Raw genomic sequence first — 115,343 nt, 5'->3', positions numbered from 1 at the left:
GAGCAGTTCTTTCTTTTTTCATTTCTTCAGTTTTTCCAGAGCCTCATGGAGCCAGTGGCTGTCTTTATAGATGGCGCGACCGATGCCGATGAGATCCGTCTGATTTTTCTCAAGGATGGCATCCGCAGCGTCAAGGTCTGTGATGCCCCCGGTAAGAAGAACCGGAATATCCACAGCTTTTTTCAGTTCTTCCGTGATTTCTCTGAAGTAGCCCTGGCTTTTCTCGGTGGGATGCACATATCCGCAGTAGCCTCCTGAGATATCCAGAAGGTCCACACCTTCCTTTTCGAATATTCTGGATGCGTAGACGGAATCTTCTATGGTGGTTCCGCCTTCTTTGTAGTCGCAGGCGCCGAGTCTCAGAAATACAGGATAGTCACTTCCCACAGCCTTTCTTACGGCTTGTATGATTTCCATATGAAGACGGATGCGGTTCGTCAGGCTTCCGCCATAGGCATCAGTTCTCTTATTGATCAGAGGAGAATAGAACTGATTGAGAAGATATCCATGGGCGGAATGGATTTCCACTCCGTCAAATCCGGCGTCCCTGCATCTTCGTGCAGCCTGGGCAAAATCCGCGATAATCTGAACAATCCCTTCTTCTCCAAGAACGTGGATGTTCTGTCCTGGAAGAGCGGAAGGTCCGGCGGGTAGAATGAAAGGGTCATTGGGTTTGGCGTATAGGCCAGCGTGATTGATCTGCATCACCCCAAGGGTTCCGTTCTTATGGAGGAGTGCGCTGAGTTTTTTCAGTCCTTCCACCATGTCATCCGATGCCACGGAAATCTGCTTCTTGTTGGCCCTGCCTTCTTCACTGATGAAGCTGTGCTCCACGATGACAAGGGCAAGGTCTCCATCCCTGGTTTTTTCATCATAGTAGCTCAGGATCTCTTCACTCATGGAACCATCCTCCAGCGCTTTAGCTGTGGCCATGGGGGGAAGAACAATCCTGTTTTTAAGGTTCAGGTTCTTTACGTTCAGGGGGCTTGTTATTTTTCTCATATACTCATCCTTTCTGGGTAGAAGTTGTGGCTGCTCCATGGATCAGAGAAATGCTTCATCCTCTTTGCTCTTTTTCTCACTGCTCTTCATCAGTGCATCAGGATAGTATGGGTTGTGCATCCCATACCAAGGCAGGGGAAAATTCAGGTCAATGATGACATTACTATATGGAATAGTATATCCTATAATAGAGTGGGGGTGGAATGATGTATGATAATTTTATATTCAGTTTAGGCAGCGCACTGCCTATTTTTCTTGTGATGTTCATGGGGTATGTTTTGAAAAGAAGAAACATCGTGGATGAGAGTTTTGTTCGTCAGGCGAATACCATGGTATTCAACCTGGCTTTACCCATAAAACTGTTTTCGGATGTATCCAAGACATCCTTTGCGGAGAGTTTTGACTGGGGATTCATCCTCTTTGTCGTCATCGGTACAGTGGTCAGTGTGTTCATCGCGGCGCTATTCGCCAGGTTTACAGTGAAGAATCCCGAACAGAAAGCGGCCTTCATTCAAGGCTCTTTCAGAGGAAACTTCCTTTATGTAGGGTATTCCCTCATGGAAAACGTCATGGGCAGTGTGGGTACAAAAGCCCCCATTGCCATCGCATTCATCGTTCCTCTCTATAATATTCTTGCAGTGATGCTCTTCTCCTATTATGGAACGGAAGAGAAAAGCGAGGCCAGCCTGAAGGCTGTGGGAAAGAAGATCTTGAAGAACCCGCTGATCATTGCCATCATCATCGGATTTATCTTTTCCAGTCTCAATCTGAGTATGCCTATGGTTATTGACCGGACATTCTCCTACTTCAGCGTACTGGTTACACCACTGGCACTGCTGACCATCGGAGCCTCCTTCAAGTTCCAGAAGATCAGAGAAAGCTTTACCATTTCTCTCATTGCCTCCATGCTGAAGCTGGTGCTTCTGCCGCTCATAGCCGTGTACTTTGCAGTGCAGTTTGGTTTCCAGGCGGAAGAGCTGCTGGTCATCTACATCATATTCGGAGTACCCACTGCCGCAGCATCCTACATCATGGCCATTGCTTTAAAGGGAGACCATGACCTGGCCAGTGGCATCATCATGCTCACCACGCTTCTCTCCAATGTGACCATGACGCTGTTCATTTTCGGGTTCAAGACTTTAGGGATGATATAAGCAGGGATACAATTAAATCACGGATAATAATATCGGAGAGAATTTTGATACTATTATCCGTGATTTTTAATTATAGATTTTTGAACTTAGTTTTTTAATCAGCTTTACAATGTCTTCAGTGACCTTCGGTAATTTTCTTCCTACTCGAGTACCTATGACAAGATAATATTTCTGTGGAGGATTAAAAGAGTGTAACTTATTACCATTTATTGAGTCAGAAAAATGAAGTGGGAGAATTGTATTAGCGTCAGTAGCTCCAAGTAATTTTCTTAGAATTGGCAAGGTTGCTTCACAAACCACTTCATAGTTATCGGGGAAATAATCGGCAATTAATTTTTCCTGATCTTGACGCAGACTTGTGTTTTTAGGCGCCAACATAAACTTATTATTGTTGCTTGAATCATTCTCAGATGGTGTAGAATCGAGTTTACTACTGCAATAAACAAGTTCTGACTCCATTATCACCAGATTGTTAAGTAAGTCATGTGTAGGGTTACATGTAAAATACAGTCCGATATCAATTGATGCATTAAGGAGAGATTCAATTATAGTCTCTCTTGAAGAATCCTGAACTATTAATTCAATTTCAGGGTAAATCTTCTTGAAATTATCAGTCAGATTGACACGAAGATACTCGGAAAGTAAGGAGTCAGAGTAAACATAGTATTTGCCGCTATGTCCTGTTTTATATAAAGATATATACGATAACATCTCGTTTTCGATATGAATTATGTTTCTTGCATGATTTGCGAAAATCTTTCCAGCATTTGTAGTTTGAAGTTGATTGAACTCTCTAGTAAAAAGGCGTAGTCCAATAGATTGCTCCATATTCTTCAAATGTCTAGACAACGCAGGTTGAGCCAGATATAATTTATCGGCAGCGGCAGATAGACTTTTCTCATCAATTATTGCTACTAAATATTCCAGTATCTTAATGTCACATTGTACTTCATCATATCTGGCGTTTTGGATAAAGCTGCCTTCTGCAGTGTAATCAGGATTTTCTCCTTCTGTGGCGTCTTCAACAGTCAGTAATAGTTCATCAACTTCATTATTGTGAATTGCTTCGTATCGTGAATCTCCTAATCTTTCGCGAACCAATAAACTAGCCAGAAATTTCTCAGAAGGACTTAAACTATGGTTTAGCACGTATCTGATATGCAGCTGCTGGTATACAGGGGGATTTAGGGGGATATAGGCTACGTTATCACAAGGCGAAATGTGTGATTGAGAAACCAGACCTACACCCACAGCTTGACGTAACATGGAATCTATTAAAAGCACATCATCAGATTCAAATATTATCAATGGATCAAAGCCGGCTTTTTCAAAGAGTCTGTCAGCTAAGATTCTTATACTATGTTTTCTGCTCTGAAGAACGAATGGAGTATCTCTAAGTTCTGAAAGCTGGATATGATGGTTTTGAGCCAATGGATGTGATATTGGAATGGATACGACCAGTTCCTCATGAGCGATAGGAATATCTTTGACGCTCGTAGAAGTTTCACCAGAACCAAGAGCAAGATCAACATATCCGCTGGCAATTGCACCAGGTTGTTCTCTCGCAAAAAGTTCAACTAGTTCCAAAGCGGTATCAGGAAAGCGTCTGGAAAATTCGTTATATATCTTACTGTATATTATAGCTCCTCTATTGGGTGCGGTAGCCAAACGGATTTTATTTCTGTTATTTCCGCTTACTTCGTTCATCGTCAACAACATTCTGTTTTTTTCATCTAGAATTTTGTGCGCACAAAGGATAACATAACGACCGATTGCTGTTGGGCTGAGCTCTTTGTTATGTCTTATGAAAAGGGGGAAGCCGAATGTATCCTCACATTTTGATAGAAATTTACTCAACGCAGGTTGAGAGATATTCAATGCTTTTGAGGCAGAGGATAATGTTTTTAAATTATTTATTGTAATCAGATAATGGAACTGTCGTGTGTTCATAAAGATATCCTTCCTGCTTGATATCCTTAATTTATCATTTCCTTCAAAGAATATCAATTGTAGTATAACCAATTTGTTATAAAGACCATGAAACTTTGAACATTGTAAAGGTTTAACTGTATTTCTATAATAAACACATAGTCAAATAAAAGGACACAATAATTTCAAACAAAAAGAAAAGGGGTAGAAAAATGAAGAAAATTACAAAACTGATTTCGAGTGCAATGATTCTTGCCGTAATGGCAACGACTGTGGCTTGTGGTTCTGTTTCAGAAAAAGAGGAGCCTCAGGCATCAGAGAATGATGGGGGCGGAACAACTGTAGAGGAGAATATCGGATTTGTCGAAGACGAAACGCTGACACTTGTGGTACCGGGGAAACCAGGAGGAGGATCAGATTTAGCGATAAGACACTACAGTGAGGCTCTAACAAGACTATTCGGGTTAACTACAACTGTCACAAACTATGACAGTAATACTATCGGTCATCAGACTTTAGCTACTGCAAAACCTGATGGGACAACACTGACATTGGCTACATCTGCATTGAATGTTCAGTACATCACTGGCAACAGTGAAATAAATCCAATGGAAGACTTCACACTTATTGCGGCAATGCAGGACAATGGATTTGCAGCAATCGCTGTTCCAGCAGATGCTCCGTATGATGACTTTAATGGGTTTGTTGAATATGCAAAAGCAAATCCAGGAACAATAAATGCTGGGCAGCCTTCAAGCGGTAACAACACATTCATGTTTGCGATGATGGAGGATACGCTGGGAATTGATCTGAATGCTGTAGAAGCTGCTTCTGAATCGGATCGTCTTGTTAACTTATCAGGCGGATTCATTGATGTTGGATTTGTAGGTATAGGTAATGCAAGAGAATATGAAAAGGCAGGAAAACTTAAAGTCATTGGTACAATAGCTGCAGATGGAAAGGTAATAGATAACTTCGATGGCACTTTGCCTGACAACTATAAAACCACACAGGAACAAGGATTTGAAGATATTTATTGGGGTGTATATCATTACCTACTCGGACCAGCAGGAATGGACCAGGAAATGGCAGAAGCTATGAATGCGTCCATGAAAAAGGTCTATGATGATCCACAGACATTTGAAGCGATCAAGAATATTGGACACATTCCTGAATGGCATAACCTAGAGGAATCGAGAGAAATTCGCCAGAAAGAATATGATAAGATTGTAAAAATTGCAGATGCAATGGGTGCAAATGTAAGATAATCATTAAAAAATAATTATAGTATCCCAGGGTTAAGCCCTGGGATATTACTTGAAAGGAGTAGCCAATGAGAAGAGATATGATTACGGGTATAACAGGTGTAATCGGATCGATTATATTCTTATATCTAACAATCACTCAGATTCGTGATATCCCTAATCTTCTTGAACCAGGCCCCAAATTAATGCCATTAGTAGCAATAATTTTAATTTTTGGAAGTTCGATCGGATTACTGATCAAAGGTTTTTTAGATCGAAAAATACCAGAGAAGCCATACTTTCCACAAGGTGGAATCAGAAAAATTTCTGTAAGCTATTTTCTCCTGGTTTTATTTGGAGTATCCATGGGGGGTTTCGGGTTTCTGATAACTGCTCCAATTGCAACCTATACATTCATTTATAATCTCAAAGGAGAGAATAAGGTCAGCAGAATATCTGCAGTCATTATTTCAGTTCTTGTTACAGCAGGATTATATGCAATGTTCATTTATGGTTTCAAGATAAAATTGCCTACTGGAATATTATTTAATTGAGGAGGGATATAAATGGAATTTTTCATATCAGCATTACTTTTGTGTCTCCAGCCAATTAATTTAATCCTAATTATTGGCGTTGTGACATTGGGAATCATATTTGGCGCAATACCTGGGCTTTCTGCCACATTAGGAATTGCCCTGCTGCTACCGATAACCTTTGGGTTATCTACAGAAACTTCATTCATCATTTTGCTGGCCATGTGGATTGGCGGTGTATCGGGAACATTTATATCAGCAGTGCTGATTGGCATACCAGGCTCTTCCTCAGCAATTGCAACCTGTTTTGATGGGTTCCCTATGACTCAACAAGGGAAGGCTGGTAAAGCTTTAGCCATTGGTATCGTTGCATCATTTATTGGAACCATTGGTTCTGTTTTAGTTGCAACATTCTTGTCACCTATTATTGCTGAATTTGCGCTGCATCTGGGACCATGGGAATATTTCTCGTTATGTCTCTGTGCCATAACACTGATCGCCTCCTTGTCAAAAGGAATTATTTTCAAAGGAATAATGGCGGCAGGTATAGGTTTACTTATCGGTAGTATAGGAATGGACCCGATTAATGGAGTAACAAGATTCACTTTTGGCAATCCCTACTTTGGTGCGGGTATAAGCACAGTCGCACAGATGCTAGGAATGTTTGCTATGTGTCAGATAATCAGAGATTCGGCTAAAGGACAAGCCAAAATGCCTGAAATTGATACTGGAGAAATCAGAGGATGGGGAATCTCATTTAGAGATATCTTTTCCAATATAAAGACAATCATAGTCTCGTTCCTATCAGGTTTATGGATTGGATTCTTACCTGGTATGGGTTCAGGAATCTCCAACATGGTAGCTTATGGGTACGCAAAGAGCGCAAGTAAGGACCCTGACAGCTTTGGGAAAGGTAATCCTGCAGGTATATGGGCATCAGAAACCGCTAATAATGCATCTCTAGGTGGTGCATTGATTCCAATGATGGCTTTAGGTATTCCTGGAGACGGTATAACTGCGATGCTCATATCAGGATTAACGATTCATGGGTTACAAGCAGGACCGTTATTCATGACAGAAAAACCTGAATTAACCATGTTGATTTTTGCAACTGTAATAGTAGCTGCGATCGTAACCTTCTTTGTACAGATGATTTCTAAAAGATGGTTTCCGTACATACTCAAAATACCATATCACTACTTATATTCCGTTATTCTAGTAATTTGCTATATCGGTGGGTTTGGTATTTCCAATACAATGTTCAATATTTATGTGATGTTAGGATTGTGTTTGGTAGCCATATTCATGAATGTTGCTGGTCTTCCGCTTTCACCATTTGTGCTGGCGTTCATTCTTTCAGGTAAATTAGAGCGTTACTTCAGACAAGGTATAAGCTACTCTCATGGCAGCTATAAGGAGTTCTTCACAAGACCAATTTCGTTAACTCTGATCCTGCTAGCTGTATTCGCTGTAGTCTGGCCATTTATTTCAAGTCATCTTAAATCTAGGAAAGCAGGAAAAGTTTCAATTACGGGTTCTGTAGATGAAGCAAACGATGATTAAGCAAGAGAATCAGAATAGCAGGTCAGATTATAATATGATACATGAATATGTTCAGATGATTATAAATGGCATGATGAGAATGTTCTGCAGAATATGAAAACTTATAGCGAGGGATCTATCAATGAATAAGAAGGAATTAAGAGAAAAAATAATTACGAATATTGAAATGCCAAAGACAAGAGATGTCAAGTATATGGCTGAATTCTTTGATATATATCCGAGCGACAATATCAATCAGACAGTAAAATTTCAGAATGCTATTGATGCAATTTCAAATGACGGCGGAGGTAGTTTGGTAATACCACCAGGCGTTTATTGCACAGGGGCTTTGAAACTGAGAAGCGGAATAAACATACACTTGTCTGATGAGGATTCTATTTTAAGATTCATCAATTATGATCTGGAATCAAATTATCCCGCTGTGTTCTCGCATTGGGAAGCATCACCATGTATCAATTACAGCCCTTTACTATATGGGATTGATCTTGAAGATGTATCCATAACCGGGAGAGGTGTTCTCGATGGTGGTGCCGATGATGAACACTGGTGGAACTGGCATCATCAGGTGGAAAAAGCCTGGTCAGAAGATAAATCAGATCTGCAGCTTGAAGATAGAAAGACGTTACGGAAAATGAATACTGATGGGGTACCAGTATCTGAGAGAATCTTCGGGAGTGGTCATTACCTTAGACCGAATTTCATTCAGATAATCAACGGCAACCGAATTTTGTTGCAGGATGTTCATGTTACGAATAGTCCTATGTGGCTGATCAATCCTATCTTATGTAAAAGTGTAATCGTTGATGGAGTGAAAATAAAATCTTATGGTCCTAACAATGATGGGTGCGATCCAGAGAGCTGTAATGGTGTTTGGATCAGAAACTGCACTTTTGATACCGGCGACGATTGCATCAGTATCAAGTCAGGCAGAGATCGGGATGGGAGAGAGCTGAATGTTCCCTGTGAGAATATCTTAATTGAAAACAATCTATTCTCAGATGGACATGGAGGAATTGCGCTTGGAAGTGAAATGAGTGGTGGGATCAGAAACCTTCTGGCAGATGGCAATAAATTTACCAGTCCGAATCTGACTTATGCATTAAGACTTAAGACGAATGCTAAAAGAGGTGGATTCGTAGAGCAGATAATGATGACAGATACTGTGATAGAGTATGTGTCTGGTGCAGCAATTCATGGGACAATGCTTTATGAAGATGGGTATAAGGGGAATGATTTTCCCGTATTCAAAGATATTAGAATTGAAAATGTCACTGCCAGGGGAGGAGATTATGGGGTTTTTCTAGAATCGTTTGATGAAGTCCCCATAGAAGGTCTCGTGCTCAAAAATATTGATATAAATGATTGCGAAAAAGAATTACACAGCAGAAATTGGCGTAATCCTGTTCTTGAGAATCTGAAAATCAATGGAAAATCCTATCCTCGACCTGAATCCATACAGATACTGGGTGTGCCTTATGTAGGTATAGCAGTGAAAGCGAAAGCAAGACATACACTGAGTAATGAGACGTTGAAGTATATCTGGGAAGTCTATGATGATAAATGGACTGAATTTTCGGTAAAAGAAGAGATTATAGTCCCCCCTGGCGCTACGTGGATAAGAGTATCGGTTATAGATTCACAAGGGAATAAAGAGACAAGTTTGCAATATCGCATTACTTCAGATCTTCACCCCAAAGAGTACGTCAACAGATTTAAATGCAGGGGATTCCTGGAGGGAATAGAGATAACAGTCTTAGATCGGAATATCACGAAGAAAGAAATAACAAGAATACTATATGCACTTATAGCAAAGGATCAGATAAAAATACAAAAACAGGATGAAGCGCTGGACTATCTTATCAGACAAAAGATTTTACCAGCTACAAAAGATATTTCAGAATCAGAACGATATATCACAAGGCAGGAGATGGCAACAGTGGCGATGCAGGCTTGCGGCGTCAGTTATAGAAATGGGTCCAGCACGATGCCTGAGTGCAGGGATGCAGAAGATATCAGCAAGAATTATGGAACAAATGTAGACAGAGCATTGTTTTACGGATTTATGAAGCTTGATGATGATAGGTTTCATCCAAAGAAAAATGTAACTGTAGATGAGGCAATTATAATTTTGAATACCGTTGCGGATTTTGCAGGAATTTAAGAGTTACTGAAGGAGAAAATTATGTGGTTAAAATATTTCGAACAATATGCAAGTGAACAGCTTCCGCTTTTTTTACAAGCGAAACCCTGGAATTATAAAAATGATATTTGCATGTTGGGTTTAAAGAAGCTGGCTGATGTTACAGGAAATCGGAAATGGAGTGATTACATCATCCAGTACAGTTCGTATCTTATAAATGAAGATGGAAAAGTAGACAACTGGTATGAGAATGAAAAGAATTCCGATAAAGTCAGCTTCGGCAAGTCACTAAAAGTGCTCTATGATCTTACGAAAGATCAGAAATACAATAAAGCTGTATTTGATGCTTATAAAATGCTAGAGGATTATCCAAGAACAGAGACTGGGAATTTCTGGCACAAAGATATTTATCCGGATCAGGTTTGGTTGGACGGATTCTATATGGTTATGCCATTTTATGCTCAATCTCTGATTGATTTCAATGAAGATCATTGGGATGATATCTTCAATCAATTTCAATCGGCTCATAGATTATTATGGAATGATGAGCTGAAATTATATATGCATGCCAACGATTGCTCGAAAAAATCAGAATGGTGCGATAAGACTACAGGAAAGAGCCAAGTGGTCTGGCTTAGAGCTGTGGGATGGTTCTTCATGTCTCTTGTCGATACGTATGAGATTTCTAATAATAAAACATCTCGCTCTCAAGAACTGGTTGGAATACTGAAGAATGCAGCAGATCATATCATGCAATATATTGATTCTCAATCAAACATGTTCCTTCAGATAGTAGATGGTAAAACTTTAGTTAATAATTATCTTGAAACTTCTGGCAGTGCAATGATTGCTTATGCACTAATGAAAGGAGCTAGATTAGGCATACTGGATGAAAAGTATGGACTCATCGGAAATGATATTGTTGATGGTATTAAGAAAACTTATCTAGTTAATAATGAGGAATGTTTTGAGCTAAATGGGATCTGTGCAAGTGCAGGGTTAGGACCAGGTCCGGACAATCGTACTGACAGAGATGGCACTCCTGAATATTATCTGAGAGAGAAACAGATGACAGATAATCAGCATGGAGCGGCAGCGTGCATGATGGCCGTAAGTGAACAACTACTGAGAAGTAATTAAGGAGGCGCTATCAAATGCAACTTGGATTAAGACTTCACGATACTAAAAAGCTGCCCATTGAAGAACTGTTGCCCAGTGTTCGGGATAGTGGGTTTAGTTGCGTACATCTTGCGCTACGCAAAGTTTTAAAAGATGTACCATACAATCCTTCAGCTTTGACTCCGGGTTATGCAAGATATCTTCAGAAATTATTTGCTATGAATGACATTGATATTGCAGTACTTGGCAATTATCTGAATCTAGCTCATCCCGATGAACATGTAATCAGAAATGCTACTGAAAGTTACTTCGCACATATTCGATTTGCTTCTCAACTCGGATGTGGGATGGTTGGAACAGAAACTGGAGCACCAAATATAGAGTACAAATATTCTCCGGATTGCAGGACGGACAGGGCGTTATCTGTATTTATAAAACACTTGAAACCTATTGTCAGATGTGCAGAACAGTATGGTGTAACCCTTGCGATAGAACCGGTTGTAAGACATATAGTCTGGAATCCTAAAAGATGCAGACAGGTTCTTGATGAGATAGGATCACATAATCTTCAGGTCTTATTTGATCCGGTGAACATGCTCGAACTAGATAACGTAGATCACCGGGAAGATGTCTTTGAAGAAGCAATAGAATTGCTCGGAAAGGATATAGCGATGATTCATTTAAAAGACTTTATCAGAACCGAAGAAGGACATGGATTGAAATCTGTTGGCGCAGGGACTGGTGAGATGGATTATTCAAAAATCATGAAATTCATTAAAAAAGATAAGCCATATATCTATGCAACACTAGAAAATACGACTCCTGAAAATGAAGTGTATTGCTTAAATGAAATGATGAAAGCGTACAATAATGCATAATTCATGTGGTGTCAAAGTTGTTAATTAGAAGATAATTTAGGAGGTAAAAAATGAAAATTGGATTTATAGGACTAGGAATAATGGGAAAGCCTATGAGCAAGAATCTTGTGAAGGCTGGACACGAATTGGTGGTAAATGACTTCAATCAGTCCTCTATGGACGAGCTGGTTGAACTTGGCGCAAAGGCAGTGGGAAGCGCCAGAGAAGTGGCAGGTGAGTGTGAGGTGATCATCACCATGCTTCCAAACTCTCCACACGTACGTGTGGTGGCCCTGGGAGAAAACGGTATTCATGAAACAGCAAAGCCTGGAACCATCCTGATCGATATGAGCTCCATTGACCCTACGGAAAGTAAAGCCATTGGTGCTGCTCTTGCAGAAAAAGGAATCAGAATGATCGACGCTCCAGTAAGCGGTGGAGAACCAAAGGCTATCGATGGCACACTGTCTGTCATGGCTGGTGGAAACAGAGAAGACTTCGACAAGTACTACGATATGCTGATGACCATGGCCGGTTCCGTAACCTACGTTGGAGAACTTGGTGCAGGAAACATCGCAAAACTCGCAAATCAGATCGTTGTAGCCTTGAATATTTCAGCAGTGGCAGAAGCCCTGACCTTCGCGCAGAAAGCGGGTGCAAGTCCAGAGCTTGTGTATCAGGCAATTAGAGGAGGTCTGGCAGGCTCTACAGTAATGGATGCCAAGGCGCCTCTGATGCTGGATAGAAAATTCGATCCAGGATTTAGGATCGAGCTGCATATCAAGGATCTCAACAATGCCATCAATGCAGGGCATTCTGCTGAAGCACCACTGCCCTTGACTGTACAGGCGATGGAGATTCTCCAGGTACTGAAAGCAGATGGTTATGGAAAGAATGATCATGGGGCGATTCTGAAGTACTATGAAAAGTTAGGAAATATCACTTTAAAGAAATAGTCAGAGAGATATCCTATGATGCGTTTCTCATAGGATATCTTATTTATAAAGGGAAGATGGTGACAAAGGATGAATAAGGAAATGAAAAAACGTCTTGTGAAAGTGCATCCCAGTGACAACGTCGAAATCGTTGTTTCTGAAGAAGGACTGAAGAAAGGTGAAATCATAGAAGGGATCGAGGTCCTGGAGGATATTCCACAGAGTCATAAGGTGAACCTTGTGGACTATAAGACCGGGGATCCGATTATCAGATATAATGAAATCATCGGATATGCCAAGGAAGAGATCAGAAAAGGAAGCTGGATCACGGAGCACAGACTGACACTGCCCAAGGCGCCCAGGCTTGAAGAGCTTGAACTGGCAACGAAGGTTCCAGATAAACTGCCCCCACTGGAAGGGTATACTTTTCTGGGCTACAGAAATCCAAACGGATCCGTAGGCACAAAGAATCTACTGGGCATTACCACCAGCGTCCAGTGCGTGGAAGGGGTGCTGAACATCGCGGTGAAAGAGCTTGAAAAGAAGCTTTCGCTCTATCCCAATGTGGACGGCATCATGCCCATCAACCATAATTATGGATGTGGCGTGGCCATTTCAGCCAAAAATGCGGAAATTCCCATAAGAACCATCAAAAACCTTTCAGAGCATCCCAACTTCGGTGGAGAAATGCTTTATGTGGGGCTTGGGTGTGAAAAGATGATTCCGGAGAAGGTGTTCATCGGTCTCAAAGACAATAACTACGTGACGCTTCAGGAAAATCAGGGATTCCATGCCATGGTCAAGGACATCGTGGAAAAGGGAGAGATGATTCTGAAACGTCTGAACATGAGAAAACGTGAAGTGTGTGATGTGAAGGACCTGGTGGTAGGTCTTCAGTGCGGAGGCAGCGACGCATTTTCAGGGGTTACTGCAAACCCGGCAGTGGGCTATGCATCGGATCTTCTGGTGCGCTGCGGGGCGACGGTTCTTTTCTCGGAAGTGACGGAAGTGAGAGATGGCGTACATCTGCTTACGCCGAGAGCGGAAACGGTTGAAATCGCAGACCGGATCCGACAGGAAATGGCCTGGTATGACGAGTACCTGGAGACGGGACTTGTGGATCGCGATGCGAATCCGACACCAGGCAATAAAAAAGGCGGACTTGCAAATATTGTGGAAAAGTCACTAGGTTCCATTGCGAAATCCGGAAACAGCGCCATTTCAGATGTGCTCTCACCAGGGGAAAAGGTCAGAAAGAACGGACTTGTTTTTGCTGCAACCCCTGCCAGCGATTTTGTCTGCGGAACCCTTCAGATGGCATCAGGGATTCATCTTCAGGTGTTCACCACAGGAAGAGGAACCCCCTATGGACTGAAGATGGTACCCGTGATCAAAGTCTCCACGAGAAATGAGCTGAAGGAGAAATGGTTTGACCTCATTGATGTCAATGCGGGCACCATAGCCACAGGAGAGTCCACCATAGAAGAAAAAGGATGGGAGATCTTCAGACTGATCCTGGATATCGCTTCAGGCAGTGAGAAATGCTTTGCGGATCAGTGGGGCATAGAAAATGCCATCTGTCTTTTCAACCCAGCACCTATTACATAATAAGAAGGGAAACATAGGAGGAGAATCATGGATATCAGAGATTTGAAAGGTGTCATTCCACCCATTGTGACACCAGTGGATGAAAATGAAAATGTAGACGAAAAAGGACTCATAAGAGTCATTGATCATGTTCTGGACGGAGGTGTTCATGGTATTTTCGTCATGGGCAGTAACGGTGAATTCTATGCCATGGATGAGGAGAATCAGAGAAGAGCCATTGAAATCACGGTTAATCATGTGGCAGGAAGAGTTCCTGTCTATGCAGGAGTGGGAGAAATCACAACGAAAGCATGCATAAGACTTGTGAAACAGGCGGAGGAAGCAGGTGCAGATGCTGTGACCCTTCTGACACCCATGTTCATCAAGCTGACGGATGATGAGCTTTATGATCATTTCAAGAAAATTGCGGACAGCACAAGTATTCCAGTGCTTCTCTACAACAATCCCGGAAAAACCGCCAACAATATTTCAGTTTCACTTCTGAAGCGGCTTGCAGAAGTGGAGAATATCATCGGCATCAAGAACACCTCGCTGGACTTTGCCCAGACCATTCACTTTATCGAGGCTACAAGAGAAATCGAGAACTTCAAGGTGCTTGCGGGTTCTGATTACTATATCTATGGAACACTTGCCTACGGTGGTGCAGGATGCGTTGCAGGTACAGCCAATGTAGCTCCAAGGCTTGTGGCGGATATCTATGATAAGTACATGAAGGGAGATCTGGAAGGTGCCATGAAAGCCCAGTATGATCTCATTCCTTTAAGAGATACTTACAATTATGGAAGTTTTCCGGTAGTGATGAAGGACTGTCTGAATCTGATGGGGCTGGACCTGGGACATCCTGTAATGCCTATTCAGCACTGCAGTGAGGAGAAGATGAATGAGCTTGAAGCAGTGCTGCGGAATCTTGATCTCATTTCATAAGGAGAAGGATATGAAAATTCATGAAGATGCATATAAGATCATAGAAGAGTCCATAAACAGAGTGAAACCGGATGAAGCGGTGAAAGCCGCGCTTCTAGGCAGAGACTTCAAAGGGAAAGTGGTTCTCATCGCCATCGGCAAGGCTTCCTGGAATATGGCGGAAGCTGCCTATGAAATGCTGAAGGAGAAGGTCACGAGCGGTGTGGTGATCACAAAATACGACCACAGCAGAGGGCCCATCGGGAATCTTGAAATCTTTGAGGCAGGACATCCCATCGTGGATGAGAACTCCATCAAGGGAACGAAGAGAGTACTGGATATGACAAGTGCGCTGGGGAAAGAGGATCAGGTGGTCTTTCTTGTTTCCGGTGGAGGCTCCGCACTCTTTGAGATGCCCATGGATGGCGTGCTGCTGGAAGACATCATGGATATCACAGACCAGCTTCTGAAAAGCGGAGCGGACATTGTGGAAATCAACACGGTGAGAAAGCACCTTTCCAAGGTCAAAGGCGGGAAATTCGCAGAGCACTGCAAAGATACCAATATCCTTTCGGTAGTCCTGTCTGACGTCATCGGAGACCCTCTGGATGCCATCGCATCAGGACCTGCCTATAGAGACTCCTCCACCAGTGAGGAAGCCATGGAGATTCTGGAAAGATATCAGCTGAAAGTGGAACCGCACATCCTGGAAGTGCTGAAGATTGAAACACCGAAAGATCTGAGAAACTGTGAAACGGTCATTACAGGAAGCGTGACGGCGCTCTGCAGCGCTGCCATGGAAGCTGCGGAAAACAGAGGCTATACACCTTATCTTCTATCTTCTACTGTGGATGGAGAAGCCAAGGAAGTAGGTCGGTTCTTCAGTGCCATGGCAAGAGAAGTAAGAAACGGGAATTCATCCTTCCAGACGCCTTGTGCCATCATCGCAGGCGGAGAAACCGTGGTGAAGATCAAGGGAAACGGAAAAGGTGGAAGGAATCAGGAGCTGGCTTTATCCTGCGCGCAGGGCATTGAAGGACTAGAAGATACGGTATTCTTTTCAGTGGGATCAGATGGAACAGATGGTCCTACTGATGCAGCTGGCGGAATCGTCGATGGAAATACAGCTTCAGAGCTGAGAGAGAAAGAGATTCCGCTGGAAGTATATCTGGACAACAATGACAGCTATCATGGTCTGGACTCTGTAGGAGCACTTGTGAAGACAGGACCTACAGGAACCAATGTCAATGACTTCATGGTGCTCTTGGTCAATTCAAAATAAGAGGACAATTTCAAGTATTGTGTGCCCCCCTACAATAGTGAAATACAGGAAAAGGAATTCTATTCAGGATTCCTTTTTTTGCTGATGACCAATATTCCGAAGATACACTGGATGCTACATGGTTTTGTGTTCTGTAAAAGAAACCGAATCTGTAATGAATACTGGATTTCTGATAGTATCCTGTCATCCTTCTGAGGTGATTTAATGCTTGAATAAATGAAACTGAACAGAAATTATGATATCATAGGTGAGAAAAGCGAGGTGAGTCATGGAACATAATCATTTTCAAAATCAGAGTACGGAACAGAAGAATATTTTATCTCAGGATATGCAGTTGCATATGAAAATACTGCAGATGTCTACTATGGAACTTTCAGAATATATTCGTGAAGAATTCACGAGTAATCCTGCGCTTGAAATGGATGAGACATCAATGGGTGAGCTTTCCAGCATAGATTGGGATAAAATGAAAGCCCTTGCGAAAACTGAAGAAAATAAAGTGGAACGAAGCACTGGTGTGGCTTCATCTGATGATTATGTTTCGCCATTCGAATTCATTAGCAAAGAGAAGACGCTGACGGATTATCTTATCGAGCAGATCGGTATGATGAATCTGTCAGAGGAAGAAGTGAAGGTATGTGAGTTCATAATCTTTTCCTTGGACAAGAGAGGATATTTCTCAGATTCGGTAAAGGAATCCAGTGAAATACTAGGTGTGGATACAGCAATCCTTGAAAGAGGACTGGATATAGTGCGGAACCTGGAGCCTTCAGGGATCGGGTGGCCTGATATCTATGAGACACTTCTTTTTCAGCTGAAGAAGAAAGACCTGCTTACGACGAATCACATGGAGATAATCAGAAATCATCTGCCTGAAGTAGCCATTGGCAATTTCAGGAAAATTGAAACGAGTATGGGATTATCTCAAGAGGAAATCGCAAGGATTGTTGAAGACATCAGGGAAACTGAACCTGTTCCATCAAGAGGATTTGCTGATAATAATACAAGAAGTCATGTTATACCGGATTTAAGAATACAGATTGTTGGTGAGGAACTCCAGATCACCATGAGTGCGATGAAGCTGCCGAAGATTCGGGTCAGTGAGGTGACCAGAGAATTATCAAAAGAAGGAAATCCGGAACTCGAAGCATATTTAAGTATAAAACTCCAGGAAGCGATGAAGCTGCTTAAGAGCATCGATATGAGAAAAAGTACGCTTGAGAGAGTGACAGAAGCGGTTATGAAGCATCAGAAAAAGTATCTTTTGGGGAAAAGCGCTTTCCTGAATCCGTTGTCCATGAAGACCGTGGCAGAAGAACTTGAAGTACACGAATCAACAGTAAGTCGCACAGTAAGAGAAAAATATCTTTGTACACCAAGAGGAACAATTGCGCTTAAAAGTCTCTTTTCCGCTTCCCATTCATCAAATGGAGATGAACTTTCACCCGATTACATTAAGAATCTTATTGGGCAGATCATCGAGATGGAAGATAAGCTGCATCCCTTTTCCGATCAGAAGATCGCGGAAGAACTGATGAAAAAAGATGTGGAGATTTCCAGAAGAACTGTGGCGAAATATCGTGAATCGGAAGGTATCCCTTCTACAAAAATCAGAAAGAGAAGGTAACTGCATAGTTGAAAGAGACAATACAAGGAGGGAACTGCATGTAGATTATGGCTGTTCTCTTTTTTTGTGGTATTGACAACGTTCTCAGGTAGTTGATATAATTAGTCAAAATGTATTCAAAAATTGAATATATTTTGACTAGGTTATGTAAAGGGGAGAAACGATGAAATTAGCTATAATAGCAGATGACTTTACAGGGTCCAACGATACCGGGGTTCAGTTTGCGAAGAAAAAAATGAGTACAATTGTTACTACAAAAACCGAAGATATACCAGAAGACCTTATGCTCAAGGAAGTGCTGGTAGTGGATACGGAGAGTCGTTTTGATGACGAAAAAACAGCGTATGATAAAGTTTATCAGGTTACAGAGGAATTGAAGAAAATGGGAGAGTGTATTTTCTACAAGAAAATTGACTCCACGTTCAGAGGCAATATTGGAGCAGAGATAGCAGCATGCCTTGATGCATCCGGGAAGAATGTGGTCTACATGGTTCCGGCACTGCCTTCCAATGGAAGAACCTCCAGAGAAGGCATGGTCTATGTCAATGGCGTACCTCTTCATGAGACGGAAGTGGCTAAGGATCCCAAAACATCGGTGACGCAGTCGTCCATTGCAGAAATCATTGCCAATCAGACGGACAAGAAGACGGTGCTGATACCTAAAAGTGGTCCTTATGAAAAGGAAGCCCTGCTCGCATCCATCCGCAAGGCAAGAAAAGAAGAGGCGCAGATCATCCTCTTCGATGCGGAGAATACGGAAGATCTGAAGGTGTGCGCGGAAGTGATCAGCTCTCTGGAAGCAGATTATATTCTTTCTGGAACGGCGGGTCTTGCAGAGTTCATACCTGATGCTTTTGGGTTTCAGAGAAAGACAGGAGTACTGTCCATCATAGGCAGTGTGAGTGATGTCACAAGAAATCAGATCGAATATGCAAAAGAGAGATTACCTCTGCATGTGATTCACTACAAAGTGGATATGATGTTTGACGAAGCGAACAAGCGGAAGATTGCAGATGATGTCACTGGTCTATTAGAAAAAGGCAATGATGTGGCCTTATATACAGCGGAAAATCGTGATGTCATCGATCAGACAATCAATTACGCGGAAACAAGAGGGATGAGTCATTTCGAAATAAGCGATTTCATAGCAAAATCACTAGGTGAAATAACGGGTCATCTGATGCGCAGCAGTAAGGAGAATCTTTCAGGCGTATATATCACAGGTGGCGATACACTTATAAAGATTGCAAAAGAACTTGATATCAGTGGAATGATCATTAAAGATGAAGTGCTTCCTGCAATTCCTATTGGAAGATTCATCAGTGAGGAGTTTGAAGATATCGACATAGTGACGAAGGCTGGCGCTTTCGGTAAAGAGGATGCCTTGTATCATATTCTGCAGGCACTGAAAAAATAAAAAGGTGGTGCATCAGAATGAGAAAAATAAAGGAACTCGAACTCTATATTTTTGAAAATCAGAGTGTATCTCCAAAGGAACTCATGGAGAAATTCAATCTTTCAGAAAGTACGGTGCGCAGATATATCAGTGAACTTATGAATATGGGCAGCATCAGAAAAGGTTATGGAGTAATCTACGCAAATACAAAGGATCAGCTCCTGACTTTCAAGGCAAGAATGAACATACAGGCTGAAGGAAAAAGGAAGATTTCAAGAATGGCGTCAGAATTCATCAATGAGGGAGATGTTGTTTTTGTCGATTCAGGCTCCACACACATGTTTCTTCCAGAAGCTATAAAAAGCAAGAAGGACATCACAGTATTCACAAACAACATCATGTTCTCCATGAAGATGGCAAATACTGCAGAACATGTGAAGGTTGTTCTTATACCCGGTAGTGTGAACAAAAACACTTTGTCGCTCACTGGAGAAACCTCCCTTGCTTTCCTTGATGCTTATCATTTCGACAAAGGATTTTTTACAGCAAGTGGCGTTACCATGACAACCGGGTACTCCAACAGAACCTTGCCGGAGAAAGATATTAAATCATTTCTGATGAGAAGGATCGATGAGAAATTCATGCTGGTTGATGATTCCAAGTTCGGTCTGTCCTTTCCGTTCTCATTTGGCAAAATTCCGGACTTTCACAGGATTCTGACAAATGAAAAGCCGGACCAGAGTTTTCTTGATGGACTAAAGGAGCAGAATGTGGAGATTCTCTGGTAGAAAATGCAGGGAATGAACTGGATGATGTACAGCTGAAAACAGAAGAAAAAATAAGTTGCGGCTCGGTGGACTGCTGAACCGAAAGGAGTAGGAAATGAATCAATTACCAATACTTGGAATTACTATGGGGGATGTATCAGGAATAGGACCTGAGATTGTGGTGAAAGCCCTGAACCGCAAGGAGGTCTATGAAGCATGCAGGCCCCTGGTTGTAGGGAATAGCGACATTGTGGAACGCGCGGTTCTGCTTATCGGTAATCCTCTGAAGATCAACAGAATTGAAAATGTGGAAGAGGCGAAATTCGTACATGGAACCATAGATGTATTCCATAGAACAGAGCTTGCCCTTGAAGATGTACCTTACGGAAAGGTGAGTACAACAGGTGGGAAAGCGGCATTTGAGGCCATTGAAAAAGTCATTGAACTGGCCATGGATAATCAGATCGATGCCACCATCACAGGTCCGCTGAACAAGGAAGCGCTCAACAAGGCAGGCTACCATTATAACGGGCATACTGAGATCTATGCGGAACTCACAGGGACAAGAAGCTACAGCATGATGCTAGCCCATGAAAAATTCCGGGTTGTGCATGTATCAACTCATGTATCTCTCAGAAAAGCGTGTGATCTTGTTAAAAAGGAACGTGTTCTTGAAGTTATTGAAATCGCACAGAAGGCATGTCTCAGTCTTGGCATAGAGAATCCGAGAATCGCGGTGGCGGGTCTTAACCCTCACTCAGGAGAAGGGGGGCTCTTTGGTGAAGAGGAGATTCAAGAAATTATTCCTGCCATTGTAGAAGCGAAGGCAAAGGGGCTTTCTGTAGAGGGACCCGTACCTCCTGATACAGTTTTCTCAAAAGCCATAGGGGGTCAGTACGACATCGTTGTTGCCATGTATCATGACCAGGGGCATATCCCGATGAAGGTTGTGGGTTTTCAGATGGATCAGGCCACAGGGAACTGGAAAGCTGTCAACGGCGTGAACGTCACGCTGGGGCTGCCCATCATCAGAAGCTCCGTTGATCATGGCACCGCATTCGACCAGGCAGGAAAAGGAACCGCTTCGGAAGAGAGTATGCTCAATGCCATCTCGTACGGAATTGAGCTGGCCAAAGCGAGAATGGGTCAGAAAAACAGGTAGAAGAGAGCTGAAGTCTGCTTATAAAGGAGGCAAAAATGAAGGATATTGTAGTATTAGCCCCCATACAGGATGTATACGACAAGACAGCTGAAATCATCAGTGAACAGGGATACAGCAATGTGGACGTGGTGCTTGGGACCATGAGCAAAGGTCTTGAAATCGCAAAACAGCTCGAGAAAGAAGGCGTCAAGATCATTGTTGCCCGCGGTGGAACCTATAAACTGGTGAAGTCGCAGCTGAAGATTCCTGTGGTTGAAATCAAGGTCAGTGCCTATGATATTGTGAACTCCTTTGACCAGATCAAGGATCCCAATGAGGTCATCGGTCTTGTTGGATATTCCAATGTGGTATTCGGGTTTAATGTACTGAAAAAGATCATCCCCAACGAGGTCCAGATGATTCTTCTCAATAGCGAGTCGGAGATTCCTGACATCATCGAAGAATACAAAGGAAAAGGAATCCGTACCTTCGTCGGAGATTCCAATGCGGCCAAAGTGGTTCAGGGACTCAACTGCAGAGGTATCATGATTTCCTCTCAGAAGGAATCCATACAAGTGGCGATACAGGAAGCAAGAAGAATTCTTTCAGCGATAAAACATGAAAAGCATATGACGGAACATCTTCGTGCAGTGATGAATTTTGTGGGAGATGGAATTATTTCCATCGACCATAAGGATCGTATTACGCATTTCAATCAGACGGCAGAAAATATTCTCAAGATCCCTGCAGCAGAGTCCATTGGAAGAAAAATCCATGAGGTTTTCACAAATCCCAGAATCCATGAGATGCTCCAATCGAAGAAGAAATATGTGGGTGAAATGGTCAGTGAAGGAAGGCTCAAGCTTTCATTTAATCAGATTCCACTTCTTGAAAGCGAGGGCGTGAACGGAACGGTCATCACTTTTCAGGAGATTCAGGAAATTCAGAGAATGGAATTCAATATCCGTAAATCCATAGCAAAAAAAGGATTTGTAGCGAAATACGACTTCGGGAAAATCATACACAAAAGTGCTGAGATGAAAGACAGTATTGAAACAGCCAGGGAATATGCGCTTTATGATGCGCCTGTTCATATTTTCGGTGAATCCGGCACAGGCAAGGAGCTGTTTGCTCAGAGTATTCATAATGCGAGCAAGAGAAGGGACGGTGCATTTCTTGCGGTGAACTGTGCGGCTTTACCGGCAAATCTCATTGAAAGTGAATTTTTCGGCTATGAGGAAGGTGCTTTCACGGGAGCCAAGAAGAGCGGAAAGCCAGGGATTTTTGAACTGGCACATAACGGCACGCTATTCCTAGATGAAATCAGTGAAATCCCCATGGAACTCCAGGGAAGACTGCTAAGGGTCCTGCAGGAAAAGGAAGTCAGACGTGTAGGAGGCAACAAGGTGATACCTGTTGATGTGAGGATCATTACAGCATCAAACAGAAAACTTCAGGATATGGTCGAGAAGGACCTTTTCCGGAAAGACCTGTATTACCGTATTAATGTCCTGGCACTGCGCATCCCAACACTGAAGGAACGTACAGAAGATATTGTGCTTCTGGCAGAACACTTTATTGACAAGTTCTCCAGGCTTTATGGGAAGAAGAAACTGGAGGTCACTGAACCTTTGAAGCAGGCACTGCTTACACGTGAATTTGAGGGCAATATCCGTGAGCTGGAAAATCTCATGGAAAGATCAGTTATTGTATCTTCATTTGATCAACTGCTTCAAGAGAGAGAAGCAGCTTCTCCGCAGGCTGAAAAACTGAAAAGAATGGAGCCTGGTGAAGAGATTAAAGAGATACCGGAAAACAGCACACTGAAAAATCTGGAAGACTGGTATATTCAGAAAGTTTTTCATGAGAATGAACAGAATGTGCAGAAGACCTGCGATATTCTAGGAATCAGCAGATCCACATTATGGAGGAAACTGCAGAAGTAGAGCGGATGTTTCACATTGAAACGTTGTTTCACATTGAAACATATATACGTTTCAATGTGAAAAACCGCGGCAATACTGTTGATAAACTGATAATTTCAGCATACTATAATCTAAATATTATCAGAAATTTATATATTCGTGCATTTTTAAACATTGGCACGGGAATTGCTATTATATTAGTGCAATCATTTACAATAAAAGGAGGAAAAACATGAACATTCTACAAATGGTCAAAAAAGTACCCGGAGGCCTGATGGTTATTCCACTACTTCTTGGTGCAGCAATCAACACATTCTTTCCACAGGTTCTTGAAATCGGGGGATTCACTACACACTTATGGAAAACAGGCGCACTTCCTATTCTTGCAGTATTCCTTTTTGCCAATGGAGCACAGATCAGCGTAAAGCAGGCTGGTATGCCATTATATAAAGGAGCGATGCTGACACTAGTCAAGTTCCTTATCGGTGCTGGTGTTGGTGTAATTGTAAACAGAATATGGGGACCAGCAGGTGTCCTGGGACTGTCACCACTTGTTCTCATCGCGGCACTTACAAACTCCAATGGTGGACTGTATGCGGCTTTAGCAGGTGAATACGGTGATTCCACAGACGTTGGTGCTGTATCCATTCTATCCATCAATGACGGACCGTTCTTCACTATGCTCGCATTCGGTGCAACAGGAATCGCAGAAATTCCTTTCATTGCTCTGGTAGCAACAATAGTACCTATTCTTGCAGGTTTCATTTTAGGTAATATGGATGAAGAAATCAGAAAGTTCCTCGCTCCAGCAACTGTCATCATGATTCCATTCTTTGCTTTCCCACTGGGTTCAGCACTGAACTTCAGACAGCTGATTGAAGCAGGTGGCCCTGGTATTCTTCTTGGTTTACTTGTAACTGCGCTGACAGGTTTCGGTGGCTACTTCCTGTTCAAGGCTATGAAAGTCCAGAATCCGCAGATTGGTGCTGCTATCGGTACATCTGCCGGAAACTCAGTTGCTACACCTGCAGCTCTTGCAGCAGTAGATCCTAGTCTTGTAAATATCGCAGCAACCGCTACAGCTCAGATTGCCGCTGCCATCATTGTAACAGCAATTCTAGCACCACTTCTTGTTTCATGGCTCGATAAGAGAGAAAAAGCAAAGAAGAAAGTAGAAGCTGCAGCTTAGAAGATCGTTTTTCAATAGGAGGAGACAAATGACAAAGATTGTATTGCCATACGGCAAGGAAACCTTAAACGCAGAAATTCCAGATGAGAGAATAAGTGCGGTTATGGTTTCTGAAATGCATCATTATGTACCAGAGAAGAGTCAGGTGGAACTTGTGAAAGAAGCACTTGAAAATCCGATCGGTACACCGAAACTGCGTGATATGGCTAAAGGAAAGAACAAAGTAACCATCATCGCCAGCGATCACACTAGACCTGTACCAAGCAAGATCATCATGCCGCTGATGCTGGAAGAAATCAGAACAGGAAATCCTGAAGCGGAAATCACGATTCTGATCTCAACAGGCTGTCACAGAGGAACCACAAAGGATGAACTGGTTTCAAAGTTCGGTCCTGAAATCGTGGAAAGTGAAAACATCTACGTGCACGACTGTGACGATGAAAGCATGCTGACGGATATCGGTATACTGCCATCAGGTGGAAGAATGATACTGAATAAAATCGCGCTGGAAGCGGATCTTCTGGTTTCAGAAGGATTCATCGAACCTCATTTCTTCGCCGGATATTCAGGGGGACGAAAGAGTGTGCTTCCTGGTGTGGCAAGCAGAAAGACAGTCATGTATAATCACAATGCTACATTCATAGACAGTGAAAGATCAAGAACAGGCATCATCGAAGGGAATCCGATCCATAAGGATATGCTGTATGCTGCAAGAGCAGCAAGACTGGACTTCATCTGCAACGTGGTGATCAACTCCGACAAGGAAGTCATCTATGCGGTGGCAGGAGATGCGGATCTTGCACATACTGACGGAAGAAACTTCCTGAACAGCAAGTGTAAAGTGGATGCAGTACCATCTGATATCGTCATCACGACCAATGGTGGATATCCACTGGATCAGAACATCTATCAGGCGGTAAAGTGCATGACAGCAGCGGAAGCTACCATGAATCCAGGAGGTGTCATGATCATTGGCGCAAAATCCAATGATGGCCATGGTGGAGAACAGTTCTACAAAACCTTCAAAGAAGAGCAGGATGTAGAAAAGATGATGAACGAATTCCTTGCAACACCAAGTGAGGATACGATTCCGGATCAGTGGCAGTCACAGATTTTCGCCAGAATCCTGAAAAACTACAAAGTAATCTATATTTCAGATGCAGAGGATCAGATTGTAGAAGATCTTCATATGACACCAGCGCATTCCATAGAGGAAGCTCTGGAGAAGGCAGAAGAAATGCTGGGCAATAAGGATGCGAAAATTGCTGTAATTCCAGATGGTGTATCTGTAATCGTACTATAGAAGTATTGATCGCATGACTGAGCAGTAAGATTTGGTCATGCGATCTTATTTTAGGGCTATGGAGGGTAAAATGAAGAAATTTATATTGATACCGGATTCATTCAAGGGCACCATGTCATCGACGGAAATCTGCGAAACATTGGAAAGCACAATCCGTAAGCACTTCAGTGATGCGGAAATAGTATCCATTCCTGTGGCAGATGGTGGAGAAGGAAGCGTAGACTGCTTTCTTACAGCCCTGACCGGAGAAAAAGTGGAAATGAGCGTGAAAGGTCCCTTCCTGGATGAGACAAGTGCATACTACGGACTCATTGATGAAGGAAAAACCGCTGTCATCGAAATGGCTGCGGCTGCAGGTCTGCCTCTGGTGGAAGACCGAAAGGATCCCAGAAAGACAACAACTTATGGAGTTGGTGAACTGATGCTTCATGCTGCGAAGCAGGGCGTTGAAAAAATCGTGGTTGGTCTTGGCGGAAGCAGCACCAATGATGGTGGATGCGGCGCAGCAGCAGCTGTGGGTGTGAAGTTCTATAATGCAGCAGGTGAATCCTTTGTGCCTGCTGGAGCGACACTGAAAGATATCGACAGAATCAGTCTGGATGGTCTGGATGATGCATTTAAGAACGTGGAAGTTGTAACCATGTGTGATATTGATAATCCCATGTATGGACCTCATGGAGCAGCTCATGTCTTCGGGCCACAAAAGGGTGCGGATAAAGAAATGGTGCTGGAGCTTGATAAGGGTGTAAAACATCTGGCGGAAGTCATCAAAAGAGATCTGGGTAAGGATCTTGCTGAAATGCCTGGTACAGGAGCAGCTGGTGCCATGGGTGCCGGTATGGTGGCGTTCTTCAACTCTAAGCTGCAGATGGGGATAGAAACTGTACTTGATACAGTGGAGTTTGAAAACATTATTTCAGATGCGGATTACATCTTCACCGGGGAAGGGAAGATTGACAGCCAGAGTCTGAGAGGCAAAGTGGTTATCGGCGTAGCAAAGAGAGCGAAGAAACAGAACAAGCCGGTCATAGTCATCGCTGGCGGTGCAGAAGAGAACCTGGAAGAAGCCTATGAAAATGGTGTGACTTCCATATTCACCATCAATCGGCTGCCTGAACCACTTGAAATCAGTAAACATAAGAGCAGAGTAAATCTGGAAGCCACTGCGGATAACATCCTGAGACTGCTGATATAATCCCTGAAGCTTTTTTCTATAAAAAAAGTTTCTGTGCACAACTCAGTAAATCACATGAACAAGGATTTCATTTCGAAGATCAAAATGATAAGGTGTATTACGAAAATCGATAATACATGAAATCAGCATTCTGAAATGGAATCTTCCGTATCATAAAATAGAATAAGCCCCTGGGCGAACCCTGAAAAATGCATGGTTTCATGTGTCTTTCAGGGTTCGATTTGTTAGAGACGATAGACACATGTATATCATCGTGTGAATTCTAGAATGTTGAATTTCACACAAGGTACATGCAATTATCATGGAGCTAAATCGATTGATATCTTTCTTTAATATTAGTATAAAGAAACCTGAACTATATTCTGATCAATATAGTTCAGGTATGGTATATTGCATCTAAAAAACTGGCCATGAAGCCAGTTATGCTAGAGTTACGTTAATTTTTCAATGAAATTCAGATTTATTTGCCCAGGTTATGGAACATATATTTCTTGTAATTTTCCACTCCAGGCTGGTCAAATGGATTAATTTTGAGAAGCCTTCCAGATAAATAGACACTGGTTTCAAAGAAGAAAAAGAGCTGTCCAAGATGATATGCATCAATTTTTGGCAGGCTGATGATTACTTCTGGAATGCCTTCTTCATGATGCGCTTTTATTGTCGCTTCATAGGCAGCTTCATTGATCTGAGTCAACGATTTACCGTTCAAATAATCAAAACCGTCACTGATACAATCAGAGAAGTGATGAAGATTGCTTTCAGGATTTTCTACATGTATGAATGTTTCAAATATTATTTTTCTGCCATCTTGAACATACTGTCCTATGGAGTGAAGGTCTTCGCTGTATGTGGAAGCTACTGGATATAAGCCTTTATTCTCTTTTCCTTCACTTTCTGCAAAAAGCTGAATCCACCACTTACTGAAGAACTCTAAACGAGGCTCAAAGGAGGCAAGCATTTCTATGGCATAATTCTTCTGGTATAGCAGATGCCTTGTGGCAGCATATAGAACAGATTTATTCTTATCAGGATCTGATAGTTCGGTCTTCATGTCCTTAGCACCGTCAACCATAGCTCTGATATCAATCCCTGCAAAGGCCATGGGAAAGAGTCCGACGTCACTTAAGACTGAGAAACGACCTCCGATATCTTCAGGAAATGTGAGGAAGGTGAACTGATGTCTTTTACATAAATCATGAAGCTGACTTCCGGGTGTCCCGGTCACATAGACTCTCTTGTTATAATCCTTCCCGTATCGTTCCTTCAGAAAATGCCTGAAGAGCCTGAAGGAAAGGCCGGGTTCCAGTGTTTCGAAGTTCTTGGCTATGACGTTTATGTAAACTGATTTTCCAGATAGGCTTTCGAATAGCTTATTGTAGTAATCTGCTGATAGGTTGTTTCCTGCATAGATGACCTGCCTTTTGCATTTCAGAGCATGGATAGCAGCACGTGCGCCGTTATTTGAACCACCAACACCTATGAGAACCAGAACAGCATCTTCTTCTTTTATGTTGTTGGTCAGATTTAGAAGATTAGCTATGGAGAAATCAGATGCCCATTTCTGAGGGTCTAACCAGCCTAAGGAATCCTGATATTCATTGGATTTAATGATTTCGTTATAAACCAGAGTGGCTTCGTGAAAGGCCTTGTTGAAATCCTCAGTGCTATACGCACCAGATGGAATTGATTTGATTTTAAACATAATGATCTCCTTTAGTTTTTGATGAATAGGTGCTTGTGCTATCTCTTACAATGAGGTTGAATGGTAATTCTATTTTCATAGGAAGGTAATTTCCTTCTTCCATACGATCAAGAAGAAGCTTCGCTGCGACTTTCCCCATTTCCTCTAGCGGAATCTGGATTGTCGTAAGACTCGGAGAAATCAGCTGGGCTGTTTCAATATCATCAATGCCGATGACAGAGATATCCTGCGGAATCAGTAGTCCGTATTCATTCAGGGCTTTGATGACGCCGATGGCTGTGAGATCGTTTGCGCAAAAAAAGGCTGTTGCGTTGCTGGAAGAGGATTCCAGCATTCTTTTTGCTGCTGTATACCCATTGTCAGCTGAGAGTTTCGTCATGAAAATATTTATTGGATCAGGTGAAAGATCGAGTTCCACCAACGCATCGTAGTAGCCTTTATATCGGGTTTCATTCGACTTTTCACCTATGTAACCGATGTTTCTATGGCCAAGGCTATACAAGTAATGCACAGCTGTCATGGCGGCCTGGTAGCCATCCACTATAACCTGATCATATAGAGGGCTGATGCCATTTAATCCCGCATAGACCATATGTCTGCATTCCTTTTGGATGAGATCATAGTAATTTTTATCCAGACGTCCTAAAACAAAAACACCATCAAGATGAGAATCACGCAGAAGGCCTTTGACTTTATTCTCATCACTGACTTCAGAGGAAGTGAAGGAGTATTTCATGGTATACCCTTTTTTTATCACTTCTTTCTCAATAGAGCGGGCAAGAATAGAAAAAAACGGATCATTGTCAGAGGATGAGACTCTTCCAAAAATACAACCCAGTATTTTTGAAGAGGATACTGAAAGTGGTTTCTGACGGAGGTTTTGGGCAAACTTATTAGGGGTATACCCGATTTCACGTGCGATTTTAAAAATGTTTTCCTGTACTTCTTTACTTGCAGCTTTAGTGCTTTTTCCGTTGATGACTCTTGAGACGGTGGAGACTGAGACGCCTGCCTTTTCAGCAATTATTTTTAATGTCATGAAACACAACTCCTTACTTGATTTAATCATAATCGAGCCAAGTGAATAATACAAATGGTTTACGCAAACGTTTGAGTGGGTTTATTGATGAAATCAGATGCAAACGTGTTAGTATCAGGATATAGAATTAAGTCTGAAGGGGGCTATGTATGAAGAATAATATGGTCATTATTCATGGAGGCGGACCTACTGCTGTCATCAACGCATCTCTATACGGTATCATTAAAGAGGCGAAGATGCACGATGAGATCGGGAAGGTTTTCGGTGTCATTGGAGGAACTGAGGGCGTGCTTCATGAAGATTTCAAAGAAATCGGTCAAATCAGTCAGGAAGAAATGGAGCTCCTACTGAAAACACCCGGAAGTGCAATAGGCTCATCTAGATATCCAGTCACAGATGAAGATTATAGAAAGATGAAGGATATATTCTTGAAGCATAATGTGCGATATGTGCTGCTAAATGGTGGAAATGGGACGATGGATGCCTGCGGTAAAATTCAGAAAGCCTGTGAAGGTGAGGAGATTTTTGTGGTTGGTATTCCTAAAACCATAGACAATGATATCAGTTCGATTGATCATGCGCCTGGTTTTGCAAGTGCGGCGAAATACATCGCTGAAATTACTGCTGAAGTGGGACAGGATGTGAAATCACTTCCCATCCATGTATGTATTATTGAATCCATGGGAAGAAATGCAGGATGGATTACAGCAGCTAGTGCTGCAGCAAGAGAAAAAGATGGGGATGCACCACATATGATTCTAGTGCCTGAAAGAAGCTTCAATCAGGAAGCATTCCTTAAACGAGTGAAAGAGCTGTATGAGGAAAAAGGCGGAGTGGTAGTTGTAGTAAGTGAAGGACTTAATGATGAGCATGGAGAGTCCATCGTCCCCCCTGTCTTTAAAACAGGAAGATCTGTTTATTACGGAGATGTTAGTGCATATCTTGCGAATCTGGTGATCAGGGAACTGGGCATTAAAGCAAGAAATGAAAAACCTGGAATACTTGGTAGAGCCTCCATTTCTCACCAGTCATCCATAGATCGGGATGAAGCGGTTCTTGTAGGGCGCAAAGCTGTTCAGGCAGCTGTGAAAGAACATACAGGAGTCATGATTGGCCTGACAAGAAAAGAAGGAGAAGAATACGAAGTGGAAACACCGCTGATTCCTATAGACCAGGTGATGCTTTATGAAAGAAAACTTCCTGATGAATATATTAGTGAGGATGGATTTGATATAACAAAAAAATACTTGAACTGGCTTAAACCCCTGCTTGGAGAGGAAATCCCTGACTTTATCAATTTCAGGGAGTAAGAAAGGAGAATAAAAATGGGAAAGAAATATATCTACGTGAACTTAAAGAGGTTTGACATTCCCAAAGAGTCTGGTGGAATTAATGCGATGGCGCCTGTTGAAAAGTGGGGTAGTCATATCGTGGAGAACATAGTGGATGAACTCAAGAGGTATCCGAAAGACAACTATGAATTTGCAGTCTTTTTTCCTGAAGCACATCTGATCTCCGCTGTAGCGAGTAATGGTGAGAGTTCCAATCTGCATATCGGATGTCAGAGTGTTTACCGAGATGATGTGACTGAAGGTGGAAACTTTGGTGCATTCACAACCAATAGAACAGCAAAATCCATGAAGGCTATGGGCGTAACCAGCACAATCATCGGGCACTGTGAAGAGAGGAATGATAAGAAAGGTATTCTGAAAATAGCTGGAGTGGATGACATGAGCTCAGTGAATATTCTTCTTAATCAGGAAATCATTGCAGCGCAAAAGGCAGGGCTTAAAGTGCTTTACTGCATTGGGGAAACAAGTGAAGAACAGCCCAGATGGAAAGAGGTTTTAAAAGAGCAAGTTGAAATAGGACTGAAAAATGTTGATAAAGATCAGATTGTAATCGCATATGAACCGGTCTGGGCCATCGGGCCTGGCAAGACTCCTCCAGGGGCAGAATATATTTCAGAGATTTCTTCCTTCATTAAAGAAGTTTCAGGGAATATGCCTGTGGTCTATGGTGGAGGACTAAAATCAGATAATGCTGCAATGCTAGCCTCCATTGATTCCATCGACGGAGGGCTCATTGCTCTGACAAGATTCACTGGAGATATTGGATTTTATCCGGATGAATATCTTGAAATATTATCTTTATACACAAAATAAAATGAAAAGGACGGTACAAAAATGAAAGTAGCATTTGAATATGGTCATGGTCTCATAGAGGCGACACTCCCAGAAGATACGGATGTTTTTATTCCAGGAGAAACGGTGAAGGATCCGGATTATATCCCAGAGGATAGAATTGAGGAAGAAACACTGAAGTCCCTAAGAAATCCAATGGGTATGGAACCCTTGTCCAGTTTGGGAAAAAAAGGATCTAAGGTTACAATCATCTTTCCAGATCGAGTGAAAGGTGGAGAACAGGAAACTTCACACAGAAAGGTATCTATTAAACTGATTCTGAAAGAACTATATGCAGCTGGTGTGGAAAAGAAGGATATTCTTCTGATCTGTTCCAATGGACTACATAGAAAGAACACGAAAGAAGAGATTTATGGCGTTCTAGGCGAAGAATTGTTTAATGAGTTCTGGTATGATAATCAGATTATAAATCATGATAGTGAAGACTATGAGCATCTGATTGACTTAGGAAAAACCAGCCAGGGTGATCCTGTAATTATGAATAAATATGTCTACGATGCAGATATTGCTATTTTGATCGGGCATGCACAGGGAAATCCCTATGGAGGATATTCAGGTGGCTACAAGCATTGTTCCACAGGGATTACTCATTGGAGATCCATTGCATCTCATCATGTACCCCAGGTGATGCATCGAAGTGATTTTACCCCAGTGAACAGCCATTCGCTTATGAGAAGAAAATTTGATGAGATTGGTCAGCATATGGAAGAGAAGATGAATAAGAAATTCTTCTGCTGCGATGCTGTTCTGGATAGTAAATCAAGGCAGATTGCAATCTATAGTGGCTATGCAGGAGAAATGCAGAAGGCATCATGGCAGATTGCTGATGAAAGGACTTATGTGCCTTATGCCAAGGAAAAATATGATGTGATGATATTTGGCATGCCGCAGTTCTTTCATTATGGAGATGGAATGGGAACAAATCCTATTATGATGATGCAGGCAATTTCTGCACAGGTAGTCAGACATAAAAGGGTCATGAAGGATAACTGCGTCATAATATGTGCATCAACTTGCGATGGTAATTTTCATGAGGATTTATGGCCATACACCCGTGAGATGTATGATTTGTTTCAGAAGTATGGCAACACACTTCCTGATATAAATCGGTTTGGTGAGTATTTTGCCACAAATGAAGAATACATCAGAAAGTACAGATATGCCAATGCATTTCATCCGTTTCACGGATTTTCAATGATTTCCAGTGCTCATATTGCAGAAATGAATACTGCAGCTATTTATATAGTGGGGGGACAAGCCCCAGGCTTTGCAAGAGGTATGGGGATGAAAACTAGAAATACCATTGAGGAAGCGCTTACAGATGCGAAGAAAAAGTTTGTGGGTCAGAATCCGAAGATACTCGCATTACCTAAGACGTTTAAAAGCAGCGCAGTACATCTTGGCATGATCAGCGGAATTGAAGACAAATAAAATCTTATAAGAAAGATAGAGCGAAGGAAAGCATCTTCCTTCGCTCTATCTTTTCTCTGTTACGCACATGAAAGAGGAGAATGAGGAATTATTTGTTAAAGTAATAACAAAGGTATGATAAAACATCATACTTACCGATGTAAAGGTTTCCCCATATAATGAACGTATAAACGATTTCATTAAAGGGGGAATTAGAATGATTGATAGTGGAGCGGAGAGGCCCGCTAAGTTATTAGTTAAGAAACAGAAAAAAGAAAAAAGAAAAGAAGATAGCCTGATCAATAAAATTCCGACAAGAGCGTGGGTATTTATTTCTTTTCTAACAGCAATGATTGTGTGGTATTTATTATCCATTAATCCTCAAACAAGTAGAAGTTTTCCTAATGTTGTACTGGTAGTGGAGTCTATCAAGGTTATGATTGATCGAGGTGCATTTTTCATGGATATCCAGAGCAGTCTGATATCAGTAAGTGCCGGGTTCGTTTTAGGATTCATTATTGCTTTGCCTGTGGCCATACTCATGGCTTGGTATCGACCAGTAAGATATATCGTTGAACCCTGGATTCAGTTCATTAGAAATATTCCTCCACTGGCTTATGTGCCACTTGTAGTGATTTCAGCAGGTGTAGGGCGAAAACCTCAAATCATCGTCATCACAATTGCCACTTTTCTAGTAATGACCATTACAATATATCAGGGTGTATTAAATGTGGATGAAACGCTCATTAAGGCTGCACGAGTACTTGGAGCAAATGACAAAGACATCTTTATTAAAGTAATAGCTCCAGCTACGCTACCTTTCATCATAACTGCAATCAGGCTAGGTGCGTCTGTAGCCTTGACAACACTGATTGCTGCAGAATCAACTGGAGCGACTGCAGGGCTTGGTATGAGAATAAGAGCGCTTAACAACTCCTTTGACTCGCCTCCCATGCTGCTCTATATCATTGTCATAGGAATAATAGGAATCACTTTGGAAAAAGGCATTAAGTTACTTGAAAGGAGACTCACGGGATGGCAGGAGAAGAGAGAAATATAAAACTTTCGATTAAAGATCTGAAAAAGGTATTTAATACGAGAAATGGAGAGCTTATAGCACTGAATGGAATAAATCTGGATATCTATGATAATGAGTTCATCTGTGTTGTAGGACCATCCGGATGCGGAAAATCCACATTGCTCAACATCATCGCGGGACTTAGCAAACCAAGCTCAGGTAATGTATACTGTGATGGGAAAGAGGTTCATGGAACTGGTACAGAGCGAGGAGTCGTATTTCAGCAGTACGCGCTCTTTCCATGGCTTACAGTTCAGCAGAATGTGGAGTTTGGGTTAAGACTTCAGAACAAGCAGAAAAGTGAAATCAAGAAAATCGCAGACTACTATATAGATATGGTAGAACTTAGTCACTTCCGAGATCACTACCCCAAAGAACTTTCTGGTGGTATGAAACAGAGAGTTGCTATAGCAAGGGCCTACGCGAATAACCCCGAAGTACTGCTGATGGATGAGCCCTTCGGGGCATTGGATGCTCAGACGAGAACACAGCTTCAAAGTGAGCTTCTCGATACATGGCAGAAAGAACAGAAAACATGCTTTTTCATTACGCATGATGTTGAGGAAGCGATCATACTCGCAACAAAAGTCATCATCATGAGTGCTCGTCCTGGTAGAATAAAGGAAATTGTCGATGTGAACATTCCGTATCCCAGGACTCAGGAAACAAGGCTTACAAAGGAGTTCCTTGATATCAAGAATCATGTCTGGTCACAGGTATACAAGGAATACCTTGAGATAAGAAAATAAAAGTTACTAGGAGGAAAAAATGAAGAAAATTATTTCAATGTTGATGGCAGTCTCACTATCTATGATGGTATTTGCAGGATGTTCCAGTGAACCAAATGAAGAAACACCCAATACACCAGATGATCCAGGGGTTGAAACCCCAGAGGAAGAACCAGTAGAGCTGAAGAAACTATCGATTGCCTACATGCCCAATTACGCCAGCTTAAATACAGTAGTAGCAGGAATGAGAATGGGTTATTTTGAAGAACAGGGCTTTGATATTGAACTTGTGGAATTTGCGGATGGTCCTACTATTATTGCAGCGATGGAATCAGGCAGTATTGATTTAGGTTATATTGGGCCTGGCGCACATAAACTGGCAATTGAAGGTAGAACCAAGATTTTCGCAATCTCCCATTTTGGAAATGCGGATGAAGTGATTGCAAATACGGATAAGGGGATAAAGACTATCGAAGACCTTAAAGGAAAGACCATTGCAATGGCTTCTGGTACAACCAGTGAAATGATTCTTGACATGACACTGAAAGATGCAGGTCTGACTAAGGATGATGTAGTCATCATGGATATGGATCCATCTGCCATTGTTACAGCTATGATTTCAGGATCTGTGGATGCAGCTGCAACATGGTCACCAAATACGTTTACAATAAAAGAAGACATGGGCGATAAGGCAATGATGCTCACCAACAATGCAACATATGTTGAAACACTTCCATCCATTGCATCCTGGATTGTAAACCCAGGATATGCAGAAGAGAATGCAGATACCGTTTTAAAGTTCACAAAAGCACTTTACAAGGCAATGGATTACAGAACTGAGAATGTGGAAGAAGTATGTAAATGGGTTGCAGAGGAAGCGAAACTGGATGAAGCTAGTGTTCTTGACCAGCGAGGAGATGGAGAATGGATCACTTCTGAATGGTTGAAGGAATCTCTGGATAATGGAAGACTGGTTAGTGTGTATCAGGCACAGCAGGATAATTTCATTGAGAGCGGTGCAGTTGAAACTGAAGCTCCAGTTAAAGACTACGTTATGCTTGATAATATGCAGGAAGCGTTTGAATAATGTTATAATCAACTAGAATATGAATAAGGGTTTCATCTTGTGATGATAACCCTTTTCGACTAGAGAGGACAATTAAGATGTTAATTTTATTCACGTTGTTTTTAAGTGTTGCGGTAGCATTGATTCTGCTTATAAGAAGGAACAGAGAGACAGTATATCTTCTTTTGCTCTGCCTTTCTCTTGCTCTATTTCTCTTTGGCATCATGCTCTACATCGCCAAGAAGGGTGGGATAAACAGGGAATTGCAGAACTTTCTCTTCCTTTCGGATGGGATCAAACATCGGCTTCAGTATTTCCTAATCACCTTGGATTGGCTGGGGATAATCATTGCACTAGGGAGAAGCCTGTTTCCGGCTGTACTAATGCTCATTGCTTTAGAATTTTCGATGATTCAATTCATACGAAATAATTACAAGCTGAAGATAGTATCCCTTATCTTGCCTGTAATCACACTCATCGGATATCACCCGAAATTATTCAAGTATTTGTCTGGAGAATTTCTCTATTATCAAAAACTGATTGTAACAGGCTCATATATTTGGATAATCGGATACATCATTGTGGCTGTGTCGATTCTCGTTTATGAGTATAAGTCATATAAGTTCAAGTTTTGGAAACGCTATCTGTTATACATCACAATTTTTATAGCGTCTCTTAGTGTCATCTTCAGTATATATGCCAAGCAGGATCCAAGTCAGGTATATTATTTTAACAGAGAGAATTATCTGTATTTGGGTGGAATATATTACATGAATTCCGCATTGTCTGTGGAAGCGTATCTCTTCATTGTCATTGTGAATGTGACCTTTGCGGTAATAGGGCTGTTCAGTTTTGTCCAATATACAAGAAGCAGGATCAGAAACAACAGAGAAGCTCTGCTGATGAAGCAGAGCTATGATATGGCCAGCATCGGCGCTTCCGCTTTTGTTCATAGCACGAAAAATCAGTTGCTTTCAAACCAGATTCTTTACAGAAGAATGAAGAACAATATTGAATCTGGTGAAGTGGATCTGGATAAATTGTCCGATAGCCTCGAAACGATCAACACGATCAATGAGAATCTGCTCCACAGGATTGAAGAGCTGCATAAGTCCGTCAAAACAAGGGCAATTCAGATGGTACCAACAGATTCGAGTACACTCTTTGATAAGGCGCTCAGCCTTTTCAGTGAAAAATATGCACAACATTGTGTTGAGGTGGAAGGTGATAAGATCGATCTTCTGCTGGATACCAATTCCTTTACAGAAGTTCTTTATAATTTATTATCTAATGCCCAGGATGCAGTCAATCTCAAACATAAGGACAGCGGAAAAGGCAGAATTACATTGAAAAGTTACCAGGAGAGAATCTATTCCGTGATAGAAATCAGCGATAATGGAATGGGTATGACTTTAGAGCAGAAGAACAGACTTTTCGAGCCTTTCTATAGTAACAAGAACTCGAATTTCAACTGGGGAATGGGACTTCATTATTCATTGGAAATTGTGAAAGCACATTATGGAACAATCAGATTTGATACAGTCGAGGGTGAAGGTACAACATTTTATGTTCTGCTTCCCCGTTATTAAGACGGAGAAATGAGAGGGGGAGGTTTGAAGTTGAAGAAGAGAATCATCATTACAGACGATTTTCCTCTACTTGTGGAAGATCTGGCAGAATTTATTAATAATCAGCCTGATATGGAAGTTGTCGAGACAGCCTATAGTGCTGAGGAAATACTTAGTATTTATGAGAATGTGGAATATGACCTGATTCTTCTGGATATCGAAATGGAAACCATCAATGCAGGACTTATGGCTGCTGAAACAATAAAATCAAATCACAAGAATGCGAAAATCATTTTCCTGACAGCACATGAAACACAGCAGTTCATCCTGACAGCTATGGCATTGGGTGCCACAGATTATATTGTCAAAGGGACCTCTTATGATGATATTGCTGTGCATATAAGAAATGTATTCAGAGGACAACCGGTACTGGAATCCAAAGTTCAGGAAATCATCATGAAGGAATATAAAAGATTAAAGAAAACGGAAAGCAGTCTTATGGACTTTATGCATACAGTATCATTATTGACTCCAGCTGAACGAGAGTTGATTAAGCTGCTTTTGAGGGGATATAAAGTTGCTGAAATTGCAAGAGAAAGAAGTGTGGAGCTTGTTACAGTGAAAACGCAGATTAAGAATCTTCTACGTAAATTCAATGTATCAAGAAGCAAAGAAATCGTTAAAGTCATAAACGAACTGAATTTAAGTCAACTCTTTCAGTAAATTGCAGGAATTATAAAGGAGTGTTGAAAGATATGAACGATATGAGTTATATAAATTACGGAAAAGAAAAACTACTAGCTGCACCAAAAATCCCACTTATTGTCATGGAAACCGATAAGGATATATTTAAGGCCATGGCTGATGAGATGGTAGAAATCATCAATAGAAATAATGATTCAGGTACCCCTTCGGTATTTATAGTTCCAGTAGGTCCTACAGGACAGTATCCTTATTTTGTGGAACGAATCAACAGAGAACAGATTTCGCTCAAGGATACCTGGTTTATTAATATGGATGAGTATCTTACAGAAGATGATGAATGGATTTCTGAGGATCATTTCATGAGTTTCAGAGGATTCATGAATAGGGAAGTATATGGAAAAATCAGCAAAGAGCTTCTCATGGATGAGAAGCAGAGAGTGTTTCCAGATCCAAGGGACCTGGGAAATGTCGAGAGGGTAATTGATCAACTGGGTAAGATTGATGCTGTGTTTGGTGGAATCGGAATCAATGGTCATGTTGCATTTAATGAAGCGGATCCTCTGATGACTGAAGAGGAGTTTATGAATCTTCCAACTAGAGTCACGGATATCTCACTGGAAACCCGCGTAGTGAATTCGCTAGACACAATGCATGGTGCTTTTTATGCAATGCCAAAGAGATGCGTAACCGTAGGATTCAAAGATATGCTTAGGGCGGATGCTATCCGACTAGGTGTATTCAGGCCATGGCACAAATCTGTGATCAGAACAGCCGCTTATGGAGAGAAAGGGTCATGGTTCCCAGTATCGATTCTCAGAAGTCATAAAGATATCAGCATAAGACTTCCGGAATCCGTTGCTTTATAGAAGAGGTGTAGATATGAAAACTTTGTTGATCAAGAATGCAAAGATACTAATAGACAGCAGAATAATTGATGGGGAACTCCTCATAGAAAATGGAATCATCACCAGCATTACTGAGGGTGAGAGCACTAAAGTAGCAGATGAAGTCTACGATGCAGAAGGGAATTATCTGCTTCCAGGATTCATTGATATCCATACTCACGGTGCAGTGATGATAGATGTGAATAAAGCGGATGAGAAGGGATTTGAGAAGATCTCTCAGTTTTTCTCCTCTCAGGGCACCACATCCTGGCTGGCTTCTATTCTGACGGATACCAGAGAACAGACACACTGGAGCATACAAAAGATCAGGAATTATAAAGAAGAGAAAAGAAAAGGTGCAGAACTCATCGGTATACATCTGGAAGGACCATTTTTAGCCGAAGAATACAAAGGGGCTATGCCACTGCATCTATTGAAGAACCCTGATGTGGAGCTGTTGAAAGAATATCAGGAAGCATCTGGCAATCTGGTTAGATATATGACTATTTCTCCTGAGCTACCAGATGCGCTTGAGGTTATTGAAGAAGGAACGAATTTAGGGATTGTTATGAGTATGGGCCACTCAGGTGCTGACTATGATAGAAGTATGCAAGCTATTGAAAAGGGAATCAGATCCTCAACACATACATTCAATGCAATGAAACTAATGCATCAGCATTTTCCTGCAATTATGGGGGCTTCTCTGGAATCGGATGTTTACTGTGAGGCTATATGCGATGGTCGACATCTGCACCCAGGCGTTGTAAGGCTTCTACTGAAAACCAAAGGTTGGGATAAAGTGGTTGCAATCACGGACTCCATAATGGCGGCAGGGCTGCCAGATGGACAATATACACTTGGCGTAAATGACATTGTCGTTACGGAAGGAGATGCTAAACTCACTGATGGTGTGACACGAGCAGGAAGCACTCTGACAATGATTCAGGCACTTAAGAACATTATGGCCTATACAGGAAGAGATTTGACAGAAGTTTCCAAACTCCTTTCTGAAAATCCTGCAAAACTGATCGGGGTCTTTGAGAGGAAAGGTTCCATAGATCTTGGAAAAGATGCTGATTTGATCATCATCAGCCCCCAAACAGATGTTATTGATACCTTCGTTGGAGGTATACTACAGAAATACGAAATAGAAGATGAAAAGAGGTAAAATATGCCAGTAATACCAATTAAACCAATCTTAGATACTGCGGATAAATACCATTATGGACAAGGTGCATTTAACGTAAACAGCGTGTCTCAAATCAAAGCAGCGATAGAAATCCATGAAATTTTAAGATCTCCCGCAATTATACAAGGCGCAGAACTTGCCAACGGATTCATGGGAGGAAGGGTGGATTTCAAGAACTCCACCATCGATGATATCAGACGAGGAGCCAGGAATATTGGTGAAGCTGTATGGAAATATGCAGAACATGCTAAAATTCCGGTTGTTCTTCACTTAGACCATGGAACCAATCTGGAAGTGGTGAAAGCCTGCATCGATGGAGGATATACTTCCGTTATGATTGACGGTTCATCTAAGAGTTTTGAAGAAAATATGGAAATTACAAGAGAAGTTGTTAAATATGCGCATGCAAGGGGGGTTTCTGTTGAAGGAGAACTAGGTGTCCTTGCAGGCGTGGAAGATCATGTGTTTTCAAGTCAGTCCACCTATACAAATCCACTGGATGCGCTGGAATTCATAAAGAAAACAGGGGTCGACTCTCTCGCTATTTCCTATGGTACCATGCACGGTCCAAACAAAGGTAAGAATGTGAAACTCAGAAGAGAGATTCTTATTGCAATAAAAGAGATTCTAAGACTGGAAGGTTTGCAGTGCTCCATGGTCTCCCATGGATCATCGACCATCCCGAGATATCTGGTTGAGGATCTGAAAGTGCTGGGATCAAACATGCCAGATGCAGAAGGCATCTCTGTTCATGAAATACAGAAAGCGATTCGATCAGGAATCGCAAAAATTAATGTGGATACAGATATCCGTATGGCGGTAACCAGGAATATGAGGGAGTATTTCAATCTTCACGAAGATAAGCAAAAGTCATTTTCAATAGGTGGTGTGTATAAGGATCTGAAAAATCATCCTGATGTGGTAGATCCTAGACAGGTTTTCGGAAGTATTATGGATAGCGTAATGACAGGCACCATGTCAGATAGTGATGTAGCAGATCTGAATAAAGAAGTGGAGAAGGGAGTCATGGAGATCCTAGCCCAACTTATCACTTCATTCGGTTCTGCAGGTAAGATGAATCTTGTGGAATGCAAGTCGCTGGAAAACATGAAAAAAATATACATATAATAGCATGTGACAACCTTTAGTATTTCAAAGAAAAGCACTGAAAATTCACAGAAATGCATGGTAGAATTGCAATTTGTGAAGGACATAGGGTGCATAAGAAATCTGCTCCTTGAATTACACAAACGTTAGCATAAAAGTATAAATTTCAAATGACAATGCTTTTTGAGTAAGGTATACTATAATGGAGTGAAAAAATTCCAACAAAGTGCAAGAATCCTTGACACAAAGCAATCAGAAGTTTGCTTATTCATACGGAGTTATAGATCATTACAACTTTTTCATAGTGGCTAAGATCAACTGGGACGAACCCGGAAAAACGCAGATTTAATGCGTCTTTTCGAGTTCGTTTATTTTTTTGAAAACTTGCAGATAAACGGGAGGGAATATGAAGAACGAACAATTGAGAAGAAGTATAGCAAAGAAAGTGGAAGAAGGTGCCTGTGTGGCGTTTTCTGGTGGTGTAGACAGTAGTCTCATCCTGAAGATTGCTGTGGAGGAGGCGGTGAAGATCGGCAAGAAGGTACATGCGGTGACCTTTGAGACGAAGCTTCATCCTGTATCTGATGTGACCATATCGGAAAGGGTAGCCAAGGAAATGGGTGCAGTGCACACGGTCATGACTGTGGATGAGTTTCAGGATGAAGAGATCATGAAGAATCCGGTTAACCGGTGTTATCTGTGCAAAAGACTTCTTTTCACCACATTGAGAGAATTTGCTGCAAAAGAGGGTCTCATACATATCATGGATGGGACCAATGCGGATGACCACGGCACCTACAGACCTGGTATCAAAGCACTGGAGGAACTTTCCATATCCAGTCCTCTGGCTGAATATGGTTTCACCAAGGAAGAAGTAAGGGAACTGGCTTCAGAGCTTGGAATATCAGTCTCCAGAAGACCTTCGGCACCATGTCTAGCCACCAGGCTTCCCTATGGAACACAGATTGACTTCAGTCTGCTCAAGCGCATTGAGCAAGGTGAAGAATTCATTCAATCTATGGGGTTTGGAGTAATGAGATTACGGGTTCATGGCGATATTGCACGAATAGAGATCCCGACTGATGAATTTACAGAGTTCATCAGTAAAAAGGAAGAAATCAGTGATGGACTGAAATCGTTAGGATTTCACTACATCACACTGGACTTGGAAGGTTTCAGAAGCGGAAGCATGGATCTTCATCTTAAGAATAATGAAACAGGGAAGGAATAAAGAAAATGGATATAAAGGAAATGCTTGAAAAAGTGAAAAATGGGGAGGTCTCCATAGAAAAAGCGGAAGAGAGCCTCAAGAAACTGCCCTATGAGGATCTGGGATTTGCGAAACTGGATCATCACAGAAAACTTCGATCGGGTTTCGGTGAAGTAATTTACTGCAGCGGGAAATCCATGGACCATCTGGTGAAGATCTTCATGAACTTTGATGAAAAGGGTGTGGATGTACTTGGCACCAGGGCTACAAAAGAGCAGTATGATAAAGTCAGAGAGATGATTCCAGATGCGCAGTATGATGAGACTGCCCGGATCATAAGAATTCAGAGACATGTTCATAAGAAGGAAGGTCTCATAGCAGTATGCACTGGTGGTACATCGGATATTCCAGTGGCGGAGGAAGCGGCGCAGACTGCGGAGTTCTTCGGAAGTAATGTCATCCGAATATATGATGTAGGTGTGGCTGGAATTCATAGGCTGCTGTCCAAAATCGAAGCGATTCAGGAGGCAAACTGCATCATCGCCGTGGCCGGCATGGAAGGTGCACTTCCAGGCGTCATTGCAGGCATGGTGGATATACCTGTCATAGCTGTGCCGACTTCTGTGGGCTACGGTTCGAATTTTGGAGGACTCTCTTCTCTGCTTACGATGCTGAACTCCTGTGCTGAAGGAATCGCTGTGGTGAACATCGATAATGGATTTGGTGCGGCTTACCTAGGGACACAGATCAACAGACTTACGGAGGGAAATCATGGGAAATAAAATACTATATCTGGAATGCTATTCAGGCATCAGTGGGGACATGACGGTGGCAGCACTTCTGGATCTTGCAAAGAAGGAAGCACTATTAAGAAGTGCTCTTGAGAGTCTTCATGTGGATGGGTACACCATAGAGGCCGGGAGAAGAGAAAAATGCGGGATTGATGCGGCTTCCTTCGATGTGATACTGGAAGAAGACAATCATGATCACAGTCACAACCATGCTAATAGTGGCGACCATGACCATCATCATGATCACAGTCACAGCCATGCCCACAGCGGCGATCATGACCATCATCATGATCACAGTCACAGACATGCTCATAGCGGTGATCATGGCCATCATCATGATCACAGTCACAGCCATGCTCATAGTGACGACCATGGCCATCACCATGACCACAGTCATAGTCACGAGCATGATCATGTTCACAGAAATGTTCATGATATCTACGGCATAATAGAGCAGTCTGAAATCACAGAAGGAGCAAAGACCTTAGCGAAAAAAGTCTTTGCCATTGTAGCTGATGCAGAAGCCAAAGCCCATGGGCTGCCAGTGGACAAAGTTCATTTTCACGAAGTGGGTGCAGTGGATTCCATAGTGGATATTGTAGCAGCATGTGTACTGGTAGATGATCTAGGGGTAGAGGATATTGTGGTATCTGAGTTACATGAAGGGACAGGGCATGTCTGGTGTCAGCATGGGGTTATACCAGTTCCAGTGCCTGCAACACTCAATATTGTAGTGGCAAATGATCTGGAGCTTAAGGTCACAGACACCGAAGGTGAAATGATCACGCCTACGGGAGCTGCACTTGCAGCTGCGCTTCGTACAAGAAAGGACCTCCCATCAGCCTATAAGATGCTGGGAGTGGGACTTGGAGCCGGAAAGAAGGACTTCAGGCATGCGAATATTTTACGAGCCTACCTGCTGGAAGATACCAGTGAAATGAATAAAACAGAAGATCAGGTGCTGCTTCTGGAGAGCAACCTGGATGACTGTACCGGGGAAGCACTTGGATTTGTCATGGAAAGACTCATGGAGATCGGTGCTAAAGATGCATTTTACACGCCAATCTACATGAAGAAGAACAGGCCAGCTTATAAACTGAGTGTTCTGTGCGCGAAAGAAGACAGAATGAAGATGGAGGAAGTGATCTTCATGCATACCACCGCCATCGGAATCCGCAGAGCACTATTGGATCGCACAGTGCTGGAGAGAAAAATCCTCAATGTTGAAACCGAGTATGGTGCTGTAAGAGTGAAATGTGCAACATACAAAGAAGAGAATTATTATACGCCAGAATATGAGAATCTGAAAAAGATTCTGGAAACACATCCTGTTTCCTATCAGCATCTCTACAATCTGGTGATGCGAGAAGCGGAAAGGAAGCTGTAAAAATATTTTGATGAGTCACTCCATAGAATAGACGGATGAAAAATTCAGCAGACGGAAGAAGGAATGAGGCGAAGATGGAAAAGATCAGAAATGCAAATAAGGATTTGAAGCATCTGGAAGAGCGTATGACAGAGTACTGGGGGCATCGTTCAGAAAGTTACAGTTCTCAGAATATGTCCCAGCTTTTCGGAGAGAAAAAAGAAGTATGGGAAAACAAGATCTTCAGTCAGATTGAAGAAAAGAAGCAGATGAAAATACTGGATATTGGAACCGGACCTGGTTTCTTCGCCATTCTCTGCGCGTTGCGAGGACACGAAGTGACTGCAGTGGATATGTCTAAGGATATGATCGAAAAAGCGAAAAAAAATGCACACCTCGCGGGAGCGGAAATCAGATTCATGGAAGTCGGGAGCCGACTTCCTTTTGATGAGGCCTCCTTTGATCTGATTATTTCAAGAGATGTGACTTGGACGCTGACAGAACCAGAAAAGCAGCTGAAGCATTGGGCTATGAAGCTGAAGCCGGGCGGGACCATGCTCTACTTTGATGCAGAGTGGTATTACTATCTGAGAGATGAGAATACAAAAAAGCAATGGGAAGATAGAAAAGAGGAAATCAGAAGAAACGGCGGATATATTTATGAGAAGGCTGTCCATCTGGAAGCCATGGCGGAAAAACTTCCACTGACGTATGTTAGGAGGCCTCTATGGGACAATGCATACTGGAAGGGCCAGGATGCATTCAGCTGCGAGATCTTAGAGAATCTGAACGGAGAAATCTACAGCGATATAGAGCAGCTCCAATATGACACCTTTCCTGAATTCCTTGTAAGTGTAAGGAGAGGATAGATGAACCGGAAGAACAAAGTGCTGAAGATGGCCCTTCTTGAGTTTCTTCAGTTTGGACTGGTACTTTTCATTATCTCCTTTCTCACATTTTCCATCATGCATCTTTCACCGAAAAACCCTGCAGAACTATGGCTCATGGGCACAGATGGGAATGTAGGGATGATTTCTGAAGAGTCAGTTCGTATCCAGGAGAAAGTCATGGGTCTAGACAAGCCCTTTCTGGTCCAGTACGGAAGGTGGCTTGGGAATGCTTTAAGAGGTGATCTAGGCATATCGTTCTCAACAAACAGACCTGTTACAGAAGAGCTCAGAATCCATGTGGTCCCTACACTACAGCTGACGTTTATATCTCTTGTGCTCACAATCCTTCTGGCTGTTCCATCAGGAATTCTAAGTGCAGTCTGCAAGGAAAGTCTGATAGATCAGGTTATCCGATTCTTTTCCTTTATTGGTATATCGGTGGCATCTTTTGTCATGGGACTCTTTCTTCTTTGGATATTTTCCATAAGGTTGAATCTTTTCCCTGTCATTGCGGAGGAAGGTGTAAAAGGATTGATTCTTCCAGTGGCGGTACTGACCATTCAGTCCGCATCTAGAATGACCAGACAGATTCGTGCCATCATTCTGGAACAGTTGAATGAGTCCTATGTGGAAGGTGCCCTTTTAAGGGGAGTAAGTTACAGAAAAGTCCTTTTCGGTCATGTACTGAGAAACAGTGCAGTGCCGATTCTTACGCAGATCAGTATCTATACAGGGGTACTTCTGGGAGGCGCTACAATTATTGAAAGCATTTTTTCCATCAATGGTCTGGGAAAACTTGCGGTCCGTTCCATTACTCATATGGATTACTATATGATTCAGGGCTTTGTACTCTGGAGTGCACTGGTTTATCTTGTAATCAACCTGATGACAGATTTCATATCCAGACTCATCGATCCGAGAATAAGGTATGGAACACAATGACAGGAGAAATGCCATGAATAGAAAACATCAAAAGGAACGCACGGTTTTTTTCGTCGTGGCAGGACTCGTGCTTCTGCTTCTTTTAACTGCCGCTTCTGCAGGGTTTCTCGCACCGAATGATCCCAATGAAGTAAATCTCCTCATAGCGGAACTTCCGCCTGGAGGGGCTTATCCTCTGGGAACAGATGCCTTAGGCCGATGCATGCTTTCAAGAATACTTTACGGAGCTAGAAGTTCCTTATTCGCATCACTGTTTATCACCCTGACGGTTTTTTTCATAGGCGTCACAATGGGCGTCCTATCAGGGTACTTTGGTGGTCCGCTGGATATGGTTCTGAATAAATTCATCACCATTATGCAATCCTTTCCTAAGATCATAACGGTGATGGCTTTGACCGGAATTCTGGGCATAGGATTCAGAAGCATCATCGTTTCCCTTTGTCTTGTGGAGTGGGTGGATTATGCAAGGATCTCCAGAAGTTACGCATTATCCTTACGAGAACGATCTTTCATCAAAGCTGCAAGGATCTGTGGTGAATCTCATCTGAGAATCATCTTCAGGCGAATCATACCCAATATCTTCTATCCGCTGATCGTCAATGCCAGTCTGGGCATTTCCGGTGTTATTATGAGCATCTCAGCTCTTTCCTATCTCGGACTGGGTGTCAAGGAGCCTATGGTGGAATGGGGAATGATGATCAGTAGTGGCAGAGCTTATATTCAGAGCAATCCTTCGATGATCCTTCTACCAGGAGCAGCCATCTTCATAGCTTCTTCCTTGTTCAATCTTCTGGGAGAAAAGCTGAGAAATCGATGCAGATAGAGAAACCATCATATAACAGACAGTGAAGAATTGATTTATCAATAAAGTACAATAGAAGAACGGAAAGGTCAGGAAATGAAACATGAAAAAGAACAGAGTAGTCAGATTTACTGCAGGTTTAGTCATCGCTTTGCTGATGGCAGGTTGCAATGGCCAGGAAGAGCGTAAAGAAGAGGGAATTCTTGCTGGGCAGGATTACAAAGAGATTCTTAGAATTGCTGATACCCAGTCACCCACAAGTCTTGATCCCGCACAAAGCTGGGACAGCTGGTATACTTCCCGCTGGGGCATTACAGAAACACTTTTCAGATTGGATGAAAATCTGGAGCCACAGCCCTATCTTGTGGAGCATTACGAGATGATCGATTCCACAACATGGAAGCTTGTCCTGAAAGAGAACATTACTTTTCATAATGGCAAAGCGCTCAATGCGGAAGCAGTGAAGCTCAGCTGGGAAAGAACGAAGGAGATCAACGCCAGATTTAAAGAGCTGACCTACATAGAGGATATGAGAGCTGAGGGGCTGACTTTAACAGTTTCTACAACAGACCCAGTTCCCGCTTTCATCAATGCACTGGCAGAGCCCATCACTGGAATCATCGATGTGACATCAGAGGAGGATCCTGCGATTAAACCCATAGGAACAGGTCCGTTTCAAGCGGTAAGCTACGAAGTGAGAACCAGAGCTGAGGTGAAAAAGTATGAAAAGTACTGGGGTGGTGAACCTGACATCGACGGTGCAATAATACGAATCATCGGCGATACAAGTACCCTGGCCATGGCTCAGCAAAGCGGAGAAATCGATGTTTCGGTGAGTATGCCTTCCACAAGTCTTGAACTCTTCAGTGATGCTGAGCGTTACAACGTGCAAGGAGTGCCAGGGTCAAGAGCGCAGATACTCTTTCTCAATTTTGAGAAAGACGCTATCAAGGAACATGCGGTGAGAAAAGCGCTGAGTATGATTATTGACAAGGAAAGTTATGCAAAGATCCTCAATAAAAATGCTTCTGTGAAAGCCACGGGATTATATCCGGATTTTATGGATTTCGGCGCAACAGAAGGCTATGCCTATGACATGCAAGGGGCGATGCGAATACTCGATGATGCGGGCATAACGGATTCCAATGGTGATGGTGTAAGAGAAATTGCGGGAGAAAACATCAGCCTTAAGCTGGTGACTTATAGCACAAAGGCAGAACTTCCAAACTATGCCAACAGTGTGGCCTCTGCTGCTAAAGAAGCAGGCATTGAAATCCTTGTGGAGGTCCATGAATCGGTCAGTGAACATCAGAAAAGCGGAGATTTTGATCTCATGCTGGTAAGTTTCACCATGGTACCCACTGGAGACCCCCAGTATTTTGCAAACATCGCATTTAGAACTGAAGGAAGCAGCAATTACGGGAAATACTCGAACAGTGAAGTGGATCGTCTGATTGCAGAACTGGAGACAGAATTTGACAAGACCCGAAGAATAGAGAAGACAAAGATGATACAGGAAAAGATTCTTGAAGATGCGGCATATATCGTCATGGGTCACGCAAAATACTACTATGTCATGAATGAAAAAGTGAAGGGGCTTCATACGAATCCTTCTGAGTATTATCTTCTTGATGCGCAGATATCCATCGAGAAGTAAGCAGGCAGAACTTTCACAGAAGAGGTATATTGTAATGCAGGTAGCTTAGACAGCAGACAGATCAGGAGAATGAAAAGAGTTGGATATGAAAGAGAGAGACACAGTCATAAAGGTGGACAATCTGTCCATTGGCTATAACAATGTGAATATCGTGAAAGAGGTATCACTGGAGGTAAGACAAGGTGAAATTCTTGGGATTGCCGGTGAAAGTGGATCTGGCAAGACGACTCTTCTAAGAGCACTCATGGGCATCAGAAAAGATGAGATGAAAATCAGTGGAACCGTCAGATTTCTAAAAAAAGATCTGGTTTCACTCACGCGGAAAGAACTGAGTGCACTCTACGGGAAACATATTTCCATGATTCCTCAAAATGCCATGTTGTCTCTGGATCCGCTCTTTAGCATATCCTCACTTGTCCATGAGACACTATGTGCTCATGGAGAGAAAATTACACACAAGGAAAGTGATGCCATGGCTTCTTCCATCATGACTACGCTTCTTTTTGACGATCCGAAAAGAGTGCTTCAGTCCTACCCTTTTGAACTTAGTGGCGGCATGGCACAGAGAGTAGCAGTATTACTGTCGATTCTAAAAAGACCCTCTCTGCTACTGGGAGATGAACCCACCAGTGCACTTGATGGGACTTCACAATATCATCTTATTAATCAGCTGAAGCTTCTGAAAGAGCAGAATGACCTGTCTATGATCCTCATTTCCCATAACCTGGCTGTGCTGGCGGAGCTCGCTGATGAGATTGCAATCATGTATGGAGGTAGAATTGTGGAATACGGAAAGAGGCACGAGATACTGCATAAACCCGTTCATCCATATACCAGAGCACTGCTGGGTGCGGTGCCTAAAAGAGGTGGATCCATGTCAGATGGTCTTAAGGGGGTCCCCCCAGCCTTTGAAGAAAAGATTGCAGGATGCGCCTTTGCGGAGCGCTGTCCACAAAAAACAGAGGCATGCACGAAAGGGGAAATACTTGAAATCAGTGTAAGTGACTCCCATAGGGTGCGGTGCATCAGAATAAAGGAGATGTTGTAAATGGCCCTGCTGGAACTTCACAATATATCTAAAAGCTTCAGAAATCGGAAAGGGATGCAGGATGTAGTTAAGAATGTTTCCTTTTCTATAGAAGAAGGTACCAGTCTTGCTCTTGTGGGAGAAAGCGGGTCGGGAAAAAGTACTATTGCAAGGATTGTGTCAAGGCTAATCAGAGAAGACCAGGGCAGGGTCCTGTTTAAGGGTGAGAATCTCAGCGAGAAGTATAGGCTTAAGCCCATAGGAAGACCCCTTCAGATGATCTTTCAGAACCCTCAGGATTCTTTCGATCCCAGAGATACGGTTCTAGATGGTGTGATGCAGGGCGCCAGAGCCTATAATCTGTTCTCTCCTGGAGAACTGGAAGAGAAGGCGATGCAGCTCTTTGATTATGTAGGACTTAAAAAGACATATAAGAAGGTGAAAGTTTCAGAACTCAGTGGAGGAGAATGCCAGAGGGTAGCCATAGCTCGAGCGCTCATCGCCAAGCCCCAGCTTCTCATCTGTGATGAAGCAACCAGTTCTCTGGACACATTGGTACAGGCACAGATAGTGGCACTCTTGAAGAAACTCAAAGAGGAAAAGAACATGACCATCCTTTTCATCACACACGATCTACAACTGGCTTCGGACTTCTGCGATGGTATTGTTGTCATGCATCAGGGAGAAATAGTGGAAACAGGAGAAATCGGTAAAGTGCTTGAAAACCCTGCTCATGAGGTGACACGAAAACTGCTGAGATATGCCCTGACCATACCTGAAATCAATATATAGATAAATATCCTGCAATGGCTGAAGGAGCTATGACTCCACGAGAAACTGCAGGGTATTTTTCTATGTTTTTTTCATGGAGGTGTGGTAAAATCGGACTAGTAGGAAAAAGGTGGTATGAAGTTGAGTACGCTATACATAGACGGAAGCAGAGGAATGAGTGGAAATACCCTGACAGGGGCTTTCATAAGTCTGGGGCTTGAGCCGGACAGGTTAAGAGAAGCAATCAATGCAGTGATAAACGAAAATGAGTATGAGCTGATCATAAAAAAATATGACAGCAAAGGGAGAAAGTTCATTTATTTCAATACCAAAGCTTCGGAAAAGGGAAAAAAAACGGACTTATCAAGTGCGGCTGATGTTCTGGAGAAAATTCGTGAATCTGCATTGGAAGAGTCCATCAAGGAAAATGTAACAGGTATCTTGTCCTCTCTTTTCAGAAGTAAAGCGGAAGCACATGAAATATCATTGGGACAGGTGGAGTTCAGATATGAAGGGATGATAGATACCATCATTGATGCGGTAGGCGCATCCTTGGGACTGAATCACTTTAATATTGACAAGGTTTGGGTGAGCAGTTTAAATACAGGGCGAGGAACCATCAAGCTTCCTCATAAGAATATCGATATCCCGGCACCTATGACCAGGATCCTTCTCAAAAATCATCCCACTTTTCAAAATAACATGGATGGAGAACTGGTGACACCGACAGGCGCGGCCATCATCAGGAAAGTAGCAGCGTATCATCAGAATATCCATATGGAAGCTCCGCTGAAAATCGGTTATGGACTTCCGAAAGATAAGCTGGACGAAGATAAGGCTGTGCAAATTGCGGTCTGTGAGTAGAAGAATTGGATTAAATCCAATGGATTCAATGTGGAGTTACTATGAAAATGCAGTGATGAAAGGATGAGTAAGATGCTGAAAATTGCAGTGATTGATGGACAAGGTGGAGGAATTGGAAAATCTCTTATAGAGAAGATCATAAAATCGGATCTCAGGAATCTGGATATTATTGCACTGGGAACCAATGCGCTGGCCACTGCTGGCATGATAAAAGCAGGTGCCAGAACCGGTGCTACTGGAGAAAATGCGATTATCGTCAATGCTGGAAAAGTGGATGTGATTATGGGACCTATTGCTATTGTCATACCCAATTCCATCATGGGTGAAATCACCCAAGGCATTTCTCTTTCCATTGGGAATTCAGATGCCATGAAAATACTGATTCCTTTAAATAGATGCAATGTGGAAATTCCAGGTACGACAGCTTATACGGTAGGTGAACTAATCGATTTCGCCATTGAAGAACTCGGAAAAATCCAGAAAAACAGCAGTCAATAACAGGGAAATCAGACAGAGTGAAAAGAGCAGTAACAGGTCTGCGTCCGACAAGCAATCTCAAAACGGAAGCAGATGTTTTATGATGCATCACGTAGGAAAATAACAACAGAGTGTGAGAAATGAAAACAAATGACTTCATGGTGCTGCTGGTAAATGAAAGATAAGAATAAATCATCAGTTTCATGGTACCCCCTGTAACTGTGATGAAGGCTCTGAAAACAGCTGAAAGAAAGGGATTCTGTAAAAGGATCCCTTTTCGAATAGAAGAAGATAAATTGGTGTAGAATATAAATAAGGAAGGTGGAAATGAGAAGCAAAGGATAACATGAATTCAGATCACAGGGAGGTTTTCTTATGTCAAAAGGGCTTATACATCACATTGAAATCTATGTATCAGATCTTCAGGGGTCCACGGACTTCTGGGGATGGTTTCTTCCTGAACTGGGCTATGAGCTTTTCCAGGAATGGAAGGAAGGAAGAAGCTACAGACTAGGTGAATCCTATCTTGTCTTTGTTCAGACCGAAGAAAGGTACATGGAGATTCCTTATCACAGATGCGGTGTGGGACTCAATCATCTTGCTTTTCATGCTGCGTCACGTGAAGATGTGGATGAGATGACAGAGAAGCTTTCTTCAAGAGGGATCTCCATCCTTTATGAAGACAGGCATCCCTATGCTGGTGGAGAAGATTATTATGCGGTCTTTTTTGAAGACCCGGATCGAATCAAAGTGGAATTTGCAGCTCCTTGATCTTAAACAGGAGCTGTCTGAAGATAAACTACATAAAAGATGATAACAGAGTGTGAGAAATGAAAACAGAGCATTACCATTATGTAATGATTCTTGGAAATCATTCTAATCCTTTGTCTGCCATGAGATAATGGTATCAGAACCATTATACAAGGAGGATAATCATGAAGAACTTGAAAGACAAAGTGATGCTGATTACTGGAGGTGCTTCTGGGCTGGGATTTGCAACTGCAAAGGAACTCCTATCTAGAGGAGCGAAACTGTCACTCGTGGATATCGATGAGGAAGGGCTGAAGGAAAAGAAAGAGGCTCTGCTGAAAGAATATGGAGAAGCAGAAATCCTCACAGTGAAAGCGGATGTTTCCAGAGAAGAAGAAGTGAAAAACTATGTGGATGAGACCATGAAGAAATTCGGAAGAATCGACGGATTCTACAATAATGCCGGAATCGAAGGAAAACAGGCCTCCATGGGCGAATATGATCTGGACATGTTCAACAAGGTCATTCAGATCAATCTCATGGGTGTCTATTACGGACTGAGGTTTGTACTGCCCATCATGAAAAAGCAGAACTACGGAAAGATCGTGAATACTGCATCTGTAGCGGGAATTCTGGGCCTTGAGAACCAGTCGCCTTATATAGCCAGCAAGCATGCAGTGACAGGGATGACCAAAAGTGCGGCAGTGGAATATTCAGAAGCCGGAATCAACGTCAACTCCATAGCACCAGGAGCGATTCTTACACCGATGGTGGAAGGTTCCTTCAAGCAGATCAATCCGGATAATCCGGAGGAGGCTCAGAAGGAGTTTGCCAAGAGAAATCCGGCAAGAAGACTGGGACAGCCGGAAGAGGTGGCGAAAGTCGTCGCATTTCTGCTCTCGGATGATGCATCCTATGTCAATGGACAGGTCATCGCCATAGATGGAGGACAGTCTGTACTCTATTAGAAAGAGTGGAAATGAGAACTGAAAGAAGTTAAAACAGGAAGAAGGCCAATTTCAATGGAGAAGCTGGCCTTCTTCTTTTTTTGCTATTCATACAGACTTTAAGAATTCTTTCTTCACCTCTGATACCCTGCAAACTGATCTCCAAGGATGTCTTCAAGGGCATGGATGAGCTCGGTGTTCTCTCCGACGTATAAAACGATGAGATTATCCGTTTTGTAGAAATGCGGGTAGGAGACCCAGCTGATTTCCACAGAATTGTTGCCGTTGTGATATCCCGTGCCGCCTTCATCGATAAAAGAGGCATCTTTTTCCATGCTGCTCTCGCTTTCATACAGATAAACAGTGATGTGTTCTGTTTCGTTCACGGTAAGCCATCTGCGCTCCCCTTGCAGGATGTCTTTATCTGTATTTTCTGCAGTCACACTGAAATCCATCTCTTCAAGCTGAGTCATGAATTCTTCATAAGCTGTCTCTGGGACTTCCTTCTGACAGGCAAGCATAGTCAGGGTCAGAGCAAAAAGAATGAGAATTGCTGCGGATTTTTTCATGGGAACCTCCTTCTGGTTCTGATTTTACTTTAGTATAGGGCATCTGTATGGGGCTAGGGTATCAATTCCGTAACACTACTGGAACCTGACATATATTTTCGGAAATCACGCTGAACTTGATGCACATCAAGGAGAGGTTCTTCATTTCATCCTAGAATAGAGACAAGAAAGAAAAGATAGTAGGAGGAAAAAGAGATGAGTATCATCATGAAATACAAAAACCGGATTACAGCACTTTCCTTTGTTCTGATTCTTGCAGGAATCATTTTCGGGAATGCAGACATGGAGGCGGCAAGAAACGCTGCCCTTGTCACCGCCACAGTCCTTGCAAGTATACCAATCGGAATGAAGGCATTCCAGAGCTTGAGAATGAAGGCGTTCAGCATTGAACTTCTGGTCATCATTGCCGTAGTCGGTGCACTCTACATACAGGAATATATGGAATCCTCCGTGGTCACCTTCCTGTTTCTCTTCGGCGCCTATCTGGAAGCTAGAACGCTGGAGAAGACCCGTTCTTCGCTCAAGAATCTACTGGATATGGCACCCCAGGAAGCCATGGTTTTAAGAAACGGAGAAGGTGTGGTCGTTTCGGTGGATGACATAACGGAAGGAGACACCATCATGATAAGGTCCGGAGGAAAAGTGGCTGTGGACGGAACCATCCTTTCTGGAGAAGCATCCATCAATGAAGCCGCCATCACCGGAGAATCCGTTCCCGTAATCAAGGGAAAAGGAGATAAGCTCTTCAGCGGGAGTTTACTTGATCATGGATACGTGGAGATGACTGCAGAGAAAGTGGGAGAAGATACCACATTCTCCAAAATCATCGAACTGGTGGAAGAGGCACAGGAAGCCAAATCCAAAGCGGCCAGATTTCTGGATAAGTTCGCACAGATCTATACACCGGGTGTAGTGGTCCTTTCCGTGCTTGTCTATTTCATCACCCAGAATCTGCATATCGCCATCACTTTTCTGGTTGTCGCCTGTCCGGGTGCTCTCGTCATAGGCGCGCCTGTATCCAATGTGGCTGGAATCGGAAACGGTGCGAAAAACGGTGTTCTTGTGAAAGGCGGAGAAGTCATGGACAGACTCTCCAAAGTGGACACGCTGGTCTTTGATAAAACAGGAACACTCACCAAGGGGAAACCTGAAGTGTCAGGAATCCGAACCTTCCAGGAAATCAGCGAGGAAGAACTTCTGAGACTGACAGCCACCGTTGAAAACGCATCAGAACATCATCTCGGGCAGACCATCGTGAAGGAAGCCAAAGCGCGAAACATTGAAGTCAGCGGAGATCTTGAAAATCTGCTGGTGGAGAAAGGGCGCGGAATCACAGCAAAGCTTCATGAAAAAGTCATCGCCATAGGAAACCGTAAACTCATGGAAGAGCATGGCATAGAGATAGAGCGTGCAGCGGAAAAGGAAGCTGTCCGTGGAGAAAAGCAGGGAAATACTGTGGTGTTCACTGCAGTGGATGGAGTAATAAGTGGACTGTTTCTCATCAGGGATCAGATCAGAGAAGATGCGTTTTCCTCTCTGAAAGAGCTGAGAGCATCCGGAATCAGACAGATCATCATGCTCACCGGAGATAACCGACATACAGCGGAGCTGGTGGCCAGAGAACTGGAACTGGACGAATACCATGCGGAGCTTCTGCCCAAAGACAAGCTGGACTTCGTAGAGAAGCTGAAGAAGGAAGGTAAAGTAGTGCTTATGGCAGGAGACGGCATCAATGATGCACCAGCCATTGCCACAGCGGATATCGGGCTTGCCATGGGAGACGGAGGTACAGACGTGGCGCTTGAAACAGCAGACCTGGTTCTGCTGGGAGACAACTTCAGGCAGCTGACCCATGCATACAGCCTGGCCAAGGCCACTGTTAGAAATATGAAGCAGAACATCTGGTTTGCGGTAGGCGTGGTGGCACTTCTTCTCGCTGGAGTGCTCAGCGGAAGAATTCATCTGGCGGAAGGCATGTTCATTCATGAAGCCAGTGTAATCCTCGTGATCTTAAATGCCATGAGACTGGTGAAATACAGAAGAAAGAACCTGGTTGCCGAAAGTGAAAAGAATCTGGAAAACTTGATGGATATCAAGGTATCCTCATAGAATACAGGATATGATGAAGACAATAAAGATGAAAATGGAGGAATCAAATATGAAAAAACTTGTAATGCAGCTGGAACAGCTGACTTGCCCGACCTGTGTGAAGAAGATTGAAACGGTGCTGGAAAAGACGGAAGGTGTGGAAACTTCCACGGTGCTTTTCAATTCCAGCAAGGTGAAAATCAGTTATAATGAAGAGGAAGTGACACCGAAGGAACTGAACCGTAAAATCATGAATCTGGGCTATGATGTGCTCAGTATGAAAGAATAAAGAACTGAAAGACATCACATAACAAAGATTATGTAAATACAAAGAAGAGGACCAGGAGGAGATAACATGGAAAAAGAAGAAAACGGAAAAACCTGCAGCGCCCATGGGGCAATGCATCATGACCACTGCATCTCTCTGGTCCCCATCTTCAATCATCTGACGGAAGATCAGATGATTGAGATATCAGAGCTGACCCATGCAGTGGAATACAAGAGGGGAGAGACCATCTATAGAGCGCAGGAACCATCCGATGCCCTCTACATCGTGAGCCGGGGAAAGGTGAAAATCTATAGAATGTCAGAATCCGGCAAGGATCAGATTCAGAGAATCCTGACTCCAGGAGAATTCACCGGAGAACTGGCGCTCTTTAATGAAGATCTCCATGACTCCTATGCAGAAGCCCTGGAAGATGTTCAGATCTGCATGGTGAAAAGAGAAGACATGTCTCTTCTTCTTCTTAAATATCCCACCATTGCCATGAAGGTGCTTTCCGAGTTCTCAAAAAGACTGGAAGCTTCGGAGAAGCAGGCAACACGATTCGCCACGGAAAAAGTGGATACAAGAATCGCCATGTATATTGCCGAAACATTGGATCGCTATGGCGAGAAAGACATCGTTGAAATTCCCATGAAGCGAAAGGACCTGGCATCCCACCTGGGCACCACACCGGAAACCATCAGCAGAAAGCTACTGGAACTGGAAGAAGCGGAAATCATAAAGCAGCTTTCTGGAAACAGGATTCATGTTCTGGATCTGGATGCGCTTCTTCTGGTCTAGTGTAACCCTGCCGTATACAGTTGTATGGCATAGAGAAATGAAAAATCATCAGGAGGAAGTTGATTTCCGAAATGGTGGTTTTTCTTCTGTTTCAGGGGGTTTTAACTAGCTGAGAAGGGAGCACCTCTGTTATAATGGGAGCAGAGATAGGGTATGAGAACATACATGCAGGAAGAGTAGACTCTTCCATGAAATCTTGGGAAATGTGCATAATCGGGGGGATATTATGTTGGAAAAAGCTTTTCTGGAAGTACTGGATCGGGAACTTGTCATCGCACTGGGCTGCACAGAGCCCATTGCCATCGCCTATGCTTCGGCCATGGCTGCAAAGCACCTAAAGGGTGAACTACTATCACTGGAAGTCTATGCCAGTGCAAACATCATCAAAAACGCCATGGGTGTGAATATTCCAGGCACCGGTAAAACAGGAATGAATCTGGCGGCTGCACTGGGATCACTCAGTGATGCTGACAAGAATCTGGAAGTGCTCTGTGGCATCAAGGAAGCGGATATTGAAAAAGCATTGAAGATGATTGAAGAAGGCAGGATCAGCATAAGAAAATCGGATCATCCAAAGAAGCTCTATATAGAAGTACTTGCAAAATCGGAAGGATCCTCCTCCAGGGTGATCGTCGAAGATCGACATACGAACATCACACGGATTGAAACCGACGGAAGAGTCTTTTTCAGTGTGGAAGATAAAATCGATGAGCTTCCTGTGAATGATACAAGCTTCATGAGCATGGACAGTATCTGGGCATTCATTGAGCACGTGGATGTCTCAAAGCTGTCCAAAGTGGAGGAAAGCATAAAGATCAACAAACGCATCGGAGAAGAAGGGATTCTTCATGATTACGGACTCCGAGTGGGAAAGACCATCTATGAATCCATGGAGAATGGACATCAGGTCATGGACCCTACAAATTATGCCATGGCACTGACAGCGGCAGGGTCCGATGCCAGAATGGCAGGGTCTTCCTTCAGCGTCATGAGCAATTCAGGAAGCGGAAATCAGGGCATCACGGCAACCCTTCCAGTTATCGCATACTGGGAAAAACTTGGATTATCCTACGAAGAGCTTCTTCGGGCGGTAGCCTTAAGTCATCTGGTGACGATCTACATCAAGACGAAGTTCGGCAGGCTCTCAGCGCTATGCGGAGCAACCATAGCAGCCACTGGAGCAAGCTGTGGCATCACCTATCTTCAGGGCGGCAGGAAAGAAGACATCTATGCATCGGTTCAGAACATGCTGGGAAATGTAACAGGCATTCTCTGTGATGGAGCAAAAGGCGGGTGTGCACTGAAGGTAGCAACCTGCACCAGTGCAGCATGTCTTTCTTCCTCTCTGGCATTAAACGGTATTGCCATAGGAAGCCATGACGGCATCATTGACCATGATCCAGAGAAAACCATAGAGAATCTCTGTCTTCTCAGCACCGAAGGCGGTGTGGAGTCAGACCGGATCATTCTGGACATCATGCTGGAGAAGGAAAACAAACTCATCAACAACTGATTTTATAGAAGACCAGATCTGCATCGCAGATCTTTTTTTCTTTTTACAGATAAAGGCTTCGGACTCCCTTGATTTCAGATCATCAATTTCTGTGTCAAAGTAGTGTTTCATGATATTACCAATTGGTATATCGTAATTTAGTATATTATGTTATACTAAATCATAAGCTACTAAATCATAATTTGCTCGAATGAGGTGAAAGGGATGTTTGTTGGTCGAAAAGAAGAACTGGATTTATTAGAGGATCAATACAAGAGCAGTGATTTTCATTTCACTGTAATCTACGGTAGACGAAGGATTGGTAAAACGGAACTGATCCGACAATATATCAGAGATAAAAATGCGGTCTACTACATGGCAACGGAAACCAGTGGGGAGAAGAACCTGGAGATGCTGTCTAAACTTGTACTGGAATATTCAGGCACTGAGTTTCGGTTTAATGGATTCTCTGATTTCGAGGCTTTGTTTGATTACCTGACAGAGATTTCGAAGAAGGAGAGGTTGGTTTTTGTATTAGACGAATTTCCATACTTAGCCGCAGCCTATCCTGGAATCTCTTCACTCATCCAGAAATACTGTGATCATAACTGGAGAAATACCAGACTTCATCTGATTTTATGTGGATCTTCCATGAGTTTCATGGAAAATCAGGTGCTGGGTATGAAAAGTCCTCTTTATGGCAGAAGAACGATGCAGATCAGGCTCAAGGCGTTCAGCTTTTTTGAAACAGAAACATTTCTTGCGCCAATGAAGAAGGAGGACATTGCCTTGCTCCACTGCGCAACTGGCGGAGTAGCAGAGTATTTAAGTTACGTGGATAAGAGAAAAACGCTGGATGAAAATCTTACGGCTCTGTTCTTCACTACTTCAGGCAGGATGTATGAAGAACCGGTAAGCTTCCTGAAACAGGAACTAAGAGAACCTGGAGCGTATAATGCGATACTTGAGGTTATTGCAGGAGGTGCTCGGAAAAACAATGAGATTGCGACCAAGGTTCAAAAAAGTACAGGTGCAATCAACAATTATCTGGATAATCTGATAGAACTTGGCATACTGCTGAAAGAGAAGCCCATCGGAGAGATGACTTCAAGGAAAACAATCTACAGGATAAGCGATGGATCCTTCAGGTTCTGGTACCGGTATGTTTTCCAGAATAGGAGTGCCATTGAGATTGGTCTTGGTGATCGTCTATATCAGGAACAGGTGAAGAAAGATCTGCCGAATTTCATGGGGGAAGGATTTGAAGAGATTTTTCTGGACTACTTCGACAGAATGAACAGAAAAGGAAGTCTTCCTGTTCTCATCACTGCTCGCGGAAGGTGGTGGGGAAATAATCCTAAACTGAAACGTGAAGAAGAGATTGATGTTGTGGGTTTTGGTAGGGCAGCAGCAGTATTATGCGAGGTGAAATGGACCAATAGAAAGATCGGTATGGAGGTCATAGATCATCTCATGGAAAAGAGCGCACTTTTTGATGCAGCTGAAAAATATTTTATCTTGTTCAGTAAAAATGGTTTTACAAAGAAGGCCATGGAAACAGCAGTAAAAAGCGGCAGAATTCAATTGATTTCCTTTATGGAAGATTAGTAAGCATATATCGTGGCGAAATCCTGCAGTCAGAAATGAGGGCAGGGTTTTTCATCGCCTATGAAGAAGGATTCTCGGATGCATCAGATCCTATTGTAAGGTATTTGTTAATTGTTTGTCTATATTTATGATATTATAGATGAAAGAGGTGAGATTTATGATGAAAAGAAAAACACTCATCCTGGTTATTCTGGTGATGCTCGCTTATACTGTCACAGTATCCGCAAATTCAGGACCTGTGACCTGGTATCATTATCCGGGTATTTCCATGATCACCATCGATGAGGATTCGCCCATCACAGTGATCAAAGAGGATCTGCATTTTGATTTCAGTGAGGAGAAGGAAAATGATTTTACCCGAGTGGGGAAAGTCAGTGCGCGCTACACCATGCAGAACACGGAAGAAGAAACCACCGTTTCCAGAATGGTCTTTCCTTTCATCAGAAATCTATGGAACAGAGACGAAGATCAGGTAGAGGTTCTCTTTGATGGACAGCCCGTGAATTATGAAATCTACTACGGGAAAGAAGTGGAGGAAGTATACAGTGAAGATGAGTTCAAAGAGAAAGTGGAGCTAGCGGATATACTGGAATCTGTTACGAGAGAGAAGTATGTACCTGAAAACTATGATTATGAGGAAGTAGGACATCTATACCGGATTCAGCTGGATTCCGACCGGGAAGAGGATCTGCATGTGGATGCCAGCTTCACCCTATCGGATACGAATTCACGATTATTCACCAGAGGCAACAACAGCTACGGATATGACAATGATACGAATGAATTCGTCATAGGAACATGGCTGGGCGATGAACATACATCCATGGACATTTTCAGTCTGGATGAAGAGATTGACATTGAAGTGAAAGGCTATGAAAGCGGAGTGGAGGATGCACCGGAAGTCAAGGACTTCACCTATGAGATTGTTGAGGAGGAAATGAGCCTTGAGACCTATTACAGGGAGTTTCTCTCCGCAGATGAATACATCAGCGGCAGCGTCTTCATCCCGGAGGACCATAACATCTACTATGAGGTGCTGGATGAGGCGCTGGAAAGAGAGAGGCTTGTCACAGTGGATCACATCTCTAGCCTTCTCACCACGCCACGCTATGTGCTCATCGCCTATGAAGTTCAATTTGAAGCACTGGAAGAAAAAGTCGTGGAAGTGCGATACGACACCATGGGAAGTATGGATCGAAGAGAGACGGTGGAGCCCACCTACACCTATGAGTATTTTCTTCATCCGGCAAAATACTGGAAGGATTTCCATGACCTGACCATAAAGATCACACCATCGGAAACCTATCCATATGTCATAGACAGCAATCTCCAGATGACGAAAGAGGAGGATGGAACCTACATCGGAACATTTGAAACACTTCCGGAAGAAGATCTGCGCTTCACTCTTTTTGAGAAAGAGGAAATCACTTCCATGGATAAAGTGAAAGGCAGCATCGCCAGAAACTATTATCTGCTCTATTTTGGAGGATTTGCTCTTCTTGGTGTGATGTCTTTGGTGCTTGTAGGTATGGTCATAAGAAAATTGGTCAAATCATCTGGAACGAAGAAATAAGGGCTTTGATCATCGTGATATGATGGATTTGGCTATCGTGAAAATCGAAGTATAAAGACAGCAAAGTGGAGGAAGAAAACATGAAACTATACATGAAGCAGAAGGTCTTTTCCTGGAGAGACAGATTCTATATCAAGGACGAAAATGAAGAAGACAGATATTATGTGGAGGGAGAACTGTTCTCCTGGGGAAAGAAGCTTCATGTATATGATATGACAGGTACGGAAGTGGCTTTCATTCAGCAGAAAGTGCTGAGCTTTCTTCCGAAGTTCTATGTGTATACGAATGGAGAAATGATTGCCGAAATCGTCAAGGAGTTCACCTTCTTCAAGCCCAGGTATTCCATCTCAGGACTGGACTGGGATGTATCGGGTGATTTCTGGTCTCATGAATATGAGATTCTGGAGAGAAACAGCCCAGTGGTTTCCATACACAAGGAATGGTTCACCTGGGGAGACTCCTATGTCATCGACATCGAAGAAGGAAGAAATGAGATTCATGCTCTGGCAGTGGTTCTGGCCATCGATGCTGTGATGCAGGCTCAGGGAACTGCTGCGGCAGGCTCTGCCAACTAAGGAGCGTTCAGAAAACCTTCATAACATTCTGGTAGAATAGAGAATACTATATTACAGGAATGGAGTGATTGGATGAATAGAAGTGCAGAAACAGTGAAGGACTATCTGGATCATCTGCCTGAGGAGCGCAGAGCGCCCATAGAGAAGCTGAGAAAGACCATACTCGAGCATCTACCGGAAGGTTTTGAAGAAACTGTTTCCTATGGCATGATCGGTTACGTGGTTTCTTTGGAAAGATATCCGGAGGGGTATCATGCATCCGAGGGAGAACCTCTTCCTTTCATGAACCTGGCTTCTCAGAAGAATCATATCGCTCTTTACCATATGGGGCTTTATGCGAAACCAGGCCTGGAAGAATGGTTCAGAGAAGAATATGAAAAAAGAGTGACGCCAAAACTGGATATGGGGAAAAGCTGCATCCGACTGAAGAAAATGGACCAGATTCCCTATGATCTCATCGGAGAACTCTCTGAAAAGATCACGGTGGAAGATTATATCAAGGCTTACGAAGAGGCAATGAAGAAGAGAAAGAAAAAATAGATGAAGAAAAAGAAGCAGTGGCGGAGCATGATCCGCTACTGCTTCTTTGACGAGCGCAGGCTGTTATGGAGAAAAAGATTCATCATCATACGGCCAGTCTGTCATAGGAATCAGACCTAGATCTGTCCCAGAAACTGCTGAACCATGAAAGATACCACAACGACCAGGGTTGAAATCATGAATCCGTGCAGCATGGGCTTCATGCCGGACTTGGCTACCTGACTGAAGTTCGTCTTCAGGCCTATGGCTCCTAGAGACATGACCATGATGAACTTGCTGAAGGAAGCCAGGGTAGTGCTGATGGTCTCTGGTATGAAACCGGTGCTTTTCAGTGCCACCATCAGAAGGAAAAACAGGATGAACCAGGGGAATATCTTTCGAAGATCCACCTTTGCCGCGCCGGAATCCGAATGACCGCTCTGCTTCTTTCTTTCCAGTCTTTCATTGATGTAGGAGAAAAGCAGTACGATGGGGACGATGGAGAGGGTTCTTGTGAGTTTCACGATGACGGCAAACTGGCCTGCAGCGTCGGAAAAGGCATATCCTGCCGCCACCACCGAGGAGGTGTCATTGACAGCGGTTCCTGCCCAGAGACCGAATCCCAGATCCGACATCATGAAGTAACTGCCCATGATGGGGAAAAGCACCACCATGATGATGTCGAAGATGAAGGTGGCGGAAATGCCGTAAGCGATGTCGCTGTCCTTGGCATCAATGACAGGAGCAATGGCCGCGATGGCAGAGCCTCCACAGATGCCTGTACCTGCGGAGATGAGGCTGGACAGCTTCCAGTCCATACCCAGAGCCTTTCCTAGAAGGTATCCACCACCGAAGGCGGTGATGAGGGTAAAAGTCATGACGATGAGAGAAAACTTTCCTACGGAAAGAATCTGGCTGAAGCTGAGGCCTAGACCCATGAGGACGATGGAAAACTTCAGAAGTTTTTTCGAAGTGAAGACAAGTCCTTCCTTTGTACCGCTCATGGAAGAAACCAGTGGATTCAGCGCCATTCCGATGAGAAGCGCAAAAACGCCTGCACTGATCAGGTGCACAGGCAGAGCTTCGCTGATGAAATAGGATAAAAGAGCCAGAAGTCCAGAAATAAGGACACCAGGCAGAATGGATGTAAGTCTGTTCATGTTGTCATCTCCAATACTATAAGTTCTCATTGATTCTATCATGGATTCATCATAAAATATAATTATGATTATTAATAGATGTATAGATTATTTTAATGCGAAGGAAGTGAAGAAGAAATGGTGGATCAGAAACTGATATCCTTGCTAAGCATTGCAAGAAACGCAAGCTACACAGAAGCCGCAAAGGAGCTTGCCCTGACGCAGCCTGCCATCAGTCATCAGATGAGACAGCTGGAGGAGGAATACGGTATGAAGATGTTCACTTATGAAGGAAGAAAGCTTCAGCTGACGGAAGCAGGCAGCATCCTGCGTACCCATGCGGAAAGTGCAGTGGCCAGAGAAAGAATGCTTAAGGAAAAACTGAAAGGTCTGAAAAGCAGAAGAAAAGAAGTCAGATTCGGAGCAACACTCACCATTGGTGAATTCACCATCGCTCCTTTTCTATCGGAACTGTTTGAGACTTTTCCAGGGTATCATTTCTCGCTTATGGTGGATAACACGAAGAATCTCATGGAGATGCTGAACAAAGGAGAAATCCACTTCGCACTGATTGAAGGGCTGTTCCCGAAGGATCTCTATGAGACCCAGCTGCTCAAAACCTGTGATTTCATCCTGATCACTTCTAAAAATCATTTCATCGCGAAAAAGAAGAAGGTCCTTCTGGAAGATCTCCTTGACCAGAAGCTTATCATCAGGGAAAAAGGATCTGGTTCAAGAGAGATTCTGGAACGTGCACTGGCTGAAAAAAACAGAAGCCTGAGCAGTTTCAGAGAAGTAGTAGAAATGGGGAACGTGAACATCATGAAAAAGATGACCATGGAAGGCATGGGCATCAGCTTCATGTATCGTGATGCGGCTCTGGAGGAGCTTAGAGATGGAGAACTGGTGGAGGTATCTGTGGAAAATTTCAGAATGGAGCGGGAATTCAACTTCGTTCAGATCATGGATGACGTGATCTCCAGTGAAAACCAGGAAGTTGCAGGATTTTTCAGTGACAAAATGAGAAGATAAGCGAATCAGAAGATGGATATAACATTAACAATACTGAACGAATTGACAGAAAATGTTCAGATACGATACAAAAGCACTAATAATAATCAGTCGATTTTGTTAAAAAATAAATTACCCGGGGTATTTCATCGACGAAATTATAATAAAACTCAAGTTTCATGATTTAACTTGACCCTTTCAACGGTAAAATGTATATTAATAGAAAAGTTAGATATTTATCAAACTTTTGAAACTTTGTTAAAAATATGTAATCGGAAGGGGAAAAATCATGAGCGAAGCAAACAAGAATGAAAAAGTGTATTCAAGACGAGATATGTTGAAAACAGCAGGAAAAACAGCAGTTGGGGTAGCTGCAGTTTCATTTATTCCTTCATTTTTAACAGGCTGTGACAAGAAAGTGGAGCTTCCATCCAAGGAAGTGCTTGCATATGAATATGTAGAAGCAAGTGAAGATGCACCGGTTTATCCATATCCATACCAGAAGCTTGACATTGGAACCACCATGGAAAGAGGATATGCCGGATACTACAACAAGGGCGGCTGCTGCAGAGGTGTTGTGGATGCTGTAATCGGACAGCTGGGAGACAAAGCCGGGTATCCATGGAACCAGATTCCTGTAGATGTATTTGCCAACGGAGCAACAGGTTTCGGAGCGGGATCTTTATGCGGAGCCATCGCTGGCGCTGCTACATGCATCGGTTTTGCGATTCCACCAGAAGATGCTCCAGCAGTAACAGCTGAGCTGTTCAAGTGGTACACAAGCACAGAGCTGCCAACCTATAAGCCAGATGTTGATGTGGATTCACTGGTTTCACCAAGTGTAAACTGCATTGACTCCGTGGGACAGTTCATGGAAGTATCAGGATACGGAATGAAGGATCCTGAAAGAAAAGCAAGATGTGCTGGTCTTACTGCAGATGCTGCAGGCAAGGTAGTAGAACTGATCAACGCTTACTATAATTTATAAGAACCAACGGGAAACAGAGTATACAAAACAAAGGAGTAGAATATAATGGGAAAAATAGGAATGACTGAGCTTATACTGATCTTATCCATCGCACTGGTCATTTTCGGGCCATCCAAGCTGCCTGCCATAGGCAAGTCCATCGGAGAAGCCATCGGTCAGTTCAAATCTCATGCAAATAAACTGACAGAGGATGTTATGACCACCGCTGACGATGTGAAGAAAGATGAAAAAAAGGAAAACTAAAAAAAGCAAGGATGACCAGCTCACCCTGGTGGAGCACCTCACTGAACTGAGAAACAGAATCATCTATATGGCTGTAGCACTTGTTGCAGCCATTCTTCTCAGTTACAGCTTCTCGGAGATTCTTGTGAAGGATATGATCGGCATTGTGCCGGATATCAACTTCGTGTTTATCTCTCCGGCGGAGCTTCTGCTCTCATACATTAAGATTGCAGTGATCATCGGACTGGTTGTTTCAGCACCTTTTCTCATCACCCAGATCTGGCTTTTCGTAAGCCCGGGTCTTGAGAAGAAGGAGAGAAGGACCATCGTCTTTTCCCTTCTCTTTGGTGGAGTATTCTTCATCATTGGTGGAGTATTCGCCTACATTGTGGTACTGCCGCTGATGATTCAGTTCTTCATCGGTTTTCAGATGGAAGGAATCGAGGAGATGATCAGTTTCAGCAGCTATCTTTCACTGGTAGTGAATACCGTGCTTTCCTTCGGGCTGATTTTTGAGATGCCAAGCATCATGGTCATACTGACAAGGCTTGGTGTGGTCCGTTCGAAATTTCTGAGGCAGAACAGGAAGTACATCATTCTGGTGATTTTCGTCCTTGCTGCGGTGCTGACACCACCGGATATCATATCACAGACCCTTCTTGCGCTGCCGATGATCCTTTTATTTGAACTGGGTATATTCTTATCGAGGATTGTAGAACGGAAGCGGGATGCGGGTGAGTAGTATAGTACTGAACTGATCATAAAACTAGATGCTGCATAGGGGTTGTCCCCCCGTATGCAGCATTTTTTGTTGTGAAAAAACGAATCTTAGGCTTATCTTATATAGGAAAAAGTATCCTGGATAAGAAGGATATGGAAATTATGGGAACCAGAGAGGAATGATAAATAGTATTCTTCGATCTGCAGCTGAAATCAAGGGATAATTCATATAGAATTAACATGATTACGTTATAATTTATCCTGATGATAAATGACAAAGCAAAGGAGATAGAACTATGAGAATACTGGTGATCGGAGCAGTTGCAGCTGGAACATCCGCTGCGGCGAAAGCGAGAAGAAACGATGAAGATGCGGAGATCGTCATCTATGAGAGAGATACGCATATTTCCTATTCCGGATGTGGAATGCCTTATTATATCGGAGGCGAAATCGAAAAAGGGGAAGAGCTTACCCCCAGAAATCCTGAATTTTTCAGAAACAAATACAATGTGGCTATCAGAACGGAACATGAAGTGCTGAAGCTGGATAAAGAGAAGAAAGAACTGGAAGTGAAGAACCTGGTGACAGGAGAGGTATTCACTGACCACTTTGACAGGCTGATTCTCGCCACGGGTGCGCGTTCGGTGGTACCTCCAATAAAAGGTGTTGAAAATGCGCATGTATTCACTTTGAGAAACATCAATGACATGTATCGAATCAAACAGTACATCAATAACAGATCACCTAGAAAAGCGGTGATTGTAGGCACCGGGTTCATCGGCCTTGAAATGGCGGAGAATCTCAGAGGCCTGGGTATGGAAGTGACCATGGTGGAACTTCTGCCACAGGTTTCTCCAGGACTGGATGCGGATATGGCGATCCTTGTGGAAGAACATCTGGAAAAGAAAGATGTGAGAGTCGTAACCAATACCTATGCCAGTGAAATTTCTGAAAAGAACGTTCTTCTGTCTGACGGAAGAAAACTGGATGCGGACCTTGTGATCCTTGCTACAGGTGTGCGTCCCAATGTGAAGCTGGCAGAAGACGCTGGCATTGTGCTTGGAGTGACCGGTGCCATCAAGGTGGATTCCTTCATGGAAACCTCGGAAAAAGGAATCTATGCGGCAGGAGACTGCATTGAGCAGTATCACAGTGTCACAGGAAAGCCTGTATACAGACCGCTGGGGTCCACTGCCAACAAGACCGGAAGAATCGCAGGAAACAACATCACCGGAGGCGCGCTTGAATTCAGAGGGGTGCTTGGAACGGGAATCTATAAGGTCTTTGATCTGACGGTTGCGCAGACGGGTCTTACCGAAAGAGAAGCGGTGAAGGAAGGTTACGACATTTCTGTAAGCCATAACATCAAACCGGATCGTCCGGAATATATGGGCGGAAAGGAAATGACCATAAAATCCGTGGCAGACAAAAAGGATGGAAGACTGTTAGGCGTTCAGATTGTGGGTCCGCAGGGCGTGGATAAGAGAATCGATGTCTTTGTTGCGCTCATCAGCTTCGGTGCCAAGGTACAGGATCTGGTGCATCTGGACCTTGCCTATGCACCACCGTTTTCCACTACCAAGGATCCGGTCATGTATACAGGGATGATTCAGGAGAATGCCATCTATGGCAACAGGCCTCTTATGACCAATGAAAAGCTGGAAGAACTCATGTCATCCGGAAAGAAGGTCAGGGTCATTGATACAAGAGTGGAGAAGCAGTTCAGTGCATCCCATGTGGAACATGCGGAAAATCTTCCCCATGCTGTAATAAGAGAGAAGATGAAGGAGCTGGATAAGGACACCATCACCATCACTTACTGCAATAAGGGAACCACAGGAAATGCGGTGCAGAATATTCTCTTGAATCATGGGCTGAAGGAAGTCTATAACCTCTCTGGTGGTCACAAGACCTATATGAGATACAGGCTACTGAAGAAGAAATCAGAGAAGAAGTAGAGTTGTTTCGCATCAGATAATAGAAGAGCCCGGAAACCAAAAAATAAATTTGGTTTCCGGGCTCTGTCAAGCTGCACTATTTTTCCAGCATATCATGATAGTCTTCATTCTTTGTAAGAATCGCCTGGGCGAATTCACAGACAGGTCTGATTTTCCGTCCTTCTTCCCGGGCTCTTTCAACCACCGCTGTTATGAGCTTCTTGCCTACGCCCTGACCGCTGAATCCGTCGTGCACATAGGTGTGATTCACAACCAGAATGTCATCCCCCGCAAGTTCAAACAGGATTTCACCGGCTTCGATTTCTTCCTCGTTCATCAGATAAATTCTATTATCTTCGTGTTCCACTCTCATTTTCTCTTTCCTCCTCGTAATTCAGTTTGAATATACTTCATTGCACCGCTAGGGCCTAGAGCGATGAGTTTCATGTCTCTTTCATGATGTTTTCGATTTTTCTAGGTATGCAGTTCCTTCTCAGTCATGGAACATGCTTTCCTGATGCATCAGTATGAATAGTTCCATTTTAGCATAGAGAAAAAAGTTTTTACACCAAAGTAGGAAAGAAATGCATTTTACACAATGTTTCTTGCTCCTACGAAACGGATTCATAATGAAACTTTCCGCTTACTTTGAGACTCTTAAGGAATATAATGGAAGAAAGGAACAAGATAATTATAAAGAAGGGAGCGATTCTTATGATCAGAGAAGCGAAATCAAGTGATGGGAAGGAGATTCTTGGCATCTACAGCCATTATGTGGAAAACACGGCAGTTTCCTTTGAATATGATGTACCGGAGATTTCTGAAATGGAGAAGAGAATCAGTGAAAATGGAGAGAAGTATGTTTTTCTGGTGCTGGAGAAGGAAGGCCATATTGCAGGCTATGCCTACGGCGGCCGTTTCAGAGATCGGAAGGCCTACGACAGAACGGTGGAGGTGTCTGTGTATGTCCATAAGGAGGAGCTGAAAAACGGATATGGCAGCGCACTGATGAAGGAACTGCTGAAAAGGCTGAAGGAAAAGGGGATGAAGACCGCGGTAGCCATCGTTACTTCTGAAAATGAAGCCAGCAGCAGAGCCTTCACAGCCATGGGGTTCACCTATGCAGGACATCTTCCTCAGGTGGGGTATAAATTCGGCAGCTGGCATGGAATCAATCAGTATTTCAGGATTCTGTAGGAAGATGGAATTAGAAAGAATCTTCACTTAAAATTAAAGAAAAAATAAGCGGGTATCGCTATTGATTTAAACTCTTCTAGATAAAGTAAAGATAGAAAGGAAATATCCGAACATAAAAGGAGACATATCATGACTGAAATAAAAAGAAGGAAAAGCAGAAATATCTTCATGGGCATCCTGACGCTTCTTCTTTTCAGCTTTGTACTGTTCGCCGTTCTGGACCGTTCACAGGAGGAAAGCAGACCTCCCACCATTCATGTGCTAATGAATGATGCGGTCAGAAAGGAAGCAGCCATAGGGACTTATGAGTGGACAAGCGGGGACCGAAGCGTCGTAGCCGATGCTGACCATCCAGCCATGTTCACCTATGAGGAAAAGAATACACTGGAAGCGAGCAAGGGGCAGAAAGTCTATATGAGTATTTCTGATGAACAGGGGTATCTGCCTATAGATGTGGTTCATTTCGAAGTCTATGCCAAAGGAAGCACAGAGAAAATCAAGGATGCCAGCTACAGCATCAATGGAGATACCCTTGTGCTCCATGTGGAAGAGGATTCTGGAGATTATGTGTATTGCCTCCTTATGGATTATGGGCAGCGTGGACATGCGGACTATGGAATCAACATCATTGTGGATCAGCAGAGCTTTTCTGTGGAAGAACTGAAAGAACTGGAAACACCTTATGTGGGTAACCATGGCAAGGTGGGAGAAATCCTGTCCAAGCTTCCTTCCCCTGGAAGCGGCTATGTCCAGAGATATCTGGCATTAAAGACAGGAACCGAGCCTTATGGGATCGTGGCCTATTATGAGCCGGTGGAAGAGATGGCGGGAACCATTGTGTTTCCATCCGAAAATCCGGTGAATAATATATATGAGAACATGGAGAAAAATGCCGCTGCACTCTTCTGCCTCATTGATAATGCCGGCATGGTGACCTTCAAGGTGAGACAGACCCCTTCCACGGGTGAGCTGAAAGATCGGGAATATGAAAGTGCCGTAACCTTTACCAGGGAAAAGCTCACATTGAAGTATGGAGAACTTGAGGATATTCTGGATCATGAAGACATTTTTTCTGAAAAGCCCTAGCAGCTTCTGATATGGAAGGAAGAATCAGGAGCCGCATCAAGTACAGATTATAAATTCATTTCATGTTCTGTCAGAGTGGAAATGGACTGTTTCCGCCCGAAAAGATGACCACCAGGGATCTTCATCCAAGGTGGTCACTTTTATATCCAAGAAGAAAGGGGGAACTTACTTCTTATCAGTGAAGATTATTTATCCTCATCATGGTGTACTTCTGTGATTACAGGTCCCTCGTTTCTCAGCTCATCCATTTTCGCTTTCTGCTCGGTTTCTTTCAGTCGATCTTCCGCTTCCAGCTTCTTCTGGATTTCCTTCATGTTTCCTTTGTTTTCTTCCATGTTCTTCTCCAGCTTCTGCAAGGTGTTTTTTGCGAAGTCTCTACCACCGATACCGAACGCGATGGCAAATGCCACTGCAGTTGCTACGATGATGGCGATGAACAGGGTTTCCACGAACAGTGCACCGATGCCTAAGTGTGACAGCGCCATGAGGGCTGCGATGGTAATGATCACACCTTTTATGATCATGGCTGCGAATCTTGCCTGCGGCAGGGTGTCAACAATGAATCTCTTGGCAATGGAGCCTAGCACATATCCACCCAGAAGGATCAGCAGTGCGCTTAAGATCATTGGCAGATAAGCAATGACTGCTCCGCCTATGGTCTGGAAAATTGTAAGTCCGATGAGATCAAATGCCTGAACTGTGAAGAACAGGATGATCAGGGCTTTTACCACGATACCGACAACTCTTCCCAGATCAAAACCGGTGGCTCTTGGTTCATCCATGACATCAGCGACTTTATCGGAGATACCGAATCCATCAATGATGTTTTCAACCAGATCTCCAACCAGTTTGGCAATGAAGATACCGATGAGGATGAGGATACCAGCAGCCAGAATCTGCGGAATGATGCTTGTGATACTGGTCAGCATGGTCACTGCAGGATCTGTAATGGCATCAATGTTAAGGACTTCCAGTGCTGCAATGATGAATGGAATCAGTACGATGACATAGAGTACTTTTCCACCCAGATCAGCAAAGGAAAGGGAATTCTTTGAGGGTTCTTCTGGTGTCTTTGGATCTGTGAGCCCCATTTTGTCTTTCAGCTTATCCACTTTCACTCTTTCAAGGAATCCCATGGTCAGCTGCTGTACGATCTTAGCGATGACAAATCCCAAGAAGAGCAGGAGTGCTGCACCTATGAGTCTTGGAATGTATCCAAGGAAGGTTCCAAGCATACCGGTCAGTGGTGCGGAAATATTATTCAGTCCGAATCGGTCAAAGATTCCTGGTAAGAAGAATAGAACTGTTAAGATAAATCCAAGTTTACCAAGAAGTTCAGGAATGCTGTTCGCTTCCTTCGCGCTGTCACCGAATTTCTGATCCAGCTTTAATGCCTTTGCGCCTTTTACAATCAGATTCTTCACTATATAACCGGCTATGATGGCAATGATGAGGAAAAGTATACCAAAGAGTATGTCAGGTAGACTCTGTTCCAGATTAGCGGTTAATTCGTTCATGAGATCACTCCTTTAAAAAAAATAATAGTTTGTTACATAATTCATTCTACCCGTAAGATGTTGATAAACATGAAATAAAGTGTTAAGAAATATTGTGTTTACAAAGTGTTTTCATATATTCAATATCTCAGAAATATGTAGCTATATATTAATCAAAGGTGGTGTTTATCAAACTGCTTTGATTCTCATCTGTTTTCACAATAATAGTTCATGTTTGCTGTTTCACGATCAGAAGCGATGGTATGATATAGTGGATTGACTGGAATTTAACAGAATCGGATTCAAAAATAAGTTATAATTTATCTCTTTATATGGTATAATAAACCATATAAAAATAATGCGAGGTGTATGATATGAAACTGCAACTGGAACAGATCACCAAATCTTTCGATAACAAGGAAGTACTGAAAGACGTATCTTTTGACTTTGAAAATGGAAAGATTTATGCACTTCTTGGTAGAAATGGGGCGGGTAAAACGACCCTCTTCAACATTCTTGCCGACGAAGTCAAAGAGGATGGAGGAATCATGAATCTTACGATTCATGGGGAAACAAGAGACCTTACCATAGAAGATCTCAGCTATGTCTATTCTTCCCCCGTTCTTCCTGATTTTCTCACAGGGTATGAATTCATAAGATTCTTCATGGACATCAACAAGGAGAAACTGAAAGGGGAAGAAACCATAGATGATTACTTCAATCTCATCAAGATTGATGAAGAGGACAGACATCGTCTCATCAAGGGATATTCCCACGGGATGAAGAACAAGCTTCAGATGCTTCTGTTTCTCATTGCAAAACCACCGGTGATTCTCCTTGATGAACCTCTGACTTCTCTGGATGTGGTGGTGGCACTGGAAATCAAGAAGCTTCTCAAGAGCATCAGGCAGGACCACATCATTATATTCTCCACCCATATTCTGCAGCTTGCTACGGATCTCTGCGATGAGATCGTCATCCTGAATGACGGAAAGCTGTCTCTTCTGGATCACGAGATGCTCGCAGATCCGAACTTCGAGGAAGAAATCATTGAGAGGCTGAAGGAGCGAAAAGATGTTTAGTAGTGTGCTTACCATCATGAAGGTAGAGACGTCGATCTTCATCAACGGCTTTCTCTACTTTCTGAAAAAACTGTTCTTTCTTAAGAATATACTGAAGTCCACCAGCTATTCCATCCTGAAAATAAAAAGCGGTCTGGGCTATGTGGCATTTATCTATCACTTTGTATGGAGTGCCATGAAGGCGCTGATTCTCCCTGGGGTTTTTATTTTTCTGACTCAGTTTCTTCTGGGAGAAGGAGGAAATCCGAACCCGCTGACGCTGGTTCTCATGTTCTATTTTGTGCTGAGACTGATAAGTTCACTCACATTGGAGCTGAACCACCAGAAGTTCATCATGATCAAGGAAATGAGAATGAATGCGAAGGCATATACCTTCGCCCATCTTCTGAAGAAAGAAGGGTTTAAATTCACGGGAAGAACACTGTCTTTTCTTCTCATAGGAAATCTCATCGGGATGAACATGCTGACAGCGCTTCTCCTTTCGGTGATGGCCACCATGACGTCGCTGATCGCAGAAGCGATGCATCTGTACGGATTCGAGAAGAAGAGCTTTGTTCTGGAAGAACATAATGTGGTCCTGATCATACTGTATCTTATGGTCTTTGCCTCAGGGTATGGCCTCTATTTCCTGATACCTGGTTTTGACGGGGGAGGCATCCTGCTTCATCCGGCTTTCATGGCAGCGGTATTTCTGCTTGGCGCCGCATCTGTAGTCTACATCACAAGATTCAAAGGGTATACGGAAGTGGCCAGCAGAGCCACCAGCCTTGAGAAGATGACAAAACTGCAGACTGCAGTGAAGGAAGCAAGATTTGCCGATGTCAAGATGAACGACAAGGATTTCGGGGAGGAATATCTGGATCATGACAGGTATAAGGAAAAGGAAGGATATGCATTTCTCAATGCCCTGTTTTTTGATCGTCACAGGAAGTTTTTCAGAAAGCCCGTCTTTGTCAAGACAGCCATTGTGGTGGCCGCATTCCTGCTGATCTTCGGTGGAAACATGCTTACAGAGGAGAACATTCTGATCGAGCTGTCATCGGGTCTGAGCACCCAATACACGCTCTTCATCTTCATCATGTATCTTCTGTGCAACGCCAACAGGGACACCAAAGCCATGTTTTATAACTGCGATCTTTCCATGATGCGATACGGATTCTACAGACAGCCGAAAGCACTCCTTAAGATGTTCGGGCTTCGACTGAAAAGAATCATTCTGGGCAATATGATTCCGACGCTGGGTATCATCATAGGACTTCTACTGGTAACCTACTTCTCCGGAGCGGAAAACTACAGAGAGATTCTGCCGGTGCTTCTCATGATTGTGTCCCTGGCGCTGTTTTTCTCCATCCACTATATGTTCATGTACTATATTTTCCAGCCCTACACCTCTTCCATGGAGGTGAAGAGTCCCATATTCAGCATCATCAACGGGCTGGTCTACTTCGCTTCCTACATGGCCATGCAGATCAGAACCGCTGCAGCCAGCTTTCTTCCTTTCATCATTCTGTTCTCCCTTCTGTACGGTGCAGCAGCGGTGGTTCTGGTCTACAGAAAAGCTCCGCAGACATTTAGGGTGAAATAGGTGAAAATTGTGTATAATGATATCAAAAGAACACAATGAATACAGAAGAGGTGCCGAAGATGATGAACGGATTAATGTTTCAGGGATTCGAATGGTATATCCCTGATGACGGAAATTACTATAAAGATCTCAAGAAGAAGCTGGTGGATCTGAAGCGGATCGGTGTAACATCCGTGTGGCTTCCACCGGTATGCAAGGCCACAGGAACAAATGACACAGGCTATGGCATCTATGATCTCTACGATCTGGGTGAATTCGACCAGAAAGGTTCAGTAAGAACAAAATACGGACCCAGGGAGGAACTTCTTGATCTCATCCACGCCATTCATGAAGAGGGGATGCATGTCTATGCGGATGTGGTCCTGAACCATAAGGCTGGTGCGGATTTTGAAGAAGAATTCGAGGCTGTTAAAGTTGACAGAAACGATCGTACAAAAGACATCGAAAAGCCGAAAAAAATCAAGGCCTGGACAGGGTTCAATTTTCCCGGAAGAAACGGGAAGTATTCTGAATTCACCTGGAACTACAACCACTTCTCCGGTGTGGATTATGACACCCTCACGGGTGATACGGGAATCTATAGGATCCTTGGTGAGAATAAAGGATGGAACTGGGGTGTATCCCATGACAATGGGAACTTCGACTATCTGATGTTCGCAGATATCGACCATGCACATCCGGATGTGAAGGAAGAGCTGAAGAGATGGATCGACTGGTTCATTGATGAACTGCATCTGGATGGAATAAGATTCGATGCAGTGAAACACATCGACAGCGCTTTTCTGGAGGAATTGAGCAATCACATCAAGGAAAGAATGGGAGACGAGTTCTATCTCCTGGGAGAGTACTGGGAACATGGAATCAAAAACAACACGAAATTCATGAAGTCCACAAAATTCAATATGGATCTTTTTGATGTGGGGCTGCATTTCAGTCTCTACAACGCATCCAAGGATGCGGAAAACTACGATCTCAGGAATCTATTCGAAGAAACCATCACCAAGGAGAATCCGCCCATGAGCGTCACTTTTGTGGACAATCATGATTCCGAACCCGGACAGTCTCTGGAATCCTATGTAGAGCCATGGTTCAAGGAAATCGCCTATGGCATCATTCTGCTTCGTAAAGATGGATATCCCTGTGTATTCTATGGGGATTACTACGGCATCGGAGGAGAATTCATGATCGAGCCACATAAAGATCAGATTGATATCCTCGCTCTGATCCGGAAAAACCACGCTTATGGAGAGCAGGATGATTACTTCAAGGAAAAGGATCTCATCGGTTGGGTCAGAAACGGAAATGAAGATCATCCCGGAAAATGTGCAGTGGTGATCTCCACCATGGAGAAGAAGTATATTTCCATGTTCATGGGAGAGAATCAGAGTGGAAGAATATTCAGGGATTTCACGGGAAACTGCGAAGACCAGGTGACGGTGAATGAAGAAGGCTATGGAGATTTTCCTGCTGAAGCGGGCAGCATTTCCGTATGGCTTGAAAATGAAATTGATCTTGGATGATCTGAAGATGCGATAATGAATACAGACAAGGGCTGTTCTAGAAGGAACAGTCCTTGTTGAGCCTTAAATTCCATCTGTTTCAGGGAATTCCAGTATGGTATGATGGAAGAAGGAATGTTCAAGGAGAAAGAAATGAAGAAACTGAAAACAGGTGTGTACAGTGCGCTGGGCAGAATCTACATCCCCGAAGAAATCAGGGGAAAGAAGGACCTTATTCTGCACATCTCGGATACACCACTGGCCATCTATCCGGCCATAAGAAGACTGATACGAAAAATGAAACCCAAAGTCATCATCCACACAGGCGATCTGGCGGATCACATCAAGCTGGAATTCAACGAGCATCTCATGAATGAATTCCTGAATGATGCACGGAAAATCATAAGGATCATGGAATTTTCTTCTGCGGATGAAGTCTATCTAGTCATGGGGAATCATGATAAATACAGAAAAGTGAAAGAGATGGTTACCCGAAGCAGTCTCGTTGAAATGAGTGCGATGATGAAAATTGAGGGACATGATTTCCATCTCTCCCATTACTATGAAGATGTCATTACGGATCCCAGGGATTACAATCTGTATGGTCACAACCCGGAGAAGAAGAATCATAAGGTGAGAACCAGATGGTTTTTAAATGGTGTATCCAGCATCAATGTCATAGAAGGTTCCAGCGGAAAAGTGCATGAGCTGAGATACCCATGGGGGACAGACAGCTACAGATACAGAAGAGTAAAGAGCGGATTATAATAATTTCAAGGAGAGTAGTATGGTTGAATTATTAAGAACAGGTCCAGGCATCCTTCTCATTGATACCCAGGAGGAAGAAGGCATCAGAGGGTATTTCGGCGTTTCTTCCGGCAAGGAGCTTTTTTCGCTTATGGATGCATTCAGTTTCGCCACCGAAGGTGAGACCATCGTTCTTCTGGCATCCAGTGATGAGCGAGTGGTACGAGCCAGCGATGAGAAAAATGCGCTGGTCATCACAGACGAACCCTCCGTGATACTGGCAGGGCTGATAAACAATGGATTCGCCTGCAGAATCAGAAGAACCAAGATCGTTTCCCGCACCATCATCATGAGAGCCGTGGGGGATATGGAAAAGGTCTTCGATGAGCTTCAGGAGGACTACAAAGGCGTCGAAGGAAGTCTTATGGAATTCATCAACAGCAATCTGGAGCAGGGGGTCATCATCGCACTGACAGACAAATCGCTGAACCGCCAGGTGACGCTCAGCGACATCTACATGGAAAAATGTCTGCTCGTAAGCGACAACTACTTCACCCTTTATAAGGAGCTGCGCAGCAATGCGCTGAGATATCTCAATAGTGGTCTGAAGAACAAAGTATGGTATGAAATGGATATCAGAATCTACGATATGTATGGCGCTTTTCAGCTTCATTTCGACAGGCTCATGAATGTGCTGACGGAGCTTGAAATGGGGATTGTGCTGGGCAGCACCTGGTCCAAGGATTATCCCAAGATGCTTCTGGCAGTGGATGTCTACAGTGTCAGGTTCTTTACCTTCTATGAGCCCAGATACATCAAGAAGATTCTTCTGGGCATGGAATACGTGGACGACGGCACAAGAATTGTGGATTATGATCTCTATATGGGGAAAAAGAAGATCTCATGGAGAGAACTGACCAAAGACAGAAAGATGACCCGGGATGAACTGGGACTTCATTTCAGAAAAGAGACCATGTCCAATCTCACCCATCTGGAAGTGAAGAAGATCCATGAGATGGAAGAAAAGGTCATGGAATCCAGAAAGAAGTAGTGTCATGCATCAGGAGAGGATAGAGTAGTTACCATAGAAGAAGAAACCGTCCAGTGACAGGGGGAAACCATGAGGAAAAGCGGAAATAAGTTCATATTCATTCTGGCCATGCTGCTCTTCGGAAGCATCGGTCTTTTCGTGAGGAAAATTCCCATTCCTTCCCTGCATATCGCCTTCATCCGAAGCTTTGTGGGAACCTTCGTCATGATCTTCATCTATGTCTTTCTGAAGAGGAAGATTGATAGAGAAGCTGTGGTAAGAAACAGATACAACCTGCTTTTCGGGGGTGCATTTCTTGGCATCAACTGGATCCTTCTTTTTGAAGCCTATAAGAACACCACCATCACCAGTGCCACCTTAGCCTATTACATGGCACCCATACTGTTCATCCTTCTGTCCGCTGTGATTTTCAGGGTGCGGCTTACAGGAATCAGGATCCTCACCATCCTTCTGGCCTTCTTCGGTCTTGTGGTGCTCCAGATGAAGGATGTTTCGGTGATGAACGACATGGACAGCAAAGGCATGCTTTTCGGTCTGGCGGCAGCCTTTTTCTATGCGCTGGTCATCATCTTCAATCGAAGAATGAAAGGCATCAGCGGTATGGATCGAACCTTCATGGAGCTTTTCCTGTCCCTGCTGGTGCTGAGTGTATACATGCTTTTCACCGGAGAGTTTTCTGCATTCTATATCCCTCTGGAAGCGCTGCCCTATGCGCTGATTCTTGGCATCATTCATACTGGACTTGCCTATTATCTGTACTTTTCCACTGTGGATCGGATGGATTCCCAGTACGTGGCACTGCTCAGCTACATTGATCCCTTGTCCGCCATACTCTTTTCCGTGCTGCTTCTGGGAGAAGCCTTCTATTTCAATATGGCCATGGGTGCACTGCTGATATTAGGTTCCTCCGTTCTTTTTGACCTCATTGGGAAGAAGGAGGAGAAAATGAAAAGGAGGAATTCCTCATGATCTATCTGATTCCGGCAGGACTGCTTTTTCTCATGGGCTGGCTGATCCGATACAAAAGGAAGACCTGGCTTATCTCAGGTTATAACACAGCCTCAAAGAAAGAGAAGGAAAAATATGATCTGGACAAACTCACAAGGCTCATGGGAAACTTTCTCTTCATGCTGGGTGCTGTGTTTCTTCTCATGTTTTCTGCGAGTATCGTCCTGAAAGACTACGAGAATGAAATCGCCTGGGTAGGATTTGGTGTGGAAACTGTGGTCATTCTCATGGGACTCATTTATCTCAATACAGGAAACAGGGTGATGAAGACATAGACGCATCAAAGTAAGACAGGACAACAGCTTCCTCTCAGGAGAAGATGCTGATGTAAAGAAGCAGGTGCGTAGTGAAGCAGGCAGAAACATAGGCAATAAAAAGCAGAAATCTCTCTATCCATTCGTGTAAATGGACGGAGAGATTTCTGCTTTAATGGAATCTATTCTGCTGCAATGGGCACATAGACCCTTTTCAGAAGTTCATCATCCAGCATGTAAAGTGCGGCAGGATCTAAATCAGCTCTCTTCAGTTTGCCTAGAATGGCTGTGAAGTTGCTTTCTTCTTCCACCTGCTCATCCACATACCATTTGAGGAAGCTGATGGTTGCATGCTCTTTTTCTTCTATGGCAAGATCCATGAGATCATAGATTCTCTTGGTTACTGTTTTTTCGTGGGCCAGTGATTTTTCAAAGGTGTCCTTGTATCCTTCGAACTCCGTTTCAGGATCTGGAATTCCCTTGAGAATCACTCTGGCATTCATTTCCAGAAGATAATCATAGAATTTCATTGCATGATCCACTTCTTCTCTTGCCTGGATTCTATAAAAATTGGCAGCGCCCTGAAAATCGTTGTCTTCACAGTAGGCTACCATGGAAAGATAAAGATAGGAGGACAGCAGTTCGTAGTTGATCTGGTCATTGATTGCATCAATCAGTTTTTTGCTTAACATCATAATCATCCTTTCAAATGTATATTCTAGTGACAGAAGTCCTATTTAAGAGTATTCCTTTTTACAGGAAATATCAAGCAGGGAAGAGCCTCCATGCACTGGTATGTCTAAATTCATGAACTGTTCATGGATTAGTTTTTGTATCTCTCTTTCATGTTGTATAAGATAGAAGTAATGAGACACATTTCAGAAAGACGTTTTCAGCTGGAGCAGATGCTGGTGTAAAAAGCCCATAAGGAGGATAAAATGGAAAAAATAATCAGAGTGGAAGGGAAAGGAATTGTAAGAAAAAACCCGGATGTCATCAGACTGAGCTTTCATCTGAAGACTGAAGATGAGAAGTACGAGAAGGCTCTGTCAGAGTACAATGCGCATAATGAAAAACTGCATAGCGCTGTTACAGCATCCGGAATGAGTAAGCAAGACATGAAGACCACTACACTTCGCATCGGCACCCACTATGAACAGGAACACGATGGGAAGTTCTACAAGAATGTCTTTAAAGGCTATCAGTTCACATCAAAGCTGTATCTGGAGATGCCCATGGACCTTCATAAGCTCGCTACCCTGCTGGAAGAGATAACAGATAGAGGTACAACCCCTGAGTTTGATATCACTTTCGGAATCCGCGAGGAAGAAGCCGCCATGGAAGAAGCCTTGAGGGAAGCGGTACTGGATGCGAAAAGAAAAGCGAAGATTCTAGCGGAAGCCATGGAAGTGAATCTGGGGCATGTGAAGGTCATCACCGCCCTAAGCGAGGACTATATCATGAATCCGTCCAAGGTGGAAATGCCCATGGCCATGAAGTCCATGGAGATGGATGTGACCCCACGTGATGTGGAGATGGAAAGAAGGGTGGAAGTGATCTACGAAATTCTTTAGAAAAACATTTGTAATTCTCGTGTGGGCAAAGTATAATAAAAATCAAAACTTTAACACATGAGGTATACAGAAGATGAAGAGAAGAAATGAAGAAACAGGAATTCCCATGAAAAGAGAAACTTTCTCCACCTCCCTGACCGTGTTTTTCGCGACGCTGGGGTCTGCGGTGGGGCTTGGAAATATCTGGAAATTCCCCTACATGACAGGAATGAACGGAGGAGGCGCCTTTATACTGGTGTACCTCCTCTTTGTCTTGCTCTTAGGCATCCCCATCATGCTTTCCGAATTCTATCTGGGAAGAAAAACAAGATCCAATGTGGTAGGCGTCTTTGATAAACTGAAAGCCCACAAGATCTGGAAAAGCATCGGATACATGGGACTTCTTTCCTCGCTGCTGATCATGTTCTTCTACAGCACGGTGGCGGGATGGGTCTACGCCTATGTATTTCGTGCCCTGAAAGGGGATTTCAGATTTCTGGGAGATATGGGGCTTGATGAAGCGCGTATCGCATCGGAAGGGATTTTCACAGATACCTTGACGGGACTGTCTCCTATGATCTGGCAGGCAGTGGCAGTGCTTGTGGTTGCCGTCATTCTCATCGGTGGTGTGAAAAAGGGAATAGAAAGAGTGACGAAAACCCTGATGCCTGTACTGCTTCTTCTCATCATCATTTCGGCGGTGAGGGCACTGACCCTTACCGGTGCAGGGGAAGGACTGGCGTTTCTCATGAAGGCCGATTTTTCGAAGCTTCAGGGAAGCTCCATACTGGCCGCCATGGGACTTGCTTTTTTCAAGCTTTCCCTGGGTATGGGCACCATGGTCACCTATGGAAGCTATTTCAACAAAGACAATAATCTCATGGGGACCTCTTTCAAGGTAGCCTTCTCCGATGTGGCTGTTTCCATGCTGGCAGGGCTTGCTATCTTTCCGGTGGTGTTCACCTTCCAGCTGGCACCGGAGGGAGGACCTGGGCTGCTGTTTCAGACGATCCCTCTGGTCTTCTCCATGCTGCCGCTCGGAAATCTTCTCCTCATCGCATTTTTCGTGCTCACAGCCATTGCATCCACCACTGCCATGCTCTCCATGGTGGAAGTGCCCATTGCCATTCTCACAGAGGAGCTGAAGCTGAAAAGAAAGAAAGCGGTGCTCCTCACCACTTCTCTGATGTTTCTGGTAGGGGTTCTGACGACGCATCCCGATGCAGTATTCGGATCAGTGGAGGTGGCTGGAAAGAGCCTTTTTGATCTTTTTGATTACCTCTCCTCCAACCTGCTGCTGCCGCTGGGTGGCCTTCTCATCACTCTTTTCACTGCCTACTTCACAAAAAAGGCCAGCATCAAGGAGGAGATGACCAATGGAGGAAGCATCGGAAACGGAAAATTTGTGGATGTGTTCCTTTTTGTTCTGAAGTATATTACTCCAGTGCTTCTCATCATCGTATTTCTCAATGCCCTGGGTATTCTGTCTTTATAGAAGATACTGAATATCGATTCAAGTTCTGAGCATATGCTTCAGAACTTTTTTCTTTCTCTGTCTTTCAAGTGCATCACTCTATAAGGTATAATAAACAAGGATTAAGACAATAGAACGAAAGAGAAGAAGGAGGGAGCACCCATGAATTTTGAAGAGAAAATCACCCTTTTGAGTCAGCTGCTGGAAGAAAACAGATTTAAGACATTACGAGAAGAGATCGTGGAACTCAACGAAGTGGATATTTCCGAATTCATCGAGATGCTTCCGAAGGAAAAAGCCATCATCGTATTCCGTTTTCTGCCCAAGGATCTGGCTGCCGAAGTGTTCGCCAATCTTGAAACAGAGGCACAGCAGAGAATCATTCATGAGATCACGGACCAGGAACTGGGCCGGATTCTGGATGAGATGTTCATGGATGACATGGTGGACATGCTCGAGGAGCTTCCGGCCGGAGTCGTGAAAAGAGTGCTGAAAAACACAGATGAAGCCACCAGAGGCACCATCAACGCCTTCCTGAAGTATCCGAAGGATTCTGCAGGAAGCATCATGACAGCAGAATTTACGAACCTCAGAGCGAACATGAGTGTAAAAGAAGCCATAAACTATATCAGAAAACATGGGGCAGACAGCGAGACCCTTTATAATGCTTATGTCATAGACGGAAACAGGGTTCTTGACGGGGTGATCACGCTGAGAACGCTGCTTCTCAGCAGGGACGATGAAATCGTCACTGATCTCATGGAAGAAGATGTGACGAAAGTACATACATCAGATGACAAGGAAGATGTTGCCTATCTTTTCAACCGATACGACTATCTGTCTCTTCCAGTGGTGGATTCGGAAGACCGCCTGGTGGGAATCATCACTTATGACGATATCATCGACGTCATGGAAGAAGAGACCACGGAAGACTTTGAGCTTATGGCTGCAACGATTCCGTCAGGTAAGGCATATCTGAAAACCCCTGCATGGGAGCTTGCGAGAAACCGAATCGTTTGGCTGACGGTGCTGATGATCTCAGGGGTCATCACCGGGGGCATTCTGTCAAGATATGAGGAGTCCTTTACGGCCATACCGCTCCTTGTGACCTTCATTCCCATGCTGACCAATACCGGTGGTAATGCGGGTTCCCAGGCAAGTACGCTGGTCATCCGTGGTATGGTTCTGAATGAAATCGAAGTATCTGATGGACTGAAAGTGCTGTGGAAGGAATTCAGAGTCAGTCTCATTGCGGGACTTTTCCTTGCAGTGATCAACTACATCAGGCTTTACATTTCCTATCCAGGTCAGGAAAAGGTCGTACTGGTGGTTTCCCTGGCGATCTTCGCCACTGTGATTCTGGCCAAAGTGGTGGGAGGACTTCTGCCCATGGCTGCCAAGGTTTTCAAGCTGGACCCTGCCATCATGGCGGCTCCGCTCATCACGACCATCGTGGACGCCATGTCCCTTATGCTGTACTTCGTACTGGCAGGATGGATTCTGAACTTATAGTCTGCTGAAAGGAGAAGAGGATTTGGAAGAGAAGAACGAGAGAAAGAGAATCAGCTGGAAATACATCGGTTTTATCCTTGCAGCTGGAATTTCACTGGGCGTTCTGTTCAGTTTTCTGGAAGTGGATCTGTCCTTCATGGAGGGGCTCTCCTTCTGGCACTTTCCTCTGATGCTTCTTCTGTTCTATATCGGTGTTTTTCTTGTGATCAACATTCATGAACTGGGTCATCTGGTCTTCGGAAAGCTTCTGGGGTACAGGTTTCTTCTGTTTCGTGCAGGACCTCTTTCCATTCAGAAGGAAAACGAGAAGCTGAAAGTGACCTTCATAAAGAATGTGGGGTACGGTGGCCTCTGTGCCATGCTGCCAGGTGAGAATTCGCATCTTGGTCATTTCGCCATCTATTCCACAGGAGGAATTTTCTTCAACATCCTTACAGGAGTCGGATTCATCATTTCTTTCTTCAGGATCAGTCAGCCGGTATTCACGGCTGTACCGCTTTTCCTTACAGGTGTGGTATCGATTCTCCTAGCGCTTCTCAATGCATGGCCGTTCTTCAGCATGAATCAGCCCACAGACGGCATGATGTTTTTCAGCATTCTCAGGAAGAATCCTCTTGCAGAAAGGTTCTATGAAAGTGCCATGCTGTCTAAGAAACTTTCCCTGGGCGTAAGGCCGAAGGATCTGGGGCTTCATCCTGTGAAGCTTCCTCTGGAGGATTTTCATGAGCTCACTACGGTGTTCTATCTCTACTTCATGGAAATGGACAGAGGGGAGATGGATAAAGCCGGCGAATACCTGAAGGTGGTGGAGGAGAATCTTTCCAAGGTGCCGCCCTATTCTCTGCCAGCCTATTACTATGAACTGATTTTTTATTATCTGATCACAGGAGATACAAGGCGTGCACAGTACTATCATGAAAAGGCAGGAAAGATTCTTGAAAAGGATCGGGACATCAATGGTCTGAGAATAAAATCCTATTATGCCTTCTATGCAATGGAAGATCCCGTCAAGGCGAAGGAGCTTGCTCTGGAAGGGATCTCGGTCATGGAGAAATTTCCCTTCAGAGGACAGGCGCTTTTTGAAGCGGAGCAGCTGGAAAAACTCATCAGCAGAATAGATAGCCCATGAAGCAGCCGGAAAACCAGGCTGCTTTTTCTCAGCCTGAAATTAAGGGAATCCTAAACATCTTCAGAAAAGATGAAGGTGAAACTCAACCTATGTTAAGCTCTGTGCCTCATACTGAAGATAGCGTAAGAAGAGGAGCTGTGTTTTATGGAAACAAACAAGAGAATCATCCTGAGAAGACAGAAAAAGAAAAGAGCTGCCCGGCTGAAATTCTATGGAATCCTTGGCGTTCTCGTTCTTTTCATCCTCAGCATATGGGTAAGAAGCTTTGTCATGAGAGGGGATTACTCCGAAGTGTATCCGCCCGTTTCCGACCCCATGACCAGAATAGATTCCATGGACCAGCTGAATGAGAAAACCAGGGAAGCGCTTCTTCTGTTTCTTGAAGTTGCAGAAGACGAGGGTCTGCCCGTTCTCGTGACGGAAACCTATCGCACCCAGGAGAGACAGGAATATCTGTATTCCCTTGGGCGAACCGCTGAAGGCGGCATCGTCACCTGGACAACGGAATCAGAACACACCAAGCGCAGTGCCTTTGATATAGCCAAGAATGTTCGTGGAGAAGAGTACAGCGATCTGGAGTTCTTCAGAAAAGCGGCGGAAATCGGGGAACGGATAGGTCTTGAAGCCGGATATTACTGGGATCATGGACGTCAGGACATGCCGCATTTCCAGATGAACTGGTATGATCGGATTGTGTATCCGGAAGGCTATGAAAAAGAAGACTGAAAACGACAAGAAAAGTTTGTTAAAATCTGACAAAGTAAATAGATCTGTTTCTTTTTGTTTGCAGATTGTTAAAATCTTACAGGTATAATATTGTAAAGGTTACCATCAGAGCGGATATCTGATCACGACCACCTGAAAGGAGGGAACTTAATGGATAATAATCTTATCATCACATGGCATGGACATTCATGTTTTTCAGTAACTTATGATCAGTTCACCATGGTCATCGATCCCTATAAGGACAACAGTGTACCTGGACTGACTCGTCTTAGTCTCTTCGCGGATGAAGTATATACAACCCATGATCACGGGGATCACAACTATGTGGAAGCTGTTTCCATAAGAGACAATGACCGGACTACACCATTCAGGCTCACCAGAATCCCATGTGCCCACGATACATCCCAGGGCAGAAGAAGAGGGCTTTCCGATATTCTGCTTTTTGAAAGAGAGGGGCTTCGATTTGCTCATTTCGGAGATGTCGGGGAAGAGCTAGGTGAGGATAAAATCGAAAATCTCAAGAATCTGGATGCGGTGATGATTCCTGTGGGCGGATGCTATACCATCGGACCGGAAGAGGCAAAGAAGCTCATAGACAGAATCACCCCGAGGGTGGTCATTCCCATGCATTACAGAACAGAAAGGTTCGGTTTTGACGAACTGCATCATCTGGATGATTTCTTGGGTCTCGTGGATGATGTGAAGAAGTATGAGGAAAACAGCATAGAAATCACGCCAGAGACTCCGCCTCATACGGCGGTGCTGACCTACGAATAGTACCTGGTTCAGAAAATGCAAACATGAAAAGGCTCATTTCACTACGAAATGAGCCTTTTCATGTTTCGGGTAGAATGACCTATCAGCGGATATAGGACAGGTCGGAAAGTCTTCTTAGGATGTGCTTTCCCTCCGGATTCACCTGGAAGAAGGATACACCTCCAGCCATGCCGAAGAGGTCCGCTCTATTCAGATGTTCCGGTGTAAGATTCAGAAATAGAGCATTCCATATGCTCAAGGTGTCTCCATGAGATACGATGAGGATGTTTTCACTGTCATCCATAAGAATCTTTTCATGGAAATCCTTCAGTCTGTTCCATACATCTCGCCTGGACTCTGCATCGGAAAACAGTCTGTCGTCCACAGTTTTTTCCTGACACTCCATGTTTTCTCTCAGCCAGGCTACGGATTTTCCCACAGCCTTACCCAGATTCCGTTCTCTCAGGACATCCAGGAAGACGGGGGTAATGGCAAGATGTCTTCCAAGGATCTGTGCGGTCTCTTTTGCACGAAGAAGATCCGAAGAATAGAGTACGAACGTCTTTCCCTCTGTCTCTTCTTTCAGTTTTTCACCGATTCTTTCCGCCTGGAGCCTTCCTTTGTCTGACAGTGGCCAGTCGGTCCAGGACCCGACCATACCGTTTTTGTGATGTACCGACTCAGTGTGCTGTATGGTGATGATATTCTTCATAAAAACCTCCATAAATCTACATGGTTATTGGGGAGAAGAGGAGCAGTCGAATGCAGCAGTAGTTTTCTTTCACAATCTATTATATATCTGAAATCTACAGAACACTACTTTAATGTCTGAGGATTCTCAGAAAAGGAAATTGCAATTCAACAGTCAGGTGACATCATTTCAGATATATATCTGAAATGGTTTTCATGGTAGAATGAAAGCAGTAAAGCTGAATATTATAGAGAACAGGAAGTGATTGGGTGATTACAGAAAAAAACAAAGTCTTTATGCTCAGTACCAGCGAAACCAGCTATATTTTCCGCGTCCTTCCTTCGGGGCATCTGGAAAATCTGCACTATGGAGACAGACTGAGAGAACAGGATTTTCATGCCCTTTATATGAAGCAGAATGCTGGAGCGGGAAGCTCCGTTCTTTATATGGATGGAGCCATGTCCCTGGATCTTCTGCCACTGGAATACGCACCGAATGGAAAAGGCGACTACAGAATCATGCCTCTGGAAATGGAAATGCCGGACGGGTCTTTTGTTACGGACTTCGTCTATGCGGGTCATGAAATCTCCGAAGGGATTCTGCCCATGGAAACACTGCCTACTGCCCATGGAGAGGATGCGGTGACACTTGTCATCACCCTGCGTGATAAGCTCTTTCCGGTGACACTGAAGCTCATCTACACGGTGTTTTACGAGGCGAATGTCATCACCAGAAGAGTGGTCCTGAAGAATGCGTCAGAAGAGACGCTGAAGGTGAGAAAGATCATGAGCGCCTCTCTGGATCTTCTTTCGGACAGCTTTGATGTGATCACGCTGGATGGCGGGTGGATCAGAGAAGCCCATGCACACAGGAGAAATCATGCCTATGGAACCCTTGTGAATGAATCCACTACAGGAGCCAGCAGCAACCGGCACAATCCCGGTGTGATACTGGCAAAGCCGGATACCACGGAAAAGCATGGAAGATGCTATGGCGTGAATCTCATATACAGCGGCAATCATCACACGGCCATTGAAGTTTCCAGTCACGGCATTGTCCGGATGATGACAGGCATCAATCCTCATAACTTTCTCTGGCCTCTTGCTCCGGGAGCTTTTTTCGAAACACCGGAAGCGGTGCTGACCACCTCAGGAAAAGGGCTGAACGATCTCAGCCATCATTTTCATGATTTCGTGAATCATCATGTCATAAAAAGCGGATGGTCAGAGAAAGAGAGACCGGTGCTCCTGAACAACTGGGAAGCCACATTCTTTGACTTCAATGAACGAAAGATTCTGTCCATGGCCAAGGAAGCGAAGAAACTGGGGGTGGAGCTTTTCGTTCTGGATGACGGCTGGTTCGGGGAACGGAATGATGATACCGCAGGACTTGGTGACTATGAGGTGAACCGGAAGAAGCTTCCAGGTGGCATCAGCGGTCTCGCCAGAAAGATCAGCGCCATGGGACTTACCTTCGGATTGTGGTTTGAACCGGAAATGGTCAATGAGGACAGTGCACTCTTCAGGAAGCATCCGGAATATGCCATCCGGGTTCCGGGAAGAAAACCTTCCAAAGGAAGAAATCAGCTGGTTCTTGACCTGGCAAAGGAGGAAGTGCAGAGCTATATCATCGGTCAGGTGGAGAAGGTTCTTGCCAGTGCACCCATTTCCTATGTGAAGTGGGACATGAACAGACATATCAGCGATCTTTTTTCAGAAGCGGTTCCGCATCAGGGCATGGCTTTTCACAGTTATATTCTGGGGCTGTACAGGGTGCTGAAAAAGATCACGGAGGATTTCCCGGATGTGCTATTCGAGTCCTGCTCCAGCGGCGGAAACAGATTCGATCTTGGGATGCTTTCCTATATGCCCCAGACCTGGGCATCGGATAATACAGATCCCATAGAAAGGCTGAAGATCCAGAGAGGACTCAGCTACTTCTATCCTCCATCCACCATGGGTGCCCATGTATCCCAGAGTCCGCATCAGCAGACTTTGAGAAGGACACCACTGGAGACCCGGTTTCATGTGGCCGCCTTTGGTCTTCTGGGCTATGAGCTGGATCTTCAGAATCTCAACAGGAAGGAAAAGGAAGAGATCACGCAGCAGATCAGCTGGTATAAAGCCCATCGGAAGCTGATGCAGTTCGGACGCTTCTACAGATATGATCCGGAGAAGGAGAACCGTGTGAACTTCCAGGTGGTCAGTGGAGACAGGGGAAAAGCGGTGCTGGGAAATTTCCAGATTCTGCAGAAGCCCAGTCCTTCCTTTGATGTCCTTCAGTTCAAAGGCCTTCTGAAGGATAAGCTCTACCATGTGGAAACAGTGAAAGGGTCTATGGATATTGAAGCCTTCGGAGAGCTTCTCAAGCACATCACACCAGTGAAGCTGAAACCCGGTGGACTGATTCTTAGAAATGCCAGGAAAATCTACAGGTTGCCCCATAACGTGGAGCGCTATGATGCCTATGGAGATCTTCTTCTATCGGGCATCCGTGTGAATCAGCAGTTCATGGGTACAGGCTATTCCAAAGAAACCAGAATGCTGGGAGACTTCGGCTCTCAGCTCATGATGGCTAGTAGTAAGGGGGAAGAAGAGAATGGAGACAGGTAAATCCTTTAAAAGAAACAAATTCGCCTTCGGCATGGGCACCATTGGAAGAGACATGGTGTACTCCATGGTCAGCATGTATCTCATCGTGTTCATCACAGAGGTGGTGGGGGTAACCGACAGTGTGCTCATCACCATCACCACCATCATGATGCTGGCAAGGGTCTTTGATGCCTTCAATGATCCGATCATGGGTGTCATTGTAGACAACACCAGGTCTAGGTTTGGAAAGTACAAGCCCTGGATGACCATAGGGGTTGTGCTCAGTGCCGTGGTGGCAGTGCTCCTCTTCATGGATATGGACCTTACAGGTTCATCCTATATCGTATACTTCACGGTGTTCTATCTCCTCTGGGGAATTTCATGGACCATGAATGATATTTCCTACTGGTCCATGATGCCGAGTCTCAGCTATGATCAGAAAGAAAGAGAAGAAATCGGTGCCTTGGCAAGAATTTTCGCCAACATCGGGCTTTTCGTGGTGGTGGCGTCGGTGATTCCGGTGACGAATCTTCTGGGAGAGCAGCTGGGGAGCCTCAAGAAGGGCTTCCTCACCTACACCATCATACTGGTGGTCATCATGATGATTTTCCAGATGGTCACGGTGTTTTTCGTGAAAGAGCCACCCGTCATCGGTGGAAAGAATCAGACCAAAACCACACTGAAAGGAATGGTCCGGGCACTGACCCAGAATGATCAGCTTCTGGTGACGGCTGTGGCCATGGCGCTCTTCATGATCGGATACGTGACCACCACAAGCTTCGGCGTCTACTACTTCAAGTATGTGTTTCTCAATGAGAACATGTACAGCGTCTTCGCCATCATCCTGGGGGTTTCCCAGATTCTGGCGCTTCTGGCTTTTCCCTGGTTCAGTAAAAGGCATCCGAGAAAAACGCTTTATAAATCCGCCATCATTCTCATTGTCATCGGATACCTCATATTCTTCTTTTCTCCAGCCAACATGATCTTCATCGGGGCTGCTGGTATTCTGCTCTTTGTGGGACAGGCTTTCATTCAGCTGCTCATGCTGGTTTTTCTGGCGGACACCATCGAATACGGCCATCTGAAGCTGGGCAGGAGAAACGAAAGCGTCACCTTTGCCATTCAGCCATTCATCAATAAGATGGGCGCTGCCGTGGCCAACGGAATCGTAGGCTATACCCTGGTCATATCAGGAATCAATTCCCTCGGAGAAGGAGAGCTTCTCTCTGAGCGTGGCCTCTTCATCATGAAATCGGCCATGATGCTTCTGCCTCTGGCGCTGATCGTCATCAGTTTTGTGATCTACCGCAAAAAGTACATCATCAGCGAAGAAAAGTATGAAGAGATCATCGAATCCCTGATCAGGAGAGAAGAGGGCTGATCCTGCTATAGAACGCGAAGAAATACCCGGCAGTTCGAACCTGAACTGCCGGGTATTCTGGACTGATCGATTATTTTGATATTTTATCCAGAGACTTGATTTTTCTGAAGACCAGGGCTTCGTAGGGGTGAAGAGACAGGATGGGCTCAAAGGATCTCATTTCATAAGTTCCTAGCTCACAAGCCCAGTCGGAAGTCATGACTTCCTCCAGACTGATTTCGGTGTTTCTTCCACTGAGATTGATGACCATAAGAAGGCTCTCTTCATTGTAGATACGCTTATAGGAGATGACATGGGGATGTTCCCGGTTAACGGGAATGATGTATCCGTCCTGGAGAGCAGAAGATTGTCTGCGCAGAGAAATGATCTCTTTGTAGAATCTGATGAGGGAGTTCTCTTTTTTCAGCTCGTCTTCCACGTTGATGTAGGTGTAGTTGGGGTTGACTTTGATCCAGGGCTCTACAGCCGAGAATCCCGCATATTCTTTTCCGCTCCACTGGACCGGCGTCCGTGCATGGTCTCTTGTCATTTTCTGTATGACTTTTTCTGCTGCGAATTTCGGAAGATGCATCATTTCCTGAAGAACCTTATAGTCGTTGATGGCCTCGAAATCCTTCCATTCCTCCTTTTCGAAAGGACAGTTGGTCATGCCGATCTCCTCTCCCTGGTAGAGAAATGGGGTGCCCCTAAGCGTCATGTTGAGAAGAGCCAGCGCTTTTGCTGATTTTCTTCTGAACGGCCCATCGTCACCGAAACGGGAAACCTGTCTAGGCTGATCGTGATTGGACATGAAATTTCCAAGCCATCCGCCGCCTTCCTGGACCTGAAGCTGCCAGTTGAAGATGATTTCCTTCATTTCCTTCACGCTCCAGAGATACCCTTTTCTGAAATCGAACTTGCCTAGGGGACCGCATCCGATGAGATGCAGATCGAACTGGAACATCATGTTCAGCTTTTTCTCATCGGGATCTGTGTAGCGGATGAGATCCTCCATGCTTGTGACCATGCCTTCCCCCACGGTGAAGACATGAGGATAGTTTGAAAGGACTTTTTCATGCATCTCTCGGATGTATTCATGGGACTTTGGAAGAGATACGATATGCTCAAAGGGGAAATCCAGTTTCTTTCCTTTTCCTGCTGGGGGCAGACCTTCTCTTTTGGCGATGGTGTTGATGACGTCCATGCGAAAGCCCAGAACACCTTTATCCAGCCAGAAACGCATGATGTCATGAATCCCTTCCCGCACTTTGGGATTTTCCCAGTTCAGGTCGCACTGGTTCGGCGTGAACATGGTCAGGTAGTATTCATCGGAGTTTTCATCTTTCTGCCAGGCACTGCCGCCAAAGGCGCTGAGCCAGTTGTTGGGTGGAAGGCTTTCTCCCTTTTTCCCTGTCCTTCCTTTTCGGAAGATGTAGTAATCCCTGTAGGGAGAGTTTCTGTCTTTCAGCGCTTTCTGAAACCAGACATGCTGGTCGGAGGTATGGTTCGCCACCAGGTCCATGACCAGTTCCATGCCTCTTTTCTTCACTTCCATAAGGAGATCATCGAAGTCCTCCATGGTGCCGTATTCCGGATTGATGCGGTAGTAATCATCAATGTCATAACCGAAATCCTTGTTTCCTGTGGCATAGATGGGCGATAGCCAGATGGTATCTGCGCCAAGATCCCTGATGTAGTCCAGTTTCGAGAGGATGCCACGAAGATCGCCGATGCCGTCTTCGTTGGAATCCTTGAAGGAGCGGGGCCAGATCTGGTATACGATACGCTTTTTGAACTGTTCCATAAGTACCTCCTGAAAACTATTTCTATGATTTAGATTATATCAATAACAGGGGAGAATAGGTGAAAGAAACGGTGATTTTCTGCAAAGAAAAGAGAGAGGAGAACCGCTGTTTCCTCTCTCGATCATTTCAATCTATTTACCCTGATACAGACCAAGGGTTCTTTTTACATCACAGGTGAATAGAATTCCATTTCCTGGTTTTTCGATTTCGCATTCGGTGGAGACAGCCTCAATGATCTTCTCTGTTCCACTGCTTTCAGAAAGGATCAGAATGATCTCTTTTTCCGGTTCGATTTCCATGGCGAAAAGGGTGCTTGTTTCATGGATTCCTGACCCTCTCGCATTGATCAGTGTTGCACCTTTTGAACCGGCTTTCTTTGCGGCATCTATGACAAATTCACCCTTGCCTTTATCCACTATGACGAATATTGCTTCATACATTTCCTTTTCACCTCTGTTTTCTTCTCTGGAATAGCCTCTGGAACCGAGGAATCTTGTGACGTTCAAGGAGAAGGCGATGCCCTTTCCTGGCTTATCCAGCCTCAGGTCTTTGCTGATGCCTTTCATGGCATGCTGACCAGTCACCTCGTCCGTGACCATGAGAATCAGTTCTTTTCTGACATCGTTCAGTCCCAGAAAATCCAGGAGAGCACTCTCAATGGTACCATGACCTAGGAATGCGGTGGTTCCGCGGACTCCATGCTTCTTTGCCTGTTTCATGACTCTGGAGCCGTCATTGTGATTCACGATATATATAAATACTTCCAGATTACTGTTGTTCATTGCTGTCCAGCCCCCTTTTGACGGATTTGATCTTGTAGATCAGTCCTAGAATCTGCAGTGCCAGTAGAGGTGCCATGGCAACCATGGCGATGATACCGAAGCCATCGATGAGCACATTGGCTTCAGGTACTGCATTTGCGATGCCCTGAGCGAATGCCAGAATGAAAGTCGCGGTCATGGGACCGGATGCGACGCCACCTGAGTCAAAGGCGATACCCACAAACAGACCGGGCACAAATACACTAAGCACTATGGCTATTATATAGCCTGGAAGAAGAAAATGCCATAGTTCAAGGCCAGGAACCAGGATTCTTACAACGGATAAGGCCACCGCGAAGGCCACACCGATGGACAGAGCTGTGAGAACCACTTTTCTGCTGATATGACCGGCGGTGATTTCTTCAATCTGGCTGGTCAGAACATAGACAGCCGGTTCGGCAAGAATCACTACAAGACCAAGCAGAAATGCGATGAATACGGTAAGTCCGTCGGAACCTATGGCCTGAAGACCGCTTCCGACGATTCGTCCTGCATCCATGAACCCTGCATTGACTCCAGTGAGAAAGAACACAAGTCCTGCAAAGGTATAGAAAGATCCCAGGAGAATTCCGCGGAGGACTTTTCTGGATACATTGAACGCGACCTTCTGTCCGATGAGAAATATCAGAATGATGGGCAGAAGCGCAGTGACGATTTCCTTGGCGATGATGGGCAGGTGATGCAGAAACGGTCCCCAGAATGTGCTGTAAAGAGCAGCAGATGGAAGTGTATCTGTCACAAGTTCACCCGGATCGGAAAAGATTCCCAGAAGAAGCACACCCAAGATGGCACCGGTGGATACCAGGCCTACCAGACCGAAACTGTCCTCTTCCGATTGAAGTGTTTTCTTGTTCTGTGAGGCCACACCCACAGCCAGAGCAAGTATGAAAGGTACAGCCATGGCTCCGGTGGTTGCACCGGAAGCATCAAAGGAAATGGCAAGAAACTCCGGTGTGGTGAATAGGGACAGAATCATGATGATTCCGTAAATGATCCAGAGAAGAAACTTCAGGGGAATGGCATAGACGATTCTGAATAAGCCAAGGGAAAGCATGAAGGCGATTCCGATGGATACGGTGATCAGAATACTGTTTTTTGAGATCAGGTCTCCTGTGACGCTGCTGACCTGATTCGCCAGAATATGAAGATCCGGTTCGGCGATGGAGATGAAAAATCCCAGTATCAGTCCGGCAATCAGCACAACATAGACTGAATTGGAGTGGGTCAGATGCCTTCCGATGAGATTCGCGATTTTAGAGACACTGAGATCCACACCGAAGAGAAATATGGACAGACCCAGAATGACAAACAGGGTGCCCACAAGGAATCTCATGAAACTCATGGTTCCTAAAGGAACCAGAGTGAAATTCAGTACAACGACGATGACTGTTATGGGCAGAACAGCCAGCAGTATTTCTTTTAGTTTATCCAGCAGCAACTGCAAATGATATGACCTCCTTCTGTTGTGAACGGTGAATATATGATTCCTTACTTGGATGAAGTAAAATTGAGATGGACTAGAACAGCGCATTGTTTTGAAAGTTTATGATGATAGGTAAGAAAAGGGAGAAAAGAAAACTTCTCAATCATAATGATACTATATGAATATTAAATTCATCTAAAGTAAATCGTTTATTAATAGAATTAATAAAGTAATATAATTCAGAAAACGTATGCATAAATGCTGTGAAACCATTGTAATGCAGACCTGCATTGTTTTAAGAACCTGTGGCATATATAATTATCATAAGGAAAAGAAGGGAAGTGTTTGATTTGGACTACCAGGAAGCATTGAAATATATCAGGAGCACGCAGAAATTCGGGAGTGTCTTAGGTCTGGAAAGAATCGGGAAACTCTTGGAGCTTCTGGGTAATCCCCAGAGAAGGCTGAAATTCGTTCATGTGGCCGGTACCAACGGCAAAGGGTCCACAGTGGCCTTTATGGGCAGTGTGCTGACCCAGGCGGGATATCGTGTGGGGATGTATACTTCACCAGGCCTTCACAGGCTCAATGACCGGATCAGAATCGGTGCAAGGGAAATAGAAGACCACAGGGTTTCTGAAATCATGACACGAATCAGATGGAGAATCGATGAGATGACGGCGGAAGGATTTGACAGTCCCACCGAATTTGAGATCATCACAGCTCTTGCCCTGGAGTACTTCCATCAGGAAGAGTGCGATATCGTTCTATTGGAAGTAGGGCTGGGCGGACGCCTGGATTCCACAAACATCATAGAGGCGCCGGTGCTGTCGGTGATCACTCCTGTGGATTATGATCATATGGATATCCTGGGGAGTACACTGGGAGAAATCGCAGGAGAAAAAGCGGGCATTCTGAAACCAGGGACTGAGCTTGTTCTTTATCCGCAGAAACAGGAAGCGGAAGAAGTGATTCTCATGAAGGCCGATGTGCTTGGGATACCGGTTCACAAGGTGAACTTCAATCAGATGGAGATGATGGGGCAGGATGACTATACTCAGAGGTTCCGCTATGACAATGAAGAGTATAAACTGACGATTCTTGGTGAACATCAGGTGAAAAATGCCGTGGTGGCCATAGAAGCGCTGAATCTTCTGGATGCGAAGGTCATGAGGATTCCACATGATGCCCTGAAGAAGGGGCTTCTCATGGCGAAATGGCCGGGAAGATTCGAGATTCTTTCTCACGATCCCATGGTGGTCATTGATGGTGCCCATAACTATCAGGGCGTGGAGGTGCTGAGGAAAAATCTGGAGAGATATTTCAGCGGCAGAAAAGTGGTTTTCATCATGGGTGTCCTGAAGGACAAAAGCTACCTTGAAATGGTCAGGGAGGTTCTTCCTCTGGCCAGAGCCTTCGTCACCATAACAGTGGACAACGAACGGGCTCTAGGAGGAGCCGAGCTTGCTGCCATCCTCAGCGAAGATGGCATGGTAGCCCATCACAGTGAAACGGTGAAGGATGCTATGGAAAAAGCCCTTTCCATCAGAGAGGGAAATGAGATCATCTGCGCTTTCGGATCGCTTTATTATATCGACGAAGTGCGAATGTATTTTCTGGAAGAAGGGGAGACAGACACCAGTCTGTAACCGAAATGTGAGTGCTCAGAAAGACTCCTGTAATGTCCGTGTAACCCAAACGGAAGGGGCATTTGTTACACTGTAGGTACAGAAGAATATATTTTTAGATTAAAGGATGTGCTTTAAATGAAAAAGCTGAAAATAACCATAGCACTCTTCACCGTGATGATGCTGCTCATGGCATGTGGTGCGGACAGCGGAAAGGAAACTCCGGCTGAAACTCCTGCGGAAGTGCCTCAGGAAGAACCGGCGGAAGAACCTGCAGAGTCCCCTGCGGAAGGAGAGGCTGAAGAAAATGAACAGGAGCCGGAAGCCGAAGAGCCTGCAGAGGATGTGAAGGAATACACAGTGGAAATGCTTTATCCTTTCGAATCAGACACCCACAGGGTCTATGAAGGAAAAGGGAATGAGTATGCTGCCTATGATGTTTATGTGGACTTCATGCAGGAAGACCGGATTCAGCTGAGAGAAAACAATGGTGGTACGGAGATTGTCCGTGTGCTGGAGAAGAAAGAGGGTATGCTGAAGGAGATCATCTTTGAACCGGAAACCTATTATAAAGAGAACTTTCTTTCAAAAGAGGCCAATACAGACCGCATTCTCCTCATGGAACCCGTCGCAGAAGGAACCACATGGAAAAGCGGTGAGGAAACCAGTACCATTACTGCTGTAGAGAAAGAGGTGGAAACACCTTATGGAACATTTGATGCAGTGGAAGTCACAAGGGTCACGAAAACCGACAATGGGGAATACACCAATATTGACTATTATGCGGAGAATCTGGGACTGATCAAAACCCTTAATATCGGAGAAGGCTATGAAGTCTCATCCAGTCTTGAAAAGATCGAAAAGGACACTGCGCAGAGGAAAGTGGTGAATTTCTATTATCCCAATGCCATGGATGAGAGAATATTCCTGTATCGCAAGGAGATTGCGTTCACGACCAATGACATTCCAAGAATGCTCCTCATCGAAGCCTACAAAGATCTGCCCAAAGAAGCTGCACCGGTTCTGACACCGAACACCAGAGTGAATTACCTTTATCTCAATCAGGACGGTATGGTCTATGTGGATCTTTCCAAAGAGTTCCTGACGGAGATGAATGCAGGTGCAGGATATGAGTCACTGATTCTTCAGTCGTTGGCCAATACTTTCGGAGATTATTACGGAACGAGTAAAGTACTCCTTACCATCGATGGAGAGACCTATGAATCAGGACATATTCTCCTGAGAGAGTTTGAACCTCTGGAAGTCAATTACGACAGTATTGTGGATATGAATTAACAGGATTTCCTCATGGGAAATCAAATATGAAAAGAAGATCCCCCAGGCTGATCTCAAGATGATCAGCTCTGGAGGATCTTTTCATGTCACCTCAGTTTTCTCGGGTTTCTAGAAATTGAAGAATCTCGCATAGTATCCGAAGAGATCCAGTGCCATCAGAAGACCAATGATCACGAGGAAGATTCCGGAGATCTTTGTGATGAGGCTGTAGTGTTTCTTGACGAAACTGAATGCCTGCTCCAGCTTTGAGAAAAGGATTCCTGTGATGAGAAATGGAAGTCCCAGTCCCATGGAGAAGATAAACAGGTAGAACATACCAGTGCCTACGGTGCTGGCATCAGCTGCCAGGATCAGTGCGGTACCAAGGAAGGTGCCAAGACATGGAGACCATCCGAAGGAGAATACGATTCCGAAAATCATGGAGCTCAGGAATCCGCCGCTGTCTCTCTTAAGAGAAAGTCCTTTCTGGAAGTTCAGGAAGGGGATATGGATGAATTCAGCCATGTTGAGTCCGAATAGAATGATGATCACTCCACCGATTCTCTGCAGAAGAACACGGTTCTGGTTCAGCAGGCTGCCTAATGCAGTGGCTGTGGCACCCAGTGTGACAAAAACAATGGTGAATCCAAGGATGAATCCCAGGATATTTATGATCAGGTCTTTCCCTTTCTTCTGGCTCTCATTGCTCAGGTACATGAGAAATACGGGAAACATGGGCAGAATGCAGGGTGAAATGAAGGTGAGGACACCTTCGAAAAATAATAGTAGAAGTTTCAGTCCGCTCATTTATTCCATCCTTTCCAGTACAGCATCCAGAGTTTCCTTGTTGGTCATACCCAGTATGGAGTACTGGACGCTGCCATCTTCATCCAGAAAAAAGGTCTGAGGGATGCTTGTGACATTGAACTCATAGAAAGCATTTCCCACTGTATCATATAGAACGTTCAGGTCCAGATCGTTTTCTGCAAGGAAATTATCTGCCAGGGTTTTGGTTTCTCTTTGTCCATCGGTAAGGTTGATGGCGAGAAGTATGGTCTCCTCTTCATTCAGTTCATTGTGAAGGGCCTGGAATTCAGGCATTTCACGGATACAGGGTGGGCACCAGGAGGCCCAGAAATTGATGATCACTTTCTTTCCTCTGTATTCAGAGATGGAAACCTCTTCTCCATCGCCGTTCAGTACGGTGAAATCGGGTGTGAATGGAGTCTTTACCCTCAGTTCTGAGATGGCGTCGGTTTCGGCAGGTTCCTCGGATGAAGTATCTTCTCCGGCTGCTTCTTCCTGGGGCTCTTCCACCACAGGTTCAAGGGTCTCTTCTCCACCGAACTTCTCGATGAAGTAATAGCCTCCGCCGATGACCAGGACGAAAATCAGGATCCATAATATAAAACTGTATTTTTTCATGTAAACCTCCGTTTATTCAAGAAGAAGAGCAGACTCTTCCACTGATTTTACTTGTGTAAATTAATACTTGTTGACTATTTTAACATAAAAAGAGGGATAATACCCGCCAGGGGTACATTTTTCACAAAATTATATTGGATGCCATTAATTTTTTCCGATTTGTGTGCCAAGATGTGAAAAATTGAGTATAATGTACTTTATGGATAATTTTGGAGGTACATTATGAATAATGAGATTACAGATAATAAGAATATTTTTCAGAAGAAGCCCTGGGTGATTGCTCTGGCCGTCTTTGCGTCCATCCTCTGGGGAAGCGCTTTCCCGGTACTGAAAATCACCTATGAGCAGATGAACATGGCCGGAGATGACTTCTATTCCAAGATTCTCATCGCAGGAATCAGATTCACTCTGGCGGGCCTGCTTCTTCTCGGATATGCCTATGCCACCATGAGAGAAAAGGTGAAGCTGAGAAGTTTCAAAGATTTCAAAAAAGTCCTGATGCTGGGTCTGGTACAGACCTCGCTGAACTATTTCTTCTTCTACACCGGCCTTGCCAATACCACTGCATCGAAAGGGTCCATCATCGCATCTTTATCCAACTTTCTCATCATCATTCTTGCCCACTTCATCTACAAGAATGATCGGATCAACAGAAACAAGATTCTGGGAATCCTGTTCGGCATCATCGGTGTGGCCATCGTCAATATCGATTCGGGACTGGATGCAAGCTTTACACTTACAGGAGAAGGGTTCATGTTCTTTTCAGTGGCCACAGGGGTTGCATCAAGCTTCATGGTGAAGAGCTATGCGAGAAGCATCCATCCCATGCTTCTTTCTACCTATCAGCTGATTTTCGGTGGAATCGTGATGCTTCTGATTTCCCTTGGTGGAAATTACAGCACCCTTACCATGACACCGCTGGCAGGAGGACTGCTTCTGTATTCCGCACTCCTCTCGGCTGTCGCCTTCACCCTCTGGTACACGCTGCTGAAATACAACAAGCCAGGAGAAATCACCATGTTCCGTTTCCTGATTCCGGTTTCGGGCTCCTTCCTGTCTGCGATTTTTCTGGGGGAGCAAATCACCATCCAGGTGGCCGTCTCACTGGTCTCCATCGTCATCGGAATCATACTGGTGAACCGGGAGCGGTCCAGTAAAGTCTGATTGCAGGAAAAGAAAAGATCTTCCAAGTGATCGAAACAGAAAATGATATAAGAAAAGCGATCTTCAGAAGTGTTTTCTGAAGATCGCTTTTCTGCTGCTTGCAGCAAGTGCAGTCTTACCTTATGCCTGACCAGATAATCAGTCCCACTGCATAGAGGATGGGAATGAAAATGGAAGGCAGCATATTGGAGATCTTCAGCTTCAGGTTGAAGACCATGTTGATGCCAAGGCCCATGATCATGAGGCTGCCTACTCCTGATATCATGGGGATGGTTTCGGGTACTGCTGTCACCAGAGGCTTGATGAAGTTCGCAAGAACCGATATGGAGCCCTGGTAGAGAAGCACCGAAAAACTGGACAGCATGACGCCAAGCCCCATGGTGGAAGCGAAGATCACAGAAGTGATTCCATCCAGGATGGATTTGGCATACAGGGTGTCATGATTATTCGATAAGGTGCTTTCTATGGTTCCTATGATAGCCATGGAACCGATGCAGAAAAGAAGGGTGGCAGTGAGGAACCCGTCTTTGATTTTCCCTTTATAGTACCTGTTCACCAGCATTTCGATCTTATTGCTCATGGCTTCAAGCTTCTTTTCTATGTTGATGACTTCACCCAGAAGTGTGCCCAAAGCCATGGATAGGATGATGACCATGGGGTTTTCCACTTTGATGAGACCGATGATGCCGAGATAAATGACGCATAATCCCAGGACTTTGAAAAGACTGTAGGCGATATCCTGGTTGATTCTTTTATGGAACAGGATGCCTATGAGGCTTCCCAGAATGATGGCGAAAAAATTGACGATGGTTCCAAACATAACAACACCTCTTTTAGTTCAGTATGATCAGGTAGTACAGGACATAGAGCCAGCTGAACAGTCCATGGATGATTGCCCATAGGACGGACTGATTGAGACTCCAGCTGATAATCATGGCAAGAGCGCTGCCCATAGTGATTCCGCTTTTGATCACGTCACCTCTCTTCATTTCGAACCCTCCTTATTGTAAAAATTATCTTTTCTCATTATAACTTAATTCGGAATAATTGTTCACTCATTTCATCATTCTTTTAGAAAAAAGTATGATTCACGGCACAATCTGTCAAATCTTCAGAAAATAAGACTTTCAACCTTGTAAACCACTCTATGTTAATATATTATCAATTTAAGGAGTTGGTCGAATGGTAATGTTGAAAGAACAAGTGGAAAATCAGGATGATGTGAAGGAACTCCAGATGATCATAAATCTCATGTGCTATATCGCTCTGGATTTAAAGGAGATTTCATGTCTGGAAAGTCTCGCGGTCTTTGATACGAAACTGAATACCATCTTCTGTGAAAGCAAGCTGGAACTGAAGAATGATAAAGACGGAAGAATGATGGTGAAAGAGTATCTCAAGGATCATAAGGAAGTGGTCCAATGCATGAAGGATGCGCTGAAGACAGGGGAACATAAGAAGGTTAAGGAAAGAGAAGGGAAATCGGCTCTTGCCATACCCATCATGGGTGTCAAGAAACCCATTGGTGTAGTGGGAATCATCTATGAAACGGATGGATGTCAGAAAGCCGTCTGCACAGCAGATCTTCTCTTTAAAGACATCATCAATATCTTCATCATAAAATACAGAGAGATCAAGCAGAAGGAAACCATGGCATCCATGTCATGCAGTCTGAAGACGCTGGAGGATTATGAGAAATACGCCATCCTTGAAACGGGAAGAAAATGCAACTGGAATATATCCATGATGGCAAAGGAACTGGAAATCGGGAGAAATACACTCTACTGCAAAATGAAGAAAATGGGCATCAGCTAAGAGGAGAGAAGTCATGAAAATTCTGCTTGATAAGATGAAAAGTGTGCAATTTTGGTACAATATTGATTTTATTAGTTTGTTAATTAACAAATATTAGAAGATGTGATAAAATAGGTTCAAGCTAAGTAATTTAGCTCCCATATTAGGGTAGAAATACCCCTACCCTTTTGTTAAATATACTGTTTCCCTAAAAGGACCTGATCTCAGCGATCAGGTCCTTTTCTCTTTGGCGTGTTTATTCAGATTCAGTTTCCTCTATGATTTCATGAAGGATTCTTCCATCCGTATCATGAAGCACCGTTCCCATGAGATGGGCAAAGGTGGGCCCTTCATCGATGAGGCTCATGGAGGCAATCTCCACATTCTTCCTGATGCCTCTGCCGGTGGCGAAAAAGACGGTCTGGTAGTCTTCTTTTTCCGGATGATACCCATGAGTGGATAGTCCGTGATGATCCTCACCTTGGACAATCTGATCCAGTCTCACCTGAGCAGGTTTTGTGTGGTCATCGGTAAAGAAGAATCCCTTTTTGGCCTCCAGCATGAAAGAAGCCTTTCTGCTGGCTCCGAAGGATATTGCTTCCTCTCTGGTATAGATTTCTTCTATACCGAAGTCTTTCCGGTTTTTCAGGGTATTGAGAATCTCATACACTCTGTTTTTCAGCTTTTCATTTCGGGGCTCCTTGAGATGGATGTAGCAGGAACCGTCCAGACCTTCCGCATAGGCATCGTAATCAATGATTTTCTGGCCTCGGGTCCTTATGAGGCCCTTTTCCTTGAAAACGCTGTTCAGGTGCACTGCAGTATGAACGGGAATCTGGTCATGATCTCCCAGTACAAAAAGAGTGGTGTTCTCCATCATACCTTCTTCCTCCAGGAGTCTCATGAGTCCATCCAGTTTCTGATCGTAGCTGAGAAGCGCTTCATGGGCTTCTCTGGATCCATAACCGTATTGGTGTCTCATGGCATCCAGTTCCACAAAATGGATCATCATGACATTGGGTTTCTTTTCTTTTATGGTGTAATGGGCCACAGCCTCCACGAATCGGTCAAGTTCCGGCTGTTTCTTGCCGTTGCGTAGATGCTTGAAGCGCCTATTGATGTCGAGAAGATATCCCGGTGTCCCGTTGGCCAGAGAAACACCCACCTGCGTCTCCCAGAGGTGATTCGCGAATCGTTCAGGGAGATTATAGGTGATGTCTGATTTGCCTGTGACGGGCCATAAAAGAGCGCAGGTTGTATAACCTTTTCTCATGGCTGCATCATAGAAGGTGTCCACCTTTATTCGGTCTCTTGTCCAGTTCCAGTCCGGACTTTTCCGGTTGATCTCCAGCAGCGTGTTGGAGGTGACGCCATGATTCATGGGGTACATCCCAGTGGAAATGCTGCTGTGACAGGGATAGGTGTTGCTGGGATATACAGAAAAGACCTTCCTGGAGAAGGAGGCGTCCTTCATGAGGCGCCTGAAGCCCGGAAGATTCTCAAGAGTCTTGAGGTCTCTGTTTGACAGAGCATCGAAGGATAGGATGATAAAATATCTTTCTTGCATGGTAACTCCTTTGTCAGTGCAATGGTTTCATCTGGTATCATAATTATACAAATATAGCATAGAATAAATAAAAGAATCTGAATACCTTCTGAACAATATGCAAACTTAGATCTTCTGGAGATGCTCAGAAGAGAAAGTGGCCGAAATAACCCGTGGGTCTATTAAGCAGTTGTCTTAAGAGCCTATTCCCCTGTAGAATAGTACATAGAAGATGAATGGATAGGAGATGGGCTTATGAATGATGAAATGGAAAAGAGCTGGGAGACGGTGCTCAGAGAAGAAAAGGAACAGCCGTATTTCAGAAAACTCATGAAAGACCTGGATCAGGCCTATGCGAATGAAACAATTTATCCAGAGAAGCATGAGATATTCCAGGCTTTTCGACTGACACCCTTTGACAGGGTGAAGGTGGTCATCCTAGGGCAGGATCCCTATCATGGCAAAGGTCAGGCGGAAGGGCTTGCCTTCTCCGTGAAAAAGGGTGTGAAGATCCCACCATCTCTCAGAAACATCTTCAAGGAGCTGGAAGAGGATCTGCACATCGAAAAACCGGATCATGGATCACTGGTCTCCTGGGCGAAAGAAGGTGTACTCCTGCTTAATACTGTTCTGACTGTGAAGGAAGCGGAGGCGAACTCCCATGCTGCCATGGGGTGGAAGAACTTCACGTATGCAGTCATAAAGAAGCTTGGCCAGCGTAAGGAACCGATAGTGTTCATCCTCTGGGGAAATCAGGCGAAGGAGAAGGAAAAGTTCATTGCGGATCATCATAGAATCATCTCCACTGTGCATCCCAGTCCTTTATCGGCAAGAAGAGGATTCTTCGGTTCAAAGCCCTTTTCAAGGGCCAATCGATATCTTCAGGAGATGGGCAGAAGTCCGGTGAACTGGAAAATAGAATAGAGAAAGGTATTTTGCTGATGAACCGTTTTAATGCAGCGAAAAGCAGCAGATCATCGTTGCCGATGAGTCTGCTGCTTTTCCATTTATTCGTGGTTGGCGGATTTTTCAATACTCTTCTTCCAGCTCTTCCAGATGATTTTCCATATCCTTGGGCAGAAGCGCCATGGACGTCAGAAGGAAAGCTGCTGCGAGGGACCCTAGAAAAAGGAAGGTGATAAGGAGTCCTTCTCCTATGAGTTCAGGGTCGGCCCCTTTCCAGGGAATCTCTTCGAATTTCCTCATGGAAAGACGGTAGAGAACTGTGAGAATCAGGGTTTCCGCACCAAGAAGGATATTTTTCAGTCTGATCTTTTTCGAGAAATCCTTCTGGATACTGTATGTTCTGTTTCCGATTTTAAGAATACTTCGATCTCCTTTTTTCAGTTCACCCTGAAGCATGACTTTTGTTCGTGATATTTTCTTCATCTCCTTAAGACAGTACCGCAAATCTCTTTTCCACTGTCTTCATGAGAATGAAGTGGAAGACCACAGCAAGGATGCTGAGCAGGAGAAATGCCACCATGAAACCGGTGAAATAAGTCGGAGCGATTTTCACGCCAAGGAAGATGCTAAGGGCAGTGAGTCCGAAGCCCATGAACATGTGGATCACGGAGTTGAAGTTCTGCTTCACTGCTTTCTGCTCCGTATCCCAGTTCAGTTTAGGCCAGAGCGTATCCATGAGGATGCCCGCCTGATTCACCACAAGGGAAGCAAGCAGAACGATGACAAGCGAGAGAAGGATGAACATGAGATCCACCTGGAACAGGAAGACCATGATGCCGTACAGAATGACCAGTGCCAGAGCCTCCACATAGAAGGAGCTGAGAATCTTGGCATAGATCTGCGTGCTGTAAGGAACCGGAATATATTTCAGAAAGTAGAAATTTTTTCCTTCTCTTGAGATGGCAGTGGAAGAGATGATGTTCACGGAACCCAGAAGGAACCCTACGCCTGCCATGCCCACTATGAGAACTCCTTCATCCACGGAGCGGATGAAGCTTAAAACCTGCATGAGTTCATCCTTGTCACCTGAGCTTCCCATGAAAATCGGGAAGAGGATGAACAGAGGATAGATGAGACTGATCAGAACGCAGTTGAGAAAATAGATGGGCGTTCTGAAGAGCAGTTTCAGTTCCTTCAGAGAGTAGGAAAGAAGAATGCCTTTTTTTGCGGTTCCTTTTTTCATATCCTCTGCGGATAAAACCTTTCTGGTTGCTTTGCTTTCCGATACACCGATGACGCCTTTGAAATAGATGGCATTTCCGATGAGGAAGAACACACCCAGGGCTGCGGCACTTGCCACGATCATGGCCAGAAGATAGAGCAGTCCCTTCACGGCATCATAACCAAGCAGGGCTTCTGTAGCGAAGAAGCTTGTGGGAAACACGAGACCAGTGACTCTGAAGATCGGAAGCTCCGCAATATTTCCTATGACAAGTTCGCTTCCCTGGTTCATTCGATTCGTCAGAAACTGGATACCGAAATTGAAGCCCAGTGCCACCATGAGACTCAGGACACCGGCAATCATATTGAATCGGTCACGGTTCTTGAACCGGTTACTGAAGCGCATGATCACCATGGATAAAATGGAGGCGATGGTCAGCGGGAATACAGGCACCAGCAACAGTGTAGCCAGTGTATACACATAATAAAGTATTCCGGCGGAGTCCTTGATTCCGAAAATCACAAGAATCGGCAGGAAGAACACGATGATGATGAAGTATTCGTAGACGAGTGATACGAGGAACTTCGATGTCAGTATTTCTCCACCGCTGATGGGAAGATAGAGATAGTTGTCCACATCCTTCGAAAAGTAGAAGACATTCATGACATAGAAGATTCCGAACATGAAGACCATGATTCCGGCAGCGGGAATCAGCAGTCTCAGAAGCAGAGATTCCATTTCCATCATGGCCAGGGTGTCGTAAAGATCCGAAATCATGAATCCGAAACTGAGTCCCATGGTGACCATAAGAAACAGAACCAGAAGGATGACCTTCCATTTGGAGCTGAAGAAGGATTTCTTCGTGCTTCTGCCTACCATGTTGCTCAGGGTTTCATCATTTTTGAACATGGCTTTGGCCAGAACATAAATACTATTCTTCATCGTTTGTCATCTCCAGGAATATTTTCTCCAGTCCTTCGTTTTCGCTGACCAGTTCCCTGAGCTCGGTCATGGTACCGCAGAACATGAGCTTGCCTTTGTTGATGATGCCGACACGGTCGCATACCTTTTCTGCCACTTCCAGTACATGAGTGGAGAAGAATACCACATTTCCCTTGTCTGCATGTTCTCTCATCATTTCCTTCAGATAGAAGGAGGATTTCGGATCAAGACCTGTCATGGGTTCATCCAGAATCCAAAGACTGGGGTCGTGAATCAGTGCGCCCATGATGATGATCTTCTGTCTCATACCATGGGAGTAGCTGGAGATATAGTCTCCCAGAGCATTCTCCATGTCGAACCGCTTCGCAAGACCATCGATTCTTTCCTGCCTTACGCTGCTTTCCACATTATAGATGTCACCCATGAAATTCAGATATTCCAGACCTTTCAGCCTCAGGAAGATATCCGGACTGTCAGGGACGAATCCGAACTGTCTTTTGTAGAGAATCGGGTCCTTGTCAAGGGTCATGTCGTTGATGACGATTTCTCCGCCATCCGGGTTTGTGATGCCGGTGAGCATCTTGATGGTGGTGGTTTTGCCTGCACCGTTGGGTCCCAGGAAACCGAAGATTTCACCTGGTCTTAAATCCAGTGTGAGATGGTCTACAGCTTTCACTTTTCCGCCGTAGACTTTGGATACGTCTTTAATTGAAATCATATGCTTTTTTCGGCAGACGAGGTGTCTGCCATCCTCCATTTGAATTTTCCTGATTCAGTGTACATGAATGTCCAGCAGGAAAAGGACATATATGTTTTTCCTGACTAAAATATAACAAAAGCATTCGCTATAGTAAAGGGCGAAGTAGTAAAGAAAAATGATATATTTCTTAAATCTTAAGGATTTCCCGTACGATTAAAGCAGAGAGGATCCTATCTTTCTCCTTTTTCCATCTGTTTTTCAGCAGGTAAAGAGTTTTATGTTCATGGCAGGAGAAGAGAGGATTTCCTGCTCTGATTCTCGTCCTATCCACATTTCTTCAGGGATCAGGATAAATCAAAAAGCACCCTCATAAGGATGCTTTCGTGTTGAACCTTCTAGTCTTTCATCGAATATCCATTTAACAGAATGAAGAAAGCGATGATTTCGAGAATAAATCCAGAGAAAAAATAAGCCGATGAGTCTGTACCAATCGAGACGACCAGTAAACTGATCGCCAGTCCTGATAATCCAACGCCTAACAGCATCTGCTTTACACCGTTGACCATTTTGCTGCCTCCACAGTTACTGTTTTTCCTTTAAAAGATCTCTGATTTCTGTCAGAAGGACCTCTTCCGTGGTTGGTACTGGAGATGCTGCAGGAGCTTCTTCCTCCTTCTTCTTCATTCGGGTAATCAGCTTGACTACGAAGAAGATCGTCAGTGCCACAATAAGGAAATTGACGATGGCCTGAATGAACAGTCCGATCATGATGGGTGTGCCGTTTGCTGTGAATGAGAGCTCTGAGAAATCCGGAATGGAAAAGATCGCAGCAATCAGCGGCATGATAATGTCATCTACGAATGATGTAATGATTGCACGGAAAGCACCACCGATAATGACAGCAACTGCCAGGTCCACTACATTACCTTTGATGGCGAATTCCTTGAATTCTTTCATAAAAGTCTTCATTTGTTCACCTCCTGAGATAATCATATCATAGTGTGCCTATATAGGAAAAGCTTATTTTCTGATTTATCGGATAATACAGGTGGGCATTCCTGTAGAAGAAGAGAATGGATCGCGGCATGCATTTTGTAAAATGTAAACTGCCTGAAGGTATGGTATACTGTAGTATAGTACATTTAAAGAAATTGAGGATGTACTGGATACTTTAATGGATATTTATGGAAACAAGTTCATAATTAATAAAGAGAATATTGAAAGTAGGTCGCGTTTATGGAAGAGAAAACAAACAGCAGAATACAGTATCTCATTCGGGAATGGCTCATTCCCATTGCCACGGCACTGGTTCTGGCATGGCTCATCAACACCTTTGTGGTGTTTCGGATTGAAGTGCCTACGGGATCGATGATTCCGACAATCAACAAAGAAGATAAAATCTTTGTATTAAAGGCCTACAACAAAGATAATTTCAAAAGAGGCGATATTCTGGTCTTTGAGTCGGAAGAGCTGGCAGGAGAGGATGGAAATCCCATGCTTCTCATAAAGAGGCTCATCGGACTGCCAGGAGAACATGTGGAGCTCATAAATGGTGTTCTTCTTGTGGACGGAGTGCAGATAGAAGAGCCTTATGTCGTCAATGATTTCATGTTCAACGCGGAATTTGATGTGCCGGAAGATCATCTCCTGTTTCTTGGAGACAACAGAGAGACATCAAATGATGCAAGATACTGGGAGAATCCATATATCAGCAAGGATGAAGTCATTGGAAAAGGCGGGCTGAGAATCTTTCCGCTTGATAATATCGGATTTTTGAAATAGAACACAGTTCATGAGACTGAACTGGCAAAGGATGGAGGAAATGATATGGAAGTAAACAGAATCATAGAAAGCAACAGAGAAAAACTCATAGAAGATGTGCTGAAACTGGTATCTTATGAATCAGTTCAGGGTGAAGCAGAAGAAGGTATGCCTGCAGGAGAAAAAGTGGCTGCGGTGCTGGAAGAGACTCTGGCCATGGGAAAAGCCTACGGCTTCAGGACCATGAACGTAAATGGACATGCCGGTGTCATCGAATATGGTGAAGGCGAAGACTATGTGGCTGTTCTGGGGCATCTGGACGTGGTTCCTGTGGGAGAAGGCTGGACAAAGAATCCTCTGGGAGAGGTTTCAGGAGACCGGATCTACGGGAGAGGCACCATGGATGACAAAGGGCCCATGGTGGCAGCCCTTCACGGGCTCATCGCGGTAAAGGAGTCAGGAGCGCCCCTGAAGCACAGAATCAGGCTCATTTTCGGCACCAGCGAGGAAACTGGTGGAGCAGACATCGTGAATTATCTCAAGAGTGAAAAGCAGCCGGTTTCAGGATTCACACCCGATGCGGATTTTCCTGCCATCAATGCGGAAATGGGCATCCTTGTGATCAGACTTTCCAAGGAGCTGAAAGAGCATAACCTACTGTCTCTGGAAGGCGGGCAGGCTGTGAATATGGTGCCGGACAGAGCGTCCGTCAGATATCTTGAAAGCGGCGAGGAGAAGAGCCTGTCTTTTGAAGGCGTCTCCGCTCATGGAAGTACACCTCATAAAGGGAAAAACGCCATTTCCGCCCTGATTCGCGGAATGAAGGAAAAGCCCGAGTTCAGTGAGCTTAAGGACACTTTAAGTGTACTCGAGTATAATCTTGCAATGGATTTGGACGGCCATAACATGGGCGTTGACCTGGAAGATGAAGCTTCAGGAAAACTGGTTCTGAATCTGGGTAAAATGAAACTGGAAAACAATCATCTTGACACATACATCAATATCCGCTATCCGGTGACTTTCGCCATGGAAGACGTGACGGAGAAGATCAGGTCGATTTTTGAGAAGGAAGGCTTCAGCTTTGAGATTCTTTCCCACGACGGCCCTCTTTATTATCCCAAGGACGCCGCATTCATCAGAAAGCTCATGGATGTTTATGCAAAGGAAACAGGTGATGAAAGCGAACCGCTGGCCATAGGTGGAGGCACCTATGCGAAGATGATGAAGAACATCGTCGCATTCGGACCGCTTCTTCCAGGCAGAGAAGATACACTGCATCAGCTGGATGAGTATATTCTCACTGAGGATCTGATGACTTGTGCAAGAATTTATGCCAATGCCATGATTGAGCTGGCAAAATAGGGGGCAAGGGATGAACAGTAACAACAACAAGCCTGGGAAGAATAAGAATATAAAATTCTATATCATATACTTCCTCAGTGTTCTGGTCATGGTGACCGTATTCAATTACTTCGCCAATGACATCAGAAATCAGAAACAGACCTATAATGAATTCAATACCGCCATCATGGAGAATCGAGTGGAGTCCATAAAGCTGGACGAATCTCAGAGAAAATTCGAGTACACCATGGTGGAAGGCGATGAACTTTCCGGGTTTACGCTCTATACAGGACAGATCAGCAACGATGAAGACATCATCAAGCTGATCAAGGAGAAGGAAATCCCCTTTGAAGTGGCGACGGTGCAGGTGGCGAACCCCATCATGACCATCCTTCTTTCATGGATCCTTCCACTTGGACTTCTGCTCTTCTTAGGAAATTATATCCTGAAGAGTATGGACAAGCGTGGCGGCGGAGGCATGATGTCCTTCGGAAAAAGCACGGCGAAGCTTTATGAGAGCGATACTGGTGTCACATTCAAGGATGTGGCAGGTCAGGAGGAAGCCAAGGAATCCCTCATCGAGATTGTGGATTTTCTCCATAATCCGAAGAAATATGTGGCCATCGGTGCAAAGCTGCCTAAAGGAGCGCTGCTTGTAGGTCCTCCGGGAACAGGTAAGACCCTTCTAGCCAAAGCTGTAGCCGGTGAAGCCAAGGTGCCGTTCTTCTCCCTTTCAGGTTCCGCTTTCGTGGAAATGTTTGTGGGAATGGGTGCAGCCAGAGTCCGTGACCTCTTCAAAGAAGCCATGGCCAAAGCCCCCTGCATCATCTTCATTGATGAGATCGATGCCATCGGTAAATCAAGAGAAACCGGCGGATACGGCGGGAATGACGAAAGAGAACAGACCTTGAATCAGCTTCTTGCTGAAATGGACGGATTTGATTCCTCCAAGGGTATTGTACTGCTTGCGGCAACCAACAGACCGGAAGTCCTGGATAAGGCTCTTTTAAGACCGGGAAGATTCGATAGAAGAATCATTGTGGATGCACCGGACCTGAAGGGAAGAGAAGCCATTCTTAAAGTCCACTCCAAAGAGGTCAAGATGGGTGACGATGTGAATCTCAATGAGATCGCCAAGGGAACCCCGGGCGCAGTAGGTGCCGACCTTGCCAATATGATCAATGAAGCGGCGCTTCGAGCAGTAAAGAACGGAAGAGCCTATGTCATGCAGGAGGACCTGCAGGAAGCCATTGAGCTTGTCATAGCCGGACAGCAGAAGAAAGACAGGATCATGTCTCCCAATGAGAAAAGGATCGTTGCTTTCCATGAAATCGGCCATGCACTGGTTGCGGCCATGCAGAAGAATACGGACCCTGTCATGAAGATCACCATCATTCCACGAACCATGGGTTCCTTAGGATACACCATGCAGGTTCCGGAAGATGACAAGTATCTCATGAGCAAGGATGAGATGCTAACAGAAATCTCCATCCTCTTTGGTGGCAGAGCTGCAGAAGAGGTGGAATTCGGTTCCATCACCACAGGTGCGTCCAATGACATTGAAAGGGCAACAAACATGGCCAGAAGAATGGTGACGCTCTATGGAATGAGTGAAACCTTCGATATGATGGCTTCGGAATCCGTAAGAAGCCAGTATCTGGATGGACGTACCGTCATGAACGTAAGTGACCGGACAGCGGCCAAGGTGGACGAAGAGACGCTTGCCATCATAAAATCATGCCATAGAAAAGCCATCGAAATACTGGAAGAGCATAAAGAGCTTATGACTGAACTTGCACAGATTCTGCTGGATAAGGAGACCATAACAGGTCCCGAGTTCATGCATGTGGTTAGACAGTATATGGGTGAAGACTTCGGACTTTCCAGATCTGAAAAAGCTTCCAGAGAAGAAGCGGAAAAAGCGCAGATTGCCAATGACGAGGAGGAGGTCATCCATGTTGAGGATGCGCCGGAGACTCCAGGGTTCATTGATGAAAAGAATGAAGGGGATATGGAAACTGAAACCCCATCTGCCGATGATAAGAACGAAGACAGCACAATATAAGTGTATGGCCGTGATCCCTCTGGATTGCGGCTATGCCTTTGGAGGAATAGATGAAAGAATTTAATGTAGATTTAGCTCCTGAGGAGCTGCAGAAAGAGAGAGCCTATCTGGATAAGGTCTTAAGCCATATCATGGAGGATATTCTCTCAAGCACCACCAAGAAGAAAACCGTATATGATGACATCGTGGAATACCGAAAGACACTCATCGATGAATACAGAAGTGATGAAGACAAACAGATCGATTTCTTCGACCATAACCGTTTTGTACAGGAAGAATCCTACAAGGCCATCGAGAAGAAGCTCATCGAGCTTACAGAACTTCACAATACCCCATACTTCGGCAAGGTGGTATTTCTGGAACAAGGGATGGATGAAGAGGAAGAAATCTACATCGGGAAATACGGTCTTGTGGATGAAGAGAAGTATGAGCCGCTCATCATTGACTGGAGAGCACCCATCGCATCCCTGTTCTACAAGGGGTCTGTGGGTAAGGATAAATACCGTGCACCCATGGGGGATGTGGATGTGGATATCAGCCTCAGACGTCAGTTTCTCATAAAAGAAGGAGAACTGAGAGCGGTATTTGATACAGAGACGGATGTGAGAGATGAGATTCTTCTTGAGGTTCTTTCCTCCAATGCAGGAAAGAAGCTTAAGGACATCATCATGACCATTCAGGAAGAGCAGGACCGGATCATCAGAGAAAAGCGTGAAGGAGTCGTTGTGGTCAACGGTGTGGCAGGAAGCGGTAAAACCACCATTGCACTCCATAGAACGGCCTACCTTCTCTACAACTATAGACAGATGCTGGAGAACAAGGTGCTGATCCTCGGACCCAACAACATGTTCATGGACTACATTTCCCAGGTGCTCCCATCTCTAGGGGAGGGTGGTGTTCATAACGACACCTTCAAGGATCTGGCCTTAAGCCTTCTTGAGTTTGACGGCCCCATGTTCATGGGAGAGGATTACACGGAAGCGCTGATCAGCGGCGATGAGGAACTGGTTTCCGATGCCAGAACGAAAAGAAGCGCGGATTTCCGCTCGGTTCTCGAAGCGAAGATCGAGGAAACGGAGAAGACCTACTATGCATTCAAAGACATTGAGTTTCTCGGAAAATCTCTTCTCACCAGTGAAGAGATGGAAAACGTACTGCTGAAGGACTTCAAATACATGCCTTTCTTCAGACGTGCCAAAAGACTGAAGAAAATCATCGTCAAGAGACTGAAGGAA

At 44.1% G+C, this 115,343-nt stretch carries 105 protein-coding genes (1 of these 105 running past the window's edge); 82 read left to right on the top strand and 23 right to left on the bottom strand.

Annotated elements, in window-relative coordinates; all coding sequences use genetic code 11:
* Nucleotides 1-18: 18 nt before the first annotated feature.
* Nucleotides 19-1,002 carry an NADH:flavin oxidoreductase gene (locus tag ACHAL6_RS01730; RefSeq protein ID WP_395268419.1) on the bottom strand — a complete coding sequence of 328 codons (984 nt, stop codon included), beginning with the start codon at nt 1,000-1,002 and terminating at the stop codon, nt 19-21.
* A 203-nt stretch (nt 1,003-1,205) separates the two neighbouring features.
* On the opposite strand from ACHAL6_RS01730, the gene ACHAL6_RS01725 reads away from it, so the two are divergent.
* Nucleotides 1,206-2,156 carry an AEC family transporter gene (locus tag ACHAL6_RS01725; protein WP_395268418.1) on the top strand — a complete coding sequence of 317 codons (951 nt, stop codon included), beginning with the start codon at nt 1,206-1,208 and terminating at the stop codon, nt 2,154-2,156.
* Between the two features lie 66 nt (nt 2,157-2,222).
* On the opposite strand, the gene ACHAL6_RS01720 is transcribed toward ACHAL6_RS01725, so the two are convergent.
* Complete coding sequence (locus tag ACHAL6_RS01720) at nt 2,223-4,106, bottom strand: LysR substrate-binding domain-containing protein (RefSeq protein WP_395268416.1); 1,884 nt, start codon at nt 4,104-4,106, stop codon at nt 2,223-2,225.
* Between the two features lie 191 nt (nt 4,107-4,297).
* On the opposite strand from ACHAL6_RS01720, the gene ACHAL6_RS01715 reads away from it, so the two are divergent.
* The 18 genes from ACHAL6_RS01715 (at nt 4,298) to ACHAL6_RS01630 (ending at nt 26,812) form a co-directional block, all read left to right on the top strand.
* The gene (locus ACHAL6_RS01715) at nt 4,298-5,353 is read left to right on the top strand and encodes a tripartite tricarboxylate transporter substrate binding protein (RefSeq protein WP_395268414.1); all 1,056 of its coding nucleotides are present in this window, start codon (nt 4,298-4,300) and stop codon (nt 5,351-5,353) included.
* 65 nt (nt 5,354-5,418) lie between these two features.
* Complete coding sequence (locus ACHAL6_RS01710; protein WP_395268412.1) at nt 5,419-5,883, top strand: tripartite tricarboxylate transporter TctB family protein; 465 nt, start codon at nt 5,419-5,421, stop codon at nt 5,881-5,883.
* 12 nt (nt 5,884-5,895) lie between these two features.
* Entirely contained in the window at nt 5,896-7,425 is a 1,530-nt protein-coding gene (locus ACHAL6_RS01705) for a tripartite tricarboxylate transporter permease (protein ID WP_395268410.1), read from the top strand.
* A 121-nt stretch (nt 7,426-7,546) separates the two neighbouring features.
* Entirely contained in the window at nt 7,547-9,586 is a 2,040-nt protein-coding gene (locus ACHAL6_RS01700) for a glycoside hydrolase family 28 protein (RefSeq protein ID WP_395268408.1), read from the top strand.
* Nucleotides 9,587-9,607: 21 nt separating this feature from the next.
* On the top strand, nt 9,608-10,705 hold the full coding sequence (locus ACHAL6_RS01695) for a glycoside hydrolase family 105 protein (protein ID WP_395268407.1): 1,098 nt from the start codon (nt 9,608-9,610) through the stop codon (nt 10,703-10,705).
* Nucleotides 10,706-10,719: 14 nt separating this feature from the next.
* On the top strand, nt 10,720-11,562 hold the full coding sequence (locus ACHAL6_RS01690) for a sugar phosphate isomerase/epimerase family protein (RefSeq protein WP_395268406.1): 843 nt from the start codon (nt 10,720-10,722) through the stop codon (nt 11,560-11,562).
* Nucleotides 11,563-11,612: 50 nt separating this feature from the next.
* Nucleotides 11,613-12,497 carry a 2-hydroxy-3-oxopropionate reductase gene (gene garR, locus ACHAL6_RS01685; protein WP_395268405.1) on the top strand — a complete coding sequence of 295 codons (885 nt, stop codon included), beginning with the start codon at nt 11,613-11,615 and terminating at the stop codon, nt 12,495-12,497.
* Nucleotides 12,498-12,578: 81 nt separating this feature from the next.
* A complete protein-coding gene (gene garD, locus ACHAL6_RS01680; protein WP_395268404.1) occupies nt 12,579-14,084 on the top strand; it encodes a galactarate dehydratase in 1,506 nt (501 codons plus the stop codon).
* Between the two features lie 27 nt (nt 14,085-14,111).
* Nucleotides 14,112-15,008 carry a 4-hydroxy-tetrahydrodipicolinate synthase gene (gene dapA / locus ACHAL6_RS01675; RefSeq protein WP_395268403.1) on the top strand — a complete coding sequence of 299 codons (897 nt, stop codon included), beginning with the start codon at nt 14,112-14,114 and terminating at the stop codon, nt 15,006-15,008.
* 10 nt (nt 15,009-15,018) lie between these two features.
* Nucleotides 15,019-16,269 (top strand): glycerate kinase, encoded by a 1,251-nt coding sequence (locus ACHAL6_RS01670; protein WP_395268402.1) that lies wholly within the window; start codon nt 15,019-15,021, stop codon nt 16,267-16,269.
* 268 nt (nt 16,270-16,537) lie between these two features.
* Nucleotides 16,538-17,896: an RNA polymerase factor sigma-54 gene (rpoN, locus tag ACHAL6_RS01665; protein WP_395268401.1), complete on the top strand. Its 1,359-nt coding sequence runs from the start codon at nt 16,538-16,540 to the stop codon at nt 17,894-17,896.
* 163 nt (nt 17,897-18,059) lie between these two features.
* On the top strand, nt 18,060-19,313 hold the full coding sequence (locus tag ACHAL6_RS01660; RefSeq protein ID WP_395268400.1) for a four-carbon acid sugar kinase family protein: 1,254 nt from the start codon (nt 18,060-18,062) through the stop codon (nt 19,311-19,313).
* Nucleotides 19,314-19,330: 17 nt separating this feature from the next.
* Nucleotides 19,331-20,080 carry a DeoR/GlpR family DNA-binding transcription regulator gene (locus ACHAL6_RS01655; protein WP_395268399.1) on the top strand — a complete coding sequence of 250 codons (750 nt, stop codon included), beginning with the start codon at nt 19,331-19,333 and terminating at the stop codon, nt 20,078-20,080.
* 94 nt (nt 20,081-20,174) lie between these two features.
* The gene (pdxA, locus tag ACHAL6_RS01650) at nt 20,175-21,221 is read left to right on the top strand and encodes a 4-hydroxythreonine-4-phosphate dehydrogenase PdxA (protein WP_395268397.1); all 1,047 of its coding nucleotides are present in this window, start codon (nt 20,175-20,177) and stop codon (nt 21,219-21,221) included.
* 35 nt (nt 21,222-21,256) lie between these two features.
* The gene (locus ACHAL6_RS01645; protein WP_395268396.1) at nt 21,257-23,146 is read left to right on the top strand and encodes a sigma 54-interacting transcriptional regulator; all 1,890 of its coding nucleotides are present in this window, start codon (nt 21,257-21,259) and stop codon (nt 23,144-23,146) included.
* Nucleotides 23,147-23,357: 211 nt separating this feature from the next.
* Nucleotides 23,358-24,314 (top strand): 2-keto-3-deoxygluconate permease, encoded by a 957-nt coding sequence (locus tag ACHAL6_RS01640; protein ID WP_395268395.1) that lies wholly within the window; start codon nt 23,358-23,360, stop codon nt 24,312-24,314.
* Between the two features lie 28 nt (nt 24,315-24,342).
* On the top strand, nt 24,343-25,617 hold the full coding sequence (gene larA, locus ACHAL6_RS01635) for a nickel-dependent lactate racemase (protein WP_395268394.1): 1,275 nt from the start codon (nt 24,343-24,345) through the stop codon (nt 25,615-25,617).
* A 70-nt stretch (nt 25,618-25,687) separates the two neighbouring features.
* A complete protein-coding gene (locus ACHAL6_RS01630) occupies nt 25,688-26,812 on the top strand; it encodes a glycerate kinase (protein ID WP_395268393.1) in 1,125 nt (374 codons plus the stop codon).
* 460 nt (nt 26,813-27,272) lie between these two features.
* Here the strand turns inward: ACHAL6_RS01630 and ACHAL6_RS01625 are convergent, their stop codons facing one another.
* Nucleotides 27,273-28,514, bottom strand: coding sequence for a glucose-6-phosphate isomerase (locus tag ACHAL6_RS01625; RefSeq protein WP_395268392.1), 1,242 nt, complete (start codon nt 28,512-28,514; stop codon nt 27,273-27,275).
* Nucleotides 28,507-29,553 (bottom strand): LacI family DNA-binding transcriptional regulator, encoded by a 1,047-nt coding sequence (locus ACHAL6_RS01620; RefSeq protein ID WP_395268391.1) that lies wholly within the window; start codon nt 29,551-29,553, stop codon nt 28,507-28,509. Before ACHAL6_RS01620 ends, ACHAL6_RS01625 begins: the two co-directional genes overlap by 8 nt.
* A gap of 149 nt (nt 29,554-29,702) precedes the next feature.
* Between ACHAL6_RS01620 and ACHAL6_RS01615 the strand changes: the two genes are divergently transcribed.
* From ACHAL6_RS01615 to ACHAL6_RS01500, 24 genes are all read left to right on the top strand, one after another.
* Nucleotides 29,703-30,863 (top strand): diphosphate--fructose-6-phosphate 1-phosphotransferase, encoded by a 1,161-nt coding sequence (locus ACHAL6_RS01615; protein ID WP_395268390.1) that lies wholly within the window; start codon nt 29,703-29,705, stop codon nt 30,861-30,863.
* A gap of 15 nt (nt 30,864-30,878) precedes the next feature.
* The gene (locus ACHAL6_RS01610) at nt 30,879-31,718 is read left to right on the top strand and encodes a triose-phosphate isomerase family protein (RefSeq protein WP_395268389.1); all 840 of its coding nucleotides are present in this window, start codon (nt 30,879-30,881) and stop codon (nt 31,716-31,718) included.
* 21 nt (nt 31,719-31,739) lie between these two features.
* Complete coding sequence (locus ACHAL6_RS01605) at nt 31,740-33,188, top strand: lactate racemase domain-containing protein (protein ID WP_395268388.1); 1,449 nt, start codon at nt 31,740-31,742, stop codon at nt 33,186-33,188.
* A gap of 196 nt (nt 33,189-33,384) precedes the next feature.
* Nucleotides 33,385-34,227: an ABC transporter permease gene (locus tag ACHAL6_RS01600; RefSeq protein WP_395268387.1), complete on the top strand. Its 843-nt coding sequence runs from the start codon at nt 33,385-33,387 to the stop codon at nt 34,225-34,227.
* The gene (locus ACHAL6_RS01595; protein WP_395268386.1) at nt 34,203-34,994 is read left to right on the top strand and encodes an ABC transporter ATP-binding protein; all 792 of its coding nucleotides are present in this window, start codon (nt 34,203-34,205) and stop codon (nt 34,992-34,994) included. The genes ACHAL6_RS01600 and ACHAL6_RS01595 overlap by 25 nt, the downstream gene beginning before the upstream one ends.
* Before the next feature lie 19 nt (nt 34,995-35,013).
* Nucleotides 35,014-36,060 (top strand): aliphatic sulfonate ABC transporter substrate-binding protein, encoded by a 1,047-nt coding sequence (locus ACHAL6_RS01590; protein ID WP_395268385.1) that lies wholly within the window; start codon nt 35,014-35,016, stop codon nt 36,058-36,060.
* Nucleotides 36,061-36,809: 749 nt separating this feature from the next.
* A complete protein-coding gene (locus tag ACHAL6_RS01585) occupies nt 36,810-37,628 on the top strand; it encodes a sensor histidine kinase (protein WP_395268384.1) in 819 nt (272 codons plus the stop codon).
* Nucleotides 37,629-37,658: 30 nt separating this feature from the next.
* Nucleotides 37,659-38,330 carry a response regulator gene (locus ACHAL6_RS01580; protein ID WP_395268383.1) on the top strand — a complete coding sequence of 224 codons (672 nt, stop codon included), beginning with the start codon at nt 37,659-37,661 and terminating at the stop codon, nt 38,328-38,330.
* Between the two features lie 32 nt (nt 38,331-38,362).
* Nucleotides 38,363-39,178 carry a glucosamine-6-phosphate isomerase gene (locus ACHAL6_RS01575; protein WP_395268382.1) on the top strand — a complete coding sequence of 272 codons (816 nt, stop codon included), beginning with the start codon at nt 38,363-38,365 and terminating at the stop codon, nt 39,176-39,178.
* 25 nt (nt 39,179-39,203) lie between these two features.
* A complete protein-coding gene (gene nagA, locus ACHAL6_RS01570) occupies nt 39,204-40,364 on the top strand; it encodes an N-acetylglucosamine-6-phosphate deacetylase (RefSeq protein ID WP_395268381.1) in 1,161 nt (386 codons plus the stop codon).
* Nucleotides 40,365-40,367: 3 nt separating this feature from the next.
* A complete protein-coding gene (locus tag ACHAL6_RS01565; RefSeq protein ID WP_395268380.1) occupies nt 40,368-41,513 on the top strand; it encodes a ketose-bisphosphate aldolase in 1,146 nt (381 codons plus the stop codon).
* A 385-nt stretch (nt 41,514-41,898) separates the two neighbouring features.
* Complete coding sequence (gene larE, locus ACHAL6_RS01560) at nt 41,899-42,723, top strand: ATP-dependent sacrificial sulfur transferase LarE (RefSeq protein ID WP_395268379.1); 825 nt, start codon at nt 41,899-41,901, stop codon at nt 42,721-42,723.
* Between the two features lie 5 nt (nt 42,724-42,728).
* Nucleotides 42,729-43,484 (top strand): nickel pincer cofactor biosynthesis protein LarB, encoded by a 756-nt coding sequence (larB, locus tag ACHAL6_RS01555; RefSeq protein ID WP_395268378.1) that lies wholly within the window; start codon nt 42,729-42,731, stop codon nt 43,482-43,484.
* Nucleotides 43,474-44,880, top strand: a complete 1,407-nt coding sequence (larC, locus tag ACHAL6_RS01550) for a nickel pincer cofactor biosynthesis protein LarC (protein WP_395268377.1) — start codon at nt 43,474-43,476, stop codon at nt 44,878-44,880. The genes larB and larC (ACHAL6_RS01550) overlap by 11 nt, the downstream gene beginning before the upstream one ends.
* A 74-nt stretch (nt 44,881-44,954) precedes the next feature.
* On the top strand, nt 44,955-45,728 hold the full coding sequence (locus ACHAL6_RS01545; RefSeq protein WP_395268376.1) for a methyltransferase domain-containing protein: 774 nt from the start codon (nt 44,955-44,957) through the stop codon (nt 45,726-45,728).
* Complete coding sequence (locus ACHAL6_RS01540; protein WP_395268375.1) at nt 45,729-46,691, top strand: ABC transporter permease; 963 nt, start codon at nt 45,729-45,731, stop codon at nt 46,689-46,691. It begins immediately after the preceding gene.
* A gap of 13 nt (nt 46,692-46,704) precedes the next feature.
* The gene (locus tag ACHAL6_RS01535; protein ID WP_395268374.1) at nt 46,705-47,514 is read left to right on the top strand and encodes an ABC transporter permease; all 810 of its coding nucleotides are present in this window, start codon (nt 46,705-46,707) and stop codon (nt 47,512-47,514) included.
* Nucleotides 47,515-47,596: 82 nt separating this feature from the next.
* Nucleotides 47,597-49,150 carry an ABC transporter substrate-binding protein gene (locus ACHAL6_RS01530; protein WP_395268373.1) on the top strand — a complete coding sequence of 518 codons (1,554 nt, stop codon included), beginning with the start codon at nt 47,597-47,599 and terminating at the stop codon, nt 49,148-49,150.
* An 85-nt stretch (nt 49,151-49,235) separates the two neighbouring features.
* Nucleotides 49,236-50,198, top strand: coding sequence for an ABC transporter ATP-binding protein (locus tag ACHAL6_RS01525; protein WP_395268781.1), 963 nt, complete (start codon nt 49,236-49,238; stop codon nt 50,196-50,198).
* Nucleotides 50,199-50,969, top strand: coding sequence for an ABC transporter ATP-binding protein (locus tag ACHAL6_RS01520; RefSeq protein WP_395268372.1), 771 nt, complete (start codon nt 50,199-50,201; stop codon nt 50,967-50,969).
* 120 nt (nt 50,970-51,089) lie between these two features.
* Nucleotides 51,090-51,812 (top strand): nickel insertion protein, encoded by a 723-nt coding sequence (gene larC / locus ACHAL6_RS01515; protein WP_395268371.1) that lies wholly within the window; start codon nt 51,090-51,092, stop codon nt 51,810-51,812.
* Nucleotides 51,813-51,887: 75 nt separating this feature from the next.
* The gene (locus ACHAL6_RS01510) at nt 51,888-52,310 is read left to right on the top strand and encodes a DUF3842 family protein (RefSeq protein ID WP_395268780.1); all 423 of its coding nucleotides are present in this window, start codon (nt 51,888-51,890) and stop codon (nt 52,308-52,310) included.
* Between the two features lie 354 nt (nt 52,311-52,664).
* Nucleotides 52,665-53,060, top strand: a complete 396-nt coding sequence (locus ACHAL6_RS01505) for a VOC family protein (protein WP_395268369.1) — start codon at nt 52,665-52,667, stop codon at nt 53,058-53,060.
* Between the two features lie 164 nt (nt 53,061-53,224).
* Nucleotides 53,225-54,007 (top strand): glucose 1-dehydrogenase, encoded by a 783-nt coding sequence (locus ACHAL6_RS01500; RefSeq protein WP_395268368.1) that lies wholly within the window; start codon nt 53,225-53,227, stop codon nt 54,005-54,007.
* A 113-nt stretch (nt 54,008-54,120) separates the two neighbouring features.
* Here the strand turns inward: ACHAL6_RS01500 and ACHAL6_RS01495 are convergent, their stop codons facing one another.
* On the bottom strand, nt 54,121-54,555 hold the full coding sequence (locus ACHAL6_RS01495) for a hypothetical protein (protein WP_395268367.1): 435 nt from the start codon (nt 54,553-54,555) through the stop codon (nt 54,121-54,123).
* Between the two features lie 195 nt (nt 54,556-54,750).
* Here ACHAL6_RS01495 and ACHAL6_RS01490 point away from each other — a divergent pair, with 195 nt between their 5' ends.
* The 8 genes from ACHAL6_RS01490 to ACHAL6_RS01455 all read left to right on the top strand — a co-directional run bounded on the left by ACHAL6_RS01490 (nt 54,751) and on the right by ACHAL6_RS01455 (nt 63,497).
* Entirely contained in the window at nt 54,751-56,664 is a 1,914-nt protein-coding gene (locus ACHAL6_RS01490; RefSeq protein ID WP_395268366.1) for a heavy metal translocating P-type ATPase, read from the top strand.
* Between the two features lie 49 nt (nt 56,665-56,713).
* Nucleotides 56,714-56,932, top strand: coding sequence for a heavy-metal-associated domain-containing protein (locus ACHAL6_RS01485; RefSeq protein ID WP_395268365.1), 219 nt, complete (start codon nt 56,714-56,716; stop codon nt 56,930-56,932).
* Between the two features lie 66 nt (nt 56,933-56,998).
* Nucleotides 56,999-57,709, top strand: coding sequence for a Crp/Fnr family transcriptional regulator (locus ACHAL6_RS01480; RefSeq protein ID WP_395268364.1), 711 nt, complete (start codon nt 56,999-57,001; stop codon nt 57,707-57,709).
* Between the two features lie 226 nt (nt 57,710-57,935).
* Nucleotides 57,936-59,222 carry a serine dehydratase subunit alpha family protein gene (locus ACHAL6_RS01475; RefSeq protein ID WP_395268363.1) on the top strand — a complete coding sequence of 429 codons (1,287 nt, stop codon included), beginning with the start codon at nt 57,936-57,938 and terminating at the stop codon, nt 59,220-59,222.
* A 204-nt stretch (nt 59,223-59,426) separates the two neighbouring features.
* The gene (locus ACHAL6_RS01470; protein ID WP_395268362.1) at nt 59,427-60,809 is read left to right on the top strand and encodes an ATP-binding protein; all 1,383 of its coding nucleotides are present in this window, start codon (nt 59,427-59,429) and stop codon (nt 60,807-60,809) included.
* A gap of 157 nt (nt 60,810-60,966) precedes the next feature.
* Nucleotides 60,967-62,382 (top strand): hypothetical protein, encoded by a 1,416-nt coding sequence (locus ACHAL6_RS01465; RefSeq protein WP_395268361.1) that lies wholly within the window; start codon nt 60,967-60,969, stop codon nt 62,380-62,382.
* 65 nt (nt 62,383-62,447) lie between these two features.
* Nucleotides 62,448-62,957 carry an LURP-one-related/scramblase family protein gene (locus ACHAL6_RS01460; protein ID WP_395268360.1) on the top strand — a complete coding sequence of 170 codons (510 nt, stop codon included), beginning with the start codon at nt 62,448-62,450 and terminating at the stop codon, nt 62,955-62,957.
* A 72-nt stretch (nt 62,958-63,029) separates the two neighbouring features.
* A complete protein-coding gene (locus ACHAL6_RS01455) occupies nt 63,030-63,497 on the top strand; it encodes a DUF1801 domain-containing protein (RefSeq protein ID WP_395268358.1) in 468 nt (155 codons plus the stop codon).
* A gap of 116 nt (nt 63,498-63,613) precedes the next feature.
* Here ACHAL6_RS01455 and ACHAL6_RS01450 read toward each other — a convergent pair whose 3' ends face one another.
* Nucleotides 63,614-64,636, bottom strand: coding sequence for a YeiH family protein (locus ACHAL6_RS01450; protein ID WP_395268357.1), 1,023 nt, complete (start codon nt 64,634-64,636; stop codon nt 63,614-63,616).
* 117 nt (nt 64,637-64,753) lie between these two features.
* Here ACHAL6_RS01450 and ACHAL6_RS01445 point away from each other — a divergent pair, with 117 nt between their 5' ends.
* From ACHAL6_RS01445 to ACHAL6_RS01425, 5 genes are all read left to right on the top strand, one after another.
* Nucleotides 64,754-65,647, top strand: coding sequence for a LysR family transcriptional regulator (locus ACHAL6_RS01445; protein ID WP_395268356.1), 894 nt, complete (start codon nt 64,754-64,756; stop codon nt 65,645-65,647).
* A 268-nt stretch (nt 65,648-65,915) separates the two neighbouring features.
* Complete coding sequence (locus ACHAL6_RS01440) at nt 65,916-66,614, top strand: C-GCAxxG-C-C family (seleno)protein (protein ID WP_395268355.1); 699 nt, start codon at nt 65,916-65,918, stop codon at nt 66,612-66,614.
* Between the two features lie 45 nt (nt 66,615-66,659).
* Complete coding sequence (tatA, locus tag ACHAL6_RS01435; protein ID WP_395268354.1) at nt 66,660-66,857, top strand: twin-arginine translocase TatA/TatE family subunit; 198 nt, start codon at nt 66,660-66,662, stop codon at nt 66,855-66,857.
* On the top strand, nt 66,838-67,578 hold the full coding sequence (gene tatC / locus ACHAL6_RS01430; protein WP_395268353.1) for a twin-arginine translocase subunit TatC: 741 nt from the start codon (nt 66,838-66,840) through the stop codon (nt 67,576-67,578). Before tatA ends, tatC begins: the two co-directional genes overlap by 20 nt.
* A gap of 274 nt (nt 67,579-67,852) precedes the next feature.
* Complete coding sequence (locus ACHAL6_RS01425) at nt 67,853-69,514, top strand: FAD-dependent oxidoreductase (RefSeq protein ID WP_395268352.1); 1,662 nt, start codon at nt 67,853-67,855, stop codon at nt 69,512-69,514.
* A 76-nt stretch (nt 69,515-69,590) separates the two neighbouring features.
* Here ACHAL6_RS01425 and ACHAL6_RS01420 read toward each other — a convergent pair whose 3' ends face one another.
* A complete protein-coding gene (locus ACHAL6_RS01420; protein ID WP_395268351.1) occupies nt 69,591-69,866 on the bottom strand; it encodes a GNAT family N-acetyltransferase in 276 nt (91 codons plus the stop codon).
* A 341-nt stretch (nt 69,867-70,207) separates the two neighbouring features.
* Between ACHAL6_RS01420 and ACHAL6_RS01415 the strand changes: the two genes are divergently transcribed.
* Nucleotides 70,208-70,690 (top strand): GNAT family N-acetyltransferase, encoded by a 483-nt coding sequence (locus ACHAL6_RS01415; protein ID WP_395268350.1) that lies wholly within the window; start codon nt 70,208-70,210, stop codon nt 70,688-70,690.
* 129 nt (nt 70,691-70,819) lie between these two features.
* Complete coding sequence (locus tag ACHAL6_RS01410; RefSeq protein ID WP_395268349.1) at nt 70,820-71,776, top strand: DUF4825 domain-containing protein; 957 nt, start codon at nt 70,820-70,822, stop codon at nt 71,774-71,776.
* A 185-nt stretch (nt 71,777-71,961) separates the two neighbouring features.
* Here the strand turns inward: ACHAL6_RS01410 and ACHAL6_RS01405 are convergent, their stop codons facing one another.
* Nucleotides 71,962-73,293 carry a mechanosensitive ion channel gene (locus ACHAL6_RS01405; protein ID WP_395268348.1) on the bottom strand — a complete coding sequence of 444 codons (1,332 nt, stop codon included), beginning with the start codon at nt 73,291-73,293 and terminating at the stop codon, nt 71,962-71,964.
* A gap of 353 nt (nt 73,294-73,646) precedes the next feature.
* Here ACHAL6_RS01405 and ACHAL6_RS01400 point away from each other — a divergent pair, with 353 nt between their 5' ends.
* The 7 genes from ACHAL6_RS01400 (at nt 73,647) to ACHAL6_RS01370 (ending at nt 80,519) form a co-directional block, all read left to right on the top strand.
* On the top strand, nt 73,647-74,354 hold the full coding sequence (locus ACHAL6_RS01400) for an ATP-binding cassette domain-containing protein (protein ID WP_395268347.1): 708 nt from the start codon (nt 73,647-73,649) through the stop codon (nt 74,352-74,354).
* The gene (locus tag ACHAL6_RS01395) at nt 74,347-75,939 is read left to right on the top strand and encodes a hypothetical protein (RefSeq protein WP_395268346.1); all 1,593 of its coding nucleotides are present in this window, start codon (nt 74,347-74,349) and stop codon (nt 75,937-75,939) included. Before ACHAL6_RS01400 ends, ACHAL6_RS01395 begins: the two co-directional genes overlap by 8 nt.
* A 59-nt stretch (nt 75,940-75,998) precedes the next feature.
* Nucleotides 75,999-77,459, top strand: coding sequence for an alpha-amylase (locus tag ACHAL6_RS01390; protein ID WP_395268345.1), 1,461 nt, complete (start codon nt 75,999-76,001; stop codon nt 77,457-77,459).
* Between the two features lie 132 nt (nt 77,460-77,591).
* Nucleotides 77,592-78,206, top strand: coding sequence for a metallophosphoesterase (locus tag ACHAL6_RS01385; RefSeq protein WP_395268344.1), 615 nt, complete (start codon nt 77,592-77,594; stop codon nt 78,204-78,206).
* Between the two features lie 19 nt (nt 78,207-78,225).
* Nucleotides 78,226-79,236 (top strand): hypothetical protein, encoded by a 1,011-nt coding sequence (locus tag ACHAL6_RS01380; RefSeq protein WP_395268343.1) that lies wholly within the window; start codon nt 78,226-78,228, stop codon nt 79,234-79,236.
* 69 nt (nt 79,237-79,305) lie between these two features.
* On the top strand, nt 79,306-80,205 hold the full coding sequence (locus ACHAL6_RS01375; protein ID WP_395268342.1) for a DMT family transporter: 900 nt from the start codon (nt 79,306-79,308) through the stop codon (nt 80,203-80,205).
* Nucleotides 80,202-80,519: a DUF3784 domain-containing protein gene (locus ACHAL6_RS01370; RefSeq protein ID WP_395268340.1), complete on the top strand. Its 318-nt coding sequence runs from the start codon at nt 80,202-80,204 to the stop codon at nt 80,517-80,519. Before ACHAL6_RS01375 ends, ACHAL6_RS01370 begins: the two co-directional genes overlap by 4 nt.
* Before the next feature lie 161 nt (nt 80,520-80,680).
* On the opposite strand, the gene ACHAL6_RS01365 is transcribed toward ACHAL6_RS01370, so the two are convergent.
* Nucleotides 80,681-81,190, bottom strand: a complete 510-nt coding sequence (locus ACHAL6_RS01365) for a ferritin (RefSeq protein ID WP_395268779.1) — start codon at nt 81,188-81,190, stop codon at nt 80,681-80,683.
* Nucleotides 81,191-81,436: 246 nt separating this feature from the next.
* On the opposite strand from ACHAL6_RS01365, the gene ACHAL6_RS01360 reads away from it, so the two are divergent.
* From ACHAL6_RS01360 to ACHAL6_RS01335, 6 genes are all read left to right on the top strand, one after another.
* On the top strand, nt 81,437-82,072 hold the full coding sequence (locus ACHAL6_RS01360) for an SIMPL domain-containing protein (protein WP_395268338.1): 636 nt from the start codon (nt 81,437-81,439) through the stop codon (nt 82,070-82,072).
* Nucleotides 82,073-82,145: 73 nt separating this feature from the next.
* Entirely contained in the window at nt 82,146-83,546 is a 1,401-nt protein-coding gene (locus tag ACHAL6_RS01355; protein ID WP_395268336.1) for a sodium-dependent transporter, read from the top strand.
* 141 nt (nt 83,547-83,687) lie between these two features.
* The gene (gene mgtE / locus ACHAL6_RS01350) at nt 83,688-85,037 is read left to right on the top strand and encodes a magnesium transporter (protein ID WP_395268334.1); all 1,350 of its coding nucleotides are present in this window, start codon (nt 83,688-83,690) and stop codon (nt 85,035-85,037) included.
* A gap of 22 nt (nt 85,038-85,059) precedes the next feature.
* Nucleotides 85,060-86,166, top strand: a complete 1,107-nt coding sequence (locus ACHAL6_RS01345) for a M50 family metallopeptidase (RefSeq protein ID WP_395268332.1) — start codon at nt 85,060-85,062, stop codon at nt 86,164-86,166.
* Between the two features lie 144 nt (nt 86,167-86,310).
* Complete coding sequence (locus tag ACHAL6_RS01340; RefSeq protein WP_395268331.1) at nt 86,311-86,892, top strand: M15 family metallopeptidase; 582 nt, start codon at nt 86,311-86,313, stop codon at nt 86,890-86,892.
* A gap of 150 nt (nt 86,893-87,042) precedes the next feature.
* A complete protein-coding gene (locus tag ACHAL6_RS01335) occupies nt 87,043-87,669 on the top strand; it encodes an MBL fold metallo-hydrolase (protein ID WP_395268330.1) in 627 nt (208 codons plus the stop codon).
* Between the two features lie 82 nt (nt 87,670-87,751).
* Here ACHAL6_RS01335 and ACHAL6_RS01330 read toward each other — a convergent pair whose 3' ends face one another.
* On the bottom strand, nt 87,752-88,360 hold the full coding sequence (locus ACHAL6_RS01330; RefSeq protein ID WP_395268329.1) for a histidine phosphatase family protein: 609 nt from the start codon (nt 88,358-88,360) through the stop codon (nt 87,752-87,754).
* Between the two features lie 248 nt (nt 88,361-88,608).
* Here ACHAL6_RS01330 and ACHAL6_RS01325 point away from each other — a divergent pair, with 248 nt between their 5' ends.
* Together ACHAL6_RS01325 and ACHAL6_RS01320 are read left to right on the top strand one after the other, a co-directional pair.
* The gene (locus ACHAL6_RS01325) at nt 88,609-90,951 is read left to right on the top strand and encodes an alpha-galactosidase (protein ID WP_395268328.1); all 2,343 of its coding nucleotides are present in this window, start codon (nt 88,609-88,611) and stop codon (nt 90,949-90,951) included.
* Complete coding sequence (locus ACHAL6_RS01320; RefSeq protein ID WP_395268327.1) at nt 90,938-92,311, top strand: glycoside-pentoside-hexuronide (GPH):cation symporter; 1,374 nt, start codon at nt 90,938-90,940, stop codon at nt 92,309-92,311. Before ACHAL6_RS01325 ends, ACHAL6_RS01320 begins: the two co-directional genes overlap by 14 nt.
* 70 nt (nt 92,312-92,381) lie before the next feature.
* On the opposite strand, the gene ACHAL6_RS01315 is transcribed toward ACHAL6_RS01320, so the two are convergent.
* From ACHAL6_RS01315 to ACHAL6_RS01305, 3 genes are all read right to left on the bottom strand, one after another.
* On the bottom strand, nt 92,382-94,094 hold the full coding sequence (locus ACHAL6_RS01315; protein ID WP_395268326.1) for an alpha-glucosidase: 1,713 nt from the start codon (nt 94,092-94,094) through the stop codon (nt 92,382-92,384).
* Between the two features lie 132 nt (nt 94,095-94,226).
* On the bottom strand, nt 94,227-94,877 hold the full coding sequence (locus ACHAL6_RS01310; RefSeq protein WP_395268325.1) for a P-II family nitrogen regulator: 651 nt from the start codon (nt 94,875-94,877) through the stop codon (nt 94,227-94,229).
* Nucleotides 94,864-96,360 carry a DUF1538 domain-containing protein gene (locus tag ACHAL6_RS01305; protein WP_395268324.1) on the bottom strand — a complete coding sequence of 499 codons (1,497 nt, stop codon included), beginning with the start codon at nt 96,358-96,360 and terminating at the stop codon, nt 94,864-94,866. Before ACHAL6_RS01305 ends, ACHAL6_RS01310 begins: the two co-directional genes overlap by 14 nt.
* Nucleotides 96,361-96,689: 329 nt before the next feature.
* Here ACHAL6_RS01305 and ACHAL6_RS01300 point away from each other — a divergent pair, with 329 nt between their 5' ends.
* Nucleotides 96,690-97,988, top strand: a complete 1,299-nt coding sequence (locus tag ACHAL6_RS01300) for a bifunctional folylpolyglutamate synthase/dihydrofolate synthase (RefSeq protein ID WP_395268323.1) — start codon at nt 96,690-96,692, stop codon at nt 97,986-97,988.
* A gap of 117 nt (nt 97,989-98,105) precedes the next feature.
* The gene (locus tag ACHAL6_RS01295) at nt 98,106-99,263 is read left to right on the top strand and encodes a GerMN domain-containing protein (RefSeq protein ID WP_395268321.1); all 1,158 of its coding nucleotides are present in this window, start codon (nt 98,106-98,108) and stop codon (nt 99,261-99,263) included.
* 108 nt (nt 99,264-99,371) lie between these two features.
* On the opposite strand, the gene ACHAL6_RS01290 is transcribed toward ACHAL6_RS01295, so the two are convergent.
* Both ACHAL6_RS01290 and ACHAL6_RS01285 read right to left on the bottom strand, forming a co-directional pair.
* On the bottom strand, nt 99,372-100,049 hold the full coding sequence (locus ACHAL6_RS01290) for a cytochrome c biogenesis CcdA family protein (protein WP_395268319.1): 678 nt from the start codon (nt 100,047-100,049) through the stop codon (nt 99,372-99,374).
* Complete coding sequence (locus tag ACHAL6_RS01285) at nt 100,050-100,667, bottom strand: TlpA family protein disulfide reductase (RefSeq protein WP_395268317.1); 618 nt, start codon at nt 100,665-100,667, stop codon at nt 100,050-100,052.
* A gap of 222 nt (nt 100,668-100,889) precedes the next feature.
* Here ACHAL6_RS01285 and ACHAL6_RS01280 point away from each other — a divergent pair, with 222 nt between their 5' ends.
* The gene (locus ACHAL6_RS01280; protein ID WP_395268316.1) at nt 100,890-101,831 is read left to right on the top strand and encodes a DMT family transporter; all 942 of its coding nucleotides are present in this window, start codon (nt 100,890-100,892) and stop codon (nt 101,829-101,831) included.
* 115 nt (nt 101,832-101,946) lie between these two features.
* Here ACHAL6_RS01280 and ACHAL6_RS01275 read toward each other — a convergent pair whose 3' ends face one another.
* Nucleotides 101,947-102,651, bottom strand: coding sequence for a DUF554 domain-containing protein (locus tag ACHAL6_RS01275; protein ID WP_395268315.1), 705 nt, complete (start codon nt 102,649-102,651; stop codon nt 101,947-101,949).
* A gap of 13 nt (nt 102,652-102,664) precedes the next feature.
* A complete protein-coding gene (locus ACHAL6_RS01270; RefSeq protein WP_395268314.1) occupies nt 102,665-102,820 on the bottom strand; it encodes a hypothetical protein in 156 nt (51 codons plus the stop codon).
* A gap of 193 nt (nt 102,821-103,013) precedes the next feature.
* On the opposite strand from ACHAL6_RS01270, the gene ACHAL6_RS01265 reads away from it, so the two are divergent.
* Entirely contained in the window at nt 103,014-103,646 is a 633-nt protein-coding gene (locus ACHAL6_RS01265) for a helix-turn-helix domain-containing protein (protein ID WP_395268313.1), read from the top strand.
* A 235-nt stretch (nt 103,647-103,881) separates the two neighbouring features.
* Here the strand turns inward: ACHAL6_RS01265 and ACHAL6_RS01260 are convergent, their stop codons facing one another.
* Entirely contained in the window at nt 103,882-105,192 is a 1,311-nt protein-coding gene (locus ACHAL6_RS01260; RefSeq protein ID WP_395268312.1) for an alkaline phosphatase family protein, read from the bottom strand.
* A 234-nt stretch (nt 105,193-105,426) separates the two neighbouring features.
* On the opposite strand from ACHAL6_RS01260, the gene ACHAL6_RS01255 reads away from it, so the two are divergent.
* A complete protein-coding gene (locus ACHAL6_RS01255) occupies nt 105,427-106,095 on the top strand; it encodes a uracil-DNA glycosylase (RefSeq protein ID WP_395268311.1) in 669 nt (222 codons plus the stop codon).
* A 105-nt stretch (nt 106,096-106,200) separates the two neighbouring features.
* On the opposite strand, the gene ACHAL6_RS01250 is transcribed toward ACHAL6_RS01255, so the two are convergent.
* The 5 genes from ACHAL6_RS01250 to mscL form a co-directional block, all read right to left on the bottom strand.
* On the bottom strand, nt 106,201-106,560 hold the full coding sequence (locus tag ACHAL6_RS01250) for a hypothetical protein (protein WP_395268310.1): 360 nt from the start codon (nt 106,558-106,560) through the stop codon (nt 106,201-106,203).
* Between the two features lie 4 nt (nt 106,561-106,564).
* Nucleotides 106,565-108,241 (bottom strand): hypothetical protein, encoded by a 1,677-nt coding sequence (locus ACHAL6_RS01245; protein WP_395268309.1) that lies wholly within the window; start codon nt 108,239-108,241, stop codon nt 106,565-106,567.
* Nucleotides 108,231-108,959 (bottom strand): ABC transporter ATP-binding protein, encoded by a 729-nt coding sequence (locus tag ACHAL6_RS01240; protein WP_395268308.1) that lies wholly within the window; start codon nt 108,957-108,959, stop codon nt 108,231-108,233. Before ACHAL6_RS01240 ends, ACHAL6_RS01245 begins: the two co-directional genes overlap by 11 nt.
* Before the next feature lie 377 nt (nt 108,960-109,336).
* Nucleotides 109,337-109,507 carry a hypothetical protein gene (locus ACHAL6_RS01235; protein ID WP_395268307.1) on the bottom strand — a complete coding sequence of 57 codons (171 nt, stop codon included), beginning with the start codon at nt 109,505-109,507 and terminating at the stop codon, nt 109,337-109,339.
* Between the two features lie 16 nt (nt 109,508-109,523).
* Nucleotides 109,524-109,910: a large-conductance mechanosensitive channel protein MscL gene (mscL, locus tag ACHAL6_RS01230; protein WP_395268306.1), complete on the bottom strand. Its 387-nt coding sequence runs from the start codon at nt 109,908-109,910 to the stop codon at nt 109,524-109,526.
* 267 nt (nt 109,911-110,177) lie between these two features.
* Here mscL and lepB point away from each other — a divergent pair, with 267 nt between their 5' ends.
* The 4 genes in view from lepB to ACHAL6_RS01210 are tightly spaced (at most 50 nt apart) and all read left to right on the top strand, a layout consistent with a single transcriptional unit that may run on beyond the window.
* Nucleotides 110,178-110,723: a signal peptidase I gene (gene lepB / locus ACHAL6_RS01225; RefSeq protein ID WP_395268305.1), complete on the top strand. Its 546-nt coding sequence runs from the start codon at nt 110,178-110,180 to the stop codon at nt 110,721-110,723.
* A gap of 45 nt (nt 110,724-110,768) precedes the next feature.
* A complete protein-coding gene (locus tag ACHAL6_RS01220) occupies nt 110,769-112,064 on the top strand; it encodes a Sapep family Mn(2+)-dependent dipeptidase (RefSeq protein ID WP_395268304.1) in 1,296 nt (431 codons plus the stop codon).
* Nucleotides 112,065-112,074: 10 nt separating this feature from the next.
* Nucleotides 112,075-114,108, top strand: a complete 2,034-nt coding sequence (ftsH, locus tag ACHAL6_RS01215; RefSeq protein WP_395268303.1) for an ATP-dependent zinc metalloprotease FtsH — start codon at nt 112,075-112,077, stop codon at nt 114,106-114,108.
* A 50-nt stretch (nt 114,109-114,158) separates the two neighbouring features.
* A protein-coding gene (locus ACHAL6_RS01210) for a HelD family protein (RefSeq protein WP_395268302.1) crosses the window boundary here: on the top strand, nt 114,159-115,343 show its 5' portion. Its footprint extends 933 nt past the window's final position; 1,185 of the gene's 2,118 nt are visible here — the first part of the coding sequence; its start codon is at nt 114,159-114,161; its stop codon lies off the right edge, out of view.

Origin of the sequence: Proteiniclasticum sp. C24MP (assembly GCF_043951855.1) — a bacterium.
Classification (GTDB): Bacteria; Bacillota; Clostridia; order Clostridiales; family Clostridiaceae; genus Proteiniclasticum.
Note: the sequence above shows the minus strand (reverse complement) of the source record. Positions and strands in the feature narration are given on the sequence as shown.

What these genes read in the sequence shown, in the direction of transcription:
- ACHAL6_RS01730 (WP_395268419.1), bottom strand. Translation starts at nt 1,002, where the DNA reads ATGAGAAAAATAACAAGCCCCCTGAACGTAAAGAACCTGAACCTTAAA.
- ACHAL6_RS01725 (WP_395268418.1), top strand. Translation starts at nt 1,206, where the DNA reads ATGATGTATGATAATTTTATATTCAGTTTAGGCAGCGCACTGCCTATT.
- ACHAL6_RS01720 (WP_395268416.1), bottom strand. Translation starts at nt 4,106, where the DNA reads ATGAACACACGACAGTTCCATTATCTGATTACAATAAATAATTTAAAA.
- ACHAL6_RS01715 (WP_395268414.1), top strand. Translation starts at nt 4,298, where the DNA reads ATGAAGAAAATTACAAAACTGATTTCGAGTGCAATGATTCTTGCCGTA.
- ACHAL6_RS01710 (WP_395268412.1), top strand. Translation starts at nt 5,419, where the DNA reads ATGAGAAGAGATATGATTACGGGTATAACAGGTGTAATCGGATCGATT.
- ACHAL6_RS01705 (WP_395268410.1), top strand. Translation starts at nt 5,896, where the DNA reads ATGGAATTTTTCATATCAGCATTACTTTTGTGTCTCCAGCCAATTAAT.
- ACHAL6_RS01700 (WP_395268408.1), top strand. Translation starts at nt 7,547, where the DNA reads ATGAATAAGAAGGAATTAAGAGAAAAAATAATTACGAATATTGAAATG.
- ACHAL6_RS01695 (WP_395268407.1), top strand. Translation starts at nt 9,608, where the DNA reads ATGTGGTTAAAATATTTCGAACAATATGCAAGTGAACAGCTTCCGCTT.
- ACHAL6_RS01690 (WP_395268406.1), top strand. Translation starts at nt 10,720, where the DNA reads ATGCAACTTGGATTAAGACTTCACGATACTAAAAAGCTGCCCATTGAA.
- garR (WP_395268405.1), top strand. Translation starts at nt 11,613, where the DNA reads ATGAAAATTGGATTTATAGGACTAGGAATAATGGGAAAGCCTATGAGC.
- garD (WP_395268404.1), top strand. Translation starts at nt 12,579, where the DNA reads ATGAAAAAACGTCTTGTGAAAGTGCATCCCAGTGACAACGTCGAAATC.
- dapA (WP_395268403.1), top strand. Translation starts at nt 14,112, where the DNA reads ATGGATATCAGAGATTTGAAAGGTGTCATTCCACCCATTGTGACACCA.
- ACHAL6_RS01670 (WP_395268402.1), top strand. Translation starts at nt 15,019, where the DNA reads ATGAAAATTCATGAAGATGCATATAAGATCATAGAAGAGTCCATAAAC.
- rpoN (WP_395268401.1), top strand. Translation starts at nt 16,538, where the DNA reads ATGGAACATAATCATTTTCAAAATCAGAGTACGGAACAGAAGAATATT.
- ACHAL6_RS01660 (WP_395268400.1), top strand. Translation starts at nt 18,060, where the DNA reads ATGAAATTAGCTATAATAGCAGATGACTTTACAGGGTCCAACGATACC.
- ACHAL6_RS01655 (WP_395268399.1), top strand. Translation starts at nt 19,331, where the DNA reads ATGAGAAAAATAAAGGAACTCGAACTCTATATTTTTGAAAATCAGAGT.
- pdxA (WP_395268397.1), top strand. Translation starts at nt 20,175, where the DNA reads ATGAATCAATTACCAATACTTGGAATTACTATGGGGGATGTATCAGGA.
- ACHAL6_RS01645 (WP_395268396.1), top strand. Translation starts at nt 21,257, where the DNA reads ATGAAGGATATTGTAGTATTAGCCCCCATACAGGATGTATACGACAAG.
- ACHAL6_RS01640 (WP_395268395.1), top strand. Translation starts at nt 23,358, where the DNA reads ATGAACATTCTACAAATGGTCAAAAAAGTACCCGGAGGCCTGATGGTT.
- larA (WP_395268394.1), top strand. Translation starts at nt 24,343, where the DNA reads ATGACAAAGATTGTATTGCCATACGGCAAGGAAACCTTAAACGCAGAA.
- ACHAL6_RS01630 (WP_395268393.1), top strand. Translation starts at nt 25,688, where the DNA reads ATGAAGAAATTTATATTGATACCGGATTCATTCAAGGGCACCATGTCA.
- ACHAL6_RS01625 (WP_395268392.1), bottom strand. Translation starts at nt 28,514, where the DNA reads ATGTTTAAAATCAAATCAATTCCATCTGGTGCGTATAGCACTGAGGAT.
- ACHAL6_RS01620 (WP_395268391.1), bottom strand. Translation starts at nt 29,553, where the DNA reads ATGACATTAAAAATAATTGCTGAAAAGGCAGGCGTCTCAGTCTCCACC.
- ACHAL6_RS01615 (WP_395268390.1), top strand. Translation starts at nt 29,703, where the DNA reads ATGAAGAATAATATGGTCATTATTCATGGAGGCGGACCTACTGCTGTC.
- ACHAL6_RS01610 (WP_395268389.1), top strand. Translation starts at nt 30,879, where the DNA reads ATGGGAAAGAAATATATCTACGTGAACTTAAAGAGGTTTGACATTCCC.
- ACHAL6_RS01605 (WP_395268388.1), top strand. Translation starts at nt 31,740, where the DNA reads ATGAAAGTAGCATTTGAATATGGTCATGGTCTCATAGAGGCGACACTC.
- ACHAL6_RS01600 (WP_395268387.1), top strand. Translation starts at nt 33,385, where the DNA reads ATGATTGATAGTGGAGCGGAGAGGCCCGCTAAGTTATTAGTTAAGAAA.
- ACHAL6_RS01595 (WP_395268386.1), top strand. Translation starts at nt 34,203, where the DNA reads ATGGCAGGAGAAGAGAGAAATATAAAACTTTCGATTAAAGATCTGAAA.
- ACHAL6_RS01590 (WP_395268385.1), top strand. Translation starts at nt 35,014, where the DNA reads ATGAAGAAAATTATTTCAATGTTGATGGCAGTCTCACTATCTATGATG.
- ACHAL6_RS01585 (WP_395268384.1), top strand. Translation starts at nt 36,810, where the DNA reads ATGAATTCCGCATTGTCTGTGGAAGCGTATCTCTTCATTGTCATTGTG.
- ACHAL6_RS01575 (WP_395268382.1), top strand. Translation starts at nt 38,363, where the DNA reads ATGAACGATATGAGTTATATAAATTACGGAAAAGAAAAACTACTAGCT.
- ACHAL6_RS01565 (WP_395268380.1), top strand. Translation starts at nt 40,368, where the DNA reads ATGCCAGTAATACCAATTAAACCAATCTTAGATACTGCGGATAAATAC.
- larE (WP_395268379.1), top strand. Translation starts at nt 41,899, where the DNA reads ATGAAGAACGAACAATTGAGAAGAAGTATAGCAAAGAAAGTGGAAGAA.
- larB (WP_395268378.1), top strand. Translation starts at nt 42,729, where the DNA reads ATGGATATAAAGGAAATGCTTGAAAAAGTGAAAAATGGGGAGGTCTCC.
- larC (WP_395268377.1), top strand. Translation starts at nt 43,474, where the DNA reads ATGGGAAATAAAATACTATATCTGGAATGCTATTCAGGCATCAGTGGG.
- ACHAL6_RS01545 (WP_395268376.1), top strand. Translation starts at nt 44,955, where the DNA reads ATGGAAAAGATCAGAAATGCAAATAAGGATTTGAAGCATCTGGAAGAG.
- ACHAL6_RS01540 (WP_395268375.1), top strand. Translation starts at nt 45,729, where the DNA reads ATGAACCGGAAGAACAAAGTGCTGAAGATGGCCCTTCTTGAGTTTCTT.
- ACHAL6_RS01535 (WP_395268374.1), top strand. Translation starts at nt 46,705, where the DNA reads ATGAATAGAAAACATCAAAAGGAACGCACGGTTTTTTTCGTCGTGGCA.
- ACHAL6_RS01530 (WP_395268373.1), top strand. Translation starts at nt 47,597, where the DNA reads ATGAAAAAGAACAGAGTAGTCAGATTTACTGCAGGTTTAGTCATCGCT.
- ACHAL6_RS01525 (WP_395268781.1), top strand. Translation starts at nt 49,236, where the DNA reads ATGAAAGAGAGAGACACAGTCATAAAGGTGGACAATCTGTCCATTGGC.
- ACHAL6_RS01520 (WP_395268372.1), top strand. Translation starts at nt 50,199, where the DNA reads ATGGCCCTGCTGGAACTTCACAATATATCTAAAAGCTTCAGAAATCGG.
- ACHAL6_RS01505 (WP_395268369.1), top strand. Translation starts at nt 52,665, where the DNA reads ATGTCAAAAGGGCTTATACATCACATTGAAATCTATGTATCAGATCTT.
- ACHAL6_RS01500 (WP_395268368.1), top strand. Translation starts at nt 53,225, where the DNA reads ATGAAGAACTTGAAAGACAAAGTGATGCTGATTACTGGAGGTGCTTCT.
- ACHAL6_RS01495 (WP_395268367.1), bottom strand. Translation starts at nt 54,555, where the DNA reads ATGAAAAAATCCGCAGCAATTCTCATTCTTTTTGCTCTGACCCTGACT.
- ACHAL6_RS01490 (WP_395268366.1), top strand. Translation starts at nt 54,751, where the DNA reads ATGAGTATCATCATGAAATACAAAAACCGGATTACAGCACTTTCCTTT.
- ACHAL6_RS01485 (WP_395268365.1), top strand. Translation starts at nt 56,714, where the DNA reads ATGAAAAAACTTGTAATGCAGCTGGAACAGCTGACTTGCCCGACCTGT.
- ACHAL6_RS01480 (WP_395268364.1), top strand. Translation starts at nt 56,999, where the DNA reads ATGGAAAAAGAAGAAAACGGAAAAACCTGCAGCGCCCATGGGGCAATG.
- ACHAL6_RS01475 (WP_395268363.1), top strand. Translation starts at nt 57,936, where the DNA reads ATGTTGGAAAAAGCTTTTCTGGAAGTACTGGATCGGGAACTTGTCATC.
- ACHAL6_RS01470 (WP_395268362.1), top strand. Translation starts at nt 59,427, where the DNA reads ATGTTTGTTGGTCGAAAAGAAGAACTGGATTTATTAGAGGATCAATAC.
- ACHAL6_RS01465 (WP_395268361.1), top strand. Translation starts at nt 60,967, where the DNA reads ATGATGAAAAGAAAAACACTCATCCTGGTTATTCTGGTGATGCTCGCT.
- ACHAL6_RS01455 (WP_395268358.1), top strand. Translation starts at nt 63,030, where the DNA reads ATGAATAGAAGTGCAGAAACAGTGAAGGACTATCTGGATCATCTGCCT.
- ACHAL6_RS01450 (WP_395268357.1), bottom strand. Translation starts at nt 64,636, where the DNA reads ATGAACAGACTTACATCCATTCTGCCTGGTGTCCTTATTTCTGGACTT.
- ACHAL6_RS01445 (WP_395268356.1), top strand. Translation starts at nt 64,754, where the DNA reads ATGGTGGATCAGAAACTGATATCCTTGCTAAGCATTGCAAGAAACGCA.
- ACHAL6_RS01440 (WP_395268355.1), top strand. Translation starts at nt 65,916, where the DNA reads ATGAGCGAAGCAAACAAGAATGAAAAAGTGTATTCAAGACGAGATATG.
- tatA (WP_395268354.1), top strand. Translation starts at nt 66,660, where the DNA reads ATGGGAAAAATAGGAATGACTGAGCTTATACTGATCTTATCCATCGCA.
- tatC (WP_395268353.1), top strand. Translation starts at nt 66,838, where the DNA reads ATGAAAAAAAGGAAAACTAAAAAAAGCAAGGATGACCAGCTCACCCTG.
- ACHAL6_RS01425 (WP_395268352.1), top strand. Translation starts at nt 67,853, where the DNA reads ATGAGAATACTGGTGATCGGAGCAGTTGCAGCTGGAACATCCGCTGCG.
- ACHAL6_RS01420 (WP_395268351.1), bottom strand. Translation starts at nt 69,866, where the DNA reads ATGAGAGTGGAACACGAAGATAATAGAATTTATCTGATGAACGAGGAA.
- ACHAL6_RS01415 (WP_395268350.1), top strand. Translation starts at nt 70,208, where the DNA reads ATGATCAGAGAAGCGAAATCAAGTGATGGGAAGGAGATTCTTGGCATC.
- ACHAL6_RS01410 (WP_395268349.1), top strand. Translation starts at nt 70,820, where the DNA reads ATGACTGAAATAAAAAGAAGGAAAAGCAGAAATATCTTCATGGGCATC.
- ACHAL6_RS01405 (WP_395268348.1), bottom strand. Translation starts at nt 73,293, where the DNA reads ATGAACGAATTAACCGCTAATCTGGAACAGAGTCTACCTGACATACTC.
- ACHAL6_RS01400 (WP_395268347.1), top strand. Translation starts at nt 73,647, where the DNA reads ATGAAACTGCAACTGGAACAGATCACCAAATCTTTCGATAACAAGGAA.
- ACHAL6_RS01395 (WP_395268346.1), top strand. Translation starts at nt 74,347, where the DNA reads ATGTTTAGTAGTGTGCTTACCATCATGAAGGTAGAGACGTCGATCTTC.
- ACHAL6_RS01390 (WP_395268345.1), top strand. Translation starts at nt 75,999, where the DNA reads ATGATGAACGGATTAATGTTTCAGGGATTCGAATGGTATATCCCTGAT.
- ACHAL6_RS01385 (WP_395268344.1), top strand. Translation starts at nt 77,592, where the DNA reads ATGAAGAAACTGAAAACAGGTGTGTACAGTGCGCTGGGCAGAATCTAC.
- ACHAL6_RS01380 (WP_395268343.1), top strand. Translation starts at nt 78,226, where the DNA reads ATGGTTGAATTATTAAGAACAGGTCCAGGCATCCTTCTCATTGATACC.
- ACHAL6_RS01375 (WP_395268342.1), top strand. Translation starts at nt 79,306, where the DNA reads ATGAGGAAAAGCGGAAATAAGTTCATATTCATTCTGGCCATGCTGCTC.
- ACHAL6_RS01370 (WP_395268340.1), top strand. Translation starts at nt 80,202, where the DNA reads ATGATCTATCTGATTCCGGCAGGACTGCTTTTTCTCATGGGCTGGCTG.
- ACHAL6_RS01365 (WP_395268779.1), bottom strand. Translation starts at nt 81,190, where the DNA reads ATGTTAAGCAAAAAACTGATTGATGCAATCAATGACCAGATCAACTAC.
- ACHAL6_RS01360 (WP_395268338.1), top strand. Translation starts at nt 81,437, where the DNA reads ATGGAAAAAATAATCAGAGTGGAAGGGAAAGGAATTGTAAGAAAAAAC.
- ACHAL6_RS01355 (WP_395268336.1), top strand. Translation starts at nt 82,146, where the DNA reads ATGAAGAGAAGAAATGAAGAAACAGGAATTCCCATGAAAAGAGAAACT.
- mgtE (WP_395268334.1), top strand. Translation starts at nt 83,688, where the DNA reads ATGAATTTTGAAGAGAAAATCACCCTTTTGAGTCAGCTGCTGGAAGAA.
- ACHAL6_RS01340 (WP_395268331.1), top strand. Translation starts at nt 86,311, where the DNA reads ATGGAAACAAACAAGAGAATCATCCTGAGAAGACAGAAAAAGAAAAGA.
- ACHAL6_RS01335 (WP_395268330.1), top strand. Translation starts at nt 87,043, where the DNA reads ATGGATAATAATCTTATCATCACATGGCATGGACATTCATGTTTTTCA.
- ACHAL6_RS01330 (WP_395268329.1), bottom strand. Translation starts at nt 88,360, where the DNA reads ATGAAGAATATCATCACCATACAGCACACTGAGTCGGTACATCACAAA.
- ACHAL6_RS01320 (WP_395268327.1), top strand. Translation starts at nt 90,938, where the DNA reads ATGGAGACAGGTAAATCCTTTAAAAGAAACAAATTCGCCTTCGGCATG.
- ACHAL6_RS01315 (WP_395268326.1), bottom strand. Translation starts at nt 94,094, where the DNA reads ATGGAACAGTTCAAAAAGCGTATCGTATACCAGATCTGGCCCCGCTCC.
- ACHAL6_RS01310 (WP_395268325.1), bottom strand. Translation starts at nt 94,877, where the DNA reads ATGAACAACAGTAATCTGGAAGTATTTATATATATCGTGAATCACAAT.
- ACHAL6_RS01295 (WP_395268321.1), top strand. Translation starts at nt 98,106, where the DNA reads ATGAAAAAGCTGAAAATAACCATAGCACTCTTCACCGTGATGATGCTG.
- ACHAL6_RS01290 (WP_395268319.1), bottom strand. Translation starts at nt 100,049, where the DNA reads ATGAGCGGACTGAAACTTCTACTATTATTTTTCGAAGGTGTCCTCACC.
- ACHAL6_RS01285 (WP_395268317.1), bottom strand. Translation starts at nt 100,667, where the DNA reads ATGAAAAAATACAGTTTTATATTATGGATCCTGATTTTCGTCCTGGTC.
- ACHAL6_RS01280 (WP_395268316.1), top strand. Translation starts at nt 100,890, where the DNA reads ATGAATAATGAGATTACAGATAATAAGAATATTTTTCAGAAGAAGCCC.
- ACHAL6_RS01275 (WP_395268315.1), bottom strand. Translation starts at nt 102,651, where the DNA reads ATGTTTGGAACCATCGTCAATTTTTTCGCCATCATTCTGGGAAGCCTC.
- ACHAL6_RS01270 (WP_395268314.1), bottom strand. Translation starts at nt 102,820, where the DNA reads ATGAAGAGAGGTGACGTGATCAAAAGCGGAATCACTATGGGCAGCGCT.
- ACHAL6_RS01265 (WP_395268313.1), top strand. Translation starts at nt 103,014, where the DNA reads ATGGTAATGTTGAAAGAACAAGTGGAAAATCAGGATGATGTGAAGGAA.
- ACHAL6_RS01260 (WP_395268312.1), bottom strand. Translation starts at nt 105,192, where the DNA reads ATGCAAGAAAGATATTTTATCATCCTATCCTTCGATGCTCTGTCAAAC.
- ACHAL6_RS01255 (WP_395268311.1), top strand. Translation starts at nt 105,427, where the DNA reads ATGAATGATGAAATGGAAAAGAGCTGGGAGACGGTGCTCAGAGAAGAA.
- ACHAL6_RS01250 (WP_395268310.1), bottom strand. Translation starts at nt 106,560, where the DNA reads ATGAAGAAAATATCACGAACAAAAGTCATGCTTCAGGGTGAACTGAAA.
- ACHAL6_RS01245 (WP_395268309.1), bottom strand. Translation starts at nt 108,241, where the DNA reads ATGAAGAATAGTATTTATGTTCTGGCCAAAGCCATGTTCAAAAATGAT.
- ACHAL6_RS01240 (WP_395268308.1), bottom strand. Translation starts at nt 108,959, where the DNA reads ATGATTTCAATTAAAGACGTATCCAAAGTCTACGGCGGAAAAGTGAAA.
- ACHAL6_RS01235 (WP_395268307.1), bottom strand. Translation starts at nt 109,507, where the DNA reads ATGGTCAACGGTGTAAAGCAGATGCTGTTAGGCGTTGGATTATCAGGA.
- mscL (WP_395268306.1), bottom strand. Translation starts at nt 109,910, where the DNA reads ATGAAGACTTTTATGAAAGAATTCAAGGAATTCGCCATCAAAGGTAAT.
- lepB (WP_395268305.1), top strand. Translation starts at nt 110,178, where the DNA reads ATGGAAGAGAAAACAAACAGCAGAATACAGTATCTCATTCGGGAATGG.
- ACHAL6_RS01220 (WP_395268304.1), top strand. Translation starts at nt 110,769, where the DNA reads ATGGAAGTAAACAGAATCATAGAAAGCAACAGAGAAAAACTCATAGAA.
- ftsH (WP_395268303.1), top strand. Translation starts at nt 112,075, where the DNA reads ATGAACAGTAACAACAACAAGCCTGGGAAGAATAAGAATATAAAATTC.